Source organism: Streptomyces sp. NPDC007205, assembly GCF_040634095.1.
Classification (GTDB): Bacteria; Actinomycetota; Actinomycetes; order Streptomycetales; family Streptomycetaceae; genus Streptomyces.
This window is the reverse complement of sequence record NZ_JBEYEW010000013.1, coordinates 1-113,414: the sequence shown is the minus strand read 5'-3', so window position 1 is coordinate 113,414 and position 113,414 is coordinate 1. Positions and strand designations below refer to the sequence as shown.

The following is a 113,414-nucleotide window of genomic DNA, read 5'->3' as shown; positions in this document are numbered from 1 at the left end:
GCCACCTTCGTCGGCCGGCAGCCGATCGCGCAGGCGCACGGGATGACCGTCGCGGAGCTGGCGCGGCTGTTCAACGGGCAGTTCCTGAGCAAGCCGGTCGCGCTGGACACCGTACTGATGACGGGGTGGAACCGCACCCGGTTCTACGACGCCTCCGGACTGCCCTGGGTTCCGCCGAGCCCGAACATGCCGACCCCGGACACGGCTCTCGTCTACTCCGGCACCTGTATGTTCGAGGGCACCAACGTCTCGGAGGGCCGGGGCACGACCAGGCCCTTCGAACTGCTCGGCGCCGACGGCGTCGACGGCCGCTGGGCCGCCGCCGCGAACGCGCTCGGACTGCCCGGGGTGCGGTTCAGGGAGGCGTACTTCGCGCCCACCTTCTCCAAGTTCCAGGGCAAGACGGTCGGCGGAGTGCAGATCCATGTGACCGACCGAGCCGCCTACGACCCCGTACGCACCGGCATCGCGCTGCTGGTGACCGTCAGGAGGGTCTGGGCCGGCTTCGCGTGGCGCCCGGACCACTGGATCGACAAGCTCACGGGTTCCGCGCGGGTGCGCACGATGATCGACGCGGGGGCGGGCACCGACGAGGTGACCGGTGCCTGGCAGGAGGAGCTGGCCGCGTTCCGGCGGGTCCGGAAGGAATATCTCCTCTACAGGTGAGGCGTGGTGTATGGCCAACTCTGCCCCGGAGCAGGACGATACGTGCGCGACGCATCGTTTCAGGGGGGACGAGGGAGCCTGACATGGCGGATCCTGGGATGAGCGTGACTCCCTACTGGGAGCTGACCTTCGACGCGGACGGGGACGTGGAGGGCCCCGAACGCGACCAGCTGATGGCGCAGGTCACGGAGCACGGCGTCCGTGACCTGATCGTCTTCGCGCACGGCTGGAACGACGACCGCTCGGGCGCGACCGCGCTGTACCGCCGTTTCTACGCGCCGTTCCCGGCGCTCGCGCCACGGGCCCGCCTCGGCTACGTGGGCGTGATCTGGCCGTCGATGCGGTTCAGCGACGAGCCGATCCCGGACTTCCCGAAGTCGGTGGCCGCCGCGGCGGCGGAGGCGGCACCGGGCCCGGCGCTGGACAAGGACACCCGTCGCGCGCTGCTGCAGACCTTCCCGGGCCGCGCGTCCGTGATCGACCAGCTGGCCCGGATGCTGGACGAACGGCCGGACGGCGCCGCGGGGTTGCCCGAGTTCGGGCGGCTGGTGCGCCTGCTGGTGGACGCGGAGCCGCCCGGGGTGGCCGACACCGATGAGGAGGGCGAGCCGGCCGTGTTCACCGAGGACCCGGCGACCGCCTGCGACGCGCTCGCCGACGCGCTCGCCGCGGTCCGGTCGTCCGGCGCACCGGCCGGGTTCGGCATCCCGAACCCCTGGGAGGGCGCCAAGGAGCTGCTGCGGCAGGCGACGTACTACACGATGAAACGGCGCGCCGGGACGGTCGGCGAGCACGGACTCGGGCCGGTGGTCGGGCAGTTGGCGCATGCGGCACCCGGGGTGCGGGTGCATCTGGCCGGGCACAGCTTCGGCGGGCGGCTGGTGTCGTTCGCGCTGCGCGGGCTGCCCGACGGAGTGCGCGCGGTGAAGTCCGTGACCCTCCTCCAGGGCGCCTTCTCGCACTACGCGTTCGCCGACGGGCTGCCGCAGGACCCGGACAAGGCGGGCGCGCTCAAGGACCGGCAGCGGCGCATCGACGGTCCGCTGGTGTGCTGCTACTCGCACTTCGACACGGCCCTCGGCACGTTCTATCCGCTGGCCTCCCGGCTGTCGTGGGACGACCGTTCGTGTGCGGGCGGCGAGATCGCGGCCGTACTGGGTCCGCGGTGGGGCGCGATGGGCCATGACGGGGTGCAGGCGGTGCCGGGGACGGCCCGGCTGGACCTCGCGGCGGCCCTCGCCGCAGGGCTTCCGGCGTCGGGGTGCGTGAACGTCGACGCGGCGGCCGTGGTCCGGCGCGGGGGCCCGCCGACCGGGGCGCACAGCGACATCGTGCACCCCGAGCTGGCCCGGCTGGTGCTGGCGGCGGGCCGTGTCACCTGACCCGCCGCCCGTGTGTCACCGCGCCCGGCCCGTCGGTCGGTTCACCGGTGTGAGGTGTACTCCACCACCTGCTGGAACGTCGGCCGGTTCTGCCAGCTGATCCTTCCGTGCTTGATGCCGCCCAGGGTGCGCTGGACGATGGAGTCGGCGCACCACTGGTCGCCGGCCGAGCACTGGTCGTCGCCCGGGTAGACCTGGGCGGCGGTCGTCCCGGCCGCCTGCTTGAGGGTGCTGATCAGGATGTCCCGGCAGGCGCCGAGGCTGCCGCCGCCGCAGTACTTCTCGGCGAGCCCGCCCCGCACGTTCTCACCGAGCACCGCCCGGATGTCCTTGTCGACATAGCTCCACCAGCCGTACTGGAAGGCGCTTCCGGCGTGCGAGCCGGTCGGGCCGTGTCCGGCGGAGGGGGTCTCGTCGATGGGTGCGTTGCCGGTGAAGGCGGTGTACAGGTCGCTGCCGAGGCCCGGTTCGAACTCCGCCTTGACCAGCAGCGGCCACCAGGCGTCCAGGATGCGGATCGCGTCGGCGTTCGCGTAGGCCTTCGAACCGGCGGAGCTCTCCGTGCGCCTGGCGCCCGCGGTCACCCATGCCTGCAGCTTGCTCACCGCGTCGGCGGCCGTGGAGTCGGTCACCGGCGAGGAGCCGATCACCTTGAGCAGCTTGGGCAGCACGTCCTCGGCGCGCAGGTCGGCGAGGGCCGCGTCCGCCATGGCCCGCACCAGTTCGGTGCGGGTCACCCCGCCGGCCGCGACCAGCTTCTTGACCCGGTCGTCGAGCAGGTTGCCGCGGTGCACGGAGCCGTCGGCCCAGCCCGCTGCCGTGTAGTCCTTGGCCTGCTTGTTGTTCCAGGAGACGTAGTAGTCCTGGTCGACGGAGTTGGGGTGGGCCGAGGCCGGGGTGTAGTCGGCCGTGTTGGTGGCCGGGTCCCAGTTCCGCCACTCGTACGCCGGCTGCGCCCAGACCGGGAAGTCGGCGTCGACCCCGTCGGCGCGCACCGGGTTGTCGCCGCTGTTGTAGTACGCGGTGTGCCGGGAGTCGGCGTAGAACCAGTTGAAGGTGTAGTTGATGTGCTGGGCCGCGCTCTGGAAGTCCTTCGGGCCCTTGACGTAGTCGGGGTCGTTCAGCATCTGGAAGCCGATGATCGAGTCGGCCTCGTGCAGGTAGGAGGAGCGCAGCGAGGTGTAGGCGACCTTCTTGCCGCCGACGGTCGCGCGGTACTCCACCGGGCCGTACTTCGTCCGCCACACCCGCATCGTGTACGACCCCGCCGGCGTGCTGTCGGCCGTGGTCGGTGACCAGGAGTTCTTCTGCTCGACCTGGTCCATGGCCGTGCAGGTGCCGTGGTACAGGTAGTGGTGGTCGTCCTGGCACAGTTCGACGGCGTAGGTGTCGATGATGTCCTGGCCGGAGGTGGTGGCGCTCCAGGAGTAGTCCTCGCCGCGGCCGAGTTCGACGTACATGCTCAGGCCCGCGAAGGAGGCGCCGCGCGCGCTGATGCCCGGGCCCTGGATCTCCTGGAGCATGAGCAGCTGCGGGGCGAAGTAGCCGGTCTGCGGTCCGAAGACGGCGATCGGGTGGCCGCTGGCGGTGTACTTGCCGCTCACCACGAGGGCGTTGGACATCCCGCGTCTGGCCGAGCTGAGCGTGGTCTTCGCGGCGGTGGCGGAGGTGCTCTTCGCCGCGGCGGTGGCCGCGCTGCCCGTACGGTCGTAGACCAGCGGTTCCTGGGCGACCGAGCCGGCGTCGGGCAGGGCCTCGCCCTTGGCGTCGGCGGGCTTGGCGCCGTACGGGAAGCTCTCGCCGTCGTGGACGCTCAGGACGGCCTCGGGGTCGTTGCGCTCACGGAATGCCTCCCAGACCCTGGTGCCCTCCTCGACGCCGTACTTGGACTGGGCGGCGATCAGCGAGAGGGCGTTGTTGACCTCGCCGCCTCCCCCGGAGCCGAACAGCGAGCCGATCACGGAGGCCAGCGCCACGAGGTCGGTGACCTTGAAGTGCTCGATGGTCCCGGCGTTGGTGATCGGGTCCTTGTGGCCGGTCAGGTCGTACTCGCCGGGGAAGTAACGCCCGCTGTCGGAGACGTCGATGTAGGCGTTGATGCCGTCGAGGTAGGCCTTGACGTCGGCGAGGGCCTGCTGGCCGCGGGCGCCGTTCTTCGCGACGGCGTTGTCGATCTGCGCCTGCAGGTCGGCCTCGGTGTAGGGCGCGTTGCGGTAGAACTCCTGCTCCAGGCCCTGGTTGGCGGCGGCGCCGCCGGCGAAGGAGGTCAGCCGGCCTCGGCCGACGTGCCGGAAGACGTCCATCAGCCACAGCCGGTCCTCGGCCGCCGCGTAGCCCGCACCGTACTCGGTGCCGTACCGGGTGGTGCCGGTGATGTGCGGCACACCGGTCTTCTTGTCCCGGACGATCGTCACGTCGCCGCGTCCGCCCGGCTTCTCGGTGGAGGCGACCTGGTCGGACGGCACACCGAAGGAGGAGTCGTTGAAGAAGTTGTTGATCGTGGCGTCGGTCAGGCCCGCGTAGCCGTTCGCGAGGTTCGCGTACGGGCCGAGCTGGTCCTCGGCGTGCGAGGGCTGGGCGCCGAAGGCCTGGTTGAGCAGGATCTGCGCGAGCGTGGCGTTGCCGTTCTCACCGGGCGGCAGGATGTCCGAGCACTGGCCGCCGCAGTAGTCGTTCGAGGCGGTGGCGACGGCGGCGGCCGTCGTCTGGGTGAGGGGAGAGAGAAGTCCGGCGACGAGCACGCATATCGACGCGGACTTCAGGAACCCGGTGAAGCGGCGGGACGTTCTCAGTCTGTCAAGGGCGGTACGTGGGGTTCGCCGTGGCATGGCAGCTCCTAGCGACAGGGGTGGCCGAAGGTTACCGCCGGTATCCCCAGCTTTAAAGATGAACATGCGTCACTTTCAGGAGTGCAGAAGCAGGATCACAAGAAGAGATGGAGCCGAACCACCTGTCGATACGTCTATTCGGCGACGTCCGTGCGACGACGCCGAAGTGACCGAAGTACAGGTGCAGGTGTGACGGAGGTGCAGGGCGATGGCCGGTTTCCGGAGTCTGGCGAGACAGGTACGCGATCCCGACTGCGATCTGGCACTGCGGCGGTACTCGCTGCGCAAGTGCCTTGAGAAGTTCGCCCCTTACGGGCATCGGGCGACCTGGGACCATCTGTGCTCCCGGGCGGGCTTCGGCCCCGAGGACCGCTCCCCCGACCCGGTGCGGCTCGTGGCCGCACTGGAGGAACTGGAGGAGGCCCGTTGTGTCTGGCTCGCCTACGAGACCGAGTTCACCGAGCGGCGCAGGAAGGAGAAGCACGACGGGCTGCGCAGGCCGGGCAGTGTGGACGACTGGCACCGGCTGACCTGGGGCGGCTTCGGGGTCGCCTGGTGCGACGACCCGCGGATCCACCCCGCCGAACCACTGGCGGAGGTGCTGCGCCGGCTGATCGCCGCCCTGGAGCGGGAACCGGGCGCGGGCTGCCCGGTGTGCGGCGCTGACCGCCTGGTCTGGCGGTACGGCCTGGACCACGAGCCGTCGTCCGGCCCGGTCTGCACGGACTGCGGGATCCTTGTGCCGCGTCCGGTTCTCACCCCGCAGGCACTGGAGTTCGCCAGGCGGGGGCGGCTGCTGATGTCGGCCTGAGTGGTGGTTTCAACGGGGGGCGTTCTGGGGGGTGCGTAGGGGATGCCGCGCCCCCTGCTGTGCGGCGGCCGGGGCCGTTGTCCATGGGGGTTGGCACCATCGAGGCATGGTGCGGGTATGTCTGAACGGGAGCCGCTCCGCGGCGGACGGCGTGAGCGTGCCGATCTCACCGGAGGACCTGGCCCGGTCCGCGGCTCGGGCTGTGGCGGCCGGAGCCACCTCGGTCCATGTCCGCCCGAAGACGCCGTGCGGGCACGACAGCCTCTCCCCGCGCGTCCTCGCGCCGGCCCTGGAGGCGATCCGGGCGCGGGTGTCCGTACCGGTCGGGGTGACGACCGGAGCCTGGGCCGAGCCCGACCCGACAGCAAGGCTCGCCCGGGTGCGCAGTTGGTCCGTGCTGCCCGACTTCACCTCGGTCAACTGGCATGAGCCGGGCGCCGAAGCGGTCGCCGAGCAGCTGCTCGGCATGGGCGTGGGCGTCGAGGCAGGCATCTGGTCCGGCACCGACGGAGCGGCCCGGTTCGCGGCCTCGCTGCTCGGGCCCGGGGTGCTGCACGTGCTGGCTCAGGTGGCCGACCCGGACCCGGCGACCGCCGAGGCCTCGGCGCGGGCCCTGCTGGCCGAGCTGGGTACCGCCCACGGCCGGCCGGTGCTGCTGCACGGCGAGGAGGGCGGCACCTGGCCGGTGCTGCGGCTGGCCGGACGGCTGGGCCTCGCCGCCCGGATCGGACTGGAGGACACGCTGTTCCTGCCGGACGGCGAGCGCGCGGCGTCCAATGCGCAGCTGGTGGCCGAGGGACTCGTCCAGTACGGGTCGCTTCAGCGCCCGTCGTAGGGCAGGCCCACCAGCCCGGCACGCCTCGCGACGTCCGTCTGCCCCTGTGCCGACGCTACCAGCCGCAAATCCGCTCGCTCCAGCCGATTCCCGTGCGGACAGTGGAGCCGAGGAAACCGAACCGATGAACACGGGGAGTCCGATGTCCACCCTGCGGGTCACCGCCGAAGTGCTGACCGTCCACGAGCATCCGAACGCCGACGCCCTGGAGCTGGCCCAGGTGGGCCTGTACCGGGCCGTCGTCGCCAGGGGCGCCTACCGTACCGGTGAGGCCGCCGTCTACATCCCCGAGCAGTCCGTGCTCCCGGCCGGACTGATCGAGGAGCTGGGCCTGACCGGGCGGCTGGCGGGCGGTGAGGCCAACCGGGTCAAGGCGGTGCGGCTGCGCGGCGAGCTGTCGCAGGGCATCGTGTGCCGGCCGAAGGCGCTGGCGGACGTCGACCTGGTCCGGGCGGCGGCCGAGGGGACGGACTTCGCCGAGCAGTTGGGCATCACCAAGTGGGTGCCGCCGATCCCGCCGACCATGAACGGCGAGGTGGAGTCGGCACCCGACCTGCTGCCCTGGGTCGACATCGAGAACGTCCAGCGCTACCCGGACATCTTCACTCCGGGCGAGCCGGTCGTCCTGACGGAGAAGCTGCACGGTTCGGCGTGCCTGCTGACGTATGTCGCCGACGAGGGACGGGTGTACGTGTCCTCCAAGGGCTTCGGGGCCAAGTCCCTGGCCCTGAAGGAGGATCCGCGGAACCTGTACTGGCGGGCGATCCGGGGACACGGCGTCGCCGAGGTGGCGGCCCGGCTGGCCGAGCGGCTCGGGGCACGCCGGGTCGGCGTCTTCGGAGAGGTGTACGGCGCGGGGGTGCAGGACCTGTCGTACGGCGCCGACGGGCGGCGGGACACGCTGGGGTACGCGGCGTTCGACGTCTCGGCGGAGGTGGACGGCACCGTGCGGTGGCTGGACGCGGCAGAGTTGCTGGAGGCCGAGCTGCCGGTGGTGCCCCGGCTGTACGCGGGGCCGTACGACATCGACCGGGTACTGGAGTTCGCGAGCGGCCGGGAGACGGTGTCCGGGCGGGAGCTGCATCTGCGGGAGGGGGTGGTGATACGGCCTGCGGTGGAGCGGTACAGCGCGGTGACCGGGGGCCGGGCGATCGCCAAGGCGGTGAGCCCGGCGTACCTGACGCGCAAGGGCGGCACCGAGTACGAGTAGGGCGCCGGGCGCCGGGTGCCGGGCAGGCGAAAGCAGGCGCGCGCCCGGCAGCCGGCGGTGCGCCCCTCCCCCGGCCGGACTCTCAGCGGCCCTCGGCCAACAGCCTGGACCCCGTCAGGCGCTGGCCGAACACGTCGTCCGGGTTGGACAGGACGCAGTTGTCGAGGGACAGGCAGCCGCAGCCGATACAGTCGGTCAGGTGGTCGCGCAGCCGGTTCAGCTGCTTGATGCGTTCGTCGAGCTCCGAGCGCCACTTCTCCGACAACCGCGCCCAGTCCTCCCGGGTCGGTGTGCGTTCCTCGGGAAGCTCCGCCAGGGCGTCCCGGATCGTGGCCAGCGGGATACCGACCCGCTGCGCCGCGCGGACGAAGGCGACCCGGCGCAGGGTGTCACGGCTGTAGCGGCGCTGGTTTCCGGACGTGCGGCGGCTGCTGATCAGGCCCTTGGACTCGTAGAAGTGCAACGCGGAGACGGCGGCGCCGCTGCGCGCGGCCAACTGGCCGACGGTCAGTTCATGGATCTTCTCAGGAATCTGCGGCACTCCTCAGAGCCTAGGCCCCGTCGTCACCTTCCCGCCTGCCCGGTCCTCGTCGCGGTCCGTTGACAGGCGCCTCTCATCCGACCATGCTAAGCAGTTGCTTAGAGACGCGAGCGAGAGGCCGGGAACATGGCAGAACCGAGGACCTTCACCTCCCCCGACGAGCTGAAGGCAGCCGTGGGCGAGCAGCTGGGGTACACCGACTGGCTGGAGGTCGACCAGAAGCGCATCGATCTGTTCGCCGAGGCCACCGGCGACCACCAGTGGATCCACGTGGATCCGGAGAAGGCCGCCGCGGGGCCGTTCAGGACCACCATCGCCCACGGGTACCTGACCCTCTCGCTGCTCCCGCTCTTCGGCCCGCAGCTGATCCGGGTGGAGGGCGTGACGATGGGCGTGAACTACGGCACGAACAAGGTCCGCTTCCCCTCCCCGGTCCCCGTCGGCTCCCGGCTGCGCGCCACCGCGAAGATCACCGGCGTCGAGGACGTCACCGGTGGTGTCCAGGTGACGGTCGCCTTCACCGTGGAGCGCGAGGGCGGCGACAAGCCGGTGTGCGTCGCGGAGTCGGTGGCCCGGTACTACCTCTGAGGCCCGGGCCCCTCACTTCCCCCGACCATGCGGAGCACGAGGTCGGCGTAGAGCGTGCCGACCTCCTCCGGGGTGCGCGGGCCGTTCACGGTGAACCAGCGGGCGACGTCGATGCACAGCGACAGCACGGCGAGCGTGGTGCCGTGGACGTCCAGCACGTCGAACTCGCCCGAGGCCACGCCGTCCTCGATGATCCCGCGCACCTCGGCGTCGACCTGGCGGCGCAGGGCGACGATCTCGGCCCGGGCCTCGGGGCCGAGCGCGTCGAGTTCGTACTGCACGACCCGCGCGGTGGTGCGCCGGCCGGCGTGCCAGCGGACGAAGGAGCTGACCGCGTCGGCCAGCCGCTCGGCCGCGGTGCCCTCCCGCCGCGAAGCCGTGCGCAGGATGTCGAGGGCCTTGTCGTGACCGATCCGGCTGATCCGGTGGAGCAGCTCTTCCTTGGTCTTGTAGTGGATGTAGAGCGCGGCCGGGCTCATGCCGGCGCGGCCCGCGATGTCGCGGGTCGTCGTCGCGTGGTAGCCGCGCTCGGCGAAGGCCTCCACGGCGGCGACGAGCAGCCGCCGGGCCGCGTCAGGGGTGACCTCTTCCCACGGCTCCGCTTCGCCGCCGGTCGTCTCCTCCGCCGTACTCATCGCTCGCTCGCCCCTCTCGCTGACAGGAGCACCACCATACCGCCGACGGTGAGCGAGCGCTTAGTGCAGCCGCTCAGAGCTTTTCGAAGGGGTCGTGGTCCGCGAGCAGCTTCTCCAGGCGTGCCTGGTCGACGCGGCTGACGATCTGCCCGGCCTCCTGGCGGTCGCGGACGACCTTGGCGAGGGTGAAGGCGGAGGTGACCAGGTACAGGACGGCGATGGCCAGGAACGCCCGTACCCAGGCGTCGGCGTTCAGCCGGAAGATGCCGACGGCGGTGGCCACCATGGCGACCGAGAACGAGGCGACGGCCTGGCCGTAGAACGCGGCCGTGCTCTGCTGCTTGACCGGTGTGTCACTCATGGCAGACAGCATCGGCGGATGCGGCCCGCGCCGCATCCGCCGAAGTACTCAGACACATACTCAGCCGCAGACGTGCTCAGAACGCCGAAACCCCGGTCAGGGAACGGCCGATGAGCAGTTTCTGGATCTGGCTCGTGCCCTCGTAGAGGGTCATCACGCGGGCGTCGCGCAGGAGTTTGCCGGCCGGGTACTCGTCGATGTAGCCGTAACCGCCGAAGACCTGCAGGGCGTTGTTGGCGGCGCGGACGGCGGCCTCGGAGGCGAAGAGCTTGGCCTTGGACGACTCGACGGCGAACGGCTGCCCGCGGTCGATCAGGCCGGCGACCCGCCAGGTGAGCAGCCGGGCGGCGTCCACGTCGACGGCGATGTCGCTGATCAGCTCCTGCACCAGCTGGTGACGGGCGATCGGCTTGCCGAACTGTTCGCGCTCACCGGCGTACCGCACGGCCGCGTCCAGCGCCGCCTGGGCGATGCCGACACAGCCCGCGGCCACCGACATCCGCCCCTTGGCCAGCGCGGACATGGCCACCGAGAAGCCTTTGCCGGCCTCGCCGAGCATCGCGGAAGCGGGCACCCGCACGTCCTGGAGGACCAGTTCGGCGGTGGTCTGGCCGCGCAGGCCGAGCTTGCCGTGGATGGGGCGGCGGGTCAGGCCGGGGGTGTCGGCGGGCACGAGGAAGGCGGACACCCCCTTGTGGCCGGGGGCGTCGGTGGAGCGCGCGAAGAGCAGGACGACGTCGGCCCATGTGCCGTTCGTGATGAACATCTTGGTGCCGTTGATGACGTAGTCGTCGCCGTCGCGTACGGCACGGGTGGTGAGGTTGCCGGCGTCGGAGCCGGTGCCGGGCTCGGTGAGGCCGAAGCAGCCGACGTGCTCCCCCGCGGTCAGCCCCGGCAGCCAGCGTCGCTTCTGCTCCTCGTCGCCCCAGGCGGCGATGGTCTTGGCGACGAGGCCGAGGGAGACGGAGACGATGCCGCGGACGGAGGAGTCCCCGCGGCCCAGTTCCTCCGTCACCAGGCAGTACGCGAGGTGGTCGCCGCCGGAGCCGCCGTACCCCTCGTCGATGGTCAGCCCGAGGAAACCGAGCTCGCCGAGCTTCTTCACGATGCCCCGGTCGACCTCCTCGGCGCGGTCCCAGGCGATCACGTGGGGGGCGATCTCGCGCTCCACGAAGTCCCGGGCGAGCTGCCGTACGGCGGCCTGCTCCTCGCTCAGTTCCAGGTTCACCACGCGATCACCCCACTCGGACAGGATCCCTCGACGGATCTTGAAAACCGTACATTTAAATTAGCACTGCTAGTTTCCAGTTCCAGCCCTACTATGTGCGCCATGGCCCGACCGCGCAAGCCCCTCCTCAGCACCGACCGGATCGTCGAGACGGCCCGGGAACTCGTGGACCGGGAGGGACTGGCGGCCGTCTCCACCCGCCGGCTCGCCGCCGAGCTGGGGGTGAGCGGGCCCTCGCTCTACAACCACTTCCGCACCAAGGACGAGATCCTGGAGGCGGTCGCCGACTCGGTGAGCGGTCTGGTGGACCTGTCGATGTTCGAGGACGGCCGCGAGTGGCGGACCGCACTGCACGACTGGGCCGTCTCCTATCGGGCCGCCCTGCGCGAGCACCCGAACATCGTCCCGGTGCTGGCCAGGGGTCCGGGGCGGCGGCCGGCCGCACTGCGACTGGCCGACGCCGTGTACGGCGCGATGGTCGGCGCGGGCTGGCCCCCGGCCCAGGCGACCTCCATCGGCGCGCTGATGCGGTACTTCATCATGGGCTCCGCGCTCGGCTCCTTCGCCGGGGGCTTCGTGGACGACGCGAGCGCGTACGACCCCGCCGACTATCCCCACCTGGGCCAGGCCCATCTGCTCGCCGAGCAGCAGGAGAAGATCGACGAGCGGGCCTTCGAGACGGGGCTGACGGCGCTGCTGGACGGGCTGGCGCAGCAGTACGAGCAGGTGCGGCAGAGCGCGTGAGAACACTTCGGTGGGCACCGAAGTACCGCTGCCGCATGATGGCCGCATGACCACCAAGGACCCACGGGCGGCCGGGCTCGCCTCACTGGCGGCGCTGGTCGCCGACGAGACCCGGGCCGCGTGTCTGCTGGCGCTGCTCGACGGGCGGGCCTGGACCGCCGGTGAGCTGGCCCGGCATGCCGGGGTCGCCGCGTCGACGCTCAGCGAGCATCTGGGCAAGCTGGTGGCCGGCGGCCTGCTCGCGGAGGCACGGCAGGGACGGCACCGGTATGTACGGCTGGCCGACGCGCGCGTGGCGGGGCTCGTCGAGGATCTGGCCGCGCACATGCCTCCGGCGGCTGCACGGCGCCCGGTGCGGACCCTGCGCGAGTCGAGCGCCGGGGCCGCGATGGCGCGGGGCCGTACCTGTTACGACCATCTCGCCGGGCGGCTCGGGATCGCGGTCACGGATGCGCTGACCCTCCGGGGGTTGCTGCGGCAGGACACGGGGTTCGCGCTCACGGACGCGGGGGTGGAGTGGTTCGCCGCGGCGGGTATTCCGCTCGATGTCCCGAGCAGGCGGCCGCTGGCCCGTGCGTGCCTCGACTGGACCGAGCGGCGTCCGCATCTCGCGGGGGCGGCGGGGGCCGCGCTGTGCCGGCATGCGCTGGATGCGGGGTGGTGCGTGCGGGTCGGCTCCGCGCGGGCGGTGAAAGTGACTCCCTCGGGGGAGCGGGAGCTGTCCGCCTTGCTCGGTATTCCTTCCAGTGCCCTGCGCTGAGTCCGGCTACCGGGGGGTCTGTTGTCCGCCGGGTGCGGGTCCGCCGTGATCGCTCGCGCAGTCCCCCGCGCCCCTCAGGCACTCACCGCGCCGCCCGCTGCGACGGCGGTCCGACCCCCGCCCGGCCCAGCCCCGGCACTGTCCGACACCCCCCGCCAAACCCACCGTCCCCTGCCTGACCTCGGGAGCATCATGAACACCAGTCCACGCCACCGCCTGCTGCCCGCCGGCGCAGCCGTCGTCAGCGTCGTCCTCTGGGCGTCAGCCTTCGTGGCGATCCGGAGTGCGGGGCAGGAGTACTCCCCCGGTGCGCTGGCCCTGGGCCGGCTGGTGTCGGGGGCCCTCGCCCTGGGAGTCATCTGGGCCATACGCCGGGAAGGACTGCCACCCAAGGCCGCCTGGCGCGGGATCCTGCTGTCCGGGGTGCTGTGGTTCGGGTTCTACATGGTCGTCCTGAACTGGGGCGAGCAGCAGGTGGACGCCGGCACCGCGGCTCTCGTCGTGAACGTCGGCCCGCTGCTGATCGCCCTGCTCGGCGCACGCCTGCTCGGCGACCCGATGCCGCCGCGGCTGCTGGCCGGGATGGCCGTGTCGTTCGCGGGCGCAGTGACCGTGGGCCTGTCGATGTCGGGTGGGGGCGGGTCCTCCGTGCTCGGTGTGGTGCTGTGTCTGCTCGCCGCGATGGCGTACGCCGCCGGCGTCGTCGCGCAGAAGCCGGCCGTCGGGCACGCGAGTGCGCTGCAGGTGACGACGTTCGGGTGTCTGGTCGGGGCCGTGTGCTGCCTGCCGTTCGCCGGGCAGTTGGCGCACGAGGCCGCCCACGCATCCGTGCCGGCCACCCTGAACATGGTCTACCTGGGCGTCTTTCCGACCGCGCTCGCCTTCACGACCTGGGCCTACGCCCTCGCCCGCACCACCGCGAGCCGGCTGGGTGCGACGACCTACGCGGTGCCCGCGCTGGTGGTGCTGATGTCGTGGCTGCTGCTCGGCGAGGTGCCGGGGGTGCTCACGCTGGCCGGCGGTGTGCTGTGTCTCGCGGGCGTGGCGGTGTCGCGGTCCCGGACACGCGGTGGCCGGACGGTCCGGGTCGCGGCCGGCGAGGAGCCGCGACCCGAGAAAGTCACCTGAGGCGTCAGAACACCACCAGCGCCCGGCCGCCCTTGCCCGCGAGCATGTTCTCGAAGGCGGCCGGGATGCCCTCCAGGCCGATCCGCTCGGTGACGAGCCCGGAGAGGTCAAGGCGGCCCTCCCGTACGTGCTCGGCGAGCACGGGCAGGTCGCGGGCCGGGTCGGTGTTGCCGTAGACGCAGCCGGACAGGGTGCGGCCCCAGTGGAAGATCTCCAGGGCGTTGAAGGTCACCTCCTGGTCCTTGCCGCCGATGCCCACGACCGTCGTACGGCCACCCCGGCGGGTGGAGTCCCAGGCCGCGCGGATGGACACCGCGCGGCCGACGCACTCCACCGAGACGTCCACGCCCTGTTTGCCGGTGAGGGCGCGGATCTCGCGGGGGGTCGTGTCGGAGGCGAGTACGTAGTCCGTCGCGCCTGCCGCTCGGGCCAGCTCCTCCTTCTCCGGGGAGACGTCGACCGCGATGATCCGGGACGCGCCCGCTATGCGGGCCGACTGGAGGGTGGCGAGGCCGACGCCGCCCACGCCGAAGACGGCCACCGTCTCGCCCTGGCGGACCTGCGCCGAGTGGTGGACGGCGCCGTAGCCGGTGAGGACGGCGCAGCCGAGGAGGGCGGCGTCCACCAGCGGCACCCCCGCCGGCAGCGGCAGCACGCAGGACGCGGAGACGACCGTCTCCTCGGCGAACGCGGCCACGTTGAGGCCGGGGTGCAGGTCGGTGCCGTCGGTGGTGCGGGCGTAGACGTCGGCGGCGCCGTTCAGGGCGTTGGCGCACAGCCAGACCTCGCCGAGCGTGCAGGCGTGGCAACTCCCGCAGCAGGGAGCCCAGTTGAGGACCACGGAGTCGCCCTCGGCGACTTGCGTGACGCCCTCGCCGACGGCCACGACCGTGCCGGCACCCTCGTGGCCGAGGACGGCCGGGACCGGCACCCGCATGGTGCCGTTGGACAGGGACAGGTCGGAGTGGCAGACGCCGGCGGCGGCGAGGCGGACCCTGACCTGCCCGGGGCCCGGATCGGGCAGGTCGATGCCGGTGATCTCCAGCGGGGCTCCGACGGCGGGCAGGACGGCGGCTCGTACGGCCATGACTCGGGTACTTCCTTAGAACTGGAGGGACTTGGTCTGCAGGTACTCGGCGAGTCCGTGCGCGCCGAGTTCCCGGCCGACCCCGGACTGCTTGTAGCCGCCGAAGGGGGCGAGGGGGTTGAACCGGCCGCCGTTGATGTCGACCTGGCCGGTGTCCATACGGCGGGCGAAGGCCACCGCCTCGGCCTCGTCGCCGGCCCAGACGGCGCCCGCGAGGCCGTAGACCGTGCCGTTGGCGATGCGCAGGGCGTCCTCCTCGTCCTGGTAGCGGAGGATGGACAGGACCGGGCCGAAGATCTCCTCCTGGGCGATCGTCATTCCGGGCGTCACGTCGGCGAAGACGGTCGGAGTGATGAAGTAGCCGGTCTCGCGCGGGGATTCGGGTCCGCCGGCGACCAGGCGGGCGCCCTCGGCGATGCCCTTCTCGATGTAGCCGCGTACCCGCGCCTGCTGCTTGGCGCTGACCACGGGGCCGATACGGTCGCCGTACTTGGCGGCGGCCGTCGCGGCCAGCTCGACGGCCTCGTCGTACTGGTCGCGGTGGACCAGCATGCGGGTCCAGGCGCTGCACGTCTGGCCCGAGTTGGACATCACGTTGGCGACCCCGACGTTCACCGCCTTGGCGAGGTCGGCGCTCGGCAGGATGACGTTGGCGGACTTGCCGCCGAGTTCGAGGGCCAGCTTCTTGACGGCCGCGCCCGCCACCGCGCCGATCTGCCGGCCGACCGCCGTGGAGCCGGTGAAGGAGACCAGGTCGACGCCCGGGTGCTCGGCGAGGGCTTGTCCTGCGACCGGGCCGAGGCCGGTGACCAGGTTGAACACGCCGGCCGGCACGCCCGCCTCGTGCACCGCCTCGGCGAACAGCTGGGCGGTGAGCGGGGTGTCCTCGGCGGGTTTGAGGACGACCGTGCAGCCCGCGGCGAGCGCCGGGGCCACCTTGGCGACGATCTGGTGGAGGGGGTAGTTCCAGGGGGTGATCGCACCGACCACGCCGATCGGCTCGTGCAGGACGGTGGAGTTGCCGACCTTCTCCTCGAAGGAGTGGGCCGCGGCCAGCTCGGCGTAGGAACCGGCGACCGCGATCGGCACGGCCGCGTGCACGGCCTGGGAGAACTGCGGCGGGGAGCCCAGTTCTTCGGTGACCGTCCCGGCGATCTCGTCCTTGCGGGCCACGAGGCCGTCCCGGAGGGCGGCCAGGCGTGCGGCGCGCTCGGCCGGGGGCGTGGCCGCCCAGGCGGGAAGGGCGGCGCGGGCCGCACGGACGGCGGTGTCGACGTCCAGCGCGCCGCCCGCCGGAACCCGGGCGATGACCTGCTCGTCGGCCGGGTTCACGACCTCGATGACATCCGTGCTCTCGGCGGGGCGCCACGCGCCGTCGATGTACAGGCCGTCGTGTGCCTTCATGCTGCTTCCTCCCGGCGGGTCCGCGTCGTCCGGCACACAAACTAGCGGCGTTAGTTTTTCGGCGCCAGACGTACCAGGACATCATCGCCGGGGCGGCCTGCGCGCACACACCGGGTCGGGCGGCCCGCCGGGTCGCCCGGTCGCGGCCGGGCGCGTCACTCGGTCGCGCTCAGGTGGGCGAAGACCACGACGTTGCTGGTGTAACCGGTCCGCCGGCTGTAGAGGCCGCCGCAGGTCAGCACGCGCAGTTCCGGCCGCCCGACCGGGCCGTAGACCTCCTTGTCCGGGAAGCCCGCCTTGTCGAAGACCTTCATTCCGTCCACGGTGTAGACGGCGGTACGGCCGTCGGCGCGCTTGACCTCGATGAGCTTGCAGGGTTTGACCTGGGCGAGCGCGGCGAAGACGGCTGGGCCGGTCATGGTGTCCCGGTGGCCCACGGCGATCGCGGTACCGGACTCTCCCGGTGTGGGGCCGCCCTCGTACCAGCCGACCAGCTTGGGCCTGTCCACCGGCGGAGTCTCCAACTGCCGTTCGCTGTCGAGCCGGAGACCCGTGACCGGGGCGTCGACACCCAGGGAGGGGATGCGGAAGGACGTCGGCCGGGACCGGGGCAGCGGTGGGGGCGGGGGGCCGGAAGGGGGCTTGCAGGATTGCTCGCCGCTCGCGCCCCCTCGGCCGGCGGCCGCCACCGCGTCCGGGTCGTCCGCCCGGCCAGGCCCGGCATGCCCGCCCCACCACCGGTTCCCCGCCGCCACCAGGACGGTGACCAACAGGGCCGTCCTGGCGAGGCGGTAGGCACGGGTCCGGTACCAGGGCCTGCGTCTGCGCCTACGCGGCACCATGGGGCCGCCGGCGGATCAGCCGGACATACGCGACACCGCTGACCGCGACCAGACCCACGGCCGCCGCGGCGGCCAGCGGCGAGTACCCCGCGGCCGTGTCGATGAGACCGCCGCCGCCCGCGTGCACACCGCCCTTCGGCGGGTCGTGGTCGCCCCCCTGGCCCCAGCCGGGACCGTCCTGCTGGTGGTCCTGCTGGTGGTCCTGGTGGTCCTGGTGGTCCTGGTGGTCCTCGATCTGCCCGTTCGGACCGTGTGCCGGGTCGTTGTGGTTGTCGTTGTCGCGGCAGTTGACGCGGAAGAGCTTCTCCTTGACGGCGCCCGCCGCGACCCAGGTGAGCCGGTACTGCCCGTCGGTCAGGCCGATCGGGTCGGTGTGCCCGGCACCCTCGGCGAGCTGGATGATGCCGGTGACGGTGGACGCCGAGGGCAGCGGGGGCTGGGCCTGGATGATGTAGGCGATGTTGGGCAGGATGTCGAAGTTGACGGCGTCGAGGTAGAACCTGCAGACCACCGGGTCGTCCTTCGAGACACCGTAGGGCACGCCCTCGCGGTGCACCCTGATGTCGCCGTTAGCCCCCTGGGCCACCGCGTTCGGCGCCGCTACCCACGACGCGCCCGCCACGGCGAGGGCGGTGAGGACGATTGTGGCGCCCGCGCGGGAGCCGACGGCACGTGGGAGTGTCAGGCTGGGCATGCGCAATCCTCCGCGAGTTCAGACGATTTTCATACAAATCGCTCTTTCGTCTGAACTCTCCGTCATACGCATCGCTCGCCCGGGCAGCGAGGCCCGGCGCGCCGTCAGATATCGCTCGTGCGGCGCAACAGCGAGCGTTTCGGCCGCTCCCGCGCTGCGCCCCGGGGCCGTTCAGGCCGCCCGGGCGACCGCAGTGCCACGCCCGAGGAGAGCAGCAGCAACCCGCCCGGCATCACGAACGGCGCCGCCACCCCGGTCACGCCCGCGACCAGCCCGCGGCGGCCGGGGCGGCCACTTGGCCGAGCGCGTTGCCGGTCAGCCGCAGGGCGAGCGCCGTGCAGCGGGCCTCCTGGCCGAGCTAAGCGCGAAAGTCCACGTCACAGGCTTGTGGCGAGCTGGACGGGGATGCCGTTGAGGACCGCGTTGCCCGACAGCGGGTCGAGCAGGCTGCCGTCGAGGAGCTGGTTGACGTTGACTCCGGGGGCGGTGGTCGCGTGGCCGAGGCGGGTGCCGGGGCGGTTGTGGCCCCAGCCGTGCGGCAGGCTCACCACCCCGGGGCGTACGGCGTCGGTGACCTCGGCGGGGGCCACGACCTCTCCCCCGGCGCCCTTGACCCGTACGTCCGCCCCGTCCCGGACGCCGAGCCGGGCCGCGTCCTCGGGGTGGATGTGCAGGGTGCAGCGGTTGGAGCCGCCGGTGAGGGCGGGCACGTTGTGCATCCAGCTGTTGTTGGAGCGCAGGTGGCGGCGGCCGACGAGGACCAGCCCGTCGGGGCGCTCCCGCAAGGCCGCACGCAGCCGGGGGAGATCGGCGGCGATCGGCTCGGGCAGCAGCTCGACCCTGCCGCTCACGGTCTTCAGCGGCTGCGGCAGGCGCGGGCGCAGCGGGCCGAGGTCGATGCCATGCGGGTGGGCGAGCAGCTTGGCGAGGGTCAGCCCGTCGGGGCGTACGCCGAAGCCGTCGCCGTACGGGCCGAGGCGGAGCATCAGGTCCAGCCGCCGCTCGGGGCCGGTCTCGCCGGTGAGCTGCCCGGCGAGTTCGCGCGGGTCGCGGCCGTGCACCGGCGAGTGTTCCTCCCGCACCGCCTTGCCGAGGGTCTGGTCGATGACCATCGCGTCGACGGCGGCGGGGTCGGCGCCGTGCATCCCGGTGGCGGCGAGGACCAGCCGGGCGAGGATCTCGCTCTCGGCCATGCGGCCGGGCTCCAGCGGGACGGCGGGGCGGGTGTAGCGGACCTGGTTGCGCACGGCGAGGGTGTTGAAGGCGAAGTCGTGGTGCGGGCTCTGGGAGGGCGGGGGCGGGGGCAGTACGACGTGGGCGTGGCGCGAGGTCTCGTTCAGATAGGGGTCGACGCTGACCATGAAGTCCAGGGAGCCCAGGGCCTTGTCGAGGCGGTCGCCGTCGGGCGCGGACAGCACCGGGTTGGCGGCCACGACGATCAGCGCGCGGACCGGCTCGCCCTCGTCGGTGGCGGTGTCGATCTCCTCGGCGAGCGCGGAGAGCGGCAACTCACCTTTGGCCTCGGGCAGTCGGCGTACCCGCGAGTGCCAGCGGCCCAGCGCGAAGCCGCGACCGGGGCCCGCCGGGCGGGGTGTCCTGTCGGTGGCGGCCTGCGGGAAGAGTGCGCCGCCGGGGCGGTCCAGATTGCCGGTGAGGATGTTGAGGACGTCCACCAGCCAGCTGGCCAGGGTGCCGTGCGGAACGGTGCAGCTGCCGATGCGGGCGTAGACGGCGGCGGTGGGGGCGGCGGCGAGTTCTCGGGCGAGGGTGCGGATGACGGCGGCGTCCAGGTCGCAGGCCCCGGCGACGGCTTCGGGGGTGAAGTCCCTCAGGGCGGCGCGCAGTGGGCCGACGCCGACGACGTGCGCGCCCAGGTCCTTCAGGTCGGCCAGGCCCTCCTCGAACAGCACGGTCGCCATCGCCGCGAGCAGCAGGGCGTCGGTGCCGGGACGGATCGCCAGGTGCCGGTCGGCGAGCTTGGCGGTGCGGGTGCGGCGCGGGTCCACCACGGTCAGGTGTCCGCCGCGGGCCCTGAGCGCCTTGAGCTTGCCGGGGAAGTCGGGGGCGGTGCACAGACTGCCGTTGGACTCCAGTGGGTTGGCGCCGATGAGGAGCAGGTGGTCGGTGTGGTCCAGGTCCGGTACGGGGATGGCGTTGGCGTCGCCGAAGAGGAGTCCGCTGGAGACGTGCTTGGGCATCTGGTCGACCGTGGAGGCGGTGAACAGGCTGCGGGTGCGCAGGCCGGCGAGGAGGACCGGCGGGTAGAGGGCGCCGGCCACGGTGTGCACGTTGGGGTTGCCGAGGACCACGCCGACGGAGTCCGGCCCGTGCGCCTCCGCGACCGGGCGCAGTCCGGCGGCGACCGCGTCGAAGGCCTCCTGCCAGGTGGCCTCGCGCAGTTCGCCGTCCCGGCGGACGAGCGGGGTGCGCAACCGGTCGGGGTCGGAGTCGACGGCCGCGAAGGAGGCGCCCTTGGGACAGATGAAGCCCTTGCTGAAGACATCCTCACGGTCACCGCGGGCGCCGGTGACGCGGGTGCCCTCGATGGTGAGGGTCAGGCCGCAGGTGGCCTCGCACAGGGGGCAGATGCGCAGGGCGGTGCGGGACACGGGTCCTCCCGGTGGGTCGGCGGCGGTGCCGGGCCGGCGCGTACGGGCTCAGCGGCCCGGACGGGCACGGGGTGAGCATACCGACCGGTATGCATGGAGGGGAGGTCTTCTCGTACGGGGATTCGGCCGGGCGGTCAGTCGAGCACGCGGGCCAGGTACGCCCGCAGCAGCTCCCGGGTCTCCGTGATGATCGCCTCGTCCCCGTCCGGGTCGGTCCGGAAGGCCAGCTGGACGAGGGTGTCCGCACTCTCCACGGCGACCAGGAAGACCCGGTGCAGCTCGTCGTCGGGGGTGCGGTCCAGATAGCCGGAGAGCAGCCTGGTGAGCCGGTCGGCGACGCGGGTGTTGGGCTCGGCCTGGCGGACGCCGACCGGTATCTGGTTGCCGAAGTCGACCAGCGAGAAGCCGGGCGCGGTGCGCTTCATGGCCAGGTACTCGTCGAGGACGGCGTCCATCGCGGCCCGCCAGTCGCCCTGGTGCACCTTCGTCAGCTGCTCGGTGACACGCTCGGTGTACCGCTCCAGGTTGCGCTGGGCGAGGGCGTCGGCCATCTGCCGCTTGTTGCCGAAGAACCGGTAGACGGAGCCGATGGGCACACCGGCGCGCAGGGCGACCGCGCGGGTGCTCAGAGCGTCGTAGCCGACCTCGTCGAGGAGTTCGGCGCAGGCGTCGAGGATCCTGGTCAGCCGTTCGGCACTGCGCCGCTGGACCGGCGCGCGGCGGAGCGATGTCGCATGGGGCACGGGCTTCATGATGCCTCTCCGCCGCGGTCCGGTGAACCTCGCCCTCCCGTACGGACAAGGGTGGCCGGTGCACTCACTTCCCGGCGGCCGGGGTCGTCGTACCGGCCGACGGCCCGGCCGTCACCGCTCCGCTTCCGGGGCGGTTATGTCGGCGGTGCTCTGCACCGGTCTGCCGTGTACGGCCCACACGGTGCCGTCGTCGGCGTACAGGCGCGCGGTGACGTGGTGGGTGCCGTGCGGGACGAGGCGGTCGGGCAGGCGGTACCGGGGCGAGCGCAGCGGGGTGACCTGGCGGCCGTCGACGAAGAGGTGGGCGAGCCCGTGCCCGGTGACCGCCGACGGCCGGGCGCCGGGCCCGGAGCAGCGGAAGTGGTGGAAGGTCAGCCGGACGTTCCAGCCGCCGCCCGCGTGCGGGGTCACCTCGACACCGACCTGCGGCGCGTTCTTCGGATCGACCTCGCGCAGATGCCGGCCGGTGCCGTCGGTCGCGTCCAGGACCTTGCCGACGGGCGAGGACGGGACGGTGGCGGTCCGGGCGTGACCGCTCGTACAGCCCGCCGCACCGAGCGGCAGCAGGGCGCACGCCGCGAGCGCGGCGAGCGTCCTGCGGATCCACGACGTCATGAGCATGCCCGGAGAGTAGAACAACGCTCCGGTCCGCCGAATCCGCCTCAAGTCGGGTTCCGGCCACCCGGCGGAGTCCCTCGGACGTAGTACCCCGTGCCCTCTTGCGCCGGCCCCCCGCACATTCCTACGGTGTTGCATAGGAATCAGGGAGCGCAAGGGAGCGATCATGAGCGGGGACGCACGCAAGACCGCCGAGGGGCTGTCGTATCTGACCGGGTTCGGCAATGAACACGCCTCCGAGGCGGTGCCGGGCGCCCTGCCCGAGGGCCGCAACTCGCCGCAGCGGGCACCGCTCGGGCTGTACGCGGAGCAGCTGAGCGGTACGGCGTTCACCGAGCCGCGGGCGCACAACCGCCGCTCCTGGCTGTACCGCATCCGCCCGTCGGCCGCGCACCCGGCGTTCACCCGCACCGACAACGGCGCGATCCGCACGGCTCCCTTCACCGAGACCGTGCCCGACCCCAACCGGCTGCGCTGGAACCCGCTGCCCGAGCCGCCCGCGGGCACCGACTTCCTGGCCGGCCTGTGGACGCTCGGCGGCAACGGCGACGCGACCCAGCGCACCGGCATGGCCGTGCACCTGTACCACGCCAACGCATCGATGGAGCGCGTCTTCTCCGACGCCGACGGCGAGCTGCTGATCGTGCCGGAGCGCGGCGGGCTGCTGCTGCACACCGAGTTCGGCCAGCTGCATGTGGAGCCCGCACATATGGCGCTGATCCCGCGTGGGGTGCGCTTCCGTGTGGAACTGCTGGACACCGCATCGGACGGCGGGCAGAGCCCGACGGCGCGCGGCTATGTGTGCGAGAACTACGGGGCACCCTTCCGCCTCCCCGACCTCGGCCCGATCGGCGCCAACGGCCTCGCCAACGCCCGGGACTTCCGGGCGCCGGTGGCCGCGTACGAGGACGTGACCGGCCCCGTGGAGGTCGTGAACAAGTACTGCGGCAACCTCTGGACGGCCACCTACGGCCACTCCCCGCTCGACGTGGTCGCCTGGCACGGCAACCTGGCGCCGTACGTCTACGACCTCCGCCGTTTCAACGTGATCGGCAGCATCTCCTACGACCACCCCGACCCGTCCATCTTCACCGTCCTGACCTCCCCCTCGGACACCCCCGGACTGGCCGGCGTCGACTTCGTCGTGTTCGCGCCGCGCTGGCTGGTGGGCGAGGACACCTTCCGGCCGCCGTACTTCCACCGGAACGTGATGAGCGAGTACATGGGCCTGATCGAGGGCGCGTACGACGCGAAGGCGGAGGGGTTCGTACCCGGCGGCGGCTCGCTGCACAACATGATGTCGGCGCACGGACCGGACCGGGAGACGTTCGACCGGGCGAGCGCGGCCGAGCTGAAGCCGCAGAAGATCGACAACGGGCTGGCGTTCATGTTCGAGACCCGCTGGCCGGTGACCCTCACCCCGCACGCGGCCGGCGCCGACCACCTCCAGCGGCGCTACGACGACGTGTGGCAGGGGCTGGAGCGCCATTTCCGCGGATGACGGCGCCTGTGTTGCGCCGCACGTTCATCGACGGGTACGGATAGCCGCGTGACCTCCTTCGCCCCGGATTCGATCGTCCTGAACCGCAAGCTGCCGCTGTGGTACCAGGTGTCGCAGTCGCTGCGCGCCTCGATACTCGGCCGCTCCCCCGAGGACCCGCTGCGGCTGCCCACGGAGGAGCGGCTGGCGGAGCACTACGGAGTGAGCGTGCTGACCATGCGGCAGGCACTGAAGGAACTGGAGGACGAGGGGCTGATCAGCCGGCACCGGCGGCGCGGCACGTTCATCGAGCCGGACGCCCGGCGGGGCGCACCCGTACGCCTGCTCGGCTCGGTGGACGCGATCGTGGCCCAGCAGTCCGGCATGACGACGGAACTGCTGGACCACGGCCCGGTGCCCGTGCCGCCCGCTCTCGCCGAGTACTTCCCCGACCTCGCGGAGGTGGCGGCGTACCACCGCCTGCGCTGCGACGAGAAGACCGGCGAGCCGACCAACCACGCCGTCAACCACATCCGCCCCGAACTCGCCGCTCGCATCGACCTGGACGATCTGATCCGCTGGCCGATGACCAAGGTGCTGCGGGATGTCGTGAAGGCGGACATCAGCCGGATCACGGACACCGTGCAGGCCCGCCTCGCCGATCCGGAGACCGCCCGGCTGCTCCAGGTGCCGCTGCTCAGCCCGATCCTGCACTACACCGGGGTGACGTACGACGCCGGGGGCAGGGTGCTGGACGTGGCGGTCATCCACTACCGGGGGGACCGGTTCTCCTTCACCGTCACCCTCGACGCGACCTGACACCGCTTCCCGGTCAGGTCGTACGATGCCCTGCGTGCCGTACGACGACGCTCCGCCGCTGGCGGACCTCATGCCGTGGTCCGTCGCACCGCTGCGGCCGGGCCGTGCCTGGCCGACGGCACCCGACCCGGGCTCCCTGAAGGCCCGCTGGGACGCTCTGCTGAAGGCGGAGGGCCCGGACCGGCAGGCCCTGTTCGAGGCGACCCGCTCCCGCACGCTCGACTCGGCGGTGGGTCAACTGCCCGGCCAGTCCACCGGCACCGAGCGGCTGGCCCGTGCCGAGGGTCCGTGCGCGGAGCCGGTCCGCGTCCTGGCGGCGCCCTTCGACGAGCAGTGGCTGATCCCGGACCACCGGCTGATCGACACGGCCCGCCCGGAGCTGTGGCGGGTGGCGGACGCGCACCAGGTCTTCACGGTGGAGACGGGCGACGCGGACACGCCGCTGCTGGCCACCTCCCTGCTGCCCGCTCTCCGCCCCGGCCGCGTCCGCCCCCTCTGGCGCCGCCCCGGCGGGACCGAACCGAACCTGGCCCCGGGCCTGCTGGATCACCTCTCCGCCCGTCTGTCCGACCGCCCCACCGCGGCGGACGTGCTGGCCTGGATCCTGGCGACGATCCGTCCGGACCTCACCGTGCCGCTCACCGACGACACCGAACTGTGGCGGACCGGCGTCGAGTCGGGCCACCGCATGCTGTGGCTGATGCGCCGCGACGGCGAACGCCCCAAGCTGCCGGGTGGCCGCCGCCCCTACGTCCGCGCACCGCTGCCGGCCCGGCCGCTCACCCTGCACTACGACGAGGACGAAGAAACCCTCCACCTGGACGAGGGCCGCATCTCCCCCGTCCCGCCGCAGGCCTGGGACTACGCGGTGGCCGGAGTCAGAATCCTGGAGTGCTGGTTCACGGCCCGCACCGCCCCGGCAGGCCCCGGCACCCTCACGGCGATCCGCCCGGCGACCTGGCCACAGCCCTGGACCTCGGAACTGCTGGAACTGATCACGGTCCTGACCCTGCTGGCGGAACTGCGGGCGCGGCGAGCCGAGTTGAAGGTGAGCTCGGCGATCACGGCAAGCGGTCTGCGCGAGGCGGGCGTCCTTCCGCCACCGCCCTCCGCCCGCCGCCCCGCCTCGGTCCTGGACCACCACGAGGAGGGGCCGGAAGGCCAGTTCGCCCTGATCTAGGCGAATGCGTCCAGCGCCCGCTGCACCGGGGACATCAGCCGCGGCAGCCAGGGGGAAGAAGCGCTGAGGGCTGTCGGGCTGCTGACAAAACCGCCGGTCGCAGGCCATGATCCGGCCATGGAACAGCCCACGGGTCAGCCCACGCCCCAGCAGCCCCTGCCCCTCGCGGGCATCACCGTCGTCGCCGTCGAACAGGCCGTGTCCGCACCCTTCGCGACCCGGCAGCTCGCCGACCTGGGCGCCCGGGTCATCAAGGTGGAGCGGGTCGACGGCGGCGACTTCGCGCGCGGCTACGACACGGCGGCCCGCGGCCTGGCCTCGCACTTCGTGTGGTGCAACCGCGGCAAGGAGTCCCTGGCGCTGGACCTGAAGGACCCGCGCGCCCTGGCCGCCGTACGGCGGCTGATCGCGGACGCGGACGTGTTCGTGCAGAACCTCGCCCACGGGGCGGCGGCACGCCTCGGTCTGGACGCGGCCACGCTGTGCGCGGCGCATCCGCGGCTGATCGCCGTGGACATCTCCGGGTACGGCCCCTCGGGGCCGTACGCGGACAAGCGGGCGTACGACATGCTCGTGCAGTGCGAGGCGGGGCTCGTGTCGGTGACCGGGACTCCGGAGCAGCCGGTGAAGGCGGGGATCCCTGCAGCGGACATCGCGGCGGCCATGTACGCGTTCTCGGGCGTCCTGGCGGCGCTGGTACGGCGCGGTACGACCGGGCGGGGCGGGCCGGTGGAGGTGTCGATGCTGGAGGCCCTCGCGGAGTGGCTGGGGCATCCACTGCACCATGCGATGCACGGGGGTGAGCCTCCGGCGCGCACCGGCCTCGCGCACGCCGTCATCGCACCGTACGACGCCTACCCGACGGCGGACGGCGGACGGGTGCTGCTGTCCGTGCAGAACGACCGGGAGTGGCGGCGGCTGGCCGAACAGGTCATAGGACGCCCGGAGCTGGGGACGGATCCGGCGTACGCGACGAACGCGGCACGGGTCGCGCACCGGGAGAAGACGGACGAGCTGGTGACCCGGGCGCTCGGCGCACTGGACGCCGACGAGGCGCTGGCGCGGCTGGAAAAGGCGGGCATCGCCTGTGCCCGGCTCAGGGACGTGCACGAGCTGGCGGAGCATCCCCAGCTGGCGGCCCGGGAGCGGTGGCGCGAGGTGGGCTCGCCGGTCGGGCCGCTGAAGGCGTTGTTGCCTCCCATCACACTGCCGGGCGGGGACGAGGCACGGATGGGTGAGGTGCCCGCGCTCGGGCAGCACACCGAGGCGCTGCTGCATGCCGTGGGGATGACGGACGACGAGATCGCAGCGATGCGCCGGGACGGTGTGGCGGCCTGAGCGCCGGCACTCCGCGAGCGGACTCCGGGGACGGCTCGGGGCCGCTCAGTGTCCGCCGAACAGCGAGCGTCGCAGCCGGCGCAGTGGCGCGAACAGGGAGACACGGCTGACCCGCTTGCCCCGGTCGCTGCGCTGGTGTGCGGTGTCACGCGCCGTCAGCTCGAGCATCAGCGACGTCGCCTCGACCGTCTCCCGCTGCGGTATGGCGGGACCCGCCAGTACCGACAGATGGCGGTCGAGGCGCGAACTGGTCGCGCTGCTCCCGCAGGTGATCGCAGGGACCCTGGCCCTGCTGCGCACTGTTATCTGTTCCATGTCACTCCCCACCCGTACGAGTCCACCCGGCCCGGGCAGGGTAACCCTATCGCCCCAGGGGGGCACGCGTGTATCTCGGCCACAGGATTCACCTTCCCCGCAAGGCGGTTGACCATCCTCCACTGACTACTCTCCGAATCCGACCGATTTCAGGGTGAGTTGGACAAGAGGCCGACTGGTGGGCCGCACTGATCCACCGTCAGGTTCGACGGTTACAGCGAGTGACGTCGAGGAGGTGTCGAGACCCTTGGCGACCAAGGGCGCGTCGCCCGCGAAGAGCCCGAGGGAGCGCGGTCCCGCGCCGGGGCGCACGAGCCAGAGCTGATGGACCCGGCCGCCGGGCGGGGCGCCGTATCCGCTGAGGGTGACGACGGCTTCCCGCTCCGATGCGGAAGCGATCACTCCGATACCGCGGCCCTGAGCGTCCTTGCTGGTGGTGGCCCGGGCGTCGGGTGCGGCCAGAACGTGGGCGATCTCACGTCCCCGGGACCGTTCCGCGTCCAGCCGGTCCTGGCTGCGCTGCGCCTGGACGGCGAAGAGGGAGGCGACGACGAGGGCCGCCGCCGCGGTGGCCGTGGCGAGCGGCCCGAACAGGGGGCGCGTGCGGGGTGTACGGGTGCGTCCCGGCGGGGGCTGGGTGCCCCAGACGTGCGGCGGCAGCTGGGGCGTGCGCTCCCGGACCGGTGCCCGGGCCGGCTCCTGCGGGGTGGTGCGCACGGCGGCCAGCACCCGCTCGCGCAGTCCGGCGGGCGCGGGGGCCGCCGCGGACCAGGCCAGCCGTACGGCGTCCTCGGCGAGGTCCCGCACCTCGGCGGCACAGCGGTCGCAGCCCTGCAGGTGTTTGGCGAACCTGCGCCGCTCGCCCGTATCGAGGGCGTCGAGCGCGTAGGGCGCCGCGAGGGAGTGCAGGTCCTCGCGGCGCAGCAGCCTGCCGAGGATGCTCATGCGGCGCCTCCCAGGCACTGGCGGAGCCGGGTGAGCCCGTCGCGCATCCGTGTCTTGACCGTGCCGAGCGGCAGCGAGAGCCGCTCGGCCACCTCGCGGTAGGTGTAGCCGTCGTAGTAGGCGAGGGTCACGGACTGGCGTTGCAGGTCCGTGAGCCGGCGCAGGCAGCGGCGCACCCACTCGCGCTCCATGCCGGCCTCGACCTCCTCGGCGACCTGGTCGAAGGCGGGCTCCCCGGCGCGCAGGGCCTCCCGCTGCTCGCGTTCGCCGGCCGCGCGGGCGCTGCGCACCCGGTCGACGGCACGGCGGTGGGCGAGGGTGAGGATCCAGGACAGCGCGCTGCCCCGGCGGGGGTCGTACCGGGCGGCCGAGCGCCACATCTCGAGCAGCACCTCCTGGGCGACCTCCTCGGACTGGGCGGGGTCGCGCACCACCCGTCGTACGAGTCCGTACACCGGCCCGGACACCAGTGCGTACAGGTCCTCGAACGCCCGCTGGTCGCCGCCCGCGACGAGCACCAGCAACTCGTCCGCCCGCATGCGGGTCCCCTCTCCCTGGCCGCAGCCGGCCCTTCCGCGCACTCCACGCATCCGCACGAACGCACACCTCCGGCGGGTGATACGGATCAGCGGGCCGAAAACGCGGGTCGGGAAGGGCGCAAAAGTTTTTCTCCGGCCGACCCATCCGATCCGTGGTCCGGCTCCGTATACCCGTCCGTCAAAGGCAAGTCGGCACTGAGGACGGACGGTATGACACCTCTCTTCTCCAGGAGCGGCACGGGACGCAACGGCCTGGTCACGCTCATCTGCGGTGCGCTGGCCGCCGGAGGGCTCACCGCCGCCGGCGCCGCCGCGCTGGCACCCGGGACGGCCTCCGCCTCCTCCCACCGGGAGGCCCCGCTGATCTCGGGCACCCCGCAGTACGACAACACCGACCTGTACGCGTTCGTCAGCCCGGACAAGCCCGACACCACGACGATCGTGGCCGACTGGATCCCGTTCGAGGAGCCGGCGGGCGGGCCGAACTTCTACACGTTCGCCGACGACGCCCAGTACGACCTGCACATCGACAACAACGGTGACGCGCAGGACGACCTGGTGTTCCGCTACACCTTCACGACCCACACGAAGAACGGGAACACGTTCCTGTACAACACGGGGCCCGTCACCAACCTGGCGGATCCCGACCTCAACGTCACGCAGACGTACGACATCGAGCTGCTCAAGCTCAAACACGGGCACGCGGTGTCGAAGACGAAGGTCGCGGACGATGTACCGGTGGCGCCGTCGGACGTCGGCAAGGCGTCCATGCCGTACTACGGCAAGCTGCGCGACCAGGCCGTCTACAAGGCGGCGGGCGGCACCACGACCTTCGCCGGGCAGGCGGACGACCCGTTCTTCGCCGATCTGCGCGTCTTCGACCTGCTGTACGGCGGCAACCTCAGTGAGGTCGGCCGGGACACCCTGAAGGGCTACAACGTCAACACCATCGCCCTGCAGGTGCCGAACGACCTGATCCGCCAGTCGGCCGGCCAGCCGGTCGTCGGGATCTGGTCCACCACCCAGCGCCGTAACGCGCAGGGCTCCTACACCCAGGTCTCGCGCCTCGGCAACCCGCTGGTCAACGAGGTGGTCAACCCGCAGAAGGACAAGGACAGGTTCAACGCCTCCCAGCCCGCGTACGACGCGCAGTTCCTGAAGAACGTCACCAACCCGGAGCTGCCGAAGCTGATCGAGTCGATCTACAAGATCAAGGCGCCGGCCGAGCCGCGCAACGACCTGGTCGACGTGTTCCTGAAGGGTGTGAAGGGTCTCAACCAGCCGCCCAAGGTGCGTCCTGCGGAGGAGCTGCGCCTGAACACCTCCGTCAAGCCGAGCATGCATCCCAAGCGGCTGGGCGTCCTGGACGGCGACAACGCGGGCTTCCCGAACGGGCGCCGGCTCACCGACGACGTGATCGACGAGGCGTTGCAGGTCGTCGAGGGCGAACTGGTCGGCTCCAAGAACGACCTGGGTGACGCGGTGGACAAGAACGACAAGGGCTTCGAGAAGTCCTTCCCGTACGTCGCCGAACCCACCTCCGGTTCGCGCGGCCCGCTCGCCAAGGGCACGACCGCGGGCACGGACGTGCGCAGCCAGCTGGGCGACGCCCTCCAGCCCGCCGGGTCCTCCGGCGGCTCAGGTTCCGGGAACACGGTGCTGATCGCCGCGTCGGCCGCCTCGGGTGCGGCCGGGATCCTGCTGATCGGCACCGCCGTCGGATGGTGGCGCCGGCGCATCCGGCGGCCGTACTGAGCCCCACCCACCCAGACCGGCGCGGCCCGTGTCCCCCCTCCCCCCAAGGCGGGCCGCGCCTTCCCCTTCCGACCAGCACCAGGCGACCGAGGAGAGGGCATGTCTCCGCGTACGAACGACGACGAGGCCGGCGAGCGGCAGGTGAACACGGAGGAGGACGAGACGGCGCCACGGCCCGCCGCAGCCGCGACCACGTCCGGGACGGCCACCGAAGAAGGCAGGCCCGGCTTCGAGGAGTCCTCGGTCGCCGGTCGCGACCGCACGACGCCCGACCCCGGGGAGCCCGGGGTCTTGCTCCGCGCAGCGCCTCCTGCGAAGGACGCCAGGCCCCTGGCGCCCGGGGCCGAGGAGTCCTCGGCCGGCGAGGACGAGGAGGTGACGCCCGGCTCGGGGGAACCCTCGGCCTCCCTCCGCGAAGGCGCCCCGGCGCGAGACACCGAGCCCCTGACACCTGGGGCCGGGGAGCGTGTGGTCAGCCTTCGGCGGTTCGCCGCCGCCGGGCGGCGCCGGCGGGTCGGGCAACTCGTCGGCTGTGCCGCCCTGTTGGCGGTCGCGCTGACCGGTGGGGCGATCGCCGTCGGGGCGGACCGGGCGCCCGCATCGGTGCCGGCCGCCTCCACCGCCGTGGACCCCGGTGTCCTGGGCGGCGGCGACCTGGACGCGAGCATCGCCGCGCTGCAGGGCCATCTGCGCACCCAGCCCAAGGACTCCGGCGGTTGGGCCACCCTGGGCCTGGCCTACGTCGAGCAGGCACGGACCAAGGGCGACCCCTCCCGCTACCCGCAGGCGGAGCAGGCGCTGAAGCGGTCCCTCGCACTCGCCCCGGACAGCGACCAGGCGCTGGCCGGCCGCGCGGCCCTCGCCGCGGCCCGGCACGACTTCAAGGACGCCCTGACCTACGCGGACGAGGCACTGCGGCAGAACCCGTACAGCGAACGCGCACTGTCCTCCCGTATCGACGCCCTGGTCGAACTCGGCCGGTACGCCGAGGCGTCGAAGGCGGCCGGGATCGCCGACGCCCGCAAGCCGGGCGTGCCCGTCTTCACCCGGTACGCGTACGTGCACGAGCTGCGCGGCGATGTGACGACGGCACGCCGGGTGCTCGAACAGGCCCTGGCCGGCGCCATTTCCAAGGGTGACGTCGCCTACGTGGCCGCCCAGCTCGGCCAGCTCGCCTGGAACCAGGGCGACTACAGGACCGCCCTCACCTACTACGCCCGCGCCCTCGCCGCCGACGACACCTATCTCCCCGCGCTGGAGGGCCGGGCGCGGGCACAGGCGGCCGGCGGTGACCGGGCGGCGGCGATCAAGGGGATGGAGACGGTGGTGTCCCGCTATCCCCTGCCCGGTCCGCTCGTCGAACTGGGCGAGCTGTACGAGGCACGGGGCGCCGCCGGCGACCGGGCCAGGGCGCGGCGGCAGTACGCCCTGGTGGACACCTGGATCGCGCTGGCCCGCGCCAACGGCGTCAACGCCGACCTCGACACCGCCCTGGCCGCCGCCGACCACGGCGACAAGACGGCCGCCCTGCGCGCGGCCCGCGCCGAATGGGCCCGCCGGCACACCGTGCACACCGCGGACGCCCTGGCCTGGGCGCTGCATGTGAACGGCCGCGACGCCGAGGCCCTGCCGTACGCGCGCCAGGCCACCGCCACCGGGTACCACAACGCCGCCTTCCTGTACCACCGCGGCATGATCGAGCTGGCCACGGGCCACCGCACGGCTGGCCGCGCCTCCCTCACCTCCGCCCTGGGCCTGAACCCCGGCTTCTCCCCGCTCGGCGCGGCCGAGGCCCGCGAGGCACTGGAGGCCGCGAAGTGAAGCTCCGCCTCCCCTTCCTGCTCCTCGCCCTGAGCGCGCTCGCGCTGCTGCCGGCCGGCCCGGCGAGCGCGCACCCGCTCGGGAACTTCACCGTCAACCGCTACGACGGCCTGGTCGCCGCCCCCGGGCAGCTCCGCGTCGACCATGTGGAGGACCTCGCCGAGATCCCGGCGACCCAGGCCGAGCCGGACATCGAGCGGCTGGGCATGACGCGGTGGGCCCGGCAGCGCTGCGCGCAGGCCGCTCGGGGCAGCGAGGTGACGGTGGGCGGGCACGGCGTCCCCCTCACGGTGCGGGACAGCAGGGCCGGACTGCGCCCCGGGCAGGCCGGTCTCCACACCCTGCGCGTCGAGTGCCGTTGGACCGCTCCCCTGCCCCGGGACGGCTCGGTCTCCCTCGGCTTCCACAGCGCGACGAACTGGTCCGGCCCCGGCTGGCGGGAGATCACCGCGCGCGGCGACCGCATGACGCTCACCGCGACGGACGTCCCGAAGACATCGCTCTCGCACGAACTGACCACCTACCCGAAGGACCTGCTGTCCTCCCCGGCCGACACCACCGCCGCCTCCGTGCGGCTGCGCCCCGGCGGCCCGGCGCTCGCCGCGGAGCGGCAGGAGGCGCCGGGCGCCGCCGTCCTGCCGCGGGGCGCCGACCGCTGGACCCGCGCGCTGGACGACCTCGTGGCCCGGCACGACCTCACCGTCGGCTTCGCCGCGCTCGCGCTGCTCGTCGCGGTCGTCCTCGGCGCGATACACGCTCTGGCGCCGGGCCACGGCAAGACCCTGATGGCCGCGACGGCGGCGGCGCGCGGTGGCCGGGCCCGCCCGCGGGACGTGCTGCCGCTGGCCGCCTCGGTCACGGTGACCCACACCCTCGGCGTGGTCGCCCTGGGCCTGCTCGTCACGGCCGGCTCGGCCGCCACGCCCTCGGTGATCGCCTGGCTGGGCCTGGCGAGCGGCGCCCTGGTGCTGGCGGCCGGCGCCAACCTCGTACGGCGGGCGTGGCGCAACCGGGCACAGGGGCACACCCATTCCCACTCCCACGACCACGACCACCCTCATGATCACGCTCACTCCCATGACCACGGTCACCACGTCGAGCACACCCATGGCGGCCACACCCACACCCACCCCACCGCCCCCACCCTCCGCGGCACGATCCTGCTCGGCTTCGCCGGTGGGCTGGTGCCCAGTCCGTCCGCCGTGGTCGTCCTCGTCGGCGCCGCCGCGCTCGGGAAGGCCTGGTTCGGGCTGCTGCTCGTGGTGGCCTACGGTGCCGGGCTCGCGCTGACGCTCACGGCCGCCGGGTTCGCCGTGGTCCGGCTGGGCTCGGGGATGACCCGGGTACTGGAGCGGCGTCCGCGCTGGACCGTCCACCCGGTGGCCACCCTCGTGCGCCGGTCCGTGCCGCTCGCGTCCGCGCTGGTCGTCCTGGCCCTGGGTGCGGGACTGGTGCTGAGGGGCGCCGTATCCGCGCTCGGCTGAGCTACTTTGGGGAGACATCACGCGACTTGCCTGGGGGGCGCCCGTGTCCGAAGACCCGGCCCGCGACCGTGTGATCGCGGGCCGCTACCGTCTGCTGTCCCCGCTCGGCGAGGGCGGCATGGGCACGGTGTGGCGCGCCCGGGACGAGGTGCTGCACCGCGAGGTGGCCGTCAAGGAGGTGCGGGCCCCGGCCGGGCTGCCGGCCTCCGACGTGGAGCGGATGTACGCGCGCCTGGAGCGCGAGGCGTGGGCGGCGGCGCGGGTCGCGCACCGCAATGTGGTCACGGTGTACGACGTGGCGCTGGAGGCCGGCCGGCCGTGGATCGTGATGGAGCTGGTGCGCGGCCTGTCGCTCGCCGACCAGTTGGAGGCGGAGGGCCCGCTGTCGCCGCAGCAGGCCGCGCACATCGGCGCCGAGGTGCTCGCCGCGCTGCGTGCTGCGCACGCCGCCGGGGTGCTGCACCGGGACGTGAAGCCGGCCAACGTGCTGCTCGCGAACGACGGCCGGGTGGTGCTGACCGACTTCGGGATCGCCTCGGTCGAGGGCAGCTCCGCGCTGACCATGACCGGCGAGGTGATCGGCTCGCCCGAATTCCTCGCGCCGGAGCGGGCGTTGGGGCGGACGCCGGGACCGGAGTCGGATCTGTGGTCCCTGGGGGTGCTGCTGTACGCGGCCGTGGAGGGCGTCTCGCCGTTCCGGTACGACAGCCCGCTGAGCACCCTGCGGGCCGTGGTGGAGGACGAGTTGCCGCCGCCGCGCCGGGCCGGTCCGCTCACCGGCGTCATCGAGGGGCTGCTGCGCAAGGATCCCGCCGAGCGGCCGGCCGCGGAGCGGGCGGAGGACGAGCTGCGGATCGTCGCGGCTGGGGGCGCCCCCGCTGGGGGAGGAACGCCCCGGAAGGCCCCGGTGCCGGTGCCGCCGTACAGCGCACCGACGACCGCGGGCCGGTACCAGGAGCCGTCCCCGCGGCCCTCCCCCGCTTCGCCGACCCGCCTGCCCGGCAGCACGACGTCCGAGGAGCCGGAACGCTCCCGGCGGACCGGTGCGGTGCTGGTGGCCGGGGTCCTCGCGGTTGTGCTCGCGCTGGCGGGACTGACGTACGCGCTGCTGAACCGCGACAAAGGCGGCGGTCAGGAAAGGGAGGGTGGCGGCCGGGCGAGCGGGAGCGCGCACGCGCCGGCCGCACACCGCAGCACCGACTCGGACACCGGGACGCCGTCGGCCCCGAGCGGCAGCACGTCGTCGGACAGCCGGCCGGCGCAGTCCGTGCGCGTCACCGTGGCCGGCACGCACACGACGTATTCCGGGAGCTGTCCGCCGCCGGCCGCGCAGACGCCCGCCTTCACGGCGACGTTCACGGTGGGGCGGGTGCCCGCGCAGGTGGAGTACCGGTGGGTGACGACGCGCGGGTCGGTGTCGGATCCCGGGTGGCGGACGCTGTCGTTCCCGGACGGCGGCGGGAAGAGCCGGCAGGTGCGGGTGACCCTGACGGTGCACTCCGGCGCCGGCACGACCGCGGACCAGGTCGGTGTGAAGGTGCGCGGTCCCGTGCAGACCACGTCGAACGCGGTCCCGTTCTCGGTGAGCTGTACGACGGCCACGGCGACGGAGACCCCGTCGGGCGGGGCCTCCGCTTCGGCGTCGGGCTCACCGGGGAGTTCACCCTGAGGGGTGAGCCCGTTCGGGTCACGCGTTGTTCGTGAACGCCGGCAGATAGCCGCCGGACTGGCCGGCCGCGGTGGGATGGTACGACTCGCCGATGTCGAGCCAGTTGACGCTGTGCAGCCAGGAGTCGCCGGAGCAGATCTCGTGGGTGGAGAAGGCGCTGCGGACGTCGCCGAAGGTGAAGCCGTGGGACTGGGCCCGCTTCTGGACGGCGGCGTCGATGTAGTCGGCCGCGCCGTTGATCGCGGACCGCTTGGTGTCGGAGAGCCCGAGGCAGGTCTGGCCGAGCAGGTAGAAGCGGGGGTAACCGAGCACGACCACCCGGGCGTTCGGGGCCTTGGCGCTGATCGCGTTGTAGACGGTGTCCAGCTTGCCGGGGAGCGTGGAGTCGACGTACGCCTTCGCGGTGTTGATCCGGTCCAGGCAGGCGCTGTCGGACTGGACCACACAGGTCGTCATGACGTCGGAGAACCCGGCGTCGTTGCCGCCGATGGTGAGGGACACCAGTGAGGTGGAGGAGTTCAGCGAGCCGAGCTGGTTCGCGAGGACGTCGTCCGTCGTGGCGCCCGAGCAGGCGTTGAAGGCGAACGAGGACGGGTTGTGGGCGGCGTTCCACAGGTAGGGGTACGCCTTGGTGCTGCGGTCGCAGCTGCCGCTGGAGCTGATGTAGCTGCCGGAGCCGACTCCTGAGGAGTAGGAGTCACCGAGGGCCACATAGCCGCCGGCCGCGGCCGTCGAGGACGCCTGCGCCGAGGCGGCCCCGGTGAGACCGAGGCCGGCGGCGAGGAGGAGCGAGGCAACGAATCCGGTAAGTCGGGAACGTCTCATGGAACCTCCCTTTAGCAGGATCTCTGCCACAACTGTCGTAGCAACTACGCGTGTTGACGGGAAGTGTCCATGCCAAGACTATTCGGGCCTCAACAGGATCAACGAGAAACATTCACGGCTCATCTATTGCGCGTCCCCACCATGGCCGTTGACGGTTCGACAATCGCCTGCTTGACGACCCCCCTCTGTCCGCGCCACAGTGAAGCCCGGCATCCGGCGCGTCGGGGGGCAAAGTCGCCAATGCAGACCTTAGGTATCAAGTCACCTTCATCAGACGGCGGCGCCGAGGACTCCGGTGCGACGCGGACCGGGCCGGGGAGGGCCCTGTCACCGCTGCTCGCGGGGGCGGCGACCGCCATCGGCGGTGTCGGCGCGCTGCTTGCGCTCGTCGACGCCTCCTCCGTACTGCGCGGCCCGTGCGCTCTGTTCTTCCTGCTCGCGGCACCGGCCCTGGCGCTCGCCGTGGCGTTGCGCGGGCTGGATCCGTTCGGCCGGGCGCTCTGCGCGCTTGCGGGCTCGGTCGTCGTCACCATGCTGGTTGCCCAAGGCATGCTCGCCGTTCACCGCTGGTCGGTCCGCGGCGGGGTGCTCGCCGTGGCAGCACTGAGCGTGCTGCTCCTGCTCGCGCTCCTGTTGCGGGAACGAATTTCCGGAAAACGTACACAAGGCCGACGAACACTGGCCAAAGTTGTGTAATGGTCAAACCAACAAAAACGTGAGGGACCCCTCAGGGGTTGCCTTTCGGGTTCAATCGTCAATACCGTCGTACATCTCACCCGCACCGGCACGTCGGCACACGGCTCCAGGGGAGGGCTCAGGGCCGCGGCGTCACCGGCGCGGGGCGCGGTAGGGGGGTGCCGTGCTCGGTGACCGCAACTGTGACCGAGTCGTGCCGCGCGACCGGCTGCCGTATTTCCCGGACAGACCGGCCAGCTTTGCCAGCTCATCGACCTGCACGGAGATCAATGCACCGTGCCGAAGATGAGAACCCCCCTTTCGAACCGGACACAGAGCCGGACCGCCCAGGGGCGGGCGGTCCACCGGACGAGAGGGAAAAGACCCATGAGTTCCGTGCTGCGCCCGCCGAGTTCGGGCCAAGATCCATTCATTGAGGCCCACTACCGGCCCATCTCCTCCCACCTGGCGATAACCCCGCCGGTGAGCGTCGTGATCCCCGCCATGAACGAGGCGGAGAATCTCCCCTACGTCTTCAAGACGCTCCCGGACTGGATACACGAAGTCGTTCTCGTGGACGGCAATTCCACGGACGACACGGTCGACGTGGCCCGTTCCCTGTGGCCGGACGTCAAGGTCGTCGGACAGCACGGCAGGGGCAAGGGGGATGCCCTGATCACCGGGTTCGAGGCGTGCAGCGGCGACATCATCGTGATGGTCGACGCGGACGGCTCGGCCGACGGCGGCGAGATCGTGTCGTATGTCTCCGCCCTGGTCTCCGGCGCCGACTTCGCCAAGGGCTCGCGCTTCGCCAACGGCGGCGGCACCGACGACATGACCTTCATCCGCAAGCTCGGCAACTGGGCGCTGTGCACCGTCGTCAACCGCAAGTTCGGCGCCCGCTACACCGATCTGTGCTACGGCTACAACGCGTTCTGGCGGCACTGCCTGGACAAGATCGACCTCGACTGCACCGGCTTCGAGGTCGAGACGCTGATGAACATCAGAGTGGTCAAGGCCGGTCTGAAGGTCCAGGAGATACCGAGCCACGAGTACCTCCGCATCCACGGCACCAGCAACCTGCGGGCCGTGCGCGACGGCATCCGGGTGCTGAAGGTGATCCTCAAGGAGCGCTCCAACCGGCGCGAGCTGCGCCGCCACGAACGCCACTCGCCGCTGCTCGACACGGTCGGGGGAGAGGTGTCTTGAGAGATCCCGGCATCTCCGTCGTGATCTGCGTGTACACCGAGGACCGCTGGGAGGACATCCTCGCGGCGGTCTCCTCGGTGCGCGCGCAGTCGTATCCGGCGCTGGAGACGCTCCTGGTCGTGGACCACAACCCGGCCCTGAAGGACCGGCTGGAGCGCGAGTACAAGGAGACCGGGGCCGTCCGGGTGCTGCCCAACGCGGGCCCGCGCGGCCTGTCCGCCGGCCGCAACACCGGCATCGCCGCCTCCCACGGCGAGGTCATCGCCTTCCTGGACGACGACGCCGTGGCCGAACGCGACTGGCTGCGCCGCTTCGCCGAGGGGTACGCCGACCCGCGCGTGATGGCGGTCGGCGGCCGTACGGTGCCGGTCTGGGCGTCGGGCCGGCGGCCGGCGTGGTTCCCGCAGGAGTTCGACTGGGTGGTCGGCTGCACCTACAAAGGGCTGCCACCGGGCCGGGTCCAGGTCCGTAACGTCCTCGGAGGAAACGCTTCCTTCCGGCGGACGGCCTTCGAGGCGGCGGGCGGCTTCGCCACCGGCATCGGCCGCGACGGCGACCGCCGCCCGCTGGGCTGCGAGGAGACGGAGCTGTGCATCCGCCTCAGCCGGGCCCGCCCCGACGCCGTGCTGCTCATCGACGACCGGGCGGTGATCCACCACAGGGTGCCCGCACCCCGCGAGCACTTCGCCTACTTCCGCACCCGCACCTACGCCGAGGGCCTGTCCAAGGCCCTGGTGGCGAAGAGCGTCGGCGCGGACAAGGGCCTGGAGTCCGAACGCCGGTACACCACCCGGGTACTGCCCGCCGGGGTCGCCCGCGGCCTGCGCGACGCCCTGCTGGCCCGCCCCGGCGGCGCGGGGCGCGCGGGCGCGATCATCGCGGGCGTACTGAGCGCCGCCGGCGGCTACGCGGTGGGCACCTTGCGGGCACGGCGGGGCGGTACGAGGTTCTCGGCGACGCCGGTCCCGGTGGCGCCGGCCTCGGTGGCGTCGGTCCCGGAGCCGTCGGCCTCGGTGGCGTCGGCCTCGGTGGCGTCGGTCCCGGAGGCGTCGGCCTCGGGAGGTAGCGATGAGTGACACGCCCGTACCGATCCTCATGTACCACTCCGTCGCCACCGCGCCCAACGACGCCACCCGCGCCCTGTCCGTCGCGCCCGCGGCGTTCGCCGAGCAGATGGCGCTCATCGGCGACCTGGGCCTGACCCCGGTCACCACCGCCGCCCTCGCGGCCCGCTGGCGTTCCGGCCGCCCGCTGCCCGCACGGCCGGTGCTGATCACCTTCGACGACGGTTACGAGGGCGTGCACCGGCACGCGCTGCCCGTTCTCGCCAAGCACGGCTTCCCGGCCACGCTGTTCGTGTCCACCGGCTGGGTCAGGGGCGCCTACGACACCGGGGGCGGCCTGGACACCATGCTCGACTGGCCGCAGGTGCGTGAACTCTCGGACGCCGGCGTCGAGATCGGCGGGCACAGCCACACCCACCCGCAGCTCGACCAGCTCGACGACGAAGCGCTGCGCACGGAGCTGAACCGCTGCACGGAGATCGTCACGGACGAACTCGGCGCACGGCCGGTGTCCTTCGCCTACCCCTACGGATACTCCGACCGCAGGGTCCGCGGGGCCGTGCGCGCGGGCGGATACGCCCAGGCGCTCGCCGTCGGCAACGCCCTCGCCCGCCGCCGTCAGGGGCCGTACGCGCTCCAGCGGGTCACCGTCCGGCGCGGCACCGGCGTGGAGGAGTTCGAGCGGCTGCTCCACGGCCGTGCCGTCACCCGCACCTTCGCCAGGGACCGCGCCCTCACCAAGGGGTACGCCCTCGTCCGCAGAGCCCGCCAGGTCCGCCGGAAGGCCATCCGTTCCCGTGTCTGACACGACCACCACGACCGAGGCCGCGACGACCGCCGCCGAGGCGCCCGGGAAGTCCGGGCGCCGCCTCCGGCTGCCCGGGACGGGCCGGTCCGCCGGCGGCAGCCCGCTGTTCCGCAACGCCTACGCGCTGATGCTCAACACCGGCATCTCCGCCGTGCTCGGCCTCGGCTTCTGGCTGGCCGCGGCCCGCTACTACTCCGAGGACGCGGTCGGGCAGGGCTCGGCCGCCATCGCCGCGATGAAGTTCCTCGCCGGACTGACCGCGGTGACCCTGACCGGCGCCCTGGCCCGCTTCATCCCGGTCGCCGGGAGGCACACCGGCAAGGTCATCTTCCGTACGTACGCGGGCAGTTCGCTGCTGGTGGCGCTCGCGGGGGGCGTCTTCCTACTGACCCTGGACACCTGGGGGCCGTCGTACCGGTTCCTGCACGGGACGGTCAACGGGCTCGGCTTCGTCCTGGCCGTCGTCGCCTGGAACGTGCTCACCCTGCAGGACGGCGTGCTGACCGGGCTGCGCACCGCGACCTGGGTGCCGGTGGGCAACACCGTGTTCTCGGCGGTGAAGCTGGCCCTGCTCGTCGCGTTCGCCGTCGCCCTCCCGACCACCGGTGTCTTCGTCTCCTGGGTGGCCGCGATCGCCACCTCGGCGGTGCCGCTGGGCTGGCTGGTGTTCCGGCGGCTGGTGCCCCGGCACATCAAGGCGACCGAGGACCACACCAAGCCGCCGGCGCTGAAGCAGGTCGGACGGTTCCTGGCCGGTGACTACACCGGCTCGCTGTTCTCGCTCGCCGTGATCTACCTCGTCCCGGTGATCGTCGCCGCGCAGGTCAGCTCCGCGGAGAACGCCTACTTCTACATCGCCGCCACCATCGGCGGTACGACGGACCTGCTCGCCATCAACATGGGCGCGTCCCTCACGGTCGAGGGCTCACACGACCCGGGGCGCCTGGCCGCCCACACCCGGGCCGCACTGAAGCGGATGGCCCGGATCATGCTGCCGATCGCGGCCCTGTGGATCATCGGCGCGCCCTGGATCCTCGGCGTGTTCGGCGAGGGCTACGCGGGCGCGGCGACCCCGCTGCTGCGCTGGCTCGCGGTCGGCTCGGTGCTGCGGGTCGTGATCGAGACGTACTTCGCGGTGCTGCGGGCGCGCAGCCGCACCGCCGGACTCGCCTGGCTGCAGGGCCTGTTGTGCGTGCTGGCGCTGGGCCTGACCCTGCTGCTCCTGCCCCGGATGGGGCTGACCGGCGCGGGCGTCGCCGAAGCCGCCAGCCTCGCGGTGATCGCGGCGATCGCCGCACCGAAGCTCCGGAAGACGATCCGGACCGCGCCCGCCGCCGTACCCGACACGGTGGCCCCCGACGGGGACCTCGCCGACCTGGGCACCCCCGAGATCCCGGCGTCCTCGCCGGCGCGCCGGCACAGCCCGGGCTGGGCGCTGGACTCCGACACCCTGGCCCTGGGCATCCATGTCGACTTCGACCATGTGGAACGCCGGCCGGACGTCCGCCCGGGGCCCGGCACACCGCCCGCCGGTACGCCGGTGCCTCCGGTGGGGCCTCCGGCCGGGGCTGCGGTGGGGCCTCCCGTCGGGTTTCCGGTGCGGCTTACCGTCGGGCTTCCGGTGGGGGTTCCGGTGGGGCTTCCAGTGGAGGAGAGAGGGCCCGGCAGCGAGGCGTCGCTGGGCCCGGCCGAGGCCGAACTGCTGCGGGAGGCGGAGGTGGCGGAGGTGGACGCGCCGTTCACGGAGGAGGAACGGGAGGCGTCCTTCGACAAGCCCGCCCAGTCCGCCCCCGACGCCGCCGTACCGGACGAGACCGTCGCCGAGGAGCCCGTGCCCGAAGAGCCCCCGGTACCCGTCCCGCTGCGGCAGCGGCTGCTGCCCACCCGCTCCGGTGTCGTCCTCGGCTGTCTGCTGATCGCCGCGCTGCTGCTGTACTGGGTGCCCGCGCTGCGGCTCGGCGAGGCCGATCTGAACCGGATGGGCGGCCTCGGGCTGATCTCGGTGCTGCCGCCGCCGACCCTCGTCGGAGCGGCTCTGCTGGTCACCGTCTTCGCCGCGCTGCTCTGGCTGCGCCGCGAGCACCGGGCGCTGCTGCTGCTCACGCTGGTGGCGACGGTCATCTCGCTGCACGCGCTGCCCGCCGTGATCGAGACCGAGCCGCGGTTCCCGACGGCCTGGCAGCACCTCGGGTTCCTCGACTACATCGACCGCACCGGGTCCGCCGTACCGGACCTGGACGCCCGCTGGAGCTGGCCGGGCTTCTTCGCGGTGGCCGCGTTCGTCGGCCGGACCTGCGGGGTCACCGACTTCACCGAGGTCATCCGCTGGTGGCCGACCGCCATCCAACTCGCCTGTCTGGCACCGCTGTTCCTGCTCACCCGGTCGCTGCGGGCGAGCTGGCGGGCGAAGTGGACCGGTGTCTGGCTGTTCGTGCTGTGCGGCTGGGTCGGCCAGGACTACTTCTCACCGCAGGGCTTCACCTATCTGCTGTACCTGATGTTCGTGGCCATCCTGCTGGTCTGGTTCCGCCCGCCGCGCGTGATCTGGACGAGGTTCCGTCCGGGCGAGGCGGAGGTGGAGCCGGTGGACCGGCGCACTCGGGCGGTCCTGCTCCTGGTGCTGATCGGTCTGTACGCGGTGAGTGTCCCCGCACACCAGCTCACCCCGTTCGTCATGCTCGGTGTGCTCGCGGCCCTCGTCCTGCTCGGCCGGTCCGAACTGCGCGGTCTGCCGCTGCTCTTCGCCGTGCTGGTCGCGGTGTGGGTCGGCTTCATGGCCGAGCCGTACTGGTCGGGGCACTTCAACGACCTGTTCGGCGGCGTCGGCGGAGTCGGCAGCAATGTCTCGACCTCCGTCTCCGGCCGGATCCGGGGCGGCAGTTCGACGCACAAGCTGGTGCTGTACACCCGGGTGCTGCTGGCGGGCTCAGTGATGGCGTTCGCCTGCTGGGGCTGGTGGCGCCGCCGCTTGCACCGCTACCGCGAACGCTCCCTGCTGGTGCTGACCTTCGTGCCGTTCCTGGGCTTCGGCATGCAGTCGTACGGCGGCGAGATGGCGCTGCGCGTGTTCATGTTCGCGGTGCCCGGCGCCGCCCTGCTGGGCGCCCTGGCCCTTTTCCCGCGCACCGGCGCGACGGCCGAGGAGCGCGAGAAGGACCGGGTCAGCCTCGCCCCGCCGGCCGCGCTGCTGGCCGGGCTGCTGCTGATGGGCGGCTTCCTGGTGGCCCGCTGGGGCAACGAGCCGTTCGAGCGGGTCCGGCCCGGCGAGGTAGCGGCCATGAACTGGGTGTACGCCCACGACAAGCCGACGGTACGGCTGCTGTGGCTCACCCAGGACACGGTCAACGACGTGACTCCGGCGATGCCGTGGGGCGCGCGGGACATGGAGCGGGTGAACTATGTGCCGACGCTCGCACCGACCGACCCGGTGCTGGTGTCGGGCCTGGTCAAGGCGCTCAAGGACGCCGGCCCGCACTCGTATCTGATGATCAACCGCAGTCAGGTGACCTATCTCCAGCTGGACGCGGGCTACTCCGCAGCCTGGGAACCCCGGCTGATCAAGAACCTGGACGACCGGCAGGAGCTGACGAAGGTCCTGGTCAACGACGACGTCACCGTGTTCGCCCTGCGCAGGCAGCCGGCGGGCCCGGTGCCGAAGCCGCACCCGGGCCCGGTCGGGCCGCAGGTGACCTGGACCCCGTGGTCGGTGGTCGGCGCGCTGTCCGCCGTCGTCCTCGTCCTGCTGCTGGCCGCGCGGGAGGTCGTACGGGTCGCGGTCCGGCCCGGTGTGCGCCAGGCGCGGGTGCTGCAGGGCACGTTCTGGTTCTCGCTGCCGCTGCTGGCGGTGGTGCTGGCCTCGCTGGTGCAGCGGTTCCTGACCATGAAGTGAGGCGTGCTCGTGAGGGGAGCCCGGTCGTTCAGCGGTCGAGCCACTTCACCTCGTACGGCCCCATGTCGAACCGTTTGCCGTCGACCTGGGCGCCGATCGTCCGGTTCAGCGTGTTGACCACCAGGACCGTCCTGCTGCTCGCGAGGACACGGACGTCGGGGAGGACGTCCTGCGCGACGGACACGTTCTCGTACCGCGTCCCCGGCGGGAACGCCTTGGCGAACCGGGACACCAGGTCGTACATGGGCAGGGCCCTGCCCCCGCCGGCGCCGGCGGTGGGGGTCCACAGACAGCCCGCGCAGCCGGTGCCCGTCCTGTCCTCCGGGTTCCAGTAGAAGCCGGAGCCGGCGCCGCCCCTGACCATGGCGATCATCCCGGTGGCCTGGACGGCGACGCGGTGCGGCTCGGACCAGCCCTTGCGGTCGTCGTTGCCGTCGCCGGGCTCGACGTAGTACTCGGCCCACCACAGCGGGAGGTCGCGGGTCTGCCGCCGCACCCACGCGCTGACCGCCGTGAGCTTGTCGGTGGCCGTGAACTCGTCGGGCAGCAGCTCGTCGTCGCGGGTGTAACTGGAGCCGTCGACCACCGTGAAGTCGGCGCCCGCCTTGTGCGCGTTCCAGTACGAGAAGGCGTCGAGCACCCGCCGGTCCATGGCGCCCCAGGGCCCCTTCAGCGCGCCGGCGGCGTTCTGGTCACGCGGATCGACGCTGTCCATCACCAGATACGGGCCGCCGACCATGATGTCCTTGTCGACCTTCTTCAGCGCCTTGTACACGAGGTTGTACATCCTGGTGTACCCCTCGTAGTCCCAGCGGGACTTGGCGTCGTTCCAGAAGCCCTTGAACTCGTTCCAGACGATGAAGTGCTTCACGTCCGGGTAACGCCGGGCGACGGTGGCGGCGAGGTCGGCGAAGTCCTGGTAGTGGCCGGGGGTGGGGGCGGTCTCCAGGGCGGCCTGGCTCCAGTCGGTGTTGTCGACCCCGGCCTTGCCGCCCTTCATCCAGTCCGGGGAGCAGCACAGGGTGATCACCGGGGTGCCGCCGGAGGCCCGCACGAAGTCGATACGGCGGTCCAGCGCGCCGAAGTCGTAGTGCCCCTCGACCGGTTCGGGGTTGTCGGCGCCCCAGCCCATGATGTGCTGGTTCTGCGCCAGCCCACGGCTCCCGCCGAGCAGTTGCCGCACGCGCGAGGTGGCGGCCGGGTCACCCTCGTCGGCGCTGTACCGGGTGTGGGTGAAGCCCCAGCCGACATACGGCTCGGGTTTCGTGCGGGGCGTGGCAGGCGTGCCGTGCACCTTGTCGCCGTCGCGTGTGGTGCCCGCGGTGCCGGCCCCGCCGGACAGCGTGCCGAACAGGGTCACCGCGAGGGCCAGCACGGTCGCGCCGACCCCGAGCAGAGCGGTGAGCCGCCACCGCCGAGCATCCGAATTCCACCCATGACGTGCCATCGGGGACAACAGTAACGGCGGAACGCGCGCCTCGGGCAGGCCTTGGGGATACGCGCCCCAAAGGGGCGCGGGGCTGTGTCGACATGCGGCTCCGCCGCCTGGGCGCGACAAGCCACGGACGACGCGCGGCCGGCGAACAACGCTTCCGCCGCAGTGAAATGCCGTGCGCGCAGCACGCCCGTGCCGGATCATGGCCCCATGTCTGCGAACCCACACGACGCTCTGCCGATCCGGCTCCACGTCGACGACTCCGACTCGCCGTCCGACGTCGTCGACGCGCTGTTCCTCGGCCGCTTCGCGACGGGCGAGCAGCCGTACTCGCACGCGGTGAACATCGACCGCGTCCGCTCCGGCGTGACCCTGCTGCCCGACGGCGCCCGGGTACTGCGGGTCGCCCGCGACGACGACCGCAGCGCCACCCTCGCCGAGGGCGACGGCTGGACCCTGCTGGTCTCCCGCTGGAACCGCGGCGCGGACGTCACGGTCACCGCGACCAGTGCCGAACTGGCCGAGCGGGTCCTCGACCAGGCCACGGACGGCGCCGCCGACGAGCCGGAACCCCAGCCCGAGAACGTGGCGATGGGCTTCTGGTACGTCTCCCCGAGGCGTGGCCCGCACCGCACCACCCGCCAGATCTCGGCGGGCACCTGGGACGAGGTGCGGCCCAACTACACGGCGCCGGTGGCGGACGCGATGGACCGCCTGATGAAGACGACGCCGGAGGACATCGCCGGACGGCTGCTCCTGCTGCACGGCCCGCCCGGCACCGGCAAGACGTCCGCCCTGCGCACCCTGGCCCGCTCCTGGCGCGACTGGTGCCAGGTGGACTGTGTCCTGGACCCGGAGCGGCTCTTCTCGGACGTCGGCTATCTGATGGACATCGCGATCGGCGAGGAGGACTCGGCGGGCAAGGCCCGCTGGCGCCTGCTCCTCCTGGAGGACTGCGACGAGCTGATCCGCGGCGAGGCCAAGCACACGGCCGGCCAGGCCCTGTCCCGGCTGCTGAACCTCACCGACGGCCTGCTCGGCCAGGGCCGCAACGTCCTGGTCGGCGTGACGACCAACGAGGACCTGGAGCGCCTGCACCCGGCCGTGGTCCGCCCCGGCCGCTGCCTGGCCCGTATCGAGGTGGGCCCGCTGACCCGCCGCGAGGCGGTGAAGTGGCTGGGCACCGAGGAGGGCGTCGGCCGGGAGGGGGCGACGCTGGCCGAGCTGTACGCGCTGCGCCGGGGCACGTCCCCGACATCGGTGCCGGGGGCGCGGGACGGCACGGACGCGGGCCTGTACCTGTAGTGCTTTGATGGTGCTGTGACCTTGTTCGTCGGCACCTCCGGGTGGCAGTACAAGGACTGGCGGGACCTCGTCTATCCGGCCGGGGTCCCGGCACGGCTGTGGCTGGAGGAGTACACGCGGCTGTTCGCCACAGTGGAGATCAACAACGCGTTCTACCGACTCCCGTCGTACGAGACCTTCACCGCCTGGCGCCACCGCGTCCCCGCGGACTTCGTGGTGGCGGTCAAGGCCAGCCGCTACCTCACCCACATCAAACGCCTGAAGGACCCCGGGGAACCGGTCCACCGCCTGATGAGCCACGCGGCGGGCCTCGGCGACCGTCTGGGCCCGGTCCTCCTCCAGCTCCCGCCCACCCTGCGCGTGGACCCTTCCCTCCTGGACGCCTGCCTGGCCTGCTTCCCGCCCGGTACGCGGGTCGCGGTGGAACCCCGCCACGACTCGTGGTGGACGCCCGAGGTGCGCGAGGTACTGTCGGCCCGGGGCGCGGCCCTGTGCTGGGCGGACGTCCTGGCCCGCCCGGTCACCCCGCTGTGGCGCACCGCCGACTGGGGCTACGTCCGCTTCCACCAGGGCCGGGCCCGGCCCTGGCCCCACTACGGCCGCCGCTCCCTGGAGACCTGGGTGGACCGCATCGCGACGACATGGGCGGACGGGCAGGACGTGTACGCGTACTTCAACAATGATCCGGGCGGGGCGGCGGTGGCGGATGCGGTGACGTTCGGCAGGGCAGCGGGCAGGGCGGGGCTGACGGTGACCAGAACACCGGAGCCGATGTCACGCCGGTGACATGCCGAACCCCTCAGCCCTCCCCGTAAGCCGCCCGCAGGGCATCCCGCACGGCGGCCAACGCCTCCGACTCCCCCAACCCCAGCCTCCGCACCCGCTCCACGTACGCCTGAGCGGCCAAGGAAGCCTCACGTTCCGCGGCCGAGCCGGCGGCAGCCACAAACGTGCCGTTGCGCCCCCGTGTCTCGATCACCCCGTCGTTCTCCAGCGCCCGGTACGCCTTGGCCACGGTGTTCACGGCGAGGCCCAGGGACTCGGCCAGCCCCCGCACGGTGGGCAGCCGGTACCCCACCGGCAGCGCCCCGGACCGTGCCTGCTCGGAGATCTGCGCCCGCACCTGCTCGTACGGGGGCGCACTGTCATCGATGCGGATCTTCAGGCTCACACGGTGATTGTCCCGTACCCGCCGGAAAATGAGAGGCATCCCCCGTCCCCCTCCGTCTACCGTGCCTGCTCATGACAGTGATCGTGCGCGACCTCCGCCCCGACGCGCCGACCGACACCGAGGGCTTCGCCCGGGTCCGCCGGCTGGCCCTTCCGTACATCTCACCTCGGACTCGATCCGCCACGACGCCCTCCGCATGCCGCCCGGGGCCCGCTACCGTCCGCTGGTCGCGGAGGAGGACGGCGAGGTGATCGGCACGGCTCAGGTGCACCTGGCCCATGACAGCACCGAGCCGGGCCAGGGCCTGCTGAACATCTACGTCCGGCCGGACCGGACCGGTCGCGGCGCCGGCCGGCTCCTGCTGCGGGCGGCCGAGGAGTACCTCACCGCCCAGGGCGCGACCCGGCTGCTCGGCTGGGTCCTCGACGAACCGGCCAACCGCGCCTTCGCCGAACGGCACGGCTATCGCGGCAGCCGGTCCGCCCACTTCCTCCGCCTCGACCTGGCGGGCTCCGCCCTCCCGCCCCTCCCGGAAACCCCGCCGGGCGTCGAACTGCGTACGGCCGCGGACTTCGCGGACGATCCACGCCCGCTGTTCGAGCTGGACGCGGAGACGATGCGGGACGAACCGGGTGACGTCGGCTACGAGTTCTCCGACTACGAGGCCTGGATCGAGCAGCACTGGAAGCATCCGCTGCTGGACCGCGACCTGACGGTGGCCGCGTGCGTCGGGGGCCGTCCTGTCGCCTTCAGCGTGGCCTATACCGACGGTGGCACCAGGTACGCCACCGCGATGACCGGCACCGCGCGGTCCCACCGGGGACGCGGCCTGGCCAAGCTCACCAAGACCCACTCCCTGTACCGGGCCCGGGAAACCGGCGTCACCGAGGCGTTCACGGGCAACGACGCCGGGAACGCCCCGATGATCGCGATCAACAAATGGCTCGGATACGAATTCTGCGCGACGGAGGTGCGCCATGTCCGTGAACTCGGCTGACACAGCGGCAGGGTTGGAGGTCGTCCTGGTCAAGGCCGGCCGGACGAAGATCCGTTATCCGGCCGAGCTGCTCCAGGACGACGGCACCCGGATCGCCGTACGGGCGCCCTGGGCGGGCTCCGGCGTCCGCGACTTCGGCTTCGTCCGCTTCGAACCCGGGGACGTCTTCACCGAGTACTACTGGCGTGACCGCTGGTACTCGGTGAAGGAGGTCCGCGCCGCGGACGGCACGGTGAAGGGCTGGTACTGCGACATCACCCGGCCGGCGGTCCGCGACGACGGCGAACTGGTCGTGGAGGACCTCGACCTGGACCTGTGGCGCTCCGCCGACGGCACGGACGTACGGCGCCTGGACGAGGACGAGTTCGCCGAGAGCGGGCTGGCGGAGAGGGACCCCGAGGCCGCGTCCGCCGCCGTGGCCGCCCTCGGGGAACTGGAGACACTGGCCCGCACCGGTGGCTTCGCGGAGCTGCTGTCCTGACGCCCTCGGCCCCGCCGGCCCGGTGTCACACGGTGGCCACCACCGCGTACCGCTCGTCGTCCACGGCCCTCCCCCACAACAGAGGGTCGTCGGACAGCCGCTCCACGCGTATGCCGGAGCTCAGCGGTGTCACGAGCGCGGTGAGCCGGCCGGCGGGTATGCCGACGGGGTGGAGGGTGCCCCAGACGCCCTCGACCAGCACGAAACGGCCTCCGGGCCGCAGCAGGTCCCGCCAGTGCCGCAGCACCAGGTCGGGTTCCGGCAGCGTCCAGAGCACATGGCGCACGAGGACGACATCGAAGCGCTGCTCCCCCACCGGCGGAGCCGCCGCCTCCCCGCGCAGGACCGCCGCGTCGTGCCCGGCGAGCTTGGCGCGGGCCCGCTCGACCATCGCCGGGGAGGAGTCCACACCCGTCACCCGGTGTCCCTGCTCGGCCGCGAGGAGCGACAGGCTCCCGGTGCCGCAGCCGAGGTCGAGGATGTCGGCGGGGCGCTCCGGCAGCCAGGAGCGGAGCCGGTCCGCCCAGGCCGCACGTACTTCGGGGTCGCGCAGACCGTGGTCCGGCTCGTCGTCGAAGCAGGCCGCCCCGGCATCCCAGTCCACATTCCATTCCGCTTCACGGGTACCCGCCGCCACCATGTGCCTGGTCTCATTCGTCATGCGCCAAGAGTGACACCCGCCACTGACAACCCGGCTCCGATGAGGAACTCTCCCCGAAAGCGTCTACCTCCGTGACAACGCGAGAGTCGGTAGGCACTGAAGGAGGCAGCCATGCGCCGCGCAACCGTGCACAAGCCCCTGAAGAAGACGGACAGCCGCCGGATCCGCGAAGAGGCGGAGGAGCGCCCCGCGGGGCGTCCCGAGGTGCGCAAGGACATCGCACGCACCTGGTGGCCCGACGGCTGACCCGCCAGGGCGTCAGTCCAGCCGCTTGCGGTAGTGAATCCGGTCGTACGGCCCGTCCACGCGGCGTTCCACGACCTCGTATCCGTACTTCGGATAGATCTTCTGGTTCTCCCACATCAACGCGTTCGTGTAGAGCCTGATCTCACCGAGCCCCAGCTCACGCGCGTGTGCGTCGACGAAGTGCAGCAGCCGCCGTCCGACGCCCGTGCCGTGGGCGTCGGGGTGTACGGCGATGCTGTCCAGGAAGAGATGACCGCCGAACGCCTCGATCACGACCAGCCCGGCCACGGGCTCCCCGGTGACGAACACCTTGCCGCCGGCCACGTTCGCCGCGTGGTCCGCCTCCATGGGCTGCGGCACCACGCCGATGCGCTCGATGTAGTGCCGATAGGCCGCGTCCGTCACCGCCTTGACGGCCGGCACATCGTCGGCGACAGCCGGCCGGACGCGCTCCGGATTCCTGTGGATCATGGACGCACGCTACCTGCCTGAGCGCAGTCCGAGTACCCCGCGTGTCCGACACGCGTAAGCCTCAAGAGGCCGGCGTGCTCCCCCCTGAGAGGGAGCTGAATTGCGTCCCCAGAGCGATCCGCCACGGTCCGCGAGCTGCGATCTTCGATGCCGAACGGGCCGCCGGGCCCGCCGGATCGAGGAGACATACGTGTCCCGCACAGTCGCTCGCTCGCAGTGGGGTATCGGACGGATCCGCACTGCGTGGAAGACCGCACATGAACCGGTGCCCCGTGTGTCGGTACGGACGCGGCGGCTCGCGTACGCCGTACCGCTGGTCGTGCTGCCGTCCAGCGTCTGGCGGCTGCCGGCCATGTTCGACAGCGGGATAAGCGCCGGCGAGCGGTTGTACATCCCGATGCTGTCGCTGGTGTCCGAACTGCTGGCGTTCACGGCGATCGGGCTGATTGCGCGATGGGGCGAGATGTTCCCGAGGTGGCTGCCCAAACTGCGCGGCCGCAGTGTGCCAGTGTGGGTCGCGGTCGTGCCGGCGGCGGTGGGTGCGACGGTGCTGACAGCGGTGTTCTCGCTACTGTCTCCCCTCACGACGTTCATGGGGAAGACCATCCGCGGCGACGCACTCCCGCCCGACGCGCCCGGGCAGGGCACCGGGCTCGCGAGCCTGTGGTTCTACTCCTGCTACGCGCCGCTGGTGCTGTGGGGCCCGCTGCTGGCGGTGCTGACAGTGGCGTACTGGCGCCGCCGGCGCGGGGGTCGCGTGGCAGCGGCTGCTGGCTGATGTCCCAGCGTTGCCCTCTTCCTGAGCGCTCGGTTAGTCCGGCCTTAACGGCACCATAAGAATCCCCTCCACCCGCCTCCAGCAGGCGATTCCACGGTTTCTTGGGGCTAGCTTCGGATCGCCCCCACGGGATCCAGCCCCACCGAAGGGCCGTTTCGAGGAGTTCCGCATGTCCGCTCGTGCCCGCCGCACGGCCGCCGTCGTCGCCATGCTCGGTCTGCCGCCGCTCGCCCTGACCGCGCTCGCCGCCGCTCCCGCGTCCGCGCACGGTTCGATGGGCGACCCGGTCAGCCGTGTCTCGCAGTGCTACGCGGAGGGGCCGGAGAGTCCGAAGTCGGCCGCGTGCAGGGCGGCGGTGGCGGCCGGCGGCGCGCAGGCGCTGTACGACTGGAACGGCATCCGGATCGGCGACGCCGCAGGACAGCACCGGAAGCTGATCCCGGACGGCAAGCTGTGCAGCGCGAACAGCGCGGAGTTCAAGGGCCTCGATCTGGCACGTGCCGACTGGCCCGCCACCGGCGTGCACAGCGGGTCGTACACCTTCAAGTACCGGGTGACCGCCCCGCACAAGGGCACATTCAAGGTGTATCTGACCAAGCAGGGGTACGACCCCGCGAAGCCGCTGTCCTGGTCCGAACTGGATCTGCGACACCCGGTGCCCACGGTCACCGACCCGGTCGCCTCGGGTGGTTTCTACACGTTTTCCGGCGCGCTTCCCGAGCGGTCCGGCCGACAGCTGCTGTACGCGGTCTGGCAGCGCTCGGACAGTCCGGAGGCGTTCTACTCCTGCTCGGACGTGGACTTCGGTGGCGGCAATACGGGCGGCTCCAAGACGGGTTCCGGTCCCGCTCCTGCGGCCTCCGCGCCCTCCGAGCAGCAGATCGCGGACGGTGCCGACAGGTCGACGATGGGGCACCACGGTCACGGCGGCGACGACACGGCCACCCCCGCCCAGCGGCCCACCACCGTGTCCAACGCGCCGAAGGCGGCCGGTGCTTCGGACGGCCTCGCGCAGACCGGTGCCTCCTCCGGCACCTCGTACGTCGCGATCGGCGGCGCCGCGGCGCTGGCGCTCGGTTCGGCGGCGCTGTTCCTGTCGGTGCGGCGGCGCGCGGCGGGTGGCGCGCACCGCCGGTGAGGGTTCCGGGGTCTGTCCGGCGGCTCAGGTCGGACAGACCCCGGCGGCACGTCAGCTGAGGGCCGACGCGCAGGTGGTGGCGGTGGCGTGGGCCGGGTCGAGCGCGTTGGCCACCTCATGGAAGGCGATGCGGTCGAACAGGCCGATCGCGACGTGCTCGGAGAGGTCGAGCGGGCACAGGTCCTGGAGCAGGACGTTGTGGACGTCCGAGCCGCTCAGGTACTGGCTCCGCCAGGGGGTGGCCACCTCGTCGTACTTGGTGGCGATGACCGTGTAGTGGACTCCGGGGACGGTGTCGCCGCCCGTGTTGAGCTTGGTGAGGAAGCCGGAGCCGGGGATCTGGTCGGCGAGGCCGGGGGTGGTGGCCTTGATCAGGTCCCCGGCGCCGGGGAAGTACGGCAGCAGGCCGGTGAGGCCGCTCAGGGTGGCGCCGTGGTTGTCCGGGGCCAGGCCGACGAGGGCGTTCACCTTGCCGGCTCCGCCGAGGAACTTCAGGTAGTAGCGGGGCATCATGCCGCCCTGGGAGTGGCCGACGAGGTCGGCCTTGGCGGCGCCGGTCGCTGCGAGCACCTTGTCGACGTAGGCGGACAGCTGCTCGGCCGACTTGTCGATGGGGCCGAGGCCGTGGAAGAGGGGGACTCCGGTCAGTTGGCCGTAGTCGAGGGAGAAGACGCAGTATCCGCGGTCCTTCAGATACGGGGCGAGGGACAGCCAGTTGTCGACCGAGTTGCCGAGGGTGCCGTGGACCAGGACGACCGGACGGGGATGGGCGGTGGAGGGTTTGCAGGAGAAGTCGTTCCAGCCCCTGCTGGGAGCGGCGTCGGCGGCGTGGGCGGTGGCGGCCGGAACGGCGGCGACAGCGGCGGCGGCGAGGAGCAGCGCGGTAAGGGGTCTGAGCACACGCTTCCAGGGCAGCATCGTGTGATCTCCTTGCGGCTCAAGGGAGGTGGGGGCCTAACCCTGTGATCCGGATCACGAGGATGCTGTTCACTTGTCAAGTTACGGGCGAGTAGCGCCAGTGAGAAGTTACGCGTCAGTAAAAACTTCCAGTGGTAACCAGCACCCCATGGGAACCCTGACGGATCATCACCAGACAGGCCGGATCGGACCATACGGAGCGATCCGCGCCAAACTCGCCCCCAACGCACGCACTTCACTCTCACCCAGCAGGCCGGCCCAGACCCCGACCGCCTCAGCCGCAGCCGCCTCCGCCGCCCGCGTGCAGGCCCACCCCCGCTCGGTCAGCACGATCAGCCGGGCCCGCGCGTCCTCGGGATGCGGCCGGCGTTCGGCGTAGCCCTTGCGTACGATCTCGTCCACCAGCTGGCTCGCCGCCTGCTTGGTCACCCCGAGATGCGTGGCCAGGTCGGTGACGGTCGCGCCGTCCGGGGCCAGCCGCGCGAAGGCGAAGCCGTGGGCGGGCCGCAGGTCGGTGAAACCACGGGCGGCCACCCCGTCATGAATGCGCTGCGTGAGGTCACCCGCGACGGCGAGCAGGGCGGCGGACAGGGCCATGGCTTCGGAGTTCTGCACGGAGGCATTGAAACACCCTTGACGATTCGGTCAAGCAGCTTGACCATATAGACAAGCAGCTTGACTACCTGAACGGAGATCACCGCCATGCCCGTTGTCCGCTCGTCCGAGGCCACGACTCATGAGATCCACGGCGCCCGTTTCGTCTCGTACGCCACCCCGCTCACCGGCAGCAAGGAGCTGTGCGCCTGGCGCGGCGAGATCCCGGCCGGCACCCGGGCGCCCGCCCACACCGTCAACCGGGAGGAGGTGTTCCATCTGCTCGTCGGCGAGCTGCTGATGACCCTCGACGGTCAGACCGAGCGGGTCTCGGCGGGCGACACCGTGATCGTCAACCCCGGTGCGACCCTGACCGTCGAGAACCCCACCGACCACACCGCGATCTCCTGGGTCACCACCTCCATCGGCCTGGAGGCACGGCTCGCCGACGGCACCCGTATCACGCCGCCCTGGGCCAACTGACCGACGTGGAGCCGCCGCCGCGCCCCAGCGCCCCCGGCATCACCGCCCTCGGTCCGAACTTCGCCCGCGCGCGGTCCGCGACCTCCTCGATACGGCGGACCTTCTCGTCCACGGGGTCGAAGGTGAGCTGGTGGGAGGCCTGGTCGGCGGAGGCCAGGTCCTCGGCGCGCAGGGTGAGCGCGCGGACCCGGGCGCGCTGCAGGCCGAGCGCCTCGTACATGCCGTAGGCCGTCTTCGTCAGGGCCGCGGAGTGCGCGGTCGGCTCCTTCAGGGTGCGGCTGCGGACGGTTGCGGAGCGGTCGGCGTAGCGCACGGTGAGGGTCAGGGTGCGGCAGATCTTCCGCACCGCGCGCAGCCGGGCGCCCAGTTCCTCGGCGGCGGACAGCAGCGCCCTGCGGTGCCGGCCGGGGTCCAGCTCGTCGAGGCCGAAGGCGCGCTCCGTCGCCAGCGACCGCGAGACGGCGTTCGGCACGACCCGGCCCCGGTCGACGCCGCTCGCCTTCTCGCGCAGCTCGCGGCCGGCCTTGGCGCCGATCAGCCGCTGGAGCGTGGACAGCGGCGCGGCGGCGACCAGGCCCAGGGTGTCCAGGCCGTACTCGCTCAGGGTGCGGGCGGTCGCCGCGCCGACGCCGGGCAGCGCGGACACCGGCCGCCCGGCGAGGAAGGCGGCGATGCCGTCCGGGTCCTCGGGCACGGCACACGTCACCCCGGGCCGGGCGCCCTGCAGCGCCACGCGGGCCAGCATCGGGCCCGGACCGGCGCCGATCGCGCAGTCGACGCCGTACCGCGCGAGGGCGCGCACCCGGATCACCGAGGCCAGCTCCACCGCGCTGCGTCCGAAGTACCGCTCGGCGCCGCGCAGATCGGCCAGCGCCCCGTCCGGGGGCAGCGCCTCGACGTCCGGGGTGAAGTCCTCCAGCAACCCGAGCAGTCCCGGCAGGGCTGCCTCGTACATCGGCGGCAGCTGGAAACGTACGCAGAGAATGGTCATCCCGCACTCCCCGGACTCTGGTGCCACAACTTCCGTATCGCCGAAGGCCCTTGTGCGGCCTCCTGGCCCGCGGGCCGCAGATCGGCCCACGGATGCATCTCGTATCCGGTCGGCAGCTGGATCCGCCGGCCGCCGGTCGGGTCACCGCCGGCGGCCTCGGCCGCCGGCTCCGCGAGCCGCGCCGCCACCTCGTCGAGGCCGCCCTCGGCGCGCAGTTCCACCAGCTCGGCGAGGTTCCAGGCGGCGGAACCCACCACGCTCAGGCTGCGCGGACCTCGCCGCTGCACCACGCCGCGCACCAGCAGCAGCCACGAGTGGAAGACGGTGTGCGCGCAGGCGTCGTGCGAGTCGTCGAAGAACGCCAGATCGACCAGGCCCGTGCCGTCGTCCAGCGTGGAGAAGATGACCCGCTTGCCGGAGCGGATCGGCGGGGTCTGGGTGGCCGCCTTGGCGCCCGCGACCAGCACGGTCTCGCCGTGCCGCAGCTCGCGCAGCCGACGCGCGGAGATCACGCCCAGCTCCTTGAGGAACTCCCGGTGGTCGTCCATCAGATTGCGCGAGGCGTCCATGGACAGCACCCCCAGTTCGGCACTGAGCCGCTCCGCCGACGTCAGATCCGGCAGCCCGGCCGAGGCGGTCTTCCGTCCACCCGCCAAGGGGAGCTGCCCGCCACCGCTCCGGGCACCCCGGTGCAGCTCGGTCAGATGCAGCTGCAGATCCCGCCGGTTGGCACCGAAGGCGTCCAGCGCCCCCACCTGGGCGAGCCTCTGCGCCAGTGGACGGCTGGGCCGCGCCCGCTCCCAGAAGTCCACCAGTGAGGAGTACGGCTGCCCGTCCGCGATCCGCCCGGCCTCGGCCTCGCTGATGCCGTGCACATCGGAGAGGGCGAGCCGCAGCCCCCATACCCCAGAGTTGTCGGACACCAGTTCGATACGGTGGGCGACCCCGGAAACGTTCACGTCCAACGGCAGGATCGGCACCCCGCGCCGCCGCGCATCGGCCAGCAGCAGCCGCTTCGGATACATCCCGGGATCGTGCGTGAGCAGCCCGGCGTAGAAAGCGGCCGGGTGATGCGCCTTCAGCCAGGCCGACTGGTACGTCGGCACGGCGAACGCGACCGCATGGGCCTTGCAGAACCCGTAGGACCCGAACGCCTCCACGATCTCCCAGGTCCGCCGGATCGTTTCCGCGCTGTACCCCCGAGCCGTCGCGGTCTGCGCGAACCACACCTTGATCCGCCCCTGCGACTCCGGGTCGGACAAGCCGCGCCGCACCCGGTCGGCCTCGCCCCGCCCGCAGCCGGTCATGACGGCGACGATGTCGATGACCTGCTCGTGGAAGACGACGACCCCGTAGGTCCCCTTCAGCGACTCCTCCAGGTCCGGGTGCGGGTAACGCACCGGCGCCCGGCCGTGCCGCGCCTCGATGAACGGCCGCACCATGTCGGCGGCGACGGGCCCGGGCCGGAACAGCGAGATGTCGACGACCAGGTCGTGGAACGTACTCGGCTGCAGCCGTCCCACCAGATCCCGCTGCCCCGGCGACTCGATCTGGAAGCACCCCAGTGTCTCGGTGGACCGGATCAGCCGATACGTCTCCGGGTCCCCCGCCGGCACCGCGTCCAGATCGATCCGCTCCCCGGTCACCCGCTCCACCTCGGCGACCGCGTGCGCCATGGCCGACTGCATCCGCACACCCAGCACATCGAGCTTGAGCAGCCCGAGATCCTCCACGTCCTCCTTGTCGAACTGCGACATCGGCAGCCCCTCACCGCTGGTCGGCACCACCGGCGTACGGGCGAGGAGCGAGGCGTCGGACAGCAGCACCCCGCACGGATGCATGGCGACTCCGCGCGGCAGGGCGTCGAGCGCCTCGACCAGCTCCCACAGCCTGCCGTACCGCTTCCCCTCCCCCGCGAGCCGCTTCAGCTCGGGCAGCTCCGCCAGCGCGGCCCGCGCGTCCCGGGCCCGGATGTGCGGAAAGGACTTGGCCACCCGGTCGATCTCAGCCGGGTCCATGGACAGGGCGGCGCCCACATCCCGGATGGCGTGCCGCACCCGGTAGGTCTCCGGCATGGACACGGTCGCGACCCGCTCGGTGCCGAAGCGGCCGATGATCGCCCGGTAGACCTCCAGCCGGCGCGCGGACTCCACATCGATGTCGATGTCCGGCAGCACGACGCGCTCCTTGGACAGGAAGCGCTCCATCAGCAACCCGTGCTCGACCGGATCGGCGTGCGCGATCCCCAGAAGATGGTTGACGAGGGAGCCTGCGCCGGAACCACGAGCGGCCACCCGGATCCCCATCTTCCGCACGTCGTCGACCACTTGGGCGACCGTCAGGAAGTAGGAGGCGAACCCGTGGTGGGCGATGATGTCCAGCTCGTGGTGCATCCGCTCCCAGTACGCGCGCTTCCCGCCGTACCCGAGCCGCACCATCCCCGCCACCGCCCGCGAGGCGAGGGCCCGCTGGGCGGTACGCCGCCCGGCGCCCACCAGATGCGCCTCGGGAAAGTGCACGGTCCCGACGCCGAGATCCCCCTCGGGGTCGACCCGGCACTCCTCGGCCGTGGCCAGGGTCTGCTCCATCAGCCGCAGCGCGGTGTCCCGCCGGTACCCGGCAGCCTCCACCACCCGCTCGGCGACCCCCGCCATCGCCCGCGCGTCCTTCAGCCACGCCTCCCCGGAGTCCAGCTCCCCGCGCGGGTCGACCGGAACCAGCCGGCGGGCGGCATCCAGCACATCGGCGACCGGCCCCGCCCCGGGATCGGCATACCGGACGGCGTTGCTGAGCACCGGCCGCACCCCCTGCTCGGCGGCGAACCCGAGGGCACGGGCGGCCAGCCGCAGGGACCCGGGCCCCGTACCCGTACGCCCGTGCCACACGGCCTCCAGCCGCAGCGCGTCGCCGTAGACCTCACGCCACGCCCGGAGAAGCTTCGCGGCCCGGTCGGGACGCCCTGCAGCGAGGGACCGCCCCACATCCGAGCCGGGCCCGAGCAGTACGGTCAGGCCGTCACCGTGGTTGTCCGGCCAGGACAGCCCGGGCACGCCCTCACCCGCATGCGCCGCTGTGATGATCCGGCACAGGTCGGCCCACCCTCGGCCGTCCCGGGCGAGGAAGGTCACACGAGGAGCCGACTCGTCGACGAAGGCCCCACCCCGCACCGGCACCTTCCGCCGCCCACCCCGTACGCCCTCGGCCCCGGCCACTGCCAGATTCACCCCGAAGACCGGACGCACCCCCACCCCGGCACAGGCCTTGGCGAAGCGCACCGCGCCGGCGACGGTGTCACGGTCGGTGAGCGCGAGGGCGTCCATCCCCCGCTCCGAGGCGCGCTCGGCCAGCCGCTCCGGATGGGATGCCCCATATCTCAGGGAGAACCCGGAGACGGTGTGCAGATGCGCGAAGCCCGGCACACGCACCTCCCGCACTCGCGAGCCCCGAACAGCTCTCGAACATCAGTTCCCTACTTCCACCTCCACCATACCCCCATTCCCGAACATGTGTACGACACCGCTGAGAGCGCCCCTCACCTGCGCAAACAGACCGCGAGCCCCGCCCCCACACCGGGGACGGGGCTCCAGGGACGCGGTGCGGTCGAACGCGTCAGCCGATCTTCGCTCCGGTGGCGGACAGCGCGGCGGTGACCGGCTGGAAGAACGTCTCCCCGCCGGAGGTGCAGTCACCGCTGCCCCCGGAGGTCAGCCCGATGGCGTTGCTCCCCGAGAACAGCGAGCCGCCGCTGTCACCGGGCTCGGCGCACACATCGGTCTGGATGAGACCGCTGACGCTGCCCTCCTGGTAGTTCACCGTGGCGTTCAGCCCGGTGACCGTACCGTCGTGCACATGGGTCGTCGACCCACTGCGCGTCACCTTCATCCCGACCGTCGCCTCGGCGGCGCCGGTGATCTTCTGCGTGGACCCGTTGTACAGGTCGACCTCGCTCGGGTGGTCCGTCTGCGACGTGTACTTCACCAGGCCGAAGTCGGTCCCCGGGAAGTGGGACTCCGCGTTCTGCCCGATCTCCTTGCCGCTGGAGTCGGCCCAGCTGGAGATCTCCGCGGTGCAGTGCCCGGCGGTCAGGAAGTACGGCTGCCCGTCCTTGACCACGTTGAAGCCGAGCGAGCAGCGCCCGCCCGACCCGCTGATCGCGTCACCACCGGCGATGAAGGGCTTGAACTCACCCTTCGACCGCTTCAGCTCGGCCTTGCCGCCGAGTCCGTCGACCACCTTGCTCAGCTTGGCCCACTGCGCGCCGGAGACCGTCTTGTCGGCGGTGACGACGACCTTGTTGCTGACCGGGTCGGTCGCCCACGACGTCCCCGCAATGGTCGCGTCCTTCTCCAGTGTCGTCCGTGCGCCGTCGAGTGCGGCCGGCGAGTTGGTGACGAGTCTCGCCTTGGCCCCGGCCGCCTCGACGGCCTTTGCGGCGTCCTGGTCGAGCACATTGACGACGAGACTCCTGGCCTGGGCGTCGTAGTAGCTGCCGGCGGCGCCGGAGCCGAGGTTCTTCAGCAGCGTCGAGGCGAGGTTTCCGGCCGCCGGAGCGGACAGAACCCGTAGCTGCGGAGCGGACTTCACAGGCTCGCTGGCGTTCGCATTCTGCAAGGTGACACCCGCGGCGACCAGTGCGGCGATTCCCGCCCCGGCCAGAGCGGCCCGCCGCCCGGTTATGCGTCGGTGCTTCAACTCACGTCCTCCTGTGGGGGGTAGGCCCGCGAGTTGTGGGGACTCGACGGACCGGAAGGCTGGTTGACGAGCGACTACTCTTCCGAACGGCGCAGGGAGCACACAAGGTTGACTTCAGGACGCGCGCGCAGGGGGGTTGCACACCCCCCATAAGTTTGACTGACCACGGTCACGTCCAGGAATTCGCACTGCAAACACTGGGTGCAAGTACACCGCAGCGGAACGTCATGACAGTGCATGGCCTGTTCTCCACCCTGCCGGGAGACGCCCTCTTCCCCGCCGGGCAAGCAGAAGTCCCCGCACGCGCCGCGCGTGCGGGGACTTCGAGGAAGCCGGAACCGGACTCGCTACGGCAGCGTGACCCCGTAGTAGTTCAACGCCTCGGTCACCGGCTGGAAGAACGTCGTACCGCCGGAGGTGCAGTCACCGCTGCCCCCGGACGTCAGCCCGTACGCCACGGTGCCCGCGTACAGCGGACCACCGCTGTCGCCGCCCTCGGCGCACACCGTGGTCTGGATCAGACCCGAGACGACGTCGCCGCCGCCGTAGTTCACGGTGGCGTTCAGGGCGGTGACCCGGCCGCTGTGCGTACCGGAGGTGGAACCACGCCGGTAGACGGTCGTGCCCACGGACGGCGTGGCCGCGCTCGTGATGGACTGGCTGCCCACGGAACTCGGGTGGGAGACCGAGGAGTTGGTGTACCGGACGAGCGCGAAGTCGTTGCCCGGGAAGCTGTAGCCGACGTTGGTGCCGAGCACCGTGCTGTGGCTGGAGTTGCTGTACCAGGTGGAGGCGACCTGCCCGCAGTGACCGGCGGTCAGGAAGTAGTAGGTGCTGCCGCTGTGCACGTTGAAGCCGAGTGAGCAGCGGTAGGAACCGCCGTAGATGGCGTCACCGCCACTGATCAGCTTGTTGAACTTGCCGGGCGTGTGCTTGATGGTGAGCGCGCCCGCGTCGGCGCCGGCCTGCCGCTTGATCTTGGCGATGCCGGCCTGGGACACCGTGCTGTCGACGGTGACGACGACGCGGTCGGTCTTGCTGTCCACCGCCCAGGCCGTGCCGGGTACGTCGGCCTTGAGGACGGAGTCGTCGACCTTGCTGAGCTGGGCTGCGCTGAACGTGTGGCCGTCGTCGCTGGCGTTCGCGGTGGGGGCGGCGAACGCCGCCGCGGCCAGGAGGCCGGTGGCCACGGCGATCAGCCGGGTCCGTCTCGCAGTGCCGCTGTGGGGAGTAGTGCGCTTGATCCTCACTTTTCGTTCCCTCCCAGGGGAAGTCGGGGGCCCGCGTGGGGTCGGGGCCCGTGAGTCGCAGCCAGGGTCTGTGGCCGGATTCCGAACATGTATGCCCTGACAAGCGCTGAGGGGGAGTATTCGGCCGAACGACCGGTCGCCACAAGAGTGCCTTTCGGCCGTCCGACTTTAAACCACTCTTACGCAGCAGCCTCTTGACCTCGGCTCAGCGCGCGCCCCCGCCTCGATCGCCACGCCCAGCGTGTTGCCGGGCGGCGGGAACGGGCAGATGAAGTGGTGTCGGTGGCCGTACGCGGTGGCCGTGAGCACAACGCCGTCACCATCCGCGCGAGCGGCCCGTAGGGCGCCGAGACCTTCTCCACACGCTGGTCTCGCCACTGCTGCCATGCCTCGGGCGCGTCCGTCGTCATGCCGTCGGTTCCTTTCCTCTGTGCTCAACCCTTCCCTACCGGACACGGACGCCCGAGGTGTGCGCGAAGGGTGCCGCCGCAGCGTCACGAGGGCCGAGTACGACGGTCACCTCACCGGCGCAGGAAGGCCAGTGCCGCCCGGGCCGTGGCGTCGTTCTGCCGGAACGCGGCCCCGCCGGTGCGCGGCCGGGTGAAGGCGCCGGGGGTGCGGGCGTCGGTGTAGGGGCCGAGCGCGAAGCGCCGGGGATGCGGTCGCCCGGCCCGGTCGAGGATCCGGCCGGTACCGGGATCGACCCGGAGCAGCCCCTCGGGGGTCTCGGCGGCGCCGTCGGTGTGCAGTTCGCGCAGCAGGCTGTCGCGGGCCCGTCCGACGGTGGGCTCGGGCAGCCGGGCCTCGACCAGCGCGCGGGCCTCGACCGAGAAGCCCGGCACGGTGGGACTGGCGGCCCGGAACACCCCGTCCTCGGCGGTGACGCTCATGTCCGCGCCGACGAACTTCAGCAGCCCGGCCCGGGACAGCGCGAGCATCTGCCGCAGCCGGGGTCCGGGCGGCCCGGACGCCAGGTAGCTGAAGAAGCCGTGCCACCAGGGGCCGGTGTTCCCCAGCCGCACGAGCTGCCCGTAGACGGAGAGCAGCCCGAGGAAGACGCCGAGGTCCGCACTGTGGGAGGCGTCGTGCCGGCGGCTCAGGTCCGCCTCGACGTAGGCCCGCAAGCCGTCCTGGAAGTCCTCGTGCGACGCATGGCGCACCCCGGCCAGCGGGTGATCGAGCGCGGTGAGGTCGAGCCGGTCGGCCGGATCCGGCACGGCGGCGGCGACCAGCGCCTGCACCTCGGCGAAGTCGCTCGCGGCGGCGTACTTCTCCTCGAAGTCGGCCCAGGCCATCGCCGTACGTTCGGCGTGGGCGGTGAACAGCCGGTGGTAGTGGGCGAAGCCCAGCTCCTTCTCCACCAGCGGCCACACATCGCGCCGGAAGTCGAAGCCCGCCGGGCGGGCCAGCAGGGCGTCCACCTCGGCCGGGCCGAAGAAGCGGGGCAGCGGGGGCCGGTCGCCCGTCCAGTCGTAGCCGATCTTCGAGTGGTACGGCACTCCGCGCCGGGAGCCGACGTAGAGCACCGGCTCCCGGCCGGAGGGAAGGTACGCGTCGCCCTCGTACCGCCCGCCGCGCCCCTCGGTGAGCAGCACCATCAGGTCGACGAAGGCCAGCCCGAAGCCCCGTACGAGGACGGGTTCGCCGGGCCCCAGCGGGGACAGGTCACTGTCGGCGGTGAAGTCGGGCGGCATGTGCACGAGGCCGTGTGCGCGGGCGTAGGCGGCCAGCGCGGCCTGCTCGTCGTCGGGTTCGGCGTCGAGGTGGCCGATGGCGAGGATCACCAGGTCGGCGAGGAGAGGGCGCGCGCGCCCCGCCAGCCACACCTGCTGGCGGCCTTCGCGCGGGCCGCTGACGCGCAGGGCGCGCCGGGGATGGTGGTGGACGGTGACGCCCGGCGGCAGGGCGGCCAGGGCCCGTTCGTACACCCAGCGCAGATAGCGGCCCTGGAGCCGCCGGTCGGCGAAGGTGCCGCCGTCCAGCCCGGCCCACTCGTGCAGGGTGGGGCCCTCGCGCACCGGGCCGTCCATGGTCACCGTCTCGTCGGTGAACATGGTGACGTCCTCGGCGTGCGAGTTCATCCACAGCAGCGGTGACTGCGCCTGGCGCCAGATACGTCCGCCGCCCGGCGGGTGCGGGTCGACCAGATGGATGTCGAGGCCCGAACCACCGTACAGCTCGGGGGCGTTGGCGGCGATGCGTTCCAGGAGGCCGGTCCCCCGCGGCCCGGCTCCCACGATCACCAGCTGCGGCCTCATCGGGTGTTCTCCGTGCCGCGTGCGTAGTACTTCTCGATGTAGTGCTGGCCGAGGCCGAGCAGTGAGGTGATGACCGCGTACCAGAGGGTCGCGACCATCAGCAACGGGATGACCTGATAGGTGCGGTGGTAGATCAACTGGGCGGAGAACAGCAGGTCGTTGACGGCGATGACGCTGACGATCGAGGTGCCCTTGAGGGTGCCGATGAGCATGTTCCCGGCGGGCGGCACGATGGACCGCATGGCCTGCGGCAGCACGATCCGCCACCAGCGGCGCCACCGGCTCATGCCGAGCGCCTGGGCGGCCTCGATCTGCCCGCGGTCCACGGAGAGGATGCCGGCCCGGACGACCTCGGCGGCGAAGGCGGCCTCGTGCAGGGTGAGTCCGACGATCGCGACGGCGACCGGGGTGAGCAGGTTGACGGTCTTCACGCCGAACACCTGCGGGTACAGCGCCCCGATGTTGAACCAGAGCAGCAGCTGCACCAGGATCGGGATCGACCGGAACAGCCACACATAGCCCCAGCCGACGGCCCGCAGCACCGGGTTGGCGGACAGCCGGAAGGCGGCGAGCAGGGTGCCGAGGGCGAAGCCGAGGACCGTCACGACAGCGGTCAGCCACAGTGTGAGCCACAGACCGCGCAGGATGGAGTCCGTGGTGAAGTAGTCGGCGACGACGTCCCACTGGAACGCCTGGTTGCGCAGGACGGAGTCGACGGCGAACCCGAGCAGCGCGAGGACGGCGACGGCTGCCGCCCACTGGCCGTACCGGCGCCGCGGGACGATCCGCGGGGCGTCCGCGAGTTCGGGGGTGTCCGCCGCGGCGGGGACTTTGGCGAGGGTGTCGGATGACATGCGAAGGCTCCGTGACGCTTGATGGAACGTCAGAACACGGTGGGTGCCTTCACACGGAAGCGCCGCATGGCGCGCGTACGGCCGAGCCCCTCAGCAGGGCCGTCCACCGAGAGTACGCGGGCGTTTCGGTGCACTGTCAAGGCTGTCCGGCCTGTGAGCCGTACGTCTCACGTCAGTTGACGCGGAACCGGATGCCTGTTCCACTTGGCCCATGCATCCACAGCAGCGGCTGGTCACGCGCTCCCACATCGACTTCGGTCGTGTGTGGTCCTCTTCCTGTTGAGCTGACCCCCTGCCTGCGCCTGCCCTGTGAGCGGGCGTGTTCGCGCTCTCCCTCTCCCTCTTGTTCCTCGCCTTCACACGCGCACCCCTCCCCTCGCGCTCTGCACCCTGTCTGCTCCCAGGAGGCCGCCACCGATGCGTACGCGTCCTTTCATGCCTTTTGTCGGCATTGTGTCCGCTGCCCTGTTCCTCACCGCCTGCGGCTCGGGCGGGACGGACACGTCCGCCGTGACGGTCAGGTCCGGCGAGGTGCCCACCACGGACGTGGTCTCCGGCGAGAAGAAGGACGACGCGGCGGCCGGGCTGCTGCCCGCCGGCACCACCCGCCTCACCGTCGCGATCAGCGTCGGCGGCACTCCGCCCGGCACCACCTACCTGTCCGACGGCACGACGCTGACCGGCCAGGACGTCGACTTCACCAAGGCGGTCGCCAAGGTGCTCGGCATCAGGCTGAAGGTGGAGCAGGCGAGCTTCGAGGCGATCCTGCCCGCGCTGGACAGCGGCAAGTACGACTTCGGCGCGAGCAACTTCGGCGTCACGGACGAGCGCCGCAGGACCATCGACTTCGTCACCTACGTCAACGACGGCCAGGGCTTCGCCACCCGCAAGGACAGCAAGCTGACGAAGATCACCGACCTCCGGCAACTGTGCGGCCTGAACGTGGCGACCGGCGCCGGCACCACCTTCGAGGCCACGCTGGAGGAGAACAAGCACGTGTGCACCGACGCGGGCAAGAAGGCGTACCAGGTGCAGACATACTCCGAGCAGAGCGCGATCTGGTCGTCCGTTCAGCAGGGCCGCAGCGACATCGTGATGTCCACGATCAACGGCCTGCGTTACGCCGTGGCCCACCAGCCGGGACTGAAGTTCCTGAACGAGTACCACCGCCTGGACGTGGGCTTCGCCTTCAAGAAGGGCACCGGGCTGGCCCCGGCCTTCCGGGCGGCGGTCAACAGACTGCTGGCCGACGGCACGTACGCCAAGATCCTGAAGAAGTGGGGCACGACGGGCTCGGCCATCACGAAGTCCCGGATCAGCCCGCCGGAACTGAAGGACCAAGCGGACCACCGGGCCTGATTCTGCGTCAGGAGCGAGGGGTCGGACCTGGTCCGTCACGATCAACACACGGTCTGACGATTCCGCCCCCGGCGATCCCTCGTGACGTGGTACGAGATTGTCGTTCACCCGGACGCACCGATCATCACCCGTCCGCCGCCGACTATCATATTTCACTCTCAGTCAGCAGCCGTATGTGTCAGGACCCTTGGGGCACAAGGACTCTCGACGGATCGCCTGTGCACCAGTACCGTCACAAACCCCCCGCGCGGCGTCTATCCACTTGGCGCGCCGTCCGCATCATGGATGACCATAGGGATGCGGAAAGCAAGAAAGACCGCTGTGAGAGGAGGCGTCCATGGGATCGGTACGCAAGGCGAGTGCGTGGCTCGGCCTCGTCGACGACAACGATGACGAGCGTTACTACGACGACGAGTACTCCGAGGGCACCGAATCCGGGGACGCCTGGGTCACGGACCCCCGGGTGAAGGTGGCCGCGGACACGGCCGAGGACAAGGGCCGCCGGATCGGCACGGTCACCCCGGACAGCTTCCGGGACGCCCGCGCCATCGGCGAGCTGTTCCGGGAAGGCGTCCCGGTCATCATGAACCTCACCGCGATGGAGCCCGCCGACGCCAAGCGCGTGGTGGACTTCGCGGCGGGGCTCATCTTCGGTCTGCGCGGCTCGATCGACCGGGTCTCCAACCGGGTGTTCCTGCTGACGCCCGCCGACACGGAGATCATCAGCGGTGAGGCGTCCGCTCACCGCGAGGACGGCTTCTTCAACCAGAGCTGAGGCAGGGCCGCTCACCGGCCCTGCCTGCTGACGGGGATCAGCGGAAGGCGTCGAGCCCGGTGAGCGCCTTGCCCAGCACGAGCTGGTGCATCTCGACGGTGCCCTCGTAGGTGAGCACCGATTCCAGGTTGGTCGCGTGCCGCATCACGGGGTATTCGAGGGAGATCCCGTTGGCACCGAGAATCGTCCGCGCCGTACGGCAGATCTCGATGGCCTCGCGGACGTTGTTGAGCTTGCCGAAGCTGACCTGCTCGGGGCGCAGGCGGCCGGCGTCCATCCGCCGCCCGAGATGGTGGGCGAGCAGGATTCCCTTGTGCAGTTCGACCGCCATGTCGGCGAGCTTGGCCTGGGTGAGCTGGAAGCCGCCGATGGGCCGCCCGAACTGCTCACGCGTCTTCGCGTACTCCACGGCCGCCTCGAAGCTGCTGCGCGCCGCCCCCATCGCACCCCAGACGATGCCGTACCGGGCGTGGGACAGACAGCTGAGCGGTCCGCGCAGTCCGGTGACCTCCGGCAGTACGGCGGTGGCGGGCAGCCGTACGTCGTCCAGCACGAGTTCGCTGGTGACGGAGGCGCGCAGGGACCACTTGTGCTTGATCTCGGGCGCCGAGAACCCGGGGCGGTCGGTGGGCACGACGAATCCGCGGATGCCGTCCTCGGTCTGCGCCCAGACGACGGCGACCCCGGCGACCGATCCATTGGTGATCCACATCTTGCGGCCGTTGAGGATCCAGTCGTCGCCGTCGCGCTTGGCGTGGGTGCGCATGGAGGCGGGGTCGGAGCCGTGGTCGGGCTCGGTCAGCCCGAAGCAGCCGATCACCTCGCCGGCCGCCATGCGCGGCAGCCACTGCTGCTTCTGCTCCTCGCTGCCGAACCGGTGGATCGCGTACATGGCGAGCGAGCCCTGCACGGAGACCAGGGACCGGATGCCCGAGTCCGCCGCCTCCAGCTCCAGGCAGGCCAGGCCGTACTGCACGGCCGTCGCGCCCGCGCAGCCGTATCCGGTCAGGGACATGCCGAGGGCACCGAGGGAGCCGAGTTCGCGCGCGAGGTCCCGGATGCCGGGCAGTTCCCCGTTCTCGTACCAGTCGGCGATGTACGGCAGCACCCGGTCCGCCGCCCAGGCCCGCACGGTGTCCCGCACGGCCAGGTCTTCCGGTTCCAGCAGGTCGTCGATCCCGAGCGGGTCGGCGGGATCGAAGGGGGGCAACTTCGAGGACGCGGACATGGGGACACCCTCCGGCACACAAGAAACTAGCACCGCTAGTCAGCATTTTGAGGCCGACGTTACGGGTGCAGTGGCCCGCACGTCCAGTGCGTCAGGCCGTGACGCGCGGCTCCGCCACTTCCCGCGGTGCGGGCAACTCCACCGCCACCGCGGGCTCCGCGCACTGCATGACCCGCGGCAGCCGCAGCGCCATCACCGCGCCCATCAGCAACAGCGCCGCGCTCACCAGCAGCGTCACATGCAGTCCGTGCACGAAGGAGTCCCGCGCGGCCCGGCGCAGCGCCACCCCGGCCGGACCGCCGAGGCGTCCGGCGATGTCGTAGGCCTCGCCGAGCGAGTGGCCCGCCGCGTCCGAGGCGTGCGGCGGGACGCCCGGCACCGCGCGCAGACCCGGGGCGTAGGCCGCGTTCATCACGCTGCCGAGCAGCGCGATGCCGATGCCCGCACCGAGCTGGTACGACGTCTCCCCGATCGCCGCCGCCCCGCCGGCCTGGTCCACCGGGGCCTCGCTGAGCATCGACTCGTACGCCCCGAAGAGCGTGGTCTCCAGGCCGAAGCCGAGCAGTACGAAACCGGACAGCAGCAGCGGGGCGTTGTCGGTGCCGCCCATCGCCATGAGCGTCCCGACCGCCGCCGCGGTGAGACAGAAGCCGAAGCAGACCATCCGGCGCGGCCCGAAGCGGCGCAGCATCCGCGCGCCCGTCAGGCCCGCCGCCATGGCCGCGATGGTCAGGGGCAGCAGCCTCAGACCGGTCTGCAGCGGGGAGAGCCCGAGCACCAGTTGCAGGTACTGGGCGGCGATCAGCTCCAGGCCGACGAGCGCGAGCATGGCCAGCACGATGCAGCCCACCGAGGTGCTGAACGCGGGCCGGCGGAACATCCGCAGGTCCACCAGCGGATGTGGGAGCCGTCGCTGCCGCCGCACGAAGAAGAACAGGAGGGCCGCTCCGGCCAGCAGCGGCAGCACGGTGAAGGGACTCGCCGGCGCCTCGCCGCCGCCCAGCCGCTTCACACCGAGGACGACACCGAAGAGACCGCCGGCCGCCATCAGGGCACCGACGACATCCCAGGGGCCACCGCGGTCGCCGTGGGACTCGGGCAGCAGAATCCGGCCCACCGGGAGGCTGACCAGCATCAGCGGGATGTTCACGAGGAAGACGGCGCCCCACCAGAAGTGCTCCAGCAGGAACCCGCCGAGCAGCGGTCCGACGGCCGCGCCGACGGCGGCCACCGCGCTCCAGATGCCGATGGCGAGCGCGCGCTCGCGCCGGTCGGGGAAGACCTGACGCAGGATCGACAGGGTCGCCGGCATGATCATGGCGCCGCCGACGCCGAGCAGCGCGCGGGCGAGGATGAGCGTCTCGGCCGTCTGCGCGAGCGCGGCCAGGGCGGAGGCGACACCGAACAGTCCGTAGCCGAGCAGCAGCACGCGTCTGCGCCCGACCCGGTCGCCGAGGGTGCCGAAGAGGATCAGCAGCGAGGCGCAGACCAGCGGATAGACGTCGACGATCCAGAGCAGCTGTATGGCGCCGGGCTTGAGGTCCTCGGTGACGGCGGGCACCGCCACGTGCAGCACGGTCGCGTCGAGGGCGACGAGCAGCAGGCTGACGCAGAGGACGACGAGGACGACCCAGCGGCCCGCACCGGCCCCGGCCGCCCGACGGCACGGCCGTACGGCAGCCGTGGTCGTCCCGGACATGTACGTACCTCCCAGATGAGCCTCGCGTTGGGGCGGACCGACAGGGTGGGGAGTCCCTGTCGTACGGCCGGAGAGGAGCGGTGTCTCCGGCCCGCGCGAACCCACGCGGGTGACTCGTCAGCGTACGCGAGTTCGCCACAGGGGCACGTGGCGGACCTCTCACACGCTCGACGGAACCCGTGTGGCGTACGCCACGTCGCTCTCTCCCGACCACGCCCCATGGTCCGATCCGGTTCCACCGCCGGTCGATAATCGAGTCCGTGACCGATCTCGACACGCGCGCGGCCCCACCCCGCGCCCCACTTCTGCGCCGGGCGGCCCCGGCCCTCCTGGGCTACGCGGCGGTCCGCGCCCTGGGGCTGGTGGTGCTGGCGGTGTGGAGCGCCGCGCGCGGCAAGAGCGCGTACACCTTGCTGACCGCGCGCTGGGACTCCCTCTGGTACACACGGGTCGCCGGACTGGGATACGGCTACGAGGTACGGCTGCCCAACGGAGACGTGCACTCCAACCTGGCGTTCTTCCCGCTGCTGCCCTGGCTGGAGCGACTGCTGCACGCGAGCCTGCCGCTGTCGTACGCGGACGCCGGTTTCGTCGTCGGCGTGCTGGCCTCGCTCGCCGCGGCCTGCGGGATCTTCGCGGTCGCCGACCGCGTGTACGGCGCCCGGGTCGGGGTCGGCGCCGTCCTGCTGTGGGCGGTGCTGCCGGTCGGGATCGTGCAGTCGATGGCGTACAGCGAGTCGCTGTTCACGGCGCTGGCGGCCTGGGCGCTGTATGCGCTGCTGACCGGCCGCTGGGTCACCGCGGGCACGCTGGCCGCACTGGCGGGGCTGACCCGGCCGGTGGGGGCCGCGGTGGTCGCGGCGGTGTGGACGGCGGGCGTGATCTCGTTCGTGCGGGAGCGGAGCGCGATGCACGCGTCCGGCGCACACGACACCCCACACGCCCCAGCGCATCCATCGAGCGCACTCGACAGCGAACGCGCCCCAGAGCGTCCGCGCGGCGCGCAGGAAGACGAGCGCGCCTCCTCTCACGCCCCTTCAACCACTTGCACACCAGGAGCCGCTACGGCCACTGCTGTTGCCTCGCGCGGGCGGGTCGCCCTCGGCATGCTCGTCGCGCCGCTCGGGGCCGCCGGTTACGTGCTGTGGGTCGGGCAGCGGACCGGCAAGGGGCCGCTCGGATACCTGGACGTCCAGGCCGGATGGCGCAATGGCTTCGACGGCGGCTACGCATTCGCCCGCTTCGTGGCCGACAAGTTCACGTCAATTCCGTCCGCCCTCGCCGGGGTCGGCCTGACCGCCGGGGTCGCCCTGCTGCTGTGGCTGTACATGACCGGCGTGCGCCGGCGTCAGCCCGTCGCACTGTTGGTGTACACCGGGGTCGTCCTCGCACTCGCCCTGTGCGCGTCGAGCTACTTCGGCTCCAAGCCGCGGCTGCTGATGCCCGCCTTCCCGCTGCTGCTGCCGCTCGCCTGCGCCCTCGCCCGACTGCGCACGTCCCGATCCATGCTGGTCACGGCCGTATGGGCGGTCGCTTCGGCAGTCTACGGGGCCTTCTGGCTGAACGGTTCCGGTCCGCCGTGAGCGGCATCCACGGCCGATGACGCTCCGGAGAATTCCGCGCCAGGACCCGGCTAACGCATTCATAAGCGCCATATAAAGAACACCCGGCATGATCAAAGGAATTGAAGAGAACAGCGTCACAGGATTGCGGAATCGCTGGAATTCGGGCGCCCTTGAGAGGTTTCCCACATCACATCGTCATCACAAAGCCGCTGTTACGACCGGGAACACAGCTCACTCGCTGTAACGTCGATTGGGTGCGTACCGAACGAAACCTCACCCGGCGTCTGGACCGGGTGTTCGCCAGACTCGACCGTGAGCCGGAACGACCGGCCCACATCGATGTGCCAAGGATGAGCCGGCACCGGGTCGTTCTCTTCACCGCGACCCTGGCGTTCTACCTGGCGATCGTGTGGGCCGTGGTGATCACGTCCTGGCTGGTCCGGCTCGACTGGCAGGTCATGTTCTTCCGGCCGTACCAGCAGTGGCCGCAGATCCACGCCTTCCTCGACTACTACGTGGTGCTCGGCCAGCGCGGCCCCACCGCGGTGATGGTCGCGGCCTGGCTCGGCTGGCGCTCCTGGCGGCAGCACACACTGCGCCCGCTGCTCACCCTGGCCACCTCCCTGCTGCTGCTGAACATGACGGTCGGCGCCGCCAAGCTCGGGATGGGGCGCCTCGGTCCGCACTACGCGACCGTGATCGGCTCGAACGAGATGGGCCTGGGCGGCGATATATTCCCCAGCGGCCACACCGCCAACGCGGTGGTGACCTGGGGCATCCTGGCCTACCTGGCCTCCACCCCGAGAGCGCGCCGCTGGCTGTCGGCACTGTCCGCGATCACGGCGCTGGGCGTCGGCCTCACCACCGTCTACCTCGGTACGCACTGGCTGAGCGACGTCCTGCTGGGCTGGGCCGCGGGCCTGCTGATCCTGCTCGCCCTGCCCTGGTTCGAGCCGCTGTTCGCCCTGGTCGAGACCGCGGTGTTCGCTCTGCGCGACCTCTGGCGTGCCCGCCGCGGCCGCCCCGTGCCCGAACCGGCCGTCCCGGTCACGCCGGTGGTGCTCAGGCCGCGGGCCACACCGGCCGAGCAGCCGGCCCCGGCACGCGAGCCGGTCGCCTCGACCCGCGCCTCCAGAGGGCTGGCCCATCTGGCCCCGGGTCCGCACACGACCCGTTCGGAACGCACCCCGGTCACCCCGGCGGGCAGCCGCCGCCCACCCCACGCCGACCACCGCCTGCCCCGCGGCACCACCCAGCCGGCCCGCCCGCTGACCGGCGGCTGACGGCAGGTACGGCAGCGGGGCCCGGTACGCACCACCGCCCCGCCCCACGACGAAGGCCCCGCGTCCCCGAGGAGGGAAACGGGGCCTTGGTCATACCGGCGACCAGCCACGACGGACCCGCGGACGAAAGACCTGCTATCCCTTCCAGGCGCGGACGACGAGACCGTCCCGCACCTCGAAGTTCAGCCGCCCCGCCCGGTACTCCATGGTGATGATCGCCCCCGGCGGCAACGACCGCACCGTCGACCACCCCCGCTGCCGAGCGAGCCGCTCGGCGTCCGCGGCATCGAGGCCGACATACCCGTCCGGACTGTCCTGGGGCTCCGCTGGCGGAGTGGGAATCGGTGCCATGCCGCCACGCTACCCCGCAGCGCAGGGTAAGAGTCCTATCAGACTCCCGTCACACTTCTGTCACAGCTTCGCGGCGGAGGTATCCCTCGATCTCCTTCACACGTACGAGGGTTTCCGCAGGCCTCAGCGGGGCTATCGACCGGAATTCACGTGCCGCGCCGCACCCCTTCCATTACCCCGGGAAAAGCGCCGCAGCGCCGACCCGGACGGCTCCGGAGTGCGATTCCCCATGCAATCCGGAGCCACAACACGCCGGCTGACGCCGCATAGGAATTTCACCGATCCGACACATGACCGCCGTACACCGCCTGTGCCCCAGGCGCGGCAGCCAGAGCCGCGTCCAGCCGGTCCCGGACCCGCCTGATCGCCTCGGTCAGCTCGGCGGGCTCGATCACCTCGAACGGGAAGCCGAGCATCATGACGTGAACGACCATCACGTCCAGGTTCGCCGCGCCGGAGCGCAGGACGCACGCGTCAGCGCCGTCGGCCTCCAGCGTGCCGGCGGACGGTGAGATCCGCTCAGCGGCCTCGTGCAGCGGCACCAGCAGCCGTACCGCGGAGTGCGTGGCGTACGCGCGCGTGGAGACGCCCTTCGAGACATAGGCGGCCAGATCCTCGGCGGGCGGCTCGCGCGGGACGAAGCGGGGCCCGTGCGGCGGCCTGGGTGTGATCCGGTCGACGCGGAACGTCCGCCAGTCCGCCCGGTCGACGTCCCAGGCGACCAGATACCAGCGCCGCTCGCTGCACACCAGCCGGTGCGGCTCGACGGTACGCCGGCTGGCGGTGCCGTCGTGGCTCTCGTACTCGAAGCGCAGCCGTTCGGCGTCCCGGCACAGGTGCGCGATTTCCGTGAGCAGCACCGGGTCGACCGGCGACACCGGCGGCCCGCTTCTCATCATCGGCACGGTGAAGGCGTTCAGGGCGCTCACCCGGCGGCGCAGCCTGTTCGGCAGCACCTGCTCCAGCTTGGCGAGGGCGCGTACGGAGGTCTCGCCGATGCCCTCGATGCCCTGGCCCGCGGCGGTGCGCAGGCCGACGGCCACGGCGACGGCCTCGTCGTCGTCCAGCAGCAGCGGCGGGAGTTCGGCGCCCGCGCCCAGCTGGTAGCCGCCACCGGTGCCGGGGCTGGCGCTGACCGGGTAGCCCAGCTCGCGCAGCCGGTCCACGTCCCGGCGGACCGTGCGCGCGGTGACGCCGAGCCGGCCGGCGAGTTCGGCGCCGGACCACTCGCGGTGGGCCTGGAGCAGCGAGAGCAGGCGCAACAGACGTGCGGAGGTCTCCAACATGGGGCCGAGTCTGCCAGGGGATGCGGACAGCCGCTGTCCTCGATGGGAACAGCGGCTGTCCCGGGCGGACCGGGCGAGGCTCAGAGCGCGAGGCGCTGGCCGGGCACGATCAGGTCGGGGTCGTCGCCGATGACCTTCTTGTTGGCGGCGTAGATCCGCTGCCAGGTGGTCCCGTGCCGGGCGGCGATGGCGCTCAGGGTGTCGCCCTCACGGACGGTGTAGTCGCCGCGGGAGGCGCTGCGGCCCGTGTGGGCCGACGGGCGCTCCGGCGTCTTCGCCGGAACGGACCTGGCCGGGGCGGACTTCGTCGGGGCGGACTTCGTCGTCACGCCCTTCGAGTCCGGCGTACCGGAGGAGCCGGTGTGCGCCGCCGCGGGAGCGGCACCGGAGGCTCCGGCGCGGCCCGAGCAAACGGGCCAGGCGCCCCAGCCCTGGGCCTGCTGAACCTTGCCGGCGACGGCGATCTGCGCGCTCCTGGAGGCCTGGTCGGCCGTCGGGGCGTAGGCGGTGCCGCCGTACGCTCGCCAGGTGCCGGCGGAGAACTGGAGCCCGCCGTAGTAGCCGTTGCCGGTGTTGATGTGCCAGTTGCCGCCGCTCTCGCACTGGGCGATGCGGTCCCACACCCCGTTGTCCGCCGCTGCGGCGTTGCCGGTGGCGGCCAGCAGGCCCAGTGGGGCCAGCAGGGCGGCTCCGGCGAGCGCGGCCGTCGTACGGCCCTTGCGGGCGCCGTCGTTGCGAGCGGTGCTGCGGGTGGTATCGGCACACTCGGACATGTAATTCCCTCTCCACGAACCCGGGCTCCCCCAGACGGAGCACGCCTCGCCGCGCAGGAACGCGGTCGGTCGTGCCCGCCCCGTCCGCGTGGCCGGTGCCGGCGTCGGTGCTCTGCCGGTGCCGGCCGTCGGACGTACCCGAGCGGTGCTCGTTGCACACGGCGGAGGAATGTAGGGAGGTCGAGCGGTCGGAATCAACCAACTCACCGTCATTCCAGGCCAGTTGCCCGTTACCGCGAGTATCGGCGATTTTCAGCCACCCACTACATGCGCTGATTTCCCGATTTTTCGACCACCGACTGAAGCGATCTGTGACTCACCTCACCCCACCAAGTTCCTTGACGTGGCGAGGAGTTGACAGTGAGTGGCGGATTCCGCACACAAGGTGACCGTGTGCGCTGCTTGGTTCGAACCGGTCGCCCTCGAGGCGTGACTCCCACCACAGGACGCCCGTTGTCTTCTTCATGAGCCCGGAACCCCGGGGCTCATCGGCCGGGAGCCACCCGGCCGACCCAGCACCGCATCCCGAGGGAGCCACCGTGCCGCGCATGCTCGACGTCAGTGACGCCGTACGCGCCGAGATCGGCGACGAAGAAGCCGACCGGCTGCTCGCCGGAGAGAACGCCCCGGGCAGTTACGACTGCACGTCCTGCCGCACGCCGGGCGACTCCGCGCAGGAGCGCACCAGCACCGTTCTGTTCGTCGGCGACGAGACCGCCGTCCTCGCCTTCGCCCACGCCAGCTGTCTGCCCTCGCAGGTCGTCCAGGTCACCGAGGAGCAGCTGCAGGGCGCCGTCCGTTCCATCGGCGGGATCGCCGGCGAGGAAACCGGGGGCGCACCGCAGCAGCCCGCGACCGAGCCCGCGGTGCTCGGCGTGACCAGCGGACTCGTCCTGATCGAGGGTGAGTTGCACCCCGCGCTCGTGGTCGAGCCGACCTCGCCGATCGTGCGCCCGGGCACGACCGGGGCCGGCGACGACTTCCTTCCGCTCCTCATCGAGCAGGGGTTCATGCCGGTGACCGAGCTGGCGTCGGTGCCGCCGGTGCTGCACGGCTGGTCGGTGCTGCTCGCCGCGGGCCAGCTGCACGCGGTGCTGCAGCCGTCGGCGGGTGGCGGGCAGCCGGTCGCCTGGTGGCAGGCGCATCAGCCGCTGCAGGTGACGGACAGCTGGCGGGCCGCCGCCAACAAGCACCAGCAGGTGCTGATGTTCGCGGCGCCGGTGGGGTCGATCGGGCGGCAGCCGCGGGAGGATCTGCTGCGGGAGTCCCTCGACAAGGCGGCGGCCGGCGGGAAGCTGGTTGCCGCGGCGCTTCCTCTTGCGGGTACGTGATTCCTCCGCCTGACAGATGGGGGCCGCGTTCACGCGGCGGAGCCGCATATGGAATGCAGCCTCGCGCCCCCTTGGGTGGCCGTATCTCTTCAGAGGTGCCGTCGTTTGGACATACGTGCACGCATACGACACTCCTCCCCGCCGGTCATCCTTCTCCACCATCCCTTCTGCCCGAACGGGGCAGGAAGGGGCTGGTGGTGCCTCGGCCACGCCGATCTACGACTCGCTCTACGCGGAGTGGGTCAAGAGCTTCCGTACGCTGCCGGGTGACCGGAGCGGGGAGGAGGGGCTGAGGTTCAGCCCCTTCGGTCAGCTCCCTGACCGCACGGGCGGCTACGGCGGCCACCGGGCGGGGTCGTTCAGCAGCTCGTACAGCGCCTACAGCGCGGGGGCCTACAGCGCACGGCAGCAGTCGCAGTGGCAGCGGATCGGCACGCTGGGCCGGCAGCAGCACGACACCGGGATGCATCACGTGCCGGCGGCGCTGCCTCCGGGGCCGCGCCGGGGCATGTGACCGGCACACGGTGAAGGGCGGCGCCTGGAGGACCAGGTGCCGCCCTTCGCGTCGTACCCGCGTTACTACTTCTTCTTCGCGCCGCGCTTCTCGCGCACCCGCACCGAGATGTGGATCGGGGTGCCCTCGAAGCCGAACTCCTCGCGCAGGCGGCGCTCGATGAAGCGCCGGTAGCCGGCCTCGATGAAGCCGGAGGCGAAGAGGACGAACCGCGGGGGCTTGGTGCCGGCCTGGGTGCCGAACAGGATGCGCGGCTGCTTGCCGCCCCGGACCGGGTGCGGGTGGGCCGAGACCAGCTCGCCGAGGAAGGCGTTGAGGCGGCCGGTGGGCACGCGGGTCTCCCAGCCGGCGAGGGCGGTCTCGATCGCCGGGACCAGCTTCTCCATGTGGCGGCCGGTGCGCGCCGAGACGTTCACGCGCGGGGCCCAGGCGACCTGGCCGAGCTCCGTCTCGATCTCGCGCTCCAGGTAGTAGCGGCGCTCCTCGTCGAGGGTGTCCCACTTGTTGTAGGCGATGACCACAGCCCGGCCCGCCTCGACGGCCATCGTGATGATCCGCTGGTCCTGCACGGAGATGTTCTCGGAGGCGTCGATCAGGATGACGGCGACCTCGGCCTTCTCCACGGCCGCCGCCGTGCGCAGGGAGGCGTAGTAGTCGGCGCCCTGCTGGAGGTGGACGCGCTTGCGGATACCGGCGGTGTCGACGAACTTCCAGGTGACACCGCCGAGCTCGATCAGCTCGTCGACCGGGTCGCGGGTGGTGCCCGCCAGTTCGTTGACGACGACGCGCTCCTCGCCGGCCACCTTGTTCAGCAGGGAGGACTTGCCGACGTTCGGGCGGCCGATGAGCGCGATGCGGCGGGGCCCGCCGACGCCCGTGCCGAAGGACTGCTCGGGCGCCTCGGGCAGCGCCTCCAGGACGGCGTCCAGCATGTCGCCGGTGCCGCGGCCGTGCAGGGCCGAAACCGGGTGCGGCTCGCCGAGGCCCAGGTTCCACAGGTAGGCCGCGTCGGCCTCGCCGCTCGGGCCGTCGACCTTGTTGGCGCACAGCACGACCGGCTTGCCGGCCTTGCGCAGCAGCCGTACGACCGCCTCGTCGGTGTCGGTCGCGCCGACCTTGGCGTCCACGACGAAGACGACCGCGTCGGCCGCCTCGATCGCGTACTCGGCCTGGGCGGCCACGGAGGCGTCGATGCCGAGGACGTCCTGCTCCCAGCCGCCGGTGTCGACGACCTTGAAGCGGCGGCCGGCCCACTCGGCCTCGTAGGTGACGCGGTCGCGGGTGACGCCCGGCTTGTCCTCGACGACCGCCTCACGGCGGCCGATGATCCGGTTCACCAGGGTCGACTTGCCGACATTGGGGCGGCCGACGACGGCGAGCACGGGCAGCGGACCGTGGCCCGCCGCCTCGATGGCGCCCTCGACGTCCTCGATGTCGAAGCCCTCTTCCGCGGCGAGCTCCATGAACTCCGCGTACTCGGCGTCGCCGAGAGCCCCGTGGTCGTACTCGTGCTCAGCCGAGTCGCCGGGCTGGATGTCGTCGTTCATGAAGTCCGTACCTCGTCGTTCATTCGTGGTGATCGGTGGAAAAGCCCCGCATGGGCTGATCCACTACTCAAGTGTCGCCTAGCGCCCGGTCAGGCGCCTGGCGTTTTCCAGGTGGCTGGTGAGCTGCTTCTGTATGCGCTCGGTCGCCTCGTCCAGCGCCCTGCGCGTACGCCGCCCGGTTCCGTCGCCCGCGTCGAACGGGTCACCGAAGACGACGTCGACGCGGGAGCGCAGGGGCGGGAGCCCCTTTATCAACCGTCCGCGTCTGTCGGTGCTTCCCAGTACGGCGATCGGCACGATCGGTGCCCCGCTGCGTACCGCGAAGTAGGCGAGCCCGGCGCGCAGCGAGGCGAAGTCGCCCTCGCCCCGGGTGCCCTCCGGGAAGATGCCCAGCACTCCGCCGTTCTCCAGCACGCCGAGGGCCTGGGAGATCGCCGTGCGGTCGGCGGTGGCGCGGTCCACCTTCAGCTGGCCGATGCCGGTCAGGAAGGGGTCCAGCGGGCCGATGAAGGCTTCCTTCTTGATCAGGAAGTGCGTCGGCCGGGGCGCCACGCCCATGACCATCGGGCCGTCAATGTTGTGCGAGTGGTTCACGGCGAAGATCACCGGGCCGGTGGCCGGCACCTTCCAGGCGCCGAGCACGCGCGGCTTGAACAGCCCGTACATCAGGCCGACGCCGATGCGCCGCCCGACCTCGGCGCCCCGCGGCGAAGCAACCGGCGGTCGGCTCACTTCCCGGCCCGCTTCTCCTCGACCAGGGTGACGACGCACTCGATGACCTGGGCGAGGGTGAGCTCGGTGGTGTCCACCTCGACCGCGTCGTCGGCCTTGGCGAGCGGAGAGGTCTTGCGGCTGGAGTCGGCCGCGTCCCGCTTGATCAGCGCCTCGCGGGTGGCGTGGACGTCGGCGCCCTTCAGCTCGCCGCTGCGGCGGGCCGCGCGGGCCTCCGGTGAGGCGGTGAGGAAGATCTTCAGGTCGGCGTCGGGAAGGACGGTCGTACCGATGTCACGGCCCTCGACGACGATGCCGTTCTCCGCGCCGGCGGCGATCGTGCGCTGCAGCTCGGTGATCCGGGAGCGCACCTCCGGCACCGCGCTGACCGCGCTGACCTTGGAGGTGACCTCCTGGGTGCGGATCGGGCCGGCCACGTCCACGCCGTCGACCGTGATGGTCGGCTTGTCCGGGTCGGTGCCGGAGACGATCTCCGGCTTGCCGGCGACGGCCGCGACGGCGGTCGGGTCCTCCAGGTCGATGCCGTTGTTCACCATCCACCAGGTGATCGCCCGGTACTGGGCGCCGGTGTCCAGGTAGCTCAGGCCGAGCTGCGCGGCGACAGCCTTCGACGTGCTCGACTTGCCCGTGCCGGAGGGGCCGTCGATCGCGACGATCACGGGCTTGGCGGTCGGGGCGGCGCCGTTTTCCACGGAGGGACACCTTCCTGGTGCGGTGCTGGCGGGGTGCGGGGAGCGAGAGCGCCCTGCACAAGGTTACTGGGTGCGGGTCACTCGTCCGGACGCACGCGGAATCCGGTGCCGGGCGCTACTGCCGCAGCGCCCACCCGCGCTCCCGCAGTGCCTCCTTCAGGAGGGCCGCCGCCCTGGGCTCGACCGAGAGCTGGACCAGACCGGCCTGCTGCCCGGCCGCGTGCTCGATGCGTACGTCCTCGATGTTGACCCCGGCCCGTCCCGCGTCCGCGAAGATGCGGGCCAGCTGGCCGGGCTGGTCGTCGATGAGCACCACGACGGTCTCGTACACCCGCGGCGCGCTGCCGTGCTTGCCGGGCACCCGCACCTGGCCCGCGTTCCCCCGGCGCAGCACGTCCTCGATGCCGGCGCCGCCCTCGCGCCGCTTGGCCTCGTCGGAGGACTGCAGGGCGCGCAGGGCCTCGACGGTCTCGCCCAGGTCGGCGGCGACGTCGGAGAGCAGGTCGGCGACCGGGCCCGGGTTCGCGGACAGGATGTCGATCCACATGCGGGGGTCGGAGGCGGCGATCCGGGTGACGTCCCGGATGCCCTGCCCGCACAGCCGTACGGCGGCCTCCTCGGCGTGCTCCAGGCGCGCGGCGACCATGCTGGACACCAGGTGGGGCATGTGCGAGACCAGGGCGACGGCGCGGTCGTGGGCGTCGGCGTCCATGACGACCGGGACGGCCCGGCAGTGCGAGACCAGCTCCAGGGCGAGGTTCAGCACCTCGGTGTCCGTGTCCCGGGTCGGGGTGAGCACCCAGGGCCGGCCCTCGAAGAGGTCGCCGGTCGCGGCCAGCGGGCCGGACTTCTCCCGGCCGGACATGGGATGCGTGCCGATGTAGGCCGTGAGGTCGAGGCCGAGCGCCTCCAGCTCGCGGCGCGGGCCGCCCTTGACGCTGGCCACGTCCAGGTAGCCGCGGGCCACGCCCCGGCGCATGGCGTCGGCGAGGACGGCGGCCACGTGGGCGGGCGGGGCGGCCACGACCGCCAGGTCGACCGGGCCCTCGGGGGCCTCGTCGGTGCCGGCGCCCAGCGCGGCGGCCGTCCGGGCCTGCTCGGGGTCGTGGTCGGCGAGGTGGACGACGACGCCGCGCTGGACGAGGGCCAGGGCGGCGGAGGTGCCGATGAGGCCGGTGCCGATGACGAGTGCGGTTCTCACTGGGCGATGTCCTTGCGCAGGGCGGCCGCGGCCCCGAGGTAGACGTGGTGGATGTCGGCGCGGGGCCGGTCCGACTCGATGTGCGCGAGGATCCGCACGACCCGGGGCATGGCCCCCTCGATGTCCAGTTCCTGGGCGCAGATGAGGGGTACGTCGAGGATGCCGAGCTTGCGGGCGGCGGCCGGGAAGTCGCTGTGCAGGTCGGGGGTGGCCGTGAACCAGATGCTGATCAGGTCGTCGGTGGTCAGCCCGTTCCGCTCCAGGACCGCGGTGAGCAGGGCTCCGACCCGCTCGTCCATGTGCCCGGCCTCGTCCCGCTCCAGTTGGACGGCCCCCCGGACCGCTCGTACCGCCACGGCGTCGCTCCCTGCTGACATGCGGATCTGTTCTTGGTCCGTCCAGCGTAGTCAGCCCGCGCGGCCACGGCGCACGGCGCCCGATCACTGAGACGATGCGGATATTCCGGTATGCACCGGTTCGATCCCTTGCCTTCAAGTCTGTACGGAGTGGTGACATGAAGCAGCCCGCGACGCGGCGCACGGCTTTGGCGACGGGCGCGGCGGCGCTCGCCGCGGGATGCGTGGGATGCGGCAGTGGCAACGACAAGGGTTCCTCGACGTCCGCGTCTGCGGTGCCCTCGTCCCCGGCCCCCGCCTCCTCCCCCGCCTCCTCGGTCTCCGAGTCCCCGGCCTCCGAGTCCCCGGCCTCCGACTCCTCCCACGAGAAGGAGCTGGCGCGCACGCGCGACATCCCGGAGGGCGGCGGCAAGGTCTTCGCGGAACAGAAGATCGTCGTCACCCAGCCGAAGAAGGGCGAGTTCAGGGCCTTCTCGGCGATCTGCACGCACATGGGCTGCACGGTGGGCAAGGTCGCGGACGGCACGATCGACTGCCCGTGTCACGGCAGCAGGTTCCACATCGCCGACGGCGCGGTGGCTCACGGTCCCGCGACCAGGCCGCTTCCGAAGAAGTCGATCAAGGTGGAGAGGAACACGATCCACCTGACCTGAGGGGTCCGCGTACGCTCCCGGCATGCAGCCCGAGACCCTGGTACGCGACCACACCGTCTACGCCTGTGTCATGGGGTCCCGGGCCTTCGGTCTGGCGACGGACACGAGCGACACGGACCGCCGGGGTGTGTTCCTCGCCCCCACCCCCCTGTTCTGGCGGTTCGAGAAGCCGCCCACGCATGTGGAGGGCCCGGGGGACGAGCAGTTCTCCTGGGAGCTGGAACGGTTCTGCGAGCTGGCGCTGCGGGGCAACCCGAACATCCTGGAGTGCCTGCACTCCCCGCTCGTGGAGCAGGTGGACGACACCGGCCGGGAACTCCTGGCACTGCGCGTCGCCTTCCTCTCCCGCCGGGCCTACGACACCTTCACCCGGTACGCCCTCGGCCAGCGCAGGAAACTGGAAGCCGACGTCCGTACGACGGGCGTCCCGCGCTGGAAGCACGCCATGCACCTGCTGCGCCTGCTGATGACCGCCCGCGACCTGCTGCGCACCGGCGAGCTGCGGATCGACGTCGGTGACCAGCGGGAGCCGCTGCTCGCGGTGAAGCGGGGCGAGGTTCCCTGGGCCGGGGTCGAGGCGTGGATGGCCCGGCTGGGGGCGGAGACGGAGCGGGCCCTGGACCGCACCCCGCTGCCGCCGGAGCCGGACCACGCACGCGTGGCCGGCTTCCTCTTCCGGGTCCGCCGGGACTCAGCCCTGCAGACGGACGCGTATGACGAAGTCGTGCAGGGCGTCGTACGCGGCAGGAGCGTCCGGCAGGGCTGAGGCGGCCTGGGCCTCGTCCAGCACGACGTGCAGCCGCTCCACGTCGGCCTCCACGCGCGCCTGCTCGACGCCGGCCGCCCCGTGCTCCCGCTCGCCCTTGGCGGCTATCAGGTCGGGCACATAGCCGGGTGCGTCGACCAGCTCCAGGAGCGTGGGCAGGTGCGCCTGGAGCTCGCCGCTGCGCATGAGGTGGATACCGGTGAGCAGGACCCGGAAGGTGTAGAGCAGCGGCTTGAGTTCGCCGGTCTTCTCGAACAGCCGCCACTGGGTCACCGCGAACCCCCGGTAGTGGTGGGCGTGGTGGCTGGTGAGGACGTCCGGGGCGAGCGCGGCCAGCTCCCGGTGGGTGTCACCGGTGTGCACGACCAGGGGCGAGAGCAGCTGCTCCAGGACATAGCCGTTGCGGCGCAGCATCAGGCGGACGAACTTGCGCAGGTCGTGGGTGACGAGGTCCAGCTCGACGCCGTAGCGCACCCAGGTACGCGAACGGGTCTCCTCCGGCTCGCGCAGGCCGACGAGGTCGGCCGCGGGGAGCAGATGGACGCCCCTCAGGTCCACGTCCGAGTCCTGCGAGGGGAAGCCGTACAGATGGGCTCCCGAGACGGTCGCGAACAGCAGGGGATCGGGCTGTTCCGCGACCACGGGCTTCAGGTCGATGTCGAGGTCGTCGATCATGGGCCTAAGCGTCCCAGAGCGCACCGAGGGCCAACAGATCGCCCCGGTACTCGATCCGCCCGGTCCAGTCGGCCGGCCAGGCGTCCGCGCCCAGCCAGGCGCCCGCGAACGCGCCCGTGAGGCAGGCGATGGAGTCGGAGTCGCCGGAGGAGCAGGCGGCCCGGCGCAGGGCGGTGACGGGTTCGTCGGGGAAGAGCAGGAAGCACAGCAGCCCGGTGGCTAGGGCTTGCTCGGCGATCCAGCCCGCGCCCGTGGCCAGGCACGGGTCGGTCTCCGGGGAGACGGTCCGCACGGCCTCCTGGAGGCGGTCGAGGACCGCCAGGCACTCGTCCCAGCCGCGCGCGACGAAGTGCTCGGGGCTCGGGTCCTGGGAGCGGGTCCACAGGTCGCCGAGCCAGGTGTGGTCGTACCGGGTACGGCGGTCGAGGGCGTAGGAGCGCAGCCGGCCGACCAGACCGGTCGGGTCGGTGCCCTGCGCGAGCAGGTGGACCGCGTGGGCGGTGAGGCCGGAGGCGGCCAGCGCGGTGGGGTGGCCGTGGGTGAGGGCGGACTGCAACTGGGCGGCACCGGAGCGCTGTTCGTCGCTCAGGCCGGGGGCGAGCCCGATCGGAGCGACGCGCATGTTGGCGCCGCAGCCCTTGGAGCCGATCTGGCTGGCGTCCTGCCAGGCCCGGCCCTCCTCTTTGAGCAGGCCGCATGCGGTGAGGCAGGTGTTGCCCGGGGCGCGGTTGTTCTCCGGCGAGTGGTACCAGTCCACGAACTCCTCGCGCAGCGGGCGCTCCAGCCGCTTCGGGGCGAGGTATCCGCGCTCCATGGCGGTCCGCAGGGCACGCCCGAGGGCCAGGGTCATCTGCGTGTCGTCGGAGACGAAGGCACGCCCCGGCAACTCCATCTCCCGCCAGGGCCCGCACTTGGCGAGGATCTGCGGCACGTCGTTGAACTCGGTCGGAAAGCCGAGAGCGTCCCCGAGGGCGAGGCCCAGGAGTGCCCCGGTGGCCGCACGCTTGGACATAGGATCACCATCCCCCTTATCGTCACCCTGACAATAAAGGGGGATGGTGATCACGGCAAGGCGTTTTAGAGGTCGACTTCCTTCAGCAGCATGCCGACCTCCGTGTTTGACAGGCGCCGCAGCCAGCCCGACTTCTGGTCGCCGAGGGTGATCGGTCCGAAGGAGGTGCGCACCAGCTTCTCGACCGGGAATCCGGCCTCCGCCAGCATGCGCCGCACGATGTGCTTGCGGCCCTCGTGCAGGGTCACCTCGACCAGGTAGTTCTTGCCGGTCTGCTCCACGACCCGGAAGTGGTCCGCGCGCGCGTAGCCGTCCTCCAGCTGGATGCCGTCCTTCAGGCGCTTGCCCAGGTCGCGCGGGATCGGGCCCACGATGGCCGCGAGGTAGGTCTTCTTCACGCCGTACTTGGGGTGCGTGAGGCGGTGCGCCAGCTCGCCGTGGTTGGTGAGCAGGATGACGCCCTCGGTCTCGGTGTCCAGCCGGCCGACGTGGAACAGCCGCGTCTCACGGTTGGTGACGTAGTCCCCGAGGCACTGACGCCCCTCCGGGTCCTCCATCGTCGAGACGACACCGGCGGGCTTGTTCAGCGAGAAGAACTGGTACGACTGGGTCGCGACGGTCAGGCCGTCGACCTTGACCTCGTCCTTCTCCGGGTCGACCCGCTTGCCCTGCTCCAGCACGATCTCGCCGTTGACCTCGACCCGCGCCTGCTCGATCAGCTCCTCGCAGGCCCGCCGGGAGCCGTAGCCGGCGCGCGCGAGGACCTTCTGCAGCCGCTCGCCCTCCTGCTCGGCGCCCGGGAAGGTCTTCGGGAGCTTGACCTCCTTCTTGCCCGCGTACCGCTCGCGGTTGCGCTCCTCGGTCCGCGTCTCGTACTCGCGCGAACGCGAGGGCGCCGTCCGGTCACCAGAGCGCTGGCCCTGCCGGGGGCCGCCCTTGGCGCCACCGCGGGCCGAGGCGCCGCGGCCCGACTTCGGGCCGTCCTGGGTGGCGCCGGGACCCACGTCGTAGCGCCGCTCCTCCGGGCGCGGCTTCTTCGGCCGGCCGCCCGGCTTGTCATCGCGGTTGTTCCCGGCACCGCGGTAGTTACCGCGGCCACCGCTGCTCCCGCCGCGGCCGCCGCTGTTGCCACCACGGCTCCCGCCGTTGTTTCCGCTGCTGTTCCTGCCGCTGCTGCTTCGCATCAAAGTTCCGTCTAGTCGTCTGCGTCCTCGTAACCCGGCGCGTCCGGCGCGTCCGGGTCGAACGACGGAACCCCTTCCTGGGTCTCGGCCTCGATCGCCTCCGCCTCCGGGAGGAAGGGCGCGAGCTCCGGAAGCTCGTCCAGGCCACGCAGGCCCATCCGCTCCAGGAAGTAGTTCGTCGTCCTGTACAGGATCGCACCTGTTTCGGGTTCCGTGCCCGCCTCCTCGACCAGACCGCGCTGCAGCAGGGTGCGCATCACACCGTCGCAGTTGACCCCGCGTACGGCGGAGACGCGGCTGCGGCTGACCGGCTGGCGGTAGGCGACCACCGCGAGGGTCTCCAGCGCGGCCTGGGTGAGCCGCGCGGTCTGGCCGTCCAGGACGAGCCGCTCGACGGCCGGCGCGTACTGCGCGCGCGTGTAGAAGCGCCAGCCGCCCGCGACGTACCGCAGCTCGAAGCCGCGGCCCTGCACGGTGTACTCGTCGGCGAGCTCCCGCAGCGCGTCCGCGACCTGCCGCTTCGGCCGCTCCAGCAGCTTCGCGAGGTGCTCCTCGGTCGCGGGCTCGTCCACGACCATGAGCATCGCCTCCAGGGCGGGCTTGAGGTCGAGACCGGACACGTCCCGCGACCCGGCCGGAACCTCCGTGGTCTGCTCGCTCACGGCTTCTTCTCCTCCTTGGGCGGCTCGGGCGGCCGGTCGAACTCGTCGGTGACCATCGGTGCCGTGTCGGCGTCCCCGCCGGTCCAGCGCACGAGCAGTTCCCCGAGCGCGGCCTCCTGCTCCAGGGCGACGGCCTTCTCGCGATACAGCTCCAGCAGGGCGAGGAACCGGGCCACGACGGTGAGGGTGTCGTCGGTGTCCTCGACCAGCGCCCTGAAGCTCGCCTCACCCAGCTCCTTCAGCCGGGCCACCACGATCCGGGCCTGCTCCTGCACACTGACCAGCGGGGCGTGAATGTGGTCGACGTACACCTGGGGCTTGGGCCTGGGCTGCATCGCCTTGACCGCGAGCTTGGCGAACCCCTCGGGGCCGATGCTGATCACGACCTCGGGCAGCAGCTCGGCGTGGTGCGGTTCCAGGCCGACGGTACGGGGCCGGCGGCGGGCCTCGTCGTCGAGGCGCCGGTTGAAGATGTCGGCGATCTGTTTGTACGCGCGGTACTGCAGCAGCCGCGCGAACAGCAGGTCCCTCGCCTCCAGCAGCGCGAGGTCGGCCTCGTCCTCGACCTCGGCGGCGGGCAGCAGCCGGGCCGCCTTCAGGTCGAGCAGGGTGGCGGCCACGACGAGGAACTCGGTCGTCTGGTCCAGGTCCCAGTCGGGTCCCATGGCCCGGATGTGTGCCATGAACTCGTCGGTGACCTTGGAGAGGGCCACTTCGGTGACGTCCAGCTTGTGCTTGGAGATCAGCTGGAGGAGCAGGTCGAAGGGCCCCTCGAAGTTGGCGAGCCGGACCTTGAAGACACCGTCGCGGGGTTCTTCGGGTTCGGGAACGGTCTCGGGGGCGGCCTCGGGAGCGGGCGGTTCGGGTTCCGGTGCGGGTACGACCCCCGGGCCCCGCCCCAGCGCACGGCGACGGCCGGCTCCGGCGCCGGGGAGGGGAACGTCGTTCGAGGTCATGGCCCCCGCAGGCTACCCCTACCGCCCCCGCAGCCGCCGTACCAGGATGCTCGCGTCCCCGCGGGACTCCAGGTCGGCCAGGACCACGGCCACCGCCTCGCGGACGATGCGCCCGCGGTCGACCGCGAGACCGTGCTCGCCCCGCAGCACCAGCCGGGCGTGCTCGAGGTCCATCAGCTCCTCGGCCGACACGTACACCGTGATCTTCTCGTCGTGCCGCTCGCGCCCACTGGGCCGCCGCGCCGCCGCCCGCCCCCGCTTGCGCTGAGCGGCCCCGGCGTCTTCCTGCGCCGCCTGCCGCCTGGCCGGCCGGGTACGGGACTCGCCGGCGTCGGCGGGCTCCGCCTCCGCCGCGGCATGTTCCGCGCCTTCTCCGTCGCCGCCCTGGGCGGGCACCGACTGCGGTGCGTCCTCGGCGGCGGCCGTGTCGTCGCTCTCCCCCGCGGGGGCCGGCACCCGGGCCTCACCGTTGGCCCCGCGCCGGGGAGTCGACGGCTGAAGTGCCATCCCCCCTGTCGTACGGAAGAGTTCGTCGGCCCCGGGCAGACTCACTCGGCGTGACACCGGGCGAGCACCTCCCTGGCGAGCTGGCGGTAGGCGGCGGCACCGACGGAGTTGGAGGCGTAGGTGGTGATCGGCTCACCGGCGACCGTGGTCTCCGGGAAGCGGACCGTGCGGCCGATGACGGTGTGGTAGACGTGGTCGTCGAAGGCCTCGACCACACGGGCCAGGACCTCGCGGCTGTGGACCGTGCGCGAGTCGTACATCGTGGCGAGGATGCCGTCCAGTTCCAGGTCGGGGTTGAGCCGCTCCTGGACCTTCTCGATGGTCTCGGTCAGCAGGGCCACACCGCGCAGGGCGAAGAACTCGCACTCCAGCGGCACGATCACCTTGTGGGCGGCCGTCAGGGCGTTGACGGTGAGCAGGCCGAGCGAGGGCTGACAGTCGATCACGATGTAGTCGTAGTCGGACATCAGCGGCTTGAGCGCCCGCTGGAGGGTCGACTCGCGCGCGACCTCCGAGACCAGCTGGACCTCCGCGGCCGACAGGTCGATGTTGGAGGGCAGCAGGTCCATGTTGGGGACCGCCGTCTTCAGCAGGACCTCGTCCGCGGACATGCCCCGCTCCATGAGCAGGTTGTAGACGGTGAGGTCGAGTTCCATCGGGTTGACGCCGAGTCCCACCGACAGCGCGCCCTGCGGGTCGAAGTCCACGAGCAGCACGCGCCGGCCGTACTCAGCGAGCGCGGCACCCAGGTTGATGGTCGACGTCGTCTTGCCGACGCCGCCCTTCTGGTTGCACATCGCGATGATCGTCGCGGGGCCGTGGTCGGTCAGCGGGCCCGGGATCGGGAAGTACGGCAGCGGGCGTCCGGTCGGACCGATGCGCTCACGGCGCTGGCGGGCCGCGTCGGGCGCGAGCGTGGCCGCGTACTCGGGATCGGGCTCGTACTCGGCGTCGGGGTCGTAGAAGTGCCCCTCGGGCAGTTCGTCGTAGTCGGCGAAGTGGTTGTGGGGCGCGCCACTTCCGTCGCCGGCCATGGCGTTCACGTGATGGCCATCCATGCTCTGGTGTGCTGTCCGGGCGGTCTTTGGTCCCGGACTCTGGTGGGCTGCGAAGGTGCGCACAGCTACGGAGCCGACAGCCTCGAATCCCGTGGGGCCCTGGCCCCGTACCGGCATTCCTGGTTGACCACCCCCGGGAGAAAATGTCGACTCATTCACAAGTCGTCTTACCTCCTTGGTGACCAGGAAACTTCTAGACAAGGTCAGCGTGGCACCATGCCGACGGTTGGCGACTCTATGGCGTGTCGGCGGTCCGCAGCAACACAATCCGCCGGACCCGGCAGGATGTGTCGGCAATGAAACATCCTGCTGTCAAGGGCGTACGGCCGTCGCACAGCAGGTTTCACCGGTGTGCGAATCGGCCGAAGGGTTACGTTCGAGGCGAGTTGACCAAGAGTCGCTAAGTGACCATACACACATCCGGCCGGACCTTGTCGGGCAAGGTCCGGCCGGACGCGCGCTGTTGACGAGTCGTGTTGACGAATCGCCTTTTGGGTCAGCCGAGCAGGGACTCCAGCTCCACGTGCTCCAGGCCGTGCGCCTCTGCGACCTCCTTGTAAACCACCTTGCCGTCATGGGTGTTGAGACCCTTGGCGAGCGCGGCGTCACGGCGCAGCGCCTCGACCCAGCCGTTGTTGGCGAGGGAGACGATGTACGGCAGCGTCGCGTTGGTGAGGGCGTTGGTGGAGGTGCTGGGCACCGCGCCGGGCATGTTGGCGACGCAGTAGAAGACCGAGTTGTGCACCTGGAAGGTCGGCTCGGCGTGCGTCGTCGGGTGGGAGTCCTCGAAGCAGCCGCCCTGGTCGATCGCGATGTCGACAAGAACACTTCCGGGCTTCATGCGGGCCACCAGCTCGTTGGTGACGAGCTTCGGGGCCTTGGCGCCCGGGATGAGGACCGCGCCGATGACGAGGTCGGCGTCGAGGACGGCCTTCTCCAGCTCGAAGGAGTTGGACATGATCGCCTTGACCTTCGTACCGAAGATCTTGTCGGCCTCGCGCAGCTTGTTGATGTCGCGGTCGAGCAGGGTGACGTCGAAGCCCATGCCGACGGCGACCTGGGTGGCGTTCCAGCCGGAGACGCCGCCGCCGATGACCACGCACTTGGCCGGGGTGACGCCCGGGACGCCGCCGGGGAGCACGCCGCGGCCACCGGCCGCGCGCATCAGGTGGTAGGCGCCGACCTGCGGGGCGAGGCGGCCCGCGACCTCGGACATCGGGGCGAGCAGCGGCAGCGCGCGGCTGGGCAGCTCGACGGTCTCGTAGGCGATGGCCGTGGTGCCGGACTCGATGAGCGCGTCCGTGCACTCCTTGGAGGCGGCCAGGTGCAGGTAGGTGAAGAGGATCTGGTCCTTGCGGAGGCGGTGGTACTCCTCGGCGATGGGCTCCTTGACCTTCAGCAGCAGGTCGGCGGTGGCCCACACCTCGTCGGCGGTGTCGAGGATCCCGGCACCGGCGGAGACGTACTCCTCGTCCGTGATCGAGGAGCCGAGGCCGGCGCCCCGCTCGATGACGACCTGGTGGCCGTTGCGCACCAGCTCGTGCACACCGGCGGGGGTGATGGCCACCCGGAACTCGTTGTTCTTGACCTCGCGGGGGATGCCGACCTTCACGTCGATCACGGTCCTTGGCTCAGAGGGTATGGGGGGTGCATTACATGACATACCCAGGCATGCAGAGCACACCGGGAGACACCGCAGGAGAACGCGCGGCAGAGCCAGTCTAATGAAGGCGTTCCGCGTGTCTAGCCTTTCATTGCATCAATCTTCACTGGATGTACTGCAGATTTCGCAGGCGTTAGCGTCTTGATTCGGGCTTGCCTCGCTGTCCTGGGCCTCCTCGTCCAGCATGCGCCCGGCCGCCGCGCGGTGCAGACGGGCGGCGGTGGGGTCGCCGAGGTGCTCCAGGGTGTCGGCCAGCCGCAGCTGCACCGCGGCCTGCAGCCGGACGTCCTCGGCGCGCCGCGCCCACTCCACCGCCTCCTGGCAGGTGCGCAGCGACTCCTCGAACCGCCCGGCGTACTCCTGCACCCGGGCCAGCTCGCTCAACGCCCGCGCGTGGGCCGCGACATCGCCGCTCCTGCGGTGGCCGGCGACGGCGGCCCGCCAGTTCCTGAGGGCCTCGCCGTAGCGGCCCGCGTAGGTGTGCGTGGCGGCGATCCGGCCGTACAGCCGGGCGACCTGTTCGCGCTCGCCACGGGCCAGCCGCTCGGCGAGGGCCCGGCCGAACCAGTCGGCGGCCCGGTCGTAGTCCCCCAGCTCCTGGTACGCGCCACCTACGGATTCCATCGCGCGGCCGGTGGCGTACGGGTCGTTCGCCCTGCGTCCGGCATCCAGGGCCAGCCGGTACCGTGCCAGCGCCGCCCGGGTACGGCCGGTCTGCGCGTCCACGTCGCCCAGGTTCAGCAGCGCCGCGGCCTTCTCCCGGACCAGGCCGCGCCGCTCGGCGACATCCAGGACGAGGTGGTGCACGTCGTACAGATCGGCGGCAGCGGCCTGGGTGCCGACATGCGCGACCATGGCCCTGACCAGCTGGGACATCAGCCGGCGGGCCAGGGTGTCCAGCTCGCCGTCGGCCACGGCGAGACGCGCGGACGCCAGCAGCGCGGGCCGCCGGACGAGCAGCCAGTCGGCTGCCGCGCGGGGATTGGGGAAACGCACCTCGCGGGGCATCGCGTTCAGCTTCTCCCGGGCCTGGAGGCTGTCCGTCTCGGTGATCGCCCGGCAGGACTGCAGCAGCCGTACGGTCCGCTCCAGCATCCGGGCCCGGGCCAGCTGCAGCTCCGCGGGCCGCTCGTGGCTCTCGGCGAGGGCGTGCAGCAACGGGTGCAGACAGCCGGGGACGTCGTAGAGGGGCAGCGGGGAGTCCACGGCGCGCAGCAGGCCGAGGGTGACGAAGTCGTCCAGGACGGCGCGGGCGGCGCCGACCGAGCAGCCGGCGAGGGCGGAGGCCGTGTGCGGGTCGATCAGGCCGGCCGGGGCGAGGGAGAGCAGGGGCAGCATCCGGGCGGCCGGTCCGGGCAACTCGCTGCGGACGTGCCGGAACATGCGGGCCAGCGGGGTGCCGTCCGTGCCGTCGTCGGCGGTGTGCAGCCGTTTGGCGAGATCGGAGACGGCGGACTTGGGACGGGCGGCGAGCCAGCCGCCGGCCAGGACGAGCGCGGCCGGATGGCCCTGGCAGGCCTCGACCAGGCTCTCGGCGGAGCGCGGGTCGACCGTGATGCGGACCGCGCCGGTGTAGCGGGTGAGCAGTTCCACCGCCGACTTGGTGTCCAGACCGCCCAGGGTGCAGGGCCGGACGTCCGCGATGCCGGTGAGCGGGCCCGAGGAGACGGCCACCACCAGACAGTCCGGGGCTTCCGGGAGCAGTGCGTCGACCTGCTCGGCACCGGCCGCGTCGTCCAGCAGCAGCAGGGCGCGCCGGTCGGCGAGGGCGGTGCGCAGCGCCTCGGTCAGGTCGTCCCCGGCGGCTCCGGCCGGGGCGGGCAGCTCCAGCGCGGCGAGCAGCTCGCGGGCGGTGCGCGCGACCGGGACGGGGGTCCCGTCGGGCTCGCTGAGCCGGGCCCGCAGCACGCCGTCGGGGTAACGGTCCGCCACCTGCCGGACGAGTTCCTCGGCGAGGGCGGTGCGGCCGGAGCCGGGGCGGCCCGCGATCAGCAGCACGCGCGCGCGGGGGGCCTTGCGCCCGGAGAGGGTGTCCAGGCCCGCGCGCTCGATGTCGGCGCGCAGCTCCTTCAACTCCCTTGTACGGCCCAGGAATCGGTCGTCCGCGTCCGCGTGCGCCGACCGCCGCACGAAGCCTGTGTCCACCGCCTGATCCGTCACGGGCCACACTCCCGTCCCACCGCACGCGCAAGTCCGCCGGATCTTCCCGGTACGGGCGTGCGCCTTCATTGGCTCGCTCGCGACGAGCCTAGTTCACGCTCTGCGACGTGCTGGGAGGAGCGTGGCGGGCGGGTCCCCTGATCGGATCAGGCGATCGTCACACCAGTACGCCGTACGGGTGCTGTTCAGGGCGTGAAGGGGCGGGCCGGCCAGGGGGCGTCGGCCGGGCGCAGTGCGTCGAGGCCGTCGCCGCCGCGGGCGGCCACCAGGGAGAGGACGCCGACGACCAGGCAGTTGTTGTGCACGTCGCCGGCCAGGACGCGGCGCACCAGTTCGTCGACCGGCACGCGCGCGTGCTCCATGTCGGTCTCCTCGTGCTCCGCCGCGAACCGCTCGCCCTCGGCCGCGGACAGGTCACGGGCGAGGAAGATCCGTACGGCCTCGTCGCAGCCGCCGGGCGTGGTGTAGACGTCGGTCAGCACCCGCCAGTCCTCGGCCTTGACGTGTGCCTCCTCGTACAGCTCGCGCTGGGCGGCGTGCAGCGGGTTCTCGCCGGGCACGTCGAGCAGGCCGGCCGGGATCTCCCACAGCCTGTACCGCACCGGGTGGCGGTACTGGTTGATCAGCAGCACCCGGTCCTCCTCGTCCAGGGCGAGGACGGCGACCGAACCGGGGTGGACCTGGTAGTCACGGCGGGCCACCGAGCCGTCGGGCATGACGACCTCGTCGGTGCGCACGGAGGTCTTGTTGCCCGTGAAGGGGGTCTCCGTCGCCCGGATCTCCCACGCCTCGGCGGTGTCCTTGATCGTCATGCCTGTCCTTCCACACACGTGCACAAAGCGGCCGGGGCGCGATCGTTCTGAACCCGCGCGCCCCGGCCACCGTACAACTCTTGTGTTACTGCGAGATCTTCCGCTCCACGGCGGCCTTCACCAGGCCGGCGAACAGCGGGTGCGGACGCGTCGGCCGCGAGCGCAGCTCGGGGTGCGCCTGCGTGGCGACCAGGTACGGGTGGACGTCACGCGGGTACTCCACGTACTCGACCAGCTTGCCGTCCGGCGAGGTGCCCGAGAACAGGATCCCGGCCTTCTTCTCCAGCTCCGCACGGTAGGCGTTGTTCACCTCGTAGCGGTGGCGGTGCCGCTCCTCGATGTACTCCTTGCCGTCGTACACCTCGCGCACGATCGAACCCTCGGCGAGCTTGGCCGGGTACATGCCGAGCCGCATGGTGCCGCCCATGTCACCCTCACCGGCGACGATGTCCAGCTGCTCGGCCATGGTGGAGATGACCGGGTGGCCGGTGGCCGGGTCGAACTCGGTGGAGTTGGCGTCCGGGATGTCGGCCAGGTTGCGCGCGGCCTCGATCACGATGCACTGCAGGCCGAGGCAGAGGCCGAGCAGCGGGATCCTGTTCTCACGGGCGAAGCGGATCGCGCCGACCTTGCCGAGCACACCGCGGTCGCCGAAGCCGCCCGGGATGCAGATGCCGTCGACGTCACCGAGCTGGGCCTTGGCACCGGCCGGGGTCTTGCAGTCGTCGGAGGTGACCCACTTGATCTTCACCCGGGCGCGGTTGGCGAAGCCGCCGGCGCGCAGCGCCTCGGTGACCGACAGATAGGCGTCGGGCAGGTCGATGTACTTGCCGACCAGGGCGAGGGTGATCTCGTGGTCGGGGTTGTGGACGCGGTCCAGCAGGTCGTCCCAGGTCGTCCAGTCGACGTCACGGAACGGCAGGTCGAGCTTGCGCACGACGTAGGCGTCCAGGCCCTCGCCGTGCACGGTCTTCGGGATGTCGTAGATCGAGCGGGCGTCGGGGCAGGCCACCACGGCGGCCTCGTCGACGTCGCACATCAGGGAGATCTTGCGCTTGATGGCGGTCGGGACCTCGCGGTCGCAGCGCAGCACGATCGCGTCGGGCTGGATACCGATGTTGCGCAGCGCGGCCACGGAGTGCTGGGTCGGCTTGGTCTTCAGCTCACCGGAGGGGCCGATGTAGGGCAGGAGCGAGATGTGCACCACGAAGACGTTGTCCCGGCCGACCTCGTGGCGGACCTGGCGGACGGTCTCCAGGAACGGCAGCGACTCGATGTCGCCGACGGTGCCGCCGACCTCGGTGATGACGACGTCCACCTCGTCGGTGGCCATGCGCCGGATGCGGTGCTTGATCTCGTTGGTGATGTGCGGGATGACCTGCACGGTGTCGCCCAGGTACTCGCCGCGCCGCTCCTTGGCGATCACGGTCGAGTACACCTGGCCGGTGGTGACGTTGGCAGAGCCGTCCAAGTCGCGGTCGAGGAAGCGCTCGTAGTGTCCGATGTCGAGGTCGGTCTCGGCGCCGTCGTTGGTGACGAAGACCTCACCGTGCTGGAAGGGGTTCATGGTGCCCGGATCGACGTTCAGGTACGGATCCAGCTTCTGCATCACCACGCGCAGGCCGCGGGCCTTGAGCAGCATGCCCAGGCTGGAGGCGGTCAGGCCCTTGCCGAGCGAGGAGGCGACACCCCCGGTGACGAAGATGTGCTTGGTCGTCGTGGCTGTGCTGTTTCGGAAAGCAGCGGGCGGCATGGCCAAGAGGGGGCTCCCGTGGTCGCGATCTGTCGTGCGGTGCGGCTGCCGTCCCGGAGATCTCCGGGGGTGCCGTCGCTGCGGTTCGGGGGTTTCAGGCCCACCGGTCCACGGGCTACCAGGGTATCAGCGCCTGGACGAGATGGCTTCCGGCCACGCTCCGCGCTCACCCGGGCACGGGCAGCTCGCTCACCCGCCCGGTACGGGGCCCGGGCACGGGGCAGGTCGCCCCATGTGTCACCACAGGCACACACAGGTCACATGGTTATCACCTGCTGCTCACCCGTTCGGCCCACACCGGTTGCCCGGAGCGGCACGCAGATCATCTACGTGCGTCGTATCCTGCTCGGACACTCGCTGCCGAGCCCGGCCGGAACGACGGCACACCCCCGCCTGCACCACCCGGAACAACGAGAGCGCGGCAGTTCGTTGAGCAAAGACTGCCGTGTTGCCTCAGGGCTCGGCGGGCTGCTTTGCTTCACCGCTCAACGACGCACAACAACGACCCCTTGACCGCACTAGCGACAGCCCCCTGCGCGGGGGTGACGTGGCCGTTCGACTGGAGTTGCACGTGGCCGGGCGCATCGAAGACTACGCACTCATCGGAGACATGCAGACCGCGGCACTGGTCTGCCGGGACGGCACAGTGGACTGGCTGTGCCTGCCCCGCTTCGACTCGCATGCCATCTTCGCCGGTCTGCTGGGCACCGAGGAACACGGCTTCTGGCGGCTCGGCCCGGCCCACGCGGCCGACGTACAGCCGCCCACGGCCGCCCGGCGGAGCTACCGGGGCGACTCGCTGATCCTGGAATCGGAGTGGGACACCCCGCGCGGCACGGTCCGCGTGACCGATTTCATGCCGCCGCGTGAGGGCGCGCCGCAGCTGATCCGGATCGTCGAGGGCGTCACCGGCCGGGTGCCGATGCGCTCGGCGCTGCGCATGCGGTTCTCCTACGGCCGTGTCGTGCCCTGGGTGCACAAGCACGAGGGCCGCACGGTGGCGGTCGCCGGGCCGGACTCTGTGTGGTTCGACACGGAGGCCGAGACCTACGGAAAGTCGCTGACGACGTACGCCGACTTCACGGTCGCCCCGGGTGACCGGATCGCGTTCACGATCTCGTGGCAGCCCTCGCACAGCGAGCCGCCCTCGCTGCCGGAGCCGGAGACCTCGCTGGAGGCGACGGAGGTGTTCTGGCGCGAGTGGGTCGAGCACTGTACGTACCACGGGCCGTACCGCGAGGCGGTGGTCCGTTCGCTGATCACCCTGAAGGCCCTGACGTACGCCCCCACGGGTGGCATCGTCGCCGCGCCGACGACCTCCCTGCCGGAGGACATCGGCGGCGTGCGCAACTGGGACTACCGCTACACCTGGCTGCGCGACGCCGCGATCACCCTGTCGTCCCTCCTGCGCACCGGATACCGCGAGGAGGCCCGCGCCTGGCGCGAGTGGCTGCTGCGCGCGGTCGCCGGCGACCCGGAGAACCTGCAGATCATGTACGGCATCGCGGGCGAGCGGGAGCTGGGCGAGGCCGAGCTGGACTGGCTGCCGGGCTACGAGAACTCCGCCCCGGTCCGGGTCGGCAACGGCGCGGCGCACCAGCTCCAGCTGGACGTGTACGGCGAGGTCACCGAGGCCCTGCACCTGGCCCATATGACGGGTCTGGCCCGCAACGACTACGCCTCGCTGCTCCAGCTGAAGCTGATCCGCTACCTGGAGGACCACTGGCAGGCGCCGGACGAGGGCATCTGGGAGGTGCGCGGCCCGCGCCGGCACTTCGTGCACTCCAAGGTGATGGCCTGGGTCGCGGTGGACCGCACCATCAAGCTGATCGAGTCCGGGGACGCGGACGGCCCGCTGGAGCGCTGGAAGGAACTGCGCGACGACATCCACCGGGACGTGTGCGAGAAGGGCTACGACAAGGAGCGCAACACCTTCACCCAGTCCTACGGCTCCCAGGAGCTGGACGCCTCGCTGCTGCTCATCCCGCAGATGGGCTTCCTGCCGCCGGACGACAAGCGGGTGATCGGCACGATCGAGGCGATCCAGCGCGAGCTGTCGACGCCGGACGGGTTCATCCTGCGCTACCCGACGGAGGGCGACCACGCGGGCGTCGACGGTCTGCCGGGCGACGAGGGCGCCTTCCTGGCCTGCTCCTTCTGGATGGCCGACGACCTGGCGATGATCGGCCGCGTGGACGAGGCGAGGAAGCTCTTCGAGAAGCTCCTCGCGCTGCGGAACGACCTCGGTCTGCTGGCGGAGGAGTGGGATCCGCGCCTGCAACGGCAGGTGGGCAACTTCCCGCAGGCGTTCAGCCATGTGCCTTTGATCGACACTGCGCTGCGGCTCACGGCGTCCGGGGCATACGGGGGTTAGCGGCCCCTAGGCTGGAAGGTGACCCCTCCCGGAAGGGGGCCCGGCCATGGCCACCCGTTCCAAGGCGCGCACAGCCCTCGCCGCGCTCCGTGAGGAGCTGGTCGGCGACGTGTTCGCGCCGGGAGACCCCGGTTACGACGACGCCCGGGTCGTCCCCAACGCCATGATCGACCGGCGTCCGGCCGTGATCGCGCAGTGCGCGGACGCGGCCGACGTGGTCCGGACCGTCCGCTTCGGGCGTGAGCTGGACCTGCACATCGCGGTGCGCGGCGGCGGGTACGGCCTGGCGGGGGCCCGGGTCGACGGCGCGCTGGTGGTGGATCTGCGCCGGATGCGCGGCGTGGCCGTCGATCCGGCGGCCGAGGCGGTCCGGGTCGAGGGCGGCGCCACGACGGGCGACCTGGACCGGGCGGCCCAGCCGTACGGCCTCGCGAGCACCGGCGCCCGGGCTCCGGCCACCGGGGTCGGCGGCTTCGTGCTCGGCGGCGGCACCGGCCGGCTGGACCGTGCCTTCGGTCTCGCCGTGGACGACCTCATCGGGGTCGAGCTGGTGACCGCCGACGCCGAGCGGGTGCACGCCAACGCCGACGAGAACCCCGAGCTGTTCTGGGCGCTGCACGGCGGGGGCGGCAACTTCGGCGTCGCGACGGCACTCACGCTGGAGCTGCACGAGCTGCCGGAGTTCTCGGTGGTGCTGCTGCTGTGCCTGCCGGAGTTCGGCCCGGACGTGGTCCGCGCCTTCCGCGAGATCATCCGTACCGGCCCGGACGAGGTGGGCGGCGCGGTGCTGTGCCTGGCCCTGGACAGGATGCTGTGCGGCGCGCTGCTGACGTACGCCGGTGGCGAGGCGGGGTTGCGCAGACTCGCCGAACCGCTGCTGGCGCTGCCGCACACGGCGGAGCTGGCCGGCGCCGAGGCGCAACGCCTGCTGTACGCCCCGGGCGGGCGGGCCCACTGGTCGGCGGAGTGCCTGACGGACCTGCCGGACGAGCTGGTGGACGTCTTCTGCGCCCGGGCGCAGGCCATGCCGGTGCCGGGCGGCTTCCGGCACCTGCTCCTCCCGCTGGGCGGTGCGGTCGTCACCGGCCCGGCCGCGTACCCGGTGCCGTACCGGGACGCGCCCTGGCTGTCGCACCCCTTCGCCCGCTGGACGGACCCGGCCGATGACGAGCGTGCCATGGCCTGGGTGCGGGACGCGTGCGCCGATGTACGGCCGTGGAGCACCGGTGCCGTCCCTCTCGACCTCATCGGCGACGAGGGACCCGAGCGCGTCCGGGCCGGCCTGGGCGCAGGCAACCTGCTGCGGCTGGAGAAGGTGAAGCGGCGCTGGGACCCCGACAACGTCTTCCGCTTCAACCACAACATCCGGCCGATCTAGCGCGGAACTGTCCCGCGGACGTTTGCGCAGGTAGCGTCCGCTGCATGGACAGCCGTACGGACAACCGACTCGACACCCAGGGCGCCGGGATCACCGTGCAGCGGGCACTGGAACTGCCCGGACTGCGCAGCGGGCTGCCCGAGATCCTCGCGGGTGCCGACCGGCTGGGGCGCACGGTGCGCTGGGTGCACGCGGGCGAGGTGCCGAACATCGCCTCGCTGCTCAAGGGCGGCGAGCTGCTGCTCACCACCGGCTACGGTCTCGGCACCCGCCCGGCCGAGCAGCGGGCGTTCGTTCGCACCCTCGCCGAGCGCGGGATCGCCGCTCTGGTGGTGGAGCTGGGCCCGCGCTTCAGCCGGCTGCCCGCCGCCCTGGTGGACACCGCCCGCAGCGCCGGGCTGCCGTTGGTGCAGCTGCACCGCGAGGTGCCGTTCGTGACGGTGACCGAGGAGATCCACACCGAGATCGTCAACGGCCACTACGCGCTGCTGCAACGGGCCGAGGAGGTCCACCGGCGCTGCACCGGGGCGCTGCTGGGCGGCGGCGGGGTGCCGCAGGTGCTGGGCATCCTGGCGGACTTCAGCGGCAACCCGGTCTTCCTGGAGACGGCCGACGGCCGCCTGCTGTACGCCGCCGGGGAGGGGCCCGAGGGCGCGGACCCGCTGCAGGTGTGGGAGGGGCTGCGCGGCCCGCACAAGGACGCGCCGCCGCCCGCCGGTTCGGTGCTGGTGGACGTGCCGGGCGGCGGGCCGGGTACGGCGGGCTCGGTGCGGGCCCGGCTGGTCCTGCTGCCGGTCCGCGCGGCCCTGGCCCCGGTCCACCGGATCGCCGTCGAGCGGGCCGCGGGCATCCTGGCCGTGGTGCTGATGCAGGCCCGGCAGGAGGAGGAGCTGGCGGCGCGCGGGCGCGGTGACTTCCTCACCGATCTCGCCGAGGGCCGGGTCACCGCCGCGGACGCCCCGGCACAGGCCCGGGTCCTCGGCTTCAAGCCCGGCGAGGGCCCGCTGCTGCCCGTGGTGATGCGCATCGGGGACTCCCTCTCCCCCGGCGGTGGCTGGGCGGTGCTGGCGCGTGCGGTGTCCGAGGAGCTGGCGGCGGTGGGGGTGCCGGTGCTGCTGGGCGTGCGGCCGGTGGAGGGCCGGGTGCTGGTGCTGCTCGGGCTGCGCTCGGAGTCGGAGCGCTCGGCGGTCGCGGACCGGGTGGCGGCGGCGCTGCGGGCGGGCGTGGAGCGGGCCGGGATGCGCCGGCCGGGCTCGCCGCCGCCGGTGGTGGTCGTCGGTGTGGCGGGCGGCTGGGCTGCCGCGTCGGCCGCCCTCAGACACGCGGCGGAGACGGCGACGGCGGCCCAGGGTCTGACCGACCGGCCCTGGTACGACGCCCGCCGCCTCGACATCGACCTGCTGATGTGGCGGCTGCGCGACCACCCGGACCTCGCCGCGTTCGTGGACCGCGCGATCGGCCCGCTGCGCGATCACGACCACCGCTCCAAGCCACCGCTGCTGCCGACCCTGGAGACCTATCTGGCACACGCGGGCCGCAAGGCCGAGACCGCCCGCGAACTGCACCTCAACCGCCAGACCCTCTACAACCGCCTCGCCCGCATCGGGGAGTTGCTGGGCACCGACCTCGACGACCCGCAGACGGTCCTGGCGTTGAGCCTGGCGCTCAGGGCCCGCAGACACGTGTCCTAAGCCAGAGGCCTGGGCTGCGTCAACTCGTCGTAGACGCTGAGGACTTGGGCGACCGTCTCGTCCTCGGTCGGCCACCCGGCGGCCTGCCGCACGCCCCGCTCGCGCAGCTCGTCCCGGCGCTCCGGATCCGCCAGGAGCCGTACGACGGTGTCCGCGAGCGCCTCCGGGTCACCGTACGGGACGAGTTCGGCCGCATCGCCGACGAGGTCGGGGATGCCACCGACCCGGGTCGCGACGAGCGGCACGCGCGCGTACAGCGCCTCCTGGGCGAGCACGGACCGGGACTCCCACCTGCTGGTCAGCAGCGCCAGATCGGCCGCGGCGAGCAGCTCGGGCACGTCCTCGCGCTGTCCGAGGAGCCGCACCGGCAGCTCCTCGTCCTCGATCCGCCGCAGCAGCACCGCCCGCAGCGGCCCTTCCCCGGCGATGACGACCAGCGGCACGGGGTCGAGGTCGCGCCAGGCGCGGGCCGCGTCGAGCAGGACGTCGTAGCCGCGCTGCTGGTCGAGGGAGCCGACCGCGACGAGCAACGGGCGGCCGGTGGCGCCGAGTTCGGCCCGGACCTTCGGGCGCAGCCGGTCGGGGTCGTCGAGGACGACGGGCCGGCGCTGCCCCGGCAGGCCGACGGCGGCGAGCCGGGCGTCCCGGGCCCCCGTGCGCCTGGCCCGGTCCACCAGGTCGGGGCTGGCGCCGAGGACCACGGCCGCCGTTCGCATCACCCGCCGTTCCAGCAGCCGCAGCAGATGCGCCCGGGGGCCCTCCGCCTGCGCCCGGTTGTGCCAGGTGACCACCAACGGGGTACGCCGGCCGCTGAGCGCGAGGACGGCCCGGAAGGAGGCGTGCAGCCCGTGCGCGTGCACCAGGTCGGCGTGCGCACAGGCCGTCCGCAGTGCGGCCACCGAGACGGGGTCGCTGCTGCGGGGCACGTGCACGTGTTCGGCACCGGCTCCGGTGAAGCCGTAGGCGCGGTCGGCCTCGACGGGGGCGCACACCGTGACCCGCACGCCCCTCGCCACGAGCCCCTCGGCCAGCGAGCGCACATGCGCGCTGCTGCCGGCGTTGCCTCCGCCCAGCACCTGCACGGTGCGCAGCGGCCACTGGCCGTGCGGTGCGTTGCTGCTCAGAGGGGTCACGGGGCCGGCGCTCCTGGTTCTGCGTGGGCGGTCACGAGGAAACGTACAGAAGGTAGCGGGCTCCGGGGGGCGGAAGGACATACCTCGCGCGCCTCCCGCGCGGACCGTGTTCCCTCAAGCATGCCAGGGGGACCGGCCGTTACGGGAAATCCGGCGGGCGCACAGTGCGGCGGGCCGGGGCAATGCGCCGGAGCACGTCACCCACACGGGTGAGCGACGCCCCGGCACGGACGACCGGCCCCCACCGTATACGGCAAGGTCAGACGCTCACAGCGCCCGCGCCCAGGCACTCACCCGGTCCCCGTACACCGTGGCGGCCACGACCGCGACGGCGTGCGCGAGAAGGCCGGGGCGCTGGTTGCCGGCCACGACGGCCGCTCCCAGCGCCGCGCCGAGGGCGTGCGCCCCCGTGTCCCCGATCATCGTGCGCTCGCCGAGGTCGCCGGGCAGAACGGCCGCGGCGGCGCCGGCCGCGGCGGCGGCCAGCTCCCCCGCCGGGCCGCCGCGCAGCAGCCCCGGCGCCCCGAGCGCGAGCACGGCACCGGCCGCCCGGCCAGGCCGTACGTCGAGGAGATTGACGACGTGCGCCGCCCCGGCGATGACGACCCCGGCGAGCACCTTGTCGACGAACCGCTCCTTCATCAGCGCGCCGGCCACCAGTCCGGCCGCCGATATCCCGAACAGCTTCACGGCCCCACTGGTGACCTCCCCGTCCCGCAGGGCCCCCAGGTGCGCCCGGAACCCGCGCCGCGGATCCCCGGCCCCGGCGACGTCGTCGTACGCCCCGCACACCCCGGCCGCGAGCACGGCGAGCCCGGCACCGGGGTGCGCCCGGGCGGCCCCGACGGCCGCCGAGACCGCGGAGGCGGGCCCCGCGTACAGCTCGACGGTCCGGCCCGCGTAGTTCGTCCGCTCCCAGCGCCCCCGGCCGCCGGGCGGAGCGGTACGGAGCAGGGCCTGGCCGGCCCCGGTGAGCGCGGCGGCTAGCAGGAACGGGCGGGACTCTCGCTCGACGATCATCCCGCCACCCTAGAACCGGCCTACAGGTCGGCCCGCGCCGTGGCCAGCAGTTCCTCCGCGTGGGCGCGGGCCGTCTCGGAGTCCTCCTGGCCGGCCAGCATCCGGGACAGCTCGCGGACGCGTTCCTCGCCCTCCAGCACCTTCACGCCGGAGCGGGTGACCGACCCGTCGTTCGTCTTCTCGACCAGCAGCTGCCGGTCGGCGAAGGCGGCGACCTGGGGCAGGTGGGTGACCACGACGACCTGCGCGGTCCTGGCGAGCTTCGCCAGCCGCCGCCCGATCTCGACCGCGGCCTTGCCGCCGACACCGGCGTCGACCTCGTCGAAGAGATACGTCGGCACGGGGTCCGTCCCCGCGAACACGACCTCCACGGCGAGCATCACCCGGGACAGCTCACCGCCGGACGCGCCCTTGGCGATGGGCCGCGGCGGCGCGCCCGGGTGCGGGGCGAGCAGCAGCTCGACCTCGTCCACACCCGACGGCCCGTAGGCGACCCTGCGCCCGCCGACCTCGACGCCCTCCGGGTCCTCGGTCTGACGGATGTCGAAGGACACGCGCGCGTGGGGCATCGCCAGCGAGGCCAGCTCGGCGGTCACGGCGGCCGCGAACCGGTCGGCGGCCTCCGCCCGTGCGTCCGTCAACGCCTGTGCCAGACCGCCCAGTCCGGTCCGCAGCGCGTCCCGCTCGGCGGTCAGCTCCGCGATCCGCTCGTCGTCGCCGTCCAGCTCGGTCAGCCGCGCGGCGCTCTGCTCGGCCCAGGCGAGTACGGCGTCGATGTCGTCGCCGTACTTCCGGGTGAGGGCGGTGAGGGCGGCCCGGCGCTCCTCGACGGCGGCCAGCCGCAGCGGATCGGCGTCGAGGTCGTCGGCGTAGCCCGCCAGCTCCCCGGCGACATCGCCGAGCAGGATCCCGATCTCCCCGATCCGGTCGGCGAGGGCGGCCAGCGCCGGATCGTGCGCGCGCACGGCCTCCAGCGCCCGGTGGGCGCCCGCGACGAGCGTCGCGGCATCGATCCCCTCGGGGTCCTCGGGATTGCCCGCGAGAGCGGCGTGCGCGGCCGTCGCGGCCGACGACAGCGCCTCCGCGTGCCCCAGCCGCTCGGCCTCCTCGGCCAGCTCGACGTCCTCCCCGGCCCGCGGCTCGACGGCGGCGACCTCCTCCAGCCCGTACCGCAGCATGCCGGCTTCCTGCGCCCGCTCACGCGCGCGCGTGACGATCTCCTCCAGCTCGTCGGAGACGGCCCGCAGCCGGCGGTAGGCCTCCGAGTACTTGGCGAGCGGCACGGCGACGGCGTCGCCCGCGTACCGGTCCAGGGCCTGCCGCTGCCGGGACAGCTTCAGCAGCCCCTGCTGGTCGGTCTGCCCGTGCACGGCCACCAGGTCGTCGGCCAGCTCGGCGAGCAGCCCCACGGGGACGCTGCGCCCGCCCAGGTGCGCCCGGGAGCGGCCCTCGGCGGAAACGGTCCGGCTGATCAGCAGGGCCCCGTCGTCCAGCTCGGCCCCGGCCTCCTCGGCGCGTAGGGCGGCGGCGGCGTCCGCGGGGACGGTGACCCGCCCCTCCACGACCGCTTTCCCGGCCCCGATCCGCACGAGCGCCGGGTCCGCCCGCCCACCGAGCAGCAGCCCCAGGCTGGTGACCACCATGGTCTTGCCCGCACCCGTCTCACCGGTGACCGCGGTGAACCCGGGCGACAGCTCGACGACGGCATCGTCGATGACCCCGAGCGACCGTATCCGCATCTCCTCCAACACGGAACAGACCATACGAGGTCCGGGGCGGGAAGCGCACACAGGCCGCTCTTTCCGGTGACGCTTCTAGTGAGGCGCCCCTCGCCACCCGGTGGTCGGCAACGCGAACTTCGCCACCAGCCGATCCGTGAAGGACGAATGGTGCAACCGAGCCAGCCGCACCGGCACAGCCCCCCGCCGCACCTCCACCCGCGCCCCCGGCGGCAACTCCACGGTCCGCCGCCCGTCACACCACAGAACCCCCGGAGGGATGTGCGGCAGAACCTCCACCGCGAGCACCGAGTCCGGCGACGTCACCAGCGGCTTGGCGAACAGCGCATGCGCACTGATCGGCACCATCAGCAGCGCCTCCACCTCGGGCCACACCACCGGCCCGCCCGCCGAGAAGGCGTACGCCGTGGATCCGGTGGGCGTGGAGAGGATCACCCCGTCGCACCCGAACTCCGACACCGGACGCCCGTCGATCTCCAGCACGACTTCCAGCAGCTTCTCGGCGCCGGCCTTCTGCACGGCCGCCTCGTTCAGCGCCCAGTCCGTGTGCACGATGTCCCCGTTGCGGTGCACGACGACATCGACGGTCATCCGCTCCTCGACCTCGTAGGAGCGTGCCACCACCCGGTCGACCACCCGATCGAGGTCGTCCCGTTCGGCCTCCGCGAGAAATCCCACCCGTCCGAGGTTGACGCCGAGCATCGGCACCCCGGACGCCCGGGCGAACTCGGCGCCCCGCAGCAGCGTGCCGTCACCGCCGAGCACGATCAGCAGCTCGCACCCGTCGAGGCACTGCGGAGTGGCCTCCTTGACCAGCTGCACCTCGTCCGGCAGCGGCAGGTCGCGCGCCTCCTCCGCCAGCACCCGCACCCCGATGCCATGCCGCAGCAGTCCCTTGACGACGAGTTCCGCACTGCGGATCGCCGCGGGCCGCCCGGTGTGGGCGAGCAGGAAAACAGTACGCACCAGGTTCTGTGTCAACGCGGCCCCTCCGCCACTGCACGGTCGACGTCGGCCGGGTCCACCTGGGGTGCGCCCGCCCGCAGCCAGAGAAAGTACTCGACGTTCCCCGAGGGCCCGGGCAGCGGACTCGCGGTGACCCCCTGCACCCCGAGCCCGAGCTCCCAGGCCTTCTCGGCCACTCCCCGCACGGCCTCCGCGCGCAGCTGCGGACTCCGTACGACACCCCCGCTGCCGAGCCGCTCCCTGCCCACCTCGAACTGCGGCTTGACCATCATCACCAGGTCGGCGTCCGGCCTCACGCACCGCTTGAGGGCCGGCAGCACCAGCCCGAGCGGGATGAAGGACAGATCACCCACGACAAGATCCACAGGTTCCCCATCGATCGCCTCGAGAGTCAACTCGCGTACGTTCGTACGGTCCTTGACGGTGACGCGTTCATCGCTCTGAAGAGACCAGGCGAGCTGTCCGTATCCGACGTCCACGGCGACGACGTGCGCGGCGCCCGCGCGCAGCAGGACGTCGGTGAAGCCGCCGGTGGAGGCGCCGGCGTCCAGCGCGCGCCGGCCCTCGACGACGAGCCCCTGCGGGACGAACGCCTCCAGCGCGCCGGCGAGCTTGTGTCCGCCCCGGGAGACGTAGTCCGGGTCGCTGTCGTCGGCCTGGACCACGATCGCGGCGGCGGTCTCCACCTGGGTGGCCGGCTTGGTCGCCACGGTCTTGCCGACGGTGACCCGCCCGGCGGCGATCAGCTGGCCGGCGTGCTCACGTGAACGCGCGAGCTTCCGGCGGACCAGCTCCGCGTCCAGACGGCGACGTGCGACTCCTGCCACGTTCGGTTCAGCTCCTGCTCTGGTGGTACGGCGGTGAAGGCGCCTTTTGGTACGACGTCGGGGGCACCGGAGGTCCCGGGCGGGCGTCGAGCGCGGTGAGCGCGTCGCGCAGCCCCCCGTGTACATCCTCGTACACCTCGACGTGTCCGTCGGTGGCGAGGTGGTCGGCGTCGGCGAGCCGCGCCAGTTGGGCGTCGACGTCGGCGTTGCCGGTGGGGGTGCGCGGGACGTTCAGGGGGGCGGGCACGGCGGGGTCGTAAGCCTCCGGTGCCTCCACCGCCTCCTGCACTGAATCCTGCCGGATCTCCGTCTCCGGAACCGAGTCGCTCATGCCCAGACGCTATCGCGAACCGCTGGGGTACCGTCGTGGGCGATGGCCACGACCGAGGAGTGCCGCGCCGCACTGGGAAAGCTTTCGGACAACATGCAGGGCGCCGAGGGCGACGTCCGTGCGGCCGCCGCCCTGGACCGCGCGGTGAGCTGCCACATCACCGATCTGGACGTCACCTTCGAGGGCCGGATGACGGGCGGGCGGATCGAGGTGGACGAGACCCACCCCGGCCCGCCGCGGGAGGAGGCGCAGATCAGGCTCGCCATGGCCGGGGACGATCTGGTGGGCCTGGTGGACGGCCGGCTGAACTTCGCGACCGCCTGGGGGACGGGCCGGGTGAAGCTGGAGGCGAGCCTGCTGGATCTGTTCCGGCTCAGGAAGCTGCTGTGACCTTCTCCGCGCGTGCCTTGCGGGCCGCCGGTACGACCAGCGGGGTCCCGGTCTCCGGGTCGTCGATCACCTGACACCGCAGCCCGAACACCTGCTCCACCAGCTCGGCCGTGACGATGTCGTTCGGGGCGCCCTCGGCGATCACCGCGCCGCCCCGCAGGGCGATGAGGTGGGTGGCGTAGCGGGCGGCGTGGTTGAGGTCGTGCAGGACGGCGACCAGGGTGCGGCCCTGGGTCTCGTGCAGCTCGGCGCACAGGTCGAGGACGTCGATCTGGTGCTGGATGTCGAGGTAGGTGGTCGGCTCGTCCAGGAGCAGCAGCGGGGTCTGCTGGGCGAGCGCCATGGCGATCCACACCCGCTGCCGCTGTCCGCCGGAGAGCTCGTCGACGTACCGGTCGGCCAGCTCGGCGACCCCGGTCTGCCGCATCGACTCCTGGACGATCCGCTCGTCCTCCGCCGACCACTGGCGCAGCAGGCCCTGGTGCGGGTAGCGGCCCCGGCCGACGAGGTCGGCGACGGTGATGCCGTCGGGCGCGATCGACGACTGCGGGAGCAGGCCCAGGGTCCGCGCCACCTTCTTGGCGGGCATCGACTGGATGACCTCCCCGTCCAGGAGCACCCTGCCCTCGCTCGGCCTGAGCATCCGTGACAGCGCCCGCAGCAGCGTCGACTTGCCGCACGCGTTCGGACCCACGATCACCGTGAAGGAGTTGTCGGGGATCTCCACCGACAGCTGTTCGGCGATGACGCGCTGGTCGTAGGCGAGGGTGACGTTCTCGGCGGACAGGCGGTTCACGGTGCTCCTAGTCGTGTCGGTGTTCGTGCCGCTCATATCCGGCCCGCCCTGCGCTCGGTGACCAGCAGCCACAGCAGGTAGCAGCCGCCGAGGACACCGGTGACCACGCCGACGGGCAGCTGGTCGGCGCCGAACGCGCGCTGCGAGGCCCAGTCGGCGGCGACCAGCAGCGTGGCGCCCATGCAGAGGGAGGGCAGCAGGTTCGGGCCCGGGGAGCGGGTCAGGCGGCGGGCGAGCTGCGGCGCGGTGAGCGCGACGAAACCGACGGGTCCGGCGGCGGCGGTGGCGGCGGCGGTGAGCAGCACGGCGGAGACCATCAGCAGCAGCCGGAGGCGCTGCACCCGCACCCCGAGGGCGTTCGCGACGTCGTCGCCCATCTCCATCATCCTCAGCCCGCGCGCGTTCGCGAGGACCAGTGGGACGAGGACGGCGCACAGCGCGAGCAGCGGCCATACCTGGTCCCAGTCGCGGCCGTTGAGGGAGCCGGTCATCCACACGACCGCGCGGGCCGCGTCGACCAGGTCGGCCTCGGTGAGCAGATAGCCGTTGACGGCCGTCATGATCGCGGAGATGCCGATGCCGACCAGGACGAACCGGTACCCGTGCACACCCTGCTTCCAGGCGAGGAGGTAGACGGCGAGTCCGGTCACCAGGCCGCCGATCAGCGCGCCGAAGGTGACCTGGGAGGCCGTACCGGACATCAGCACGATGACGACCAGCGCGCCCGCCGTCGAGCCCTGGGAGAGGCCCAGCACGTCCGGGCTGCCGAGCGGGTTGCGCGAGACGGACTGGAACAGCGCGCCGCCGAGGCCGAGCGAGGCGCCGACCAGCAGCCCCACCAGCACGCGCGGCAGGCGCAGTTCGTTGACGATGAAGTCCTGGTACGCGGTGCCGTTCCCGGCGAGGGTCCTGAGCACATCACCCGCGGGTATCTTCGCGTCACCGGTGCCGATCAGCGCGACGCCCACGGCGCATGCGGCGGCCAGCAGCAGGCCGACGACGATCAGGGCCCGCAGGTCCAGGCGCAGGGAGAGCCCGCCGGGAGTGCGTACGGCCCGGTTCATGGAGCGGGTCTTCACAGCTGGGCCGTCCTCCGCCGTCGTACGAGAAAGATGAAGACCGGGCCGCCGATGAGTGCGGTGACGATACCGACCTGGAGTTCCGAGGGGCGGGCCACGACCCGGCCGATGACGTCGGCGCCGAGCAGCAGCACCGGGGACAGCACCGTGGCGTACGGCAGGATCCAGCGCAGGTCGGGGCCGGTGAAGGAGCGCACCGCGTGGGGCACCATCAGGCCGACGAACACGATCGGACCGCAGGCGGCGGTGGCGGCACCGCACAGCACGGTGGCGGCCAGCATGGCCAGGGCGCGGGTGCGGCCCAGGTGGGCGCCGAGGGCGCGGGCGGTGTCGTCGCCCATCTCCATGGCGTTCAGCGGCCGGGCCAGCGCCAGCGCCAGGACCGTACCGACCGCGAGGAACGGCAGCACCTGCAGGATGGTCGAATCGGTGGCGGACGCCAGCGAACCCACCGTCCAGAAGCGCATCTTGCCCAGCGCCGCGTCGTCCGTGATCATCACGGCCTGGAGATAGCCGTACAGGGCGGCGCTGATCGCCGTACCGGCGAGCGCGAGCCGCACCGGGGTGGCACCCCGGCTGCCGCCGAGGAACCACACCAGCGCGCCGACCGCCGCCGCCCCCAGGAAGGCGAACCACACATAGCCGGTGAGGCTGGTGACGCCGAAGTAGGTGATGGCCGTGACGACGGCCGCCGAGGCGCCCGCGTTGATGCCGAGCAGTCCCGGGTCGGCCAGCGGATTGCGGGTGAGCGCCTGGAGCACCGCGCCCGCGAGGCCGAGCGCGGCACCGGCGAGCAGACCGAGGACCGTGCGCGAGAGCCGCTCGTCGACGACGACGTCGCCGTAGGTCCCCGTGTCGTGGAACAGGCCGTGCCAGACCTGGTCCGGCGACAGTGCTTTCGCCCCGATCGCGATGCTCGCCACGGCGACGAGCACCAGGATCGCGACGGACAACAGGAACCCAAGGGCCCTGACCGCCTGGCGGGTTGGGGGCGCGGGGGCGGTCTCCGCGCGCTGTTCCGGAGGACTGTCGACCAACACGAGGTTAGGTTAGCCTATCCTCGCTCCCGATCTCGATCCCCGGTGCGTGCGCGTCGGAGTCTGCATGGGTCGGAGTCTGTATGCGTCGCAGTCCGTAGGCGTCGGAGTCCGTAGGCGTCGGAGTGAGTCCGCGTCACAGTCCGAGACGGGCCAGCGCCTTCCCTCCGTCCAGCTCGCAGGAGCCGTCCCCGGCCGCCGTCCAGGCCGCCGCGCACAGGGCCCGCAGTCCGTCCAGCGCCTCGCCGTCCCCCTCCAGCGCCAGCCGGTCCGCCCCGGCCGTCGCCGTGAACCCGCCGCAGGAGAAGCCCCCCGAGACCGCGGTGACCTCCGGCTGCCCGGTGAGCAGCCCGCGCAGATCGGCGTCCACATAGGTCGGCCGGTGCTGCGGTGGCGCCGCCAGCAGCTGGGCACCGTCCGTGACACCGGTCAGCACCAGCAGGGAGTCGACCTCGCCGTTGAACGCGCCCTCGATGTCCGTGTCCAGCCGGTCCCCGACCACCAGCGGCCGCTGCGCACCCGTCCGGATGATCGTCTCGCGGTGCATCGGCGGCAGCGGCTTGCCTGCCACCTGCGGCTCCTTGCCCGTCGCGATCCGTACGACCTCCACGGCCGCCCCGTTGCCCGGCGCGATGCCCCGGCCGCTCGGAATCGTCAGATCGGTGTTGGAGGCGAACCACGGCACCCCGCGCGCGACCGCGTACGCCGCCTCCGCGAAGCGACCCCAGGTCAGATCCGGCCCGCCGTACCCCTGCACGACCGCCGCCGGGTCGTCGTCCGCCGACTCCACCGGCGTCAGACCCCGCTCGCGCAGCGCCACCCGAAGCCCCTCACCGCCGATCACCAGCACTCGCGCCCCGGCCGGCACCTGCTCACTGATCAGCCGCGCGACCGCCTGCGCCGACGTGATGACGTCGCCCGCACCCGTCGGTATCCCCAGCTCCGTCAGATGCTCCGCCACCACGTCCGGGGTCCGCAGCGCGTTGTTGGTGACGTACGCCAGACGCATCCCGCCCGACCGCGCCACCGCCAGCGAGTCCACCGCGTGCGCGATCGCGTTCCCGCCCGCGTACACCACCCCGTCCAGATCGAGCAGCGCCGTGTCGTACGCCTCGCTCAGGGCCTGCCCACTGCCCTCGGGCCTCGTCCTGACCGCCTGGCTCATTCCACATCGCTCCTCGTTCGCCGACGTCCAAAAGGCCTTCCCTCGCCTTTCCCCCGATCATCCCGCACGCCACTGACACACGTACGATGCCGGGATGAACACTGCAGGTCACTCGGAAGCAACGGCGCCCCGAGGCCTGGAACTCACCCCGTTCCGCGGCCTTCGCTACGACCCCGACCGGGTCGGCAGCCTGGCCTCCGTCACCTCACCGCCGTACGACGTCGTCGTCCGCCCCGACGGGGTGCACCACCTCCAGTCGGCCGATCCGCACAACATCGTTCGGCTGATCCTGCCCCAGGCCGACACCCCCAGCACCCGTACCGAACAGGCCGCCGACACACTGCGCCGCTGGCTGGACGAGGGCATCCTCGCCGCGGACCCGGAGCCCGGACTGTACGTCTACGAACAGCGGGACGGAGGCGACATGCTGCAACGCGGTGTCATCGGCGCGCTGCGGGTCTCGGAGCCCGCCGAGGGGGTGGTGCTGCCGCACGAGGACGTCATGCCGCCGGTGGTCGCCGACCGCGCGGCCCTGATGCGGGCCACGCGCGCGAACCTGGAGCCGCTGCTGCTGACCTACCGCGGCGACGGCACGGCCGCCGAGGTCGTCGAGCGCACGGCGGAGAAGCCACCGCTGCTGGACACGACCACCGAGGACGGCTACCACCACCGCCTCTGGTCCATCACCGACCCCACCGACCTGGCCCGCATCCAGTCCGACCTCGCCCACCAGCAGGCCCTGATCGCCGACGGCCACCACCGCTGGGCCACCTACCTGCGGCTGCGCGCGGAGCACCCCTCCCCCAGCCCCTGGGACCACGGCCTGGTCCTGCTCGTGGACACCGCCCGCTACCCGCTGCGCGTCCGCGCCATCCACCGCCTGCTGCACGGCCTGCCGGTCACGGACGCGCTCGCAGCCGTGGAGGGCCTGTTCCGGGTACGACATCTCGACGCACCGCTCACCGAGGCACTGGAGGCGCTCGCGGACGCCTCCTGCGCGGGCAACGCCTTCCTGCTGGCCGGCGACGGCGCCTTCCACCTGCTCGACCACCCCGACCCGGACCTGCTGGCCCGCACGATCCCGGCCGACCGCCCGGCCGCCTGGCGTTCCCTGGACGCCGCGGTCCTGCACGCCACGCTGCTCGACCACGTCTGGCACATCCCCGAGGACTCCGCGGCCCACGTCGCCTACATCCATGACACGGCCGCGACGGTCGCCAAGGCGGAACACGACGGCAGTACGGCCGTCCTGATGCACCCCGTCCGCGAGGAGGTCGTACGCGACCTGGCCCGCCAGGGCGTGACGATGCCCCGCAAGTCGACGTCGTTCGGCCCGAAGCCGGCGTCGGGGCTGGTGCTGCGGGCCCTGGAGATCTGAGCCCACCAGGCTCAGGAACGCGGACTTCGGAACGCGAACTTCCGAACGCGGACTTCCGAACGCAAAAGAGGGCAGGCCCCTGGGGAGCCTGCCCTCTTCCTGTCCAACAGCTACAGGTCAGTCCTCGTCGCCGTCCTCCTGCGACGGCTCCTCGGACGCACCCTCGCTCTCGCTCTCGCTCTCATCGAGGGCGTCGACGAACTCGACGCCGTCCAGCTCGGCGAGCCGGTCGGAGGCGTCCGTGCTGCCGTCCCGGTCGGCCTCCACGGCCTTGGCGAACCACTCCCGCGCTTCGGCCTGCCGGCCGGCGGCCAGCAGGGCGTCGGCGTAGGCGTACCGCAGGCGCGCGGTCCACGGCTGGACCGAGTTGGAGGCCAGCTCCGGGCTCTGCAGGGTCACGATGGCCGCGTCCAGCTGACCCATGTCACGCCGGGCACCGGCCGCGACGAGCCGCATCTCGACCTGACCGGCCTTGTCCAGCTTGTGCACCTCGGAGGCACCGGCCATGTCCAGCGCCTTCTCCGGCCGCCCGAGCCCACGCTCGCAGTCGGCCATGACCGGCCACAGGTCCGCGCTGCCGCTCATCCGGCGCGCGGCCCGGAACTCGGCGAGTGCCTCGCTGTACTTCTGGCTGGCGTACGCCGCGAACCCGGCGGCCTCGCGCACGGCGGCCACGCGGGACGCCAGACGCAGGGCCACCTTGGAGTAGCCGTAGGCGCCCTCGGGGTCCTCGTCGATGAGCCGGGCCACCATCACCAGGTTCTTGGCGACATCCTCCGCGAGCGTCTTGGGCAGGCTCTGCAGCTCCTGCCGGACGTCCTTGTCGATCTCGTCGCCGGTGACGTCCTCCGGGATCGGCAGCCGCTTGATCGGCTCGCGGTCGCGGTCCCGGTCGCGCTCATCGCGGAAGCGGCCACCGCCCCGTCGGTCGTCCCGTCGGTCGTCACGCCGGTCGTCACGTCCCCGGAAGCCACCGGGCCGACCGCCACGGTCGTCGCGACGGGGCCCACGGCCGCCGCGGTCGTCGCGGCCCCGGAAGCCACCGCGGTCGCCCCGATCGTCACGCCGGTCATCGCGACGGTCGTCCCGTCGGTCGTCCCGTCGGTCGTCGCGACGGTCGTCGCGGCGGTCGTCCCGGCGGAAGCCACCGCGCTCGCCACGGTTGTCGTCGCGGTCACGCCGGCCGTAGCCGCCACGGTCGTCGTCGCGGCGGTAGGACGGACGGTCCCCGCCACGGTCGTCGCGACGGAAGCCACCCCGGTCGTCACGGCGCTCGTCACGACGGTCGTCCCGACG

Annotated in this window: 102 protein-coding genes and 2 pseudogenes (1 of these 104 running past the window's edge); 44 read left to right on the top strand and 60 right to left on the bottom strand. The window is 72.0% G+C overall.

What is annotated here, in order from left to right; translation table 11 throughout:
- Positions 1-666, top strand: the 3' portion of a protein-coding gene (locus ABZ624_RS22430) for a DUF1343 domain-containing protein (RefSeq protein ID WP_360091560.1). Its footprint begins 555 nt before the window's first position; the window shows 666 of its 1,221 coding nt (coding positions 556-1,221); the start codon falls outside the window, past its left edge; it ends in the stop codon at positions 664-666.
- Positions 667-749: 83 nt separating this feature from the next.
- Entirely contained in the window at positions 750-2,048 is a 1,299-nt protein-coding gene (locus ABZ624_RS22425; RefSeq protein ID WP_360091557.1) for a serine-threonine protein kinase, read from the top strand.
- A gap of 41 nt (positions 2,049-2,089) precedes the next feature.
- Here ABZ624_RS22425 and ABZ624_RS22420 read toward each other — a convergent pair whose 3' ends face one another.
- Positions 2,090-4,876 carry a penicillin acylase family protein gene (locus tag ABZ624_RS22420; protein WP_360091554.1) on the bottom strand — a complete coding sequence of 929 codons (2,787 nt, stop codon included), beginning with the start codon at positions 4,874-4,876 and terminating at the stop codon, positions 2,090-2,092.
- A 208-nt stretch (positions 4,877-5,084) separates the two neighbouring features.
- Between ABZ624_RS22420 and ABZ624_RS22415 the strand changes: the two genes are divergently transcribed.
- The 3 genes from ABZ624_RS22415 to ABZ624_RS22405 all read left to right on the top strand — a co-directional run bounded on the left by ABZ624_RS22415 (position 5,085) and on the right by ABZ624_RS22405 (position 7,732).
- A complete protein-coding gene (locus ABZ624_RS22415; RefSeq protein WP_360091551.1) occupies positions 5,085-5,687 on the top strand; it encodes a hypothetical protein in 603 nt (200 codons plus the stop codon).
- 106 nt (positions 5,688-5,793) lie between these two features.
- Positions 5,794-6,522, top strand: coding sequence for a 3-keto-5-aminohexanoate cleavage protein (locus tag ABZ624_RS22410; RefSeq protein WP_360091548.1), 729 nt, complete (start codon positions 5,794-5,796; stop codon positions 6,520-6,522).
- A gap of 142 nt (positions 6,523-6,664) precedes the next feature.
- Positions 6,665-7,732, top strand: coding sequence for an RNA ligase (ATP) (locus ABZ624_RS22405; protein ID WP_360091845.1), 1,068 nt, complete (start codon positions 6,665-6,667; stop codon positions 7,730-7,732).
- Between the two features lie 82 nt (positions 7,733-7,814).
- Here ABZ624_RS22405 and soxR read toward each other — a convergent pair whose 3' ends face one another.
- Positions 7,815-8,273 (bottom strand): redox-sensitive transcriptional activator SoxR, encoded by a 459-nt coding sequence (gene soxR, locus ABZ624_RS22400; RefSeq protein ID WP_360091545.1) that lies wholly within the window; start codon positions 8,271-8,273, stop codon positions 7,815-7,817.
- Between the two features lie 126 nt (positions 8,274-8,399).
- On the opposite strand from soxR, the gene ABZ624_RS22395 reads away from it, so the two are divergent.
- A complete protein-coding gene (locus tag ABZ624_RS22395) occupies positions 8,400-8,861 on the top strand; it encodes a MaoC family dehydratase (RefSeq protein ID WP_360091542.1) in 462 nt (153 codons plus the stop codon).
- Here the strand turns inward: ABZ624_RS22395 and ABZ624_RS22390 are convergent.
- The 3 genes from ABZ624_RS22390 to ABZ624_RS22380 all read right to left on the bottom strand — a co-directional run bounded on the left by ABZ624_RS22390 (position 8,852) and on the right by ABZ624_RS22380 (position 11,085).
- Positions 8,852-9,496: a TetR/AcrR family transcriptional regulator gene (locus ABZ624_RS22390; RefSeq protein WP_360091539.1), complete on the bottom strand. Its 645-nt coding sequence runs from the start codon at positions 9,494-9,496 to the stop codon at positions 8,852-8,854. The genes ABZ624_RS22395 and ABZ624_RS22390 overlap by 10 nt on opposite strands.
- A gap of 73 nt (positions 9,497-9,569) precedes the next feature.
- Entirely contained in the window at positions 9,570-9,857 is a 288-nt protein-coding gene (locus ABZ624_RS22385; protein ID WP_360091536.1) for a YiaA/YiaB family inner membrane protein, read from the bottom strand.
- Between the two features lie 76 nt (positions 9,858-9,933).
- Positions 9,934-11,085, bottom strand: coding sequence for an acyl-CoA dehydrogenase family protein (locus ABZ624_RS22380; RefSeq protein WP_360091842.1), 1,152 nt, complete (start codon positions 11,083-11,085; stop codon positions 9,934-9,936).
- 102 nt (positions 11,086-11,187) lie between these two features.
- Here ABZ624_RS22380 and ABZ624_RS22375 point away from each other — a divergent pair, with 102 nt between their 5' ends.
- The 3 genes from ABZ624_RS22375 (at position 11,188) to ABZ624_RS22365 (ending at position 13,717) form a co-directional block, all read left to right on the top strand.
- Positions 11,188-11,829 carry a TetR/AcrR family transcriptional regulator gene (locus ABZ624_RS22375; RefSeq protein ID WP_360091533.1) on the top strand — a complete coding sequence of 214 codons (642 nt, stop codon included), beginning with the start codon at positions 11,188-11,190 and terminating at the stop codon, positions 11,827-11,829.
- A 46-nt stretch (positions 11,830-11,875) separates the two neighbouring features.
- Positions 11,876-12,589, top strand: a complete 714-nt coding sequence (locus ABZ624_RS22370) for a winged helix-turn-helix domain-containing protein (RefSeq protein WP_360091530.1) — start codon at positions 11,876-11,878, stop codon at positions 12,587-12,589.
- A 192-nt stretch (positions 12,590-12,781) separates the two neighbouring features.
- Positions 12,782-13,717 (top strand): DMT family transporter, encoded by a 936-nt coding sequence (locus tag ABZ624_RS22365; protein WP_360091527.1) that lies wholly within the window; start codon positions 12,782-12,784, stop codon positions 13,715-13,717.
- 4 nt (positions 13,718-13,721) lie between these two features.
- On the opposite strand, the gene ABZ624_RS22360 is transcribed toward ABZ624_RS22365, so the two are convergent.
- The 8 genes and pseudogenes from ABZ624_RS22360 to ABZ624_RS22325 all read right to left on the bottom strand — a co-directional run bounded on the left by ABZ624_RS22360 (position 13,722) and on the right by ABZ624_RS22325 (position 21,726).
- On the bottom strand, positions 13,722-14,804 hold the full coding sequence (locus ABZ624_RS22360; RefSeq protein WP_360091524.1) for a Zn-dependent alcohol dehydrogenase: 1,083 nt from the start codon (positions 14,802-14,804) through the stop codon (positions 13,722-13,724).
- 15 nt (positions 14,805-14,819) lie between these two features.
- Entirely contained in the window at positions 14,820-16,208 is a 1,389-nt protein-coding gene (locus ABZ624_RS22355) for an aldehyde dehydrogenase family protein (protein ID WP_360091521.1), read from the bottom strand.
- A gap of 155 nt (positions 16,209-16,363) precedes the next feature.
- Positions 16,364-17,050 (bottom strand): class F sortase, encoded by a 687-nt coding sequence (locus tag ABZ624_RS22350; protein WP_360091518.1) that lies wholly within the window; start codon positions 17,048-17,050, stop codon positions 16,364-16,366.
- Entirely contained in the window at positions 17,037-17,744 is a 708-nt protein-coding gene (locus ABZ624_RS22345) for a hypothetical protein (protein WP_360091515.1), read from the bottom strand. The genes ABZ624_RS22350 and ABZ624_RS22345 overlap by 14 nt, the downstream gene beginning before the upstream one ends.
- A 104-nt stretch (positions 17,745-17,848) precedes the next feature.
- Positions 17,849-18,093: pseudogene (locus ABZ624_RS22340) on the bottom strand (MFS transporter); the annotation flags it as partial.
- A gap of 28 nt (positions 18,094-18,121) precedes the next feature.
- Positions 18,122-20,353 carry a molybdopterin oxidoreductase family protein gene (locus ABZ624_RS22335; protein WP_360091512.1) on the bottom strand — a complete coding sequence of 744 codons (2,232 nt, stop codon included), beginning with the start codon at positions 20,351-20,353 and terminating at the stop codon, positions 18,122-18,124.
- A gap of 134 nt (positions 20,354-20,487) precedes the next feature.
- Entirely contained in the window at positions 20,488-21,105 is a 618-nt protein-coding gene (locus ABZ624_RS22330; RefSeq protein ID WP_360091509.1) for a TetR/AcrR family transcriptional regulator, read from the bottom strand.
- Positions 21,106-21,216: 111 nt separating this feature from the next.
- Entirely contained in the window at positions 21,217-21,726 is a 510-nt protein-coding gene (locus ABZ624_RS22325; protein ID WP_360091506.1) for a hypothetical protein, read from the bottom strand.
- Positions 21,727-21,889: 163 nt separating this feature from the next.
- Here ABZ624_RS22325 and hmgA point away from each other — a divergent pair, with 163 nt between their 5' ends.
- The 5 genes from hmgA to ABZ624_RS22300 all read left to right on the top strand — a co-directional run bounded on the left by hmgA (position 21,890) and on the right by ABZ624_RS22300 (position 26,812).
- Positions 21,890-23,224, top strand: coding sequence for a homogentisate 1,2-dioxygenase (gene hmgA, locus ABZ624_RS22320; RefSeq protein ID WP_360091503.1), 1,335 nt, complete (start codon positions 21,890-21,892; stop codon positions 23,222-23,224).
- A 48-nt stretch (positions 23,225-23,272) separates the two neighbouring features.
- Positions 23,273-24,022 (top strand): GntR family transcriptional regulator, encoded by a 750-nt coding sequence (locus ABZ624_RS22315; protein ID WP_360091501.1) that lies wholly within the window; start codon positions 23,273-23,275, stop codon positions 24,020-24,022.
- A gap of 25 nt (positions 24,023-24,047) precedes the next feature.
- Positions 24,048-25,202 carry a type ISP restriction/modification enzyme gene (locus tag ABZ624_RS22310; protein WP_360091498.1) on the top strand — a complete coding sequence of 385 codons (1,155 nt, stop codon included), beginning with the start codon at positions 24,048-24,050 and terminating at the stop codon, positions 25,200-25,202.
- A gap of 117 nt (positions 25,203-25,319) precedes the next feature.
- Positions 25,320-26,540, top strand: coding sequence for a CaiB/BaiF CoA-transferase family protein (locus tag ABZ624_RS22305; RefSeq protein WP_360091495.1), 1,221 nt, complete (start codon positions 25,320-25,322; stop codon positions 26,538-26,540).
- A 137-nt stretch (positions 26,541-26,677) separates the two neighbouring features.
- A complete protein-coding gene (locus ABZ624_RS22300) occupies positions 26,678-26,812 on the top strand; it encodes a hypothetical protein (protein WP_360091492.1) in 135 nt (44 codons plus the stop codon).
- Positions 26,813-26,981: 169 nt separating this feature from the next.
- Here the strand turns inward: ABZ624_RS22300 and ABZ624_RS22295 are convergent, their stop codons facing one another.
- Together ABZ624_RS22295 and ABZ624_RS22290 are read right to left on the bottom strand one after the other, a co-directional pair.
- Positions 26,982-27,800: an anti-sigma factor gene (locus ABZ624_RS22295; RefSeq protein ID WP_360091489.1), complete on the bottom strand. Its 819-nt coding sequence runs from the start codon at positions 27,798-27,800 to the stop codon at positions 26,982-26,984.
- Positions 27,797-28,339 carry a sigma-70 family RNA polymerase sigma factor gene (locus tag ABZ624_RS22290; protein WP_360091486.1) on the bottom strand — a complete coding sequence of 181 codons (543 nt, stop codon included), beginning with the start codon at positions 28,337-28,339 and terminating at the stop codon, positions 27,797-27,799. Before ABZ624_RS22290 ends, ABZ624_RS22295 begins: the two co-directional genes overlap by 4 nt.
- Positions 28,340-28,549: 210 nt before the next feature.
- Between ABZ624_RS22290 and ABZ624_RS22285 the strand changes: the two genes are divergently transcribed.
- The 4 genes from ABZ624_RS22285 (at position 28,550) to ABZ624_RS22270 (ending at position 35,068) form a co-directional block, all read left to right on the top strand.
- On the top strand, positions 28,550-30,094 hold the full coding sequence (locus tag ABZ624_RS22285; RefSeq protein WP_360091483.1) for a DUF4331 domain-containing protein: 1,545 nt from the start codon (positions 28,550-28,552) through the stop codon (positions 30,092-30,094).
- A gap of 99 nt (positions 30,095-30,193) precedes the next feature.
- Positions 30,194-31,915 carry a tetratricopeptide repeat protein gene (locus ABZ624_RS22280; RefSeq protein WP_360091480.1) on the top strand — a complete coding sequence of 574 codons (1,722 nt, stop codon included), beginning with the start codon at positions 30,194-30,196 and terminating at the stop codon, positions 31,913-31,915.
- Complete coding sequence (locus tag ABZ624_RS22275; RefSeq protein ID WP_360091477.1) at positions 31,912-33,399, top strand: nickel transporter; 1,488 nt, start codon at positions 31,912-31,914, stop codon at positions 33,397-33,399. The genes ABZ624_RS22280 and ABZ624_RS22275 overlap by 4 nt, the downstream gene beginning before the upstream one ends.
- Before the next feature lie 43 nt (positions 33,400-33,442).
- Positions 33,443-35,068, top strand: a complete 1,626-nt coding sequence (locus tag ABZ624_RS22270) for a serine/threonine-protein kinase (protein ID WP_360091474.1) — start codon at positions 33,443-33,445, stop codon at positions 35,066-35,068.
- Positions 35,069-35,086: 18 nt separating this feature from the next.
- On the opposite strand, the gene ABZ624_RS22265 is transcribed toward ABZ624_RS22270, so the two are convergent.
- Positions 35,087-35,893 (bottom strand): SGNH/GDSL hydrolase family protein, encoded by an 807-nt coding sequence (locus tag ABZ624_RS22265; protein WP_360091471.1) that lies wholly within the window; start codon positions 35,891-35,893, stop codon positions 35,087-35,089.
- 171 nt (positions 35,894-36,064) lie between these two features.
- Here ABZ624_RS22265 and ABZ624_RS22260 point away from each other — a divergent pair, with 171 nt between their 5' ends.
- The 5 genes from ABZ624_RS22260 to ABZ624_RS22240 all read left to right on the top strand — a co-directional run bounded on the left by ABZ624_RS22260 (position 36,065) and on the right by ABZ624_RS22240 (position 43,538).
- A complete protein-coding gene (locus ABZ624_RS22260) occupies positions 36,065-36,589 on the top strand; it encodes a hypothetical protein (RefSeq protein ID WP_360091468.1) in 525 nt (174 codons plus the stop codon).
- A 366-nt stretch (positions 36,590-36,955) separates the two neighbouring features.
- The gene (locus tag ABZ624_RS22255; protein WP_360091465.1) at positions 36,956-37,777 is read left to right on the top strand and encodes a glycosyltransferase family 2 protein; all 822 of its coding nucleotides are present in this window, start codon (positions 36,956-36,958) and stop codon (positions 37,775-37,777) included.
- Positions 37,774-38,853, top strand: a complete 1,080-nt coding sequence (locus ABZ624_RS22250) for a glycosyltransferase family 2 protein (protein ID WP_360091462.1) — start codon at positions 37,774-37,776, stop codon at positions 38,851-38,853. The genes ABZ624_RS22255 and ABZ624_RS22250 overlap by 4 nt, the downstream gene beginning before the upstream one ends.
- The gene (locus ABZ624_RS22245; protein ID WP_360091459.1) at positions 38,846-39,646 is read left to right on the top strand and encodes a polysaccharide deacetylase family protein; all 801 of its coding nucleotides are present in this window, start codon (positions 38,846-38,848) and stop codon (positions 39,644-39,646) included. Before ABZ624_RS22250 ends, ABZ624_RS22245 begins: the two co-directional genes overlap by 8 nt.
- A complete protein-coding gene (locus ABZ624_RS22240) occupies positions 39,639-43,538 on the top strand; it encodes a polysaccharide biosynthesis C-terminal domain-containing protein (RefSeq protein WP_360091456.1) in 3,900 nt (1,299 codons plus the stop codon). The genes ABZ624_RS22245 and ABZ624_RS22240 overlap by 8 nt, the downstream gene beginning before the upstream one ends.
- 28 nt (positions 43,539-43,566) lie before the next feature.
- On the opposite strand, the gene ABZ624_RS22235 is transcribed toward ABZ624_RS22240, so the two are convergent.
- Positions 43,567-44,985, bottom strand: coding sequence for a xylan 1,4-beta-xylosidase (locus ABZ624_RS22235; protein WP_360091453.1), 1,419 nt, complete (start codon positions 44,983-44,985; stop codon positions 43,567-43,569).
- Between the two features lie 198 nt (positions 44,986-45,183).
- On the opposite strand from ABZ624_RS22235, the gene ABZ624_RS22230 reads away from it, so the two are divergent.
- Together ABZ624_RS22230 and ABZ624_RS22225 are read left to right on the top strand one after the other, a co-directional pair.
- Entirely contained in the window at positions 45,184-46,278 is a 1,095-nt protein-coding gene (locus ABZ624_RS22230; protein WP_360091450.1) for a DUF5925 domain-containing protein, read from the top strand.
- A 15-nt stretch (positions 46,279-46,293) separates the two neighbouring features.
- Positions 46,294-47,064, top strand: a complete 771-nt coding sequence (locus ABZ624_RS22225) for a DUF72 domain-containing protein (protein ID WP_360091448.1) — start codon at positions 46,294-46,296, stop codon at positions 47,062-47,064.
- A 13-nt stretch (positions 47,065-47,077) separates the two neighbouring features.
- On the opposite strand, the gene ABZ624_RS22220 is transcribed toward ABZ624_RS22225, so the two are convergent.
- Entirely contained in the window at positions 47,078-47,449 is a 372-nt protein-coding gene (locus ABZ624_RS22220; protein ID WP_360091446.1) for a GntR family transcriptional regulator, read from the bottom strand.
- 71 nt (positions 47,450-47,520) lie between these two features.
- Between ABZ624_RS22220 and ABZ624_RS22215 the strand changes: the two are divergent.
- Positions 47,521-48,446, top strand: a pseudogene (locus tag ABZ624_RS22215) (GNAT family N-acetyltransferase).
- Positions 48,427-48,927, top strand: coding sequence for a DUF402 domain-containing protein (locus ABZ624_RS22210; protein WP_360091443.1), 501 nt, complete (start codon positions 48,427-48,429; stop codon positions 48,925-48,927). The pseudogene ABZ624_RS22215 and the gene ABZ624_RS22210 overlap by 20 nt, the downstream one beginning before the upstream one ends.
- Before the next feature lie 25 nt (positions 48,928-48,952).
- Here the strand turns inward: ABZ624_RS22210 and ABZ624_RS22205 are convergent, their stop codons facing one another.
- The gene (locus tag ABZ624_RS22205; protein ID WP_360091440.1) at positions 48,953-49,588 is read right to left on the bottom strand and encodes a class I SAM-dependent methyltransferase; all 636 of its coding nucleotides are present in this window, start codon (positions 49,586-49,588) and stop codon (positions 48,953-48,955) included.
- 111 nt (positions 49,589-49,699) lie between these two features.
- On the opposite strand from ABZ624_RS22205, the gene ABZ624_RS22200 reads away from it, so the two are divergent.
- Positions 49,700-49,834, top strand: a complete 135-nt coding sequence (locus tag ABZ624_RS22200) for a hypothetical protein (protein ID WP_360091437.1) — start codon at positions 49,700-49,702, stop codon at positions 49,832-49,834.
- Between the two features lie 12 nt (positions 49,835-49,846).
- Here the strand turns inward: ABZ624_RS22200 and ABZ624_RS22195 are convergent, their stop codons facing one another.
- Complete coding sequence (locus ABZ624_RS22195; protein WP_360091434.1) at positions 49,847-50,305, bottom strand: GNAT family N-acetyltransferase; 459 nt, start codon at positions 50,303-50,305, stop codon at positions 49,847-49,849.
- Between the two features lie 190 nt (positions 50,306-50,495).
- On the opposite strand from ABZ624_RS22195, the gene ABZ624_RS22190 reads away from it, so the two are divergent.
- Together ABZ624_RS22190 and ABZ624_RS22185 are read left to right on the top strand one after the other, a co-directional pair.
- Positions 50,496-51,083 carry a hypothetical protein gene (locus ABZ624_RS22190; protein WP_360091431.1) on the top strand — a complete coding sequence of 196 codons (588 nt, stop codon included), beginning with the start codon at positions 50,496-50,498 and terminating at the stop codon, positions 51,081-51,083.
- Positions 51,084-51,252: 169 nt separating this feature from the next.
- Positions 51,253-52,221 (top strand): lytic polysaccharide monooxygenase, encoded by a 969-nt coding sequence (locus ABZ624_RS22185; protein ID WP_360091428.1) that lies wholly within the window; start codon positions 51,253-51,255, stop codon positions 52,219-52,221.
- A 51-nt stretch (positions 52,222-52,272) separates the two neighbouring features.
- On the opposite strand, the gene ABZ624_RS22180 is transcribed toward ABZ624_RS22185, so the two are convergent.
- Together ABZ624_RS22180 and ABZ624_RS22175 are read right to left on the bottom strand one after the other, a co-directional pair.
- A complete protein-coding gene (locus tag ABZ624_RS22180; protein WP_360091425.1) occupies positions 52,273-53,139 on the bottom strand; it encodes an alpha/beta fold hydrolase in 867 nt (288 codons plus the stop codon).
- 168 nt (positions 53,140-53,307) lie between these two features.
- Complete coding sequence (locus tag ABZ624_RS22175) at positions 53,308-53,754, bottom strand: MarR family transcriptional regulator (RefSeq protein WP_360091422.1); 447 nt, start codon at positions 53,752-53,754, stop codon at positions 53,308-53,310.
- Positions 53,755-53,841: 87 nt separating this feature from the next.
- Here ABZ624_RS22175 and ABZ624_RS22170 point away from each other — a divergent pair, with 87 nt between their 5' ends.
- Entirely contained in the window at positions 53,842-54,216 is a 375-nt protein-coding gene (locus ABZ624_RS22170; protein ID WP_360091419.1) for a cupin domain-containing protein, read from the top strand.
- Here the strand turns inward: ABZ624_RS22170 and ABZ624_RS22165 are convergent.
- From ABZ624_RS22165 to ABZ624_RS22140, 6 genes are all read right to left on the bottom strand, one after another.
- Entirely contained in the window at positions 54,194-55,207 is a 1,014-nt protein-coding gene (locus ABZ624_RS22165; protein WP_360091416.1) for a hypothetical protein, read from the bottom strand. The genes ABZ624_RS22170 and ABZ624_RS22165 overlap by 23 nt on opposite strands.
- The gene (locus ABZ624_RS22160) at positions 55,204-58,626 is read right to left on the bottom strand and encodes a DNA polymerase III subunit alpha (protein ID WP_360091413.1); all 3,423 of its coding nucleotides are present in this window, start codon (positions 58,624-58,626) and stop codon (positions 55,204-55,206) included. The genes ABZ624_RS22165 and ABZ624_RS22160 overlap by 4 nt, the downstream gene beginning before the upstream one ends.
- A gap of 190 nt (positions 58,627-58,816) precedes the next feature.
- Positions 58,817-59,899 carry a S1 family peptidase gene (locus ABZ624_RS22155; protein ID WP_360091410.1) on the bottom strand — a complete coding sequence of 361 codons (1,083 nt, stop codon included), beginning with the start codon at positions 59,897-59,899 and terminating at the stop codon, positions 58,817-58,819.
- Positions 59,900-60,246: 347 nt separating this feature from the next.
- On the bottom strand, positions 60,247-61,149 hold the full coding sequence (locus ABZ624_RS22150) for a S1 family peptidase (protein ID WP_360091407.1): 903 nt from the start codon (positions 61,147-61,149) through the stop codon (positions 60,247-60,249).
- A gap of 521 nt (positions 61,150-61,670) precedes the next feature.
- Positions 61,671-63,407 carry an FAD/NAD(P)-binding protein gene (locus ABZ624_RS22145; protein ID WP_360091404.1) on the bottom strand — a complete coding sequence of 579 codons (1,737 nt, stop codon included), beginning with the start codon at positions 63,405-63,407 and terminating at the stop codon, positions 61,671-61,673.
- Positions 63,404-64,261 (bottom strand): amino acid ABC transporter permease, encoded by an 858-nt coding sequence (locus ABZ624_RS22140; protein WP_360091401.1) that lies wholly within the window; start codon positions 64,259-64,261, stop codon positions 63,404-63,406. The genes ABZ624_RS22145 and ABZ624_RS22140 overlap by 4 nt, the downstream gene beginning before the upstream one ends.
- Positions 64,262-64,678: 417 nt before the next feature.
- Between ABZ624_RS22140 and ABZ624_RS22135 the strand changes: the two genes are divergently transcribed.
- Both ABZ624_RS22135 and ABZ624_RS22130 read left to right on the top strand, forming a co-directional pair.
- Positions 64,679-65,620 carry an ABC transporter substrate-binding protein gene (locus ABZ624_RS22135; RefSeq protein ID WP_360091398.1) on the top strand — a complete coding sequence of 314 codons (942 nt, stop codon included), beginning with the start codon at positions 64,679-64,681 and terminating at the stop codon, positions 65,618-65,620.
- Positions 65,621-65,957: 337 nt separating this feature from the next.
- Entirely contained in the window at positions 65,958-66,395 is a 438-nt protein-coding gene (locus ABZ624_RS22130; RefSeq protein ID WP_360091395.1) for a cell division protein SepF, read from the top strand.
- A 37-nt stretch (positions 66,396-66,432) separates the two neighbouring features.
- Here the strand turns inward: ABZ624_RS22130 and ABZ624_RS22125 are convergent, their stop codons facing one another.
- Both ABZ624_RS22125 and ABZ624_RS22120 read right to left on the bottom strand, forming a co-directional pair.
- Entirely contained in the window at positions 66,433-67,623 is a 1,191-nt protein-coding gene (locus ABZ624_RS22125) for an acyl-CoA dehydrogenase family protein (protein WP_360091392.1), read from the bottom strand.
- Between the two features lie 91 nt (positions 67,624-67,714).
- Complete coding sequence (locus tag ABZ624_RS22120; RefSeq protein WP_360091389.1) at positions 67,715-69,322, bottom strand: MFS transporter; 1,608 nt, start codon at positions 69,320-69,322, stop codon at positions 67,715-67,717.
- A 260-nt stretch (positions 69,323-69,582) separates the two neighbouring features.
- Between ABZ624_RS22120 and ABZ624_RS22115 the strand changes: the two genes are divergently transcribed.
- A complete protein-coding gene (locus ABZ624_RS22115) occupies positions 69,583-70,905 on the top strand; it encodes a hypothetical protein (RefSeq protein WP_360091386.1) in 1,323 nt (440 codons plus the stop codon).
- Between the two features lie 236 nt (positions 70,906-71,141).
- On the top strand, positions 71,142-72,170 hold the full coding sequence (locus ABZ624_RS22110; protein ID WP_360091383.1) for a phosphatase PAP2 family protein: 1,029 nt from the start codon (positions 71,142-71,144) through the stop codon (positions 72,168-72,170).
- A 135-nt stretch (positions 72,171-72,305) separates the two neighbouring features.
- On the opposite strand, the gene ABZ624_RS22105 is transcribed toward ABZ624_RS22110, so the two are convergent.
- The 3 genes from ABZ624_RS22105 to ABZ624_RS22095 all read right to left on the bottom strand — a co-directional run bounded on the left by ABZ624_RS22105 (position 72,306) and on the right by ABZ624_RS22095 (position 74,580).
- Positions 72,306-72,521, bottom strand: coding sequence for an I78 family peptidase inhibitor (locus ABZ624_RS22105; protein WP_360091380.1), 216 nt, complete (start codon positions 72,519-72,521; stop codon positions 72,306-72,308).
- 275 nt (positions 72,522-72,796) lie between these two features.
- Complete coding sequence (locus tag ABZ624_RS22100) at positions 72,797-73,807, bottom strand: YafY family protein (RefSeq protein ID WP_360091377.1); 1,011 nt, start codon at positions 73,805-73,807, stop codon at positions 72,797-72,799.
- 80 nt (positions 73,808-73,887) lie between these two features.
- Positions 73,888-74,580 carry a transglycosylase family protein gene (locus ABZ624_RS22095; protein WP_360091374.1) on the bottom strand — a complete coding sequence of 231 codons (693 nt, stop codon included), beginning with the start codon at positions 74,578-74,580 and terminating at the stop codon, positions 73,888-73,890.
- 539 nt (positions 74,581-75,119) lie between these two features.
- Here ABZ624_RS22095 and ABZ624_RS22090 point away from each other — a divergent pair.
- Positions 75,120-75,911: a hypothetical protein gene (locus ABZ624_RS22090; RefSeq protein ID WP_360091371.1), complete on the top strand. Its 792-nt coding sequence runs from the start codon at positions 75,120-75,122 to the stop codon at positions 75,909-75,911.
- Between the two features lie 115 nt (positions 75,912-76,026).
- A complete protein-coding gene (locus ABZ624_RS22085; RefSeq protein ID WP_360091368.1) occupies positions 76,027-76,425 on the top strand; it encodes a hypothetical protein in 399 nt (132 codons plus the stop codon).
- A gap of 65 nt (positions 76,426-76,490) precedes the next feature.
- Here the strand turns inward: ABZ624_RS22085 and der are convergent, their stop codons facing one another.
- The 5 genes from der to aroH all read right to left on the bottom strand — a co-directional run bounded on the left by der (position 76,491) and on the right by aroH (position 80,953).
- A complete protein-coding gene (gene der, locus ABZ624_RS22080) occupies positions 76,491-77,972 on the bottom strand; it encodes a ribosome biogenesis GTPase Der (protein ID WP_360091365.1) in 1,482 nt (493 codons plus the stop codon).
- Positions 77,973-78,050: 78 nt separating this feature from the next.
- Positions 78,051-78,704, bottom strand: a complete 654-nt coding sequence (locus ABZ624_RS22075; RefSeq protein ID WP_360091363.1) for a lysophospholipid acyltransferase family protein — start codon at positions 78,702-78,704, stop codon at positions 78,051-78,053.
- The gene (gene cmk, locus ABZ624_RS22070; RefSeq protein WP_360091360.1) at positions 78,701-79,396 is read right to left on the bottom strand and encodes a (d)CMP kinase; all 696 of its coding nucleotides are present in this window, start codon (positions 79,394-79,396) and stop codon (positions 78,701-78,703) included. Before cmk ends, ABZ624_RS22075 begins: the two co-directional genes overlap by 4 nt.
- Positions 79,397-79,511: 115 nt before the next feature.
- Positions 79,512-80,597 (bottom strand): prephenate dehydrogenase, encoded by a 1,086-nt coding sequence (locus ABZ624_RS22065; RefSeq protein WP_360091357.1) that lies wholly within the window; start codon positions 80,595-80,597, stop codon positions 79,512-79,514.
- Positions 80,594-80,953, bottom strand: coding sequence for a chorismate mutase (gene aroH, locus ABZ624_RS22060; protein WP_360091839.1), 360 nt, complete (start codon positions 80,951-80,953; stop codon positions 80,594-80,596). The genes ABZ624_RS22065 and aroH overlap by 4 nt, the downstream gene beginning before the upstream one ends.
- A 158-nt stretch (positions 80,954-81,111) precedes the next feature.
- Between aroH and ABZ624_RS22055 the strand changes: the two genes are divergently transcribed.
- Positions 81,112-81,606, top strand: coding sequence for a Rieske (2Fe-2S) protein (locus ABZ624_RS22055; protein ID WP_360091354.1), 495 nt, complete (start codon positions 81,112-81,114; stop codon positions 81,604-81,606).
- 22 nt (positions 81,607-81,628) lie between these two features.
- Positions 81,629-82,372, top strand: coding sequence for a nucleotidyltransferase domain-containing protein (locus ABZ624_RS22050; protein ID WP_360091351.1), 744 nt, complete (start codon positions 81,629-81,631; stop codon positions 82,370-82,372).
- Here the strand turns inward: ABZ624_RS22050 and ABZ624_RS22045 are convergent.
- From ABZ624_RS22045 to ABZ624_RS21995, 11 genes are all read right to left on the bottom strand, one after another.
- Positions 82,298-83,047, bottom strand: coding sequence for a nucleotidyltransferase domain-containing protein (locus ABZ624_RS22045; protein ID WP_360091348.1), 750 nt, complete (start codon positions 83,045-83,047; stop codon positions 82,298-82,300). The genes ABZ624_RS22050 and ABZ624_RS22045 overlap by 75 nt on opposite strands.
- A 4-nt stretch (positions 83,048-83,051) precedes the next feature.
- Positions 83,052-84,059 carry an ADP-ribosylglycohydrolase family protein gene (locus ABZ624_RS22040; RefSeq protein WP_360091345.1) on the bottom strand — a complete coding sequence of 336 codons (1,008 nt, stop codon included), beginning with the start codon at positions 84,057-84,059 and terminating at the stop codon, positions 83,052-83,054.
- 65 nt (positions 84,060-84,124) lie between these two features.
- Positions 84,125-85,243: a pseudouridine synthase gene (locus ABZ624_RS22035; protein ID WP_360091342.1), complete on the bottom strand. Its 1,119-nt coding sequence runs from the start codon at positions 85,241-85,243 to the stop codon at positions 84,125-84,127.
- An 11-nt stretch (positions 85,244-85,254) separates the two neighbouring features.
- Entirely contained in the window at positions 85,255-85,905 is a 651-nt protein-coding gene (gene scpB, locus ABZ624_RS22030; protein ID WP_360091339.1) for an SMC-Scp complex subunit ScpB, read from the bottom strand.
- Positions 85,902-86,861 carry a segregation/condensation protein A gene (locus ABZ624_RS22025; protein WP_360091336.1) on the bottom strand — a complete coding sequence of 320 codons (960 nt, stop codon included), beginning with the start codon at positions 86,859-86,861 and terminating at the stop codon, positions 85,902-85,904. Before ABZ624_RS22025 ends, scpB begins: the two co-directional genes overlap by 4 nt.
- Before the next feature lie 18 nt (positions 86,862-86,879).
- The gene (locus tag ABZ624_RS22020) at positions 86,880-87,425 is read right to left on the bottom strand and encodes a hypothetical protein (protein WP_360091333.1); all 546 of its coding nucleotides are present in this window, start codon (positions 87,423-87,425) and stop codon (positions 86,880-86,882) included.
- Positions 87,410-88,543, bottom strand: coding sequence for a ParA family protein (locus ABZ624_RS22015; protein WP_360091330.1), 1,134 nt, complete (start codon positions 88,541-88,543; stop codon positions 87,410-87,412). Before ABZ624_RS22015 ends, ABZ624_RS22020 begins: the two co-directional genes overlap by 16 nt.
- 379 nt (positions 88,544-88,922) lie before the next feature.
- On the bottom strand, positions 88,923-90,038 hold the full coding sequence (gene ald, locus ABZ624_RS22010; protein ID WP_360091836.1) for an alanine dehydrogenase: 1,116 nt from the start codon (positions 90,036-90,038) through the stop codon (positions 88,923-88,925).
- A 147-nt stretch (positions 90,039-90,185) separates the two neighbouring features.
- Positions 90,186-92,249: a tetratricopeptide repeat protein gene (locus tag ABZ624_RS22005; RefSeq protein WP_360091327.1), complete on the bottom strand. Its 2,064-nt coding sequence runs from the start codon at positions 92,247-92,249 to the stop codon at positions 90,186-90,188.
- 185 nt (positions 92,250-92,434) lie between these two features.
- Positions 92,435-93,061: an NUDIX hydrolase gene (locus ABZ624_RS22000; protein ID WP_360091324.1), complete on the bottom strand. Its 627-nt coding sequence runs from the start codon at positions 93,059-93,061 to the stop codon at positions 92,435-92,437.
- Positions 93,062-93,146: 85 nt separating this feature from the next.
- Positions 93,147-94,814 carry a CTP synthase gene (locus tag ABZ624_RS21995; RefSeq protein ID WP_360091321.1) on the bottom strand — a complete coding sequence of 556 codons (1,668 nt, stop codon included), beginning with the start codon at positions 94,812-94,814 and terminating at the stop codon, positions 93,147-93,149.
- A 571-nt stretch (positions 94,815-95,385) separates the two neighbouring features.
- Here ABZ624_RS21995 and ABZ624_RS21990 point away from each other — a divergent pair.
- From ABZ624_RS21990 to ABZ624_RS21980, 3 genes are read left to right on the top strand one after another with little or no spacing between them, the layout of a single operon-like run.
- A complete protein-coding gene (locus ABZ624_RS21990) occupies positions 95,386-97,188 on the top strand; it encodes a glycoside hydrolase family 15 protein (protein ID WP_360091833.1) in 1,803 nt (600 codons plus the stop codon).
- Positions 97,189-97,234: 46 nt separating this feature from the next.
- The gene (locus ABZ624_RS21985; RefSeq protein ID WP_360091318.1) at positions 97,235-98,566 is read left to right on the top strand and encodes an FAD-binding oxidoreductase; all 1,332 of its coding nucleotides are present in this window, start codon (positions 97,235-97,237) and stop codon (positions 98,564-98,566) included.
- A gap of 44 nt (positions 98,567-98,610) precedes the next feature.
- On the top strand, positions 98,611-100,257 hold the full coding sequence (locus tag ABZ624_RS21980; RefSeq protein WP_360091315.1) for a PucR family transcriptional regulator ligand-binding domain-containing protein: 1,647 nt from the start codon (positions 98,611-98,613) through the stop codon (positions 100,255-100,257).
- On the opposite strand, the gene ABZ624_RS21975 is transcribed toward ABZ624_RS21980, so the two are convergent.
- The 6 genes from ABZ624_RS21975 to ABZ624_RS21950 form a co-directional block, all read right to left on the bottom strand.
- Complete coding sequence (locus ABZ624_RS21975; RefSeq protein WP_360091312.1) at positions 100,254-101,390, bottom strand: glycosyltransferase family 4 protein; 1,137 nt, start codon at positions 101,388-101,390, stop codon at positions 100,254-100,256. The two genes, ABZ624_RS21980 and ABZ624_RS21975, sit on opposite strands and share 4 nt — an antisense overlap.
- Before the next feature lie 267 nt (positions 101,391-101,657).
- Positions 101,658-102,410 carry a hypothetical protein gene (locus tag ABZ624_RS21970; protein WP_360091309.1) on the bottom strand — a complete coding sequence of 251 codons (753 nt, stop codon included), beginning with the start codon at positions 102,408-102,410 and terminating at the stop codon, positions 101,658-101,660.
- Between the two features lie 20 nt (positions 102,411-102,430).
- Positions 102,431-104,173 carry a DNA repair protein RecN gene (gene recN, locus ABZ624_RS21965; RefSeq protein ID WP_360091306.1) on the bottom strand — a complete coding sequence of 581 codons (1,743 nt, stop codon included), beginning with the start codon at positions 104,171-104,173 and terminating at the stop codon, positions 102,431-102,433.
- Between the two features lie 51 nt (positions 104,174-104,224).
- Complete coding sequence (locus tag ABZ624_RS21960) at positions 104,225-105,130, bottom strand: NAD kinase (RefSeq protein WP_360091303.1); 906 nt, start codon at positions 105,128-105,130, stop codon at positions 104,225-104,227.
- Positions 105,127-105,942, bottom strand: a complete 816-nt coding sequence (locus ABZ624_RS21955) for a TlyA family RNA methyltransferase (RefSeq protein WP_360091300.1) — start codon at positions 105,940-105,942, stop codon at positions 105,127-105,129. The genes ABZ624_RS21960 and ABZ624_RS21955 overlap by 4 nt, the downstream gene beginning before the upstream one ends.
- Before the next feature lie 7 nt (positions 105,943-105,949).
- On the bottom strand, positions 105,950-106,273 hold the full coding sequence (locus ABZ624_RS21950) for a hypothetical protein (protein WP_360091297.1): 324 nt from the start codon (positions 106,271-106,273) through the stop codon (positions 105,950-105,952).
- A 42-nt stretch (positions 106,274-106,315) separates the two neighbouring features.
- On the opposite strand from ABZ624_RS21950, the gene ABZ624_RS21945 reads away from it, so the two are divergent.
- Positions 106,316-106,663 carry a sterol-binding protein gene (locus tag ABZ624_RS21945; protein WP_360091294.1) on the top strand — a complete coding sequence of 116 codons (348 nt, stop codon included), beginning with the start codon at positions 106,316-106,318 and terminating at the stop codon, positions 106,661-106,663.
- Here the strand turns inward: ABZ624_RS21945 and ABZ624_RS21940 are convergent.
- From ABZ624_RS21940 to ABZ624_RS21925, 4 genes are all read right to left on the bottom strand, one after another.
- On the bottom strand, positions 106,647-107,495 hold the full coding sequence (locus ABZ624_RS21940; protein WP_360091291.1) for an ABC transporter ATP-binding protein: 849 nt from the start codon (positions 107,493-107,495) through the stop codon (positions 106,647-106,649). The genes ABZ624_RS21945 and ABZ624_RS21940 overlap by 17 nt on opposite strands.
- Complete coding sequence (locus tag ABZ624_RS21935; protein WP_360091830.1) at positions 107,492-108,523, bottom strand: iron chelate uptake ABC transporter family permease subunit; 1,032 nt, start codon at positions 108,521-108,523, stop codon at positions 107,492-107,494. The genes ABZ624_RS21940 and ABZ624_RS21935 overlap by 4 nt, the downstream gene beginning before the upstream one ends.
- Positions 108,524-108,534: 11 nt before the next feature.
- Positions 108,535-109,578 (bottom strand): iron chelate uptake ABC transporter family permease subunit, encoded by a 1,044-nt coding sequence (locus ABZ624_RS21930; protein WP_360091288.1) that lies wholly within the window; start codon positions 109,576-109,578, stop codon positions 108,535-108,537.
- 133 nt (positions 109,579-109,711) lie between these two features.
- Positions 109,712-110,740 carry an HAD hydrolase-like protein gene (locus ABZ624_RS21925; RefSeq protein WP_360091285.1) on the bottom strand — a complete coding sequence of 343 codons (1,029 nt, stop codon included), beginning with the start codon at positions 110,738-110,740 and terminating at the stop codon, positions 109,712-109,714.
- A 94-nt stretch (positions 110,741-110,834) separates the two neighbouring features.
- Here ABZ624_RS21925 and ABZ624_RS21920 point away from each other — a divergent pair, with 94 nt between their 5' ends.
- Positions 110,835-112,118 carry a DUF1015 domain-containing protein gene (locus ABZ624_RS21920; RefSeq protein WP_360091282.1) on the top strand — a complete coding sequence of 428 codons (1,284 nt, stop codon included), beginning with the start codon at positions 110,835-110,837 and terminating at the stop codon, positions 112,116-112,118.
- A 117-nt stretch (positions 112,119-112,235) separates the two neighbouring features.
- On the opposite strand, the gene ABZ624_RS21915 is transcribed toward ABZ624_RS21920, so the two are convergent.
- Positions 112,236-112,979 (bottom strand): hypothetical protein, encoded by a 744-nt coding sequence (locus ABZ624_RS21915; RefSeq protein WP_360091827.1) that lies wholly within the window; start codon positions 112,977-112,979, stop codon positions 112,236-112,238.
- Positions 112,980-113,414: the final 435 nt, after the last annotated feature.

Coding starts and splice junctions, on each gene's coding strand:
- ABZ624_RS22370 (WP_360091530.1), top strand. CDS start 11,876: ATGACCACCAAGGACCCACGGGCGGCCGGGCTCGCCTCACTGGCGGCG.
- ABZ624_RS22290 (WP_360091486.1), bottom strand. CDS start 28,339: ATGCGGGCGGACGAGTTGCTGGTGCTCGTCGCGGGCGGCGACCAGCGG.
- ABZ624_RS21995 (WP_360091321.1), bottom strand. CDS start 94,814: ATGCCGCCCGCTGCTTTCCGAAACAGCACAGCCACGACGACCAAGCAC.
- ABZ624_RS22135 (WP_360091398.1), top strand. CDS start 64,679: ATGCGTACGCGTCCTTTCATGCCTTTTGTCGGCATTGTGTCCGCTGCC.
- ABZ624_RS22105 (WP_360091380.1), bottom strand. CDS start 72,521: ATGGCACCGATTCCCACTCCGCCAGCGGAGCCCCAGGACAGTCCGGAC.
- ABZ624_RS22285 (WP_360091483.1), top strand. CDS start 28,550: ATGACACCTCTCTTCTCCAGGAGCGGCACGGGACGCAACGGCCTGGTC.
- ABZ624_RS22200 (WP_360091437.1), top strand. CDS start 49,700: ATGCGCCGCGCAACCGTGCACAAGCCCCTGAAGAAGACGGACAGCCGC.
- ABZ624_RS22365 (WP_360091527.1), top strand. CDS start 12,782: ATGAACACCAGTCCACGCCACCGCCTGCTGCCCGCCGGCGCAGCCGTC.
- ABZ624_RS22310 (WP_360091498.1), top strand. CDS start 24,048: ATGCCCTGCGTGCCGTACGACGACGCTCCGCCGCTGGCGGACCTCATG.
- ABZ624_RS22420 (WP_360091554.1), bottom strand. CDS start 4,876: ATGCCACGGCGAACCCCACGTACCGCCCTTGACAGACTGAGAACGTCC.
- ABZ624_RS21985 (WP_360091318.1), top strand. CDS start 97,235: ATGGCCACCCGTTCCAAGGCGCGCACAGCCCTCGCCGCGCTCCGTGAG.
- ABZ624_RS22040 (WP_360091345.1), bottom strand. CDS start 84,059: ATGTCCAAGCGTGCGGCCACCGGGGCACTCCTGGGCCTCGCCCTCGGG.
- recN (WP_360091306.1), bottom strand. CDS start 104,173: ATGGTCTGTTCCGTGTTGGAGGAGATGCGGATACGGTCGCTCGGGGTC.
- ABZ624_RS22170 (WP_360091419.1), top strand. CDS start 53,842: ATGCCCGTTGTCCGCTCGTCCGAGGCCACGACTCATGAGATCCACGGC.
- ABZ624_RS22345 (WP_360091515.1), bottom strand. CDS start 17,744: ATGCCCAGCCTGACACTCCCACGTGCCGTCGGCTCCCGCGCGGGCGCC.
- hmgA (WP_360091503.1), top strand. CDS start 21,890: ATGAGCGGGGACGCACGCAAGACCGCCGAGGGGCTGTCGTATCTGACC.
- ABZ624_RS21980 (WP_360091315.1), top strand. CDS start 98,611: ATGGACAGCCGTACGGACAACCGACTCGACACCCAGGGCGCCGGGATC.
- ABZ624_RS22350 (WP_360091518.1), bottom strand. CDS start 17,050: ATGGTGCCGCGTAGGCGCAGACGCAGGCCCTGGTACCGGACCCGTGCC.
- ABZ624_RS22410 (WP_360091548.1), top strand. CDS start 5,794: ATGGTGCGGGTATGTCTGAACGGGAGCCGCTCCGCGGCGGACGGCGTG.
- ABZ624_RS22025 (WP_360091336.1), bottom strand. CDS start 86,861: ATGACCTCGAACGACGTTCCCCTCCCCGGCGCCGGAGCCGGCCGTCGC.
- ABZ624_RS22230 (WP_360091450.1), top strand. CDS start 45,184: ATGTCTGCGAACCCACACGACGCTCTGCCGATCCGGCTCCACGTCGAC.
- ABZ624_RS21925 (WP_360091285.1), bottom strand. CDS start 110,740: ATGAGCCAGGCGGTCAGGACGAGGCCCGAGGGCAGTGGGCAGGCCCTG.
- ABZ624_RS22125 (WP_360091392.1), bottom strand. CDS start 67,623: ATGTCCGCGTCCTCGAAGTTGCCCCCCTTCGATCCCGCCGACCCGCTC.
- ABZ624_RS22360 (WP_360091524.1), bottom strand. CDS start 14,804: ATGGCCGTACGAGCCGCCGTCCTGCCCGCCGTCGGAGCCCCGCTGGAG.
- ABZ624_RS22355 (WP_360091521.1), bottom strand. CDS start 16,208: ATGAAGGCACACGACGGCCTGTACATCGACGGCGCGTGGCGCCCCGCC.
- ABZ624_RS22050 (WP_360091351.1), top strand. CDS start 81,629: ATGCAGCCCGAGACCCTGGTACGCGACCACACCGTCTACGCCTGTGTC.
- ABZ624_RS21935 (WP_360091830.1), bottom strand. CDS start 108,523: ATGAACCGGGCCGTACGCACTCCCGGCGGGCTCTCCCTGCGCCTGGAC.
- ABZ624_RS22405 (WP_360091845.1), top strand. CDS start 6,665: ATGTCCACCCTGCGGGTCACCGCCGAAGTGCTGACCGTCCACGAGCAT.
- ABZ624_RS22210 (WP_360091443.1), top strand. CDS start 48,427: ATGTCCGTGAACTCGGCTGACACAGCGGCAGGGTTGGAGGTCGTCCTG.
- ABZ624_RS22330 (WP_360091509.1), bottom strand. CDS start 21,105: ATGAAGCCCGTGCCCCATGCGACATCGCTCCGCCGCGCGCCGGTCCAG.
- der (WP_360091365.1), bottom strand. CDS start 77,972: ATGAACGACGACATCCAGCCCGGCGACTCGGCTGAGCACGAGTACGAC.
- ABZ624_RS22195 (WP_360091434.1), bottom strand. CDS start 50,305: ATGATCCACAGGAATCCGGAGCGCGTCCGGCCGGCTGTCGCCGACGAT.
- ABZ624_RS21970 (WP_360091309.1), bottom strand. CDS start 102,410: ATGATCGTCGAGCGAGAGTCCCGCCCGTTCCTGCTAGCCGCCGCGCTC.
- ABZ624_RS22185 (WP_360091428.1), top strand. CDS start 51,253: ATGTCCGCTCGTGCCCGCCGCACGGCCGCCGTCGTCGCCATGCTCGGT.
- ABZ624_RS22245 (WP_360091459.1), top strand. CDS start 38,846: ATGAGTGACACGCCCGTACCGATCCTCATGTACCACTCCGTCGCCACC.
- ABZ624_RS22100 (WP_360091377.1), bottom strand. CDS start 73,807: ATGTTGGAGACCTCCGCACGTCTGTTGCGCCTGCTCTCGCTGCTCCAG.
- ABZ624_RS22165 (WP_360091416.1), bottom strand. CDS start 55,207: ATGACCATTCTCTGCGTACGTTTCCAGCTGCCGCCGATGTACGAGGCA.
- ABZ624_RS21945 (WP_360091294.1), top strand. CDS start 106,316: ATGGCCACGACCGAGGAGTGCCGCGCCGCACTGGGAAAGCTTTCGGAC.
- ABZ624_RS22035 (WP_360091342.1), bottom strand. CDS start 85,243: ATGCGAAGCAGCAGCGGCAGGAACAGCAGCGGAAACAACGGCGGGAGC.
- ABZ624_RS22000 (WP_360091324.1), bottom strand. CDS start 93,061: ATGACGATCAAGGACACCGCCGAGGCGTGGGAGATCCGGGCGACGGAG.
- ABZ624_RS22280 (WP_360091480.1), top strand. CDS start 30,194: ATGTCTCCGCGTACGAACGACGACGAGGCCGGCGAGCGGCAGGTGAAC.
- ABZ624_RS22235 (WP_360091453.1), bottom strand. CDS start 44,985: ATGGCACGTCATGGGTGGAATTCGGATGCTCGGCGGTGGCGGCTCACC.
- ABZ624_RS22265 (WP_360091471.1), bottom strand. CDS start 35,893: ATGAGACGTTCCCGACTTACCGGATTCGTTGCCTCGCTCCTCCTCGCC.
- ABZ624_RS22385 (WP_360091536.1), bottom strand. CDS start 9,857: ATGAGTGACACACCGGTCAAGCAGCAGAGCACGGCCGCGTTCTACGGC.
- ABZ624_RS21940 (WP_360091291.1), bottom strand. CDS start 107,495: ATGAGCGGCACGAACACCGACACGACTAGGAGCACCGTGAACCGCCTG.
- ABZ624_RS22145 (WP_360091404.1), bottom strand. CDS start 63,407: ATGAGGCCGCAGCTGGTGATCGTGGGAGCCGGGCCGCGGGGGACCGGC.
- ABZ624_RS22390 (WP_360091539.1), bottom strand. CDS start 9,496: ATGAGTACGGCGGAGGAGACGACCGGCGGCGAAGCGGAGCCGTGGGAA.
- ABZ624_RS22395 (WP_360091542.1), top strand. CDS start 8,400: ATGGCAGAACCGAGGACCTTCACCTCCCCCGACGAGCTGAAGGCAGCC.
- ABZ624_RS22045 (WP_360091348.1), bottom strand. CDS start 83,047: ATGATCGACGACCTCGACATCGACCTGAAGCCCGTGGTCGCGGAACAG.
- ABZ624_RS22130 (WP_360091395.1), top strand. CDS start 65,958: ATGGGATCGGTACGCAAGGCGAGTGCGTGGCTCGGCCTCGTCGACGAC.
- ABZ624_RS22205 (WP_360091440.1), bottom strand. CDS start 49,588: ATGACGAATGAGACCAGGCACATGGTGGCGGCGGGTACCCGTGAAGCG.
- ABZ624_RS22255 (WP_360091465.1), top strand. CDS start 36,956: ATGAGTTCCGTGCTGCGCCCGCCGAGTTCGGGCCAAGATCCATTCATT.
- ABZ624_RS22015 (WP_360091330.1), bottom strand. CDS start 88,543: ATGCCGGTACGGGGCCAGGGCCCCACGGGATTCGAGGCTGTCGGCTCC.
- ABZ624_RS22055 (WP_360091354.1), top strand. CDS start 81,112: ATGAAGCAGCCCGCGACGCGGCGCACGGCTTTGGCGACGGGCGCGGCG.
- ABZ624_RS22415 (WP_360091551.1), top strand. CDS start 5,085: ATGGCCGGTTTCCGGAGTCTGGCGAGACAGGTACGCGATCCCGACTGC.
- ABZ624_RS21920 (WP_360091282.1), top strand. CDS start 110,835: ATGAACACTGCAGGTCACTCGGAAGCAACGGCGCCCCGAGGCCTGGAA.
- ABZ624_RS22295 (WP_360091489.1), bottom strand. CDS start 27,800: ATGAGCATCCTCGGCAGGCTGCTGCGCCGCGAGGACCTGCACTCCCTC.
- ABZ624_RS22325 (WP_360091506.1), bottom strand. CDS start 21,726: ATGCTCATGACGTCGTGGATCCGCAGGACGCTCGCCGCGCTCGCGGCG.
- ABZ624_RS22095 (WP_360091374.1), bottom strand. CDS start 74,580: ATGTCCGAGTGTGCCGATACCACCCGCAGCACCGCTCGCAACGACGGC.
- ABZ624_RS22375 (WP_360091533.1), top strand. CDS start 11,188: ATGGCCCGACCGCGCAAGCCCCTCCTCAGCACCGACCGGATCGTCGAG.
- ABZ624_RS22425 (WP_360091557.1), top strand. CDS start 750: ATGGCGGATCCTGGGATGAGCGTGACTCCCTACTGGGAGCTGACCTTC.
- ABZ624_RS22120 (WP_360091389.1), bottom strand. CDS start 69,322: ATGTCCGGGACGACCACGGCTGCCGTACGGCCGTGCCGTCGGGCGGCC.
- ABZ624_RS22140 (WP_360091401.1), bottom strand. CDS start 64,261: ATGTCATCCGACACCCTCGCCAAAGTCCCCGCCGCGGCGGACACCCCC.
- ABZ624_RS22180 (WP_360091425.1), bottom strand. CDS start 53,139: ATGCTGCCCTGGAAGCGTGTGCTCAGACCCCTTACCGCGCTGCTCCTC.
- ABZ624_RS22305 (WP_360091495.1), top strand. CDS start 25,320: ATGGAACAGCCCACGGGTCAGCCCACGCCCCAGCAGCCCCTGCCCCTC.
- ABZ624_RS21950 (WP_360091297.1), bottom strand. CDS start 106,273: ATGAGCGACTCGGTTCCGGAGACGGAGATCCGGCAGGATTCAGTGCAG.